The following is a 113,708-nucleotide window of genomic DNA, read 5'->3' on the forward strand; positions in this document are numbered from 1 at the left end:
AACTGGTCTTATGCCGCGAGCTCGGCCCACAATGAGCTGGTCTTATGCCGCGAGCTCGGCCCACAATGAGTTCGTCGACGGCCAGCATTACATCGAGGACTTCGATGTGGTCAGCGCCGACGGCACCCACACCTCGGTCCACATCGACATTCTCGGCACCAACGACGCCGCCGTCTTGTCCTCGGCATCTGTGAACCTCACAGAGACCAATGATGCGGCCGACATCTCGACGTCGGGCACCCTCACCATCTCGGAYGTCGACAGCGATCCGCACTTCGTCGCCCAGGCCGCTACCGCCGGCAGCTACGGTACCTTCTCGATCGATGCCGACGGCAACTGGTCTTATGCCGCGAGCTCGGCCCACAATGAGTTCGTCGACGGCCAGCATTACATCGAGGACTTCGATGTGGTCAGCGCCGATGGCACYCACACCTCGGTCCACATCGACATTCTCGGCACCAACGACGCCGCCGTGCTTTCGTCCGCCTCGGTGAACTTGACGGAAGCAAACTCCGCAGCAGCGATCAGCACCTCCGGCACGCTGACCATCTCGGATGTCGACAGCCCGGCTACCTTCGTCGTCCAGGCTGGAACCGGGGGCAGCTACGGCACCTTCKCCATCAATGCGGCCGGCGCCTGGACCTACACGGCAAGCTCTGCCCATGACGAATTCGTCGCTGGTCAGCACTATACCGARAACTTCGACGTGGTCAGCGCCGACGGCACCCACACCTCGGTCCACATCGACATTCTCGGCACCAACGATGCSGCMGTGCTTTCGTCCGCCTCGGTGAACTTGACGGAAGCAAACTCCGCAGCAGCGATCAGCACCTCCGGCACGCTGACCATCTCGGATGTCGACAGCCCGGCTACCTTCGTCGTCCAGGCTGGAACCGGGGGCAGCTACGGCACCTTCGCCATCAATGCGGCAGGTGCGTGGACCTACACGGCAAGCTCTGCCCATGACGAATTCGTCGCTGGTCAGCACTATACCGAGAACTTCGACGTGGTCAGCGCCGACGGCACCCACACCTCGGTCGCCATCGACATCCTCGGCACTGCAGATGCGCCGCCGCGCTTTGCTCCGACGGACATCCAGCTCACACCGAGCACTACGACGGACAATGTGACTTTCAGCTCGTTCCAGTTCACGGGAACACTGTCCGCAACCGATCCCGACCCCGGCAGCTTCGTCTACAGCATCACCTCGCAATCGGACCCTGGACTGTTTTCGATCACCGGCAACACGTTGAGCTCGGGAGACCTCTCGCCGAGCAAGGCGTATTCCATAACCGTGCAGTCAACGCAGGTCGGCGATCCGGTCGGGCCTGCTTACCAGTATTCCGAGACGTTCCAGGTCATCACCGGCAGCAATGGCAACTCGAGCGACAATCTCAGCAACCCCGTAGGCGGCGACGATGTCCTCTACGGCAATGGCGGGGCGGACCAGATCTTCGGCCTGGCCGGCAATGACACGCTGTTCGGCCAAGGTGGTAACGACACGCTGAATGGCGGCGACGGCAATGACCGGCTCGTTGGCGGCGTCGGCGCCGATACACTCACCGGCGGGGCGGGATCCGACACATTCTACTATGGACCAACCGTCACGGATTCCGCGCCGGGTGCCGGCAATTTCGACACCATCACCGACTTCGTGCACGGCACCGACAAGATCGACCTGTCCTCGATCGATGCCAGCGGAGCCGCCGGCGATCAGGCTTTCCTGTTCGGCGGACTGAATGCGGGCACCGTCGCCAACAGCATCACCTGGTCGGAAAGCGGCGGCAACACGATCGTCCGCGCCGACGTCAACGGCAATGCAGCCAACACCGAATTCCAGATCACGCTGACTGGCATCGGCCTAGGTCTGACGGCGAGCGACTTCGTGCTTTGAACCGGGAGGTGAGCCGCGTCGCGGCTCACCTCCCATTGCCGGTTCCTGACCCAGCTTACGCGTTAAGGTTTACGACAGGAATATCGACGGGCTGCGTGGCAGGTGGAAGGATCGGGAGTAGTATCGGCTTACGGGTGGATAGGGGGGCGGTTCTCCGCTGGGTATTTGAGTCTCGCTAGAAAATCTCAAATCGTGAAGGACGCCCTTCTGGCGTGCCGTCATTATTTCCTGATCGCGGCGGGCTTCAGCCTGGCGATCAACCTGCTCTATCTCGCCTCGCCGCTCTATATGCTGCAGATCTACGACCGGGTGGTGACCAGCGGCAGCCAGACCACGCTGGTGATGCTGACCATCGCGCTGCTGGCGGCCTTCCTTGCGCTGGCTGGCCTCGATCTCATGCGCGCCACTATCCTGACCCGCGCCAGCGTGCGGCTGGACCGGCTGCTGTCGGCGAGGATCGTGGCCGCGTCGGTCGAGACCTCGCAGTCGGGCTCCTCGCAGAGCCAGCCGGTGCGTGACTTCGACACGTTCCGGCAGGTCATCACCGGTATGGGCATCAATGCGCTGTTCGACCTGCCATGGTCGCCCATCTACATCGCCATCATCTTCCTGCTGCACCCCTGGCTCGGCTTCTTTGCGCTCGGCTCGTCGCTGCTGCTCGTCGCCATGGCGGTGCTCAACGAATATCTGGTGCGCGCCCCGCTGAAGCAGGCCAGCGACCTGGCAACGGCCAACTACAATTTCACCGAGATGAGCCTGAGAAACTCGGAAGTCATTCGCGCCATGGGCATGATCGACGGCCTCATCCGCCGCTGGGGACGCGACCGCAGCCTGGCGCTCCGGCGTCAGACGCAAGCCAGCGACCGCGCCGCCTTGATGTCGGGGGTGATCCGCTTCCTGCGCCTGACCATGCAGTCGCTGATCCTCGGCCTCGGCGCCTATCTGGTGATCGAACGGCAGGCCACGGCCGGTTCGATGTTCGCGGCCAGCATATTGTTGGGCAAAGGCTTGCAGCCCGTCGAGCAGATCGTCGGCCTCTGGCGCAACCTGGTCCTGGCGCGGGCGGCGCTGACCAGGGTTCACAAACTGGTCGACGGTGGCGCGCAGAACGAAAGATCGTTCAACCTGCCGAAGCCCACCGGCAAGATTTCGGTCGAGCAGGTCAGCTTTGCAATTGCCAGCCAGCAGAAAGTGCTTCTCCGGGACGTATCATTCAGGCTGGACGCAGGCGAGGCGCTGGGAATCGTCGGCCCTTCCGGCGCCGGCAAGTCGACGCTGGCGCGTCATCTCGCGGGCGTCATGCAACCCAGCCGCGGCACTGTCAGGCTGGACGGAGCCGACCTGTCGCAATGGGGGCACGACGCGCTCGGCGACCACATCGGCTACCTGCCGCAGGATATAGAACTCTTCTCCGATACGGTCGCCGCCAACATCGGCCGCTTCAAGACCAATGTCGACCAGGAGGTGATAGCCGCCGCGCGGCTCGCCGGCGTGCATGAGATGATCATTCGCCTGCCGCAGGGTTATGAGACCCAGATCGGCGAAGGCGGCGCAGTGCTGTCAGGAGGATATCGGCAGCGGATTGCTCTTGCCCGTGCGGTATTCGGAACGCCGAACCTGATCATTCTCGACGAGCCGAGCTCCAATCTCGACGCCGATGGCGATCGCGCGCTGAGCGAGTGCGCGATCGAGCTCAAGCGCCGCGGCAGCACGGTGATCATCGTCTCGCACCGTCCCTCGACCCTGGCGAACGTCGACAAGATTCTTCTGTTGCGCGATGGCGCCGTCGAGGCCTTCGGCATGAGAAACGAGATCGTGGCGCTGCTCAACCAGCGGGCGGCTCCAATGGCGGTGGCAACCCAATGAGCTGTGGCCGGAGAGATCGATGAGCGACGGCGCCCTCACCTACCGGGGCCTGCCCGGCGAAACCGGTATCCTGGCCCCGGATTCGATCCGGGTGCCGGCCTATATCGGCCTTCTCATCATCTTTGCCTTCTTCGGCATCTTCGGCGGCTGGGCGGCTTTTGCCCCGCTGAACGGCGCCGTGCTCGCCGACGCTGTCGTCAAGGTGGAAGGCAATCGCAAGAGCCTGCAGCACTTCGACGGCGGAACGGTGAAGGAGATCCGCGTCAAGGACGGCGACGTCGTCAGGAAGGGCGAGATAATGCTGGTGCTGGACGACACCAGAATTCGGTCCGAGTTCAATCTCTATGCCCAGCAGTATGCGCTGTTGCGCGCAACCGATGCCAGGATTCGGGCTGAACTGGACGGCAGCGAGGCGGTTGCCTTCCCGAAGGACATCCTCAAGGAACACGAGGCCTACCTTAGGGATGCGATGGCAAACCAGATCGCCGACCTGGAAACCCAGCGCGCCTCGATGGCCGGCGCCAGGCAGATCCTCGAGCGGCGGATTGCCGAACTCGAGGAGCAGATCCAGGGCAAGCACGCTCGGGTTGACTCCTACCAGGCCCAGCTGCAATCGACGGTCGACGAAAAGGCCAGCCTATCAAAGCTGCTCAAGGCCGGATTGACGACCCGCCCGCGCATTCTGGAACTGGAAAGATCCGCCTCGGACTTGCAGGGCCTGATCGACGAGAACCTCGGCGCAATCGCAGGCAGCCAACAAAGCAAAGCCGAGCTCGATAGCCAGATCGCGCAATTGACCAATGAACGTCGGGCCAAGCTGTCGGCCATGCTGATCGAGACGCAATCGAACCTTGCCGACCTTGTGCCCAAGATGTTTGCCGCCCAGGCTGCCATGGACCGAGCCGAAGTCCGCGCACCCTATGACGGCCAGGTGATGGATCTGAGCGTGTTCTCGATCGGAGCGATCGTCGCGCCGGGCCAGACGATCCTCGACATCGTGCCAACTGAGAATTCGTTGATCGTCCAGGCGCAGGTTCGCGTCGAGGACATATCAAACGTGCGACCCGACATGGCGGCCGAAGTTCGTTTCACATCATACAAGCAGCGCTCGATACCAATAATTCATGGACGCATCACCCGCATTTCGGCGGATCGCATCACCGACAGTAAAACTGGGTTTCCCTACTATCTGGCCGACCTAGCGGTCGATCGGGTGGAATTGGCAGCAGCCCCGCAGATTGCTCTTTATCCGGGCATGCCAGCGTCAGTCATGATCGTTACCGAGGAACGCACCGCACTCGATTACATTTTGGGCCCGTTGGTTGTGTCGTTCCACTCCGCCTTCCGCCAGAAATAACGGGGTCCGCGCCAAACCTATTCGCGATTCCAATTTCGACGGGTGGTCAGGCTCGCAACGCGCAAAGACGGCGGAGAACTCCTATGCCACGCCGATGGCGCTTTACATCCATCGCCCGGCGCGTTTCAGTTTGGTCAGGCTATTTAGAAAGGATACCAGTGGTGGCTGATGATGGCCCTGTCCGAGGGCGGCGGCTCGACCATGGGCAAGCTGGCCGAGGAGCTGGCGATCAATCATCCACCTTGACGAAACTCGTCGACCGCATGGTCGAGGAGGCGCTGGCCTACCGCGATCCTGATCCGAACGACCGTCGCAAAGTGCGGATGTCTCTTTCCGACAAGGGCGCTGCCCCCTTGGAAAGCCAGAACCGGCGCGTGCAGGACCACGAAGCGCGCGTTGAAGGGTCGTATGGAAACGAAGACGCCCAGAGGCTTCGCGATATGCTTGAGATCAAGCAGATCAGCTAGATCCCCCATCGCCATTTCGCGATGATGGCCGCGGACATGGGATACTGCCCACCAGCGCGGGCTCCGCTCACACACTGCTCAGCAACAGGCTGGTTTCGCTGTTCGACACGCCGTCGATCATGCGGACCTGACGCAGCACCCGGTCGAACTCCGCCAGGCTCAAAGCCCGGATATCCGCGACCAGGTCCCACTTTCCGTTGGTCGTGTGGAGGGTCTGGATTTCCGGCACTCCTCGCAACTTGCGGATGACCTGCGTCGTCGACTTTCCGACCACCTCGATCAGCATGACCGCACGCACCGCATTCTCGTCGTAGTCCTCCCTGACGCGCGCCGTGAAACCCATCAGCGTGCCCGTTTTGATGAGGCGCTCCAGCCTGTTCTGCACGGTGCCCCGCGCCACGCCCAGGGCGTCGGCGAGTTTGGACAGCGACGCACGTCCATCAATCCGCAAGTGCCCGATGATCCTGCGGTCGAGGCTGTCCGGCACGTACTTCGCGATCTCGTCGTTCATCGCCCTTACCTATCCGTTTTACCAGTTCAAGTGATCAAATTGATCAATCTCCTGACCAATTTATATCGGTTTTGAGATTTCGGCCAGCAACCCGAGCACCGTAGAGTTCTCGCAAGTCAACCATGGCAGGGCCGGATCATGAACGCTCAACTCCCCTCACAAAAGGCAATTGTGCCCTTTGTCAGCGTGAAGAACATGATGCGCCTCATGCACCACATTGGCATCGAGACCATGCTGCGCGAACTCTGCGACCTGATCGAACACGACTTTCGCCGCTGGGAGAGCTTCGAGAAAACGCCTCGGATCGCCAGCCATTCGCACGACGGCGTCATCGAGCTGATGCCGATCTCGGATGGCAAGACCTACGGCTTCAAATACGTCAACGGGCATCCCAGGAATACCGCCGAAGGCCTGCAGACCGTCACCGCTTTCGGGCTGCTGGCCGACGTCTCCACCGGCTACCCGGTTCTGTTGACAGAGATGACGCTGTTGACGGCGCTCAGGACCGCCGCGACATCGGCCATGGCCGCGCGACATCTGGCGCCGCAGGGGGCTCGAACCATGGCGATAATCGGCAATGGCGCCCAGGCGGAATTTCAGGCCCTGGCAATCAAGGCCGTGTGCGGCATAGACACCGTCCGGCTCTATGACATCGACGCGCGCGCCACCGAAAAGACCCGCCGCAATCTCGCTGGTTCCGGGCTCACCGTCGTGGCCTGCGGCTCGGCGCAAGCCGCCATCGAAGGGGCCGGCATCATCACCACCTGTACCGCCGACAAGCAGTTTGCCACCATCCTCACCGACAACATGATCGGTGCGGGCGTTCACATCAACGCCATCGGCGGCGACTGCCCCGGCAAGACGGAGCTGCACCGCGACATCCTGCTGCGCGCCGATACCTTCGTGGAGTACCCGCCGCAGACCTGGGGCGAAGGCGAAATCCAGCAGATGGGCAGCGACTATCCGATCAGCGAACTCTGGCGCGTCGTTACCGGCGAGGTGCCCGGGCGCCGTGACGCTCGACAGATCACCCTTTTCGACAGCGTCGGTTTTGCCATCGAGGACTTTTCGGCGCTGCGCTATCTGCGCGAGCGCATCGTCGGCACCGATCTCTATGAAGACCTTGACATGATCGCCGATCCTGACGACCCGCGCGACCTGTTCGGCATGTTCCAACGCGCCCGCTGAACAACAGGAGCCTCTCATGAAAAAACGCTCCGTTCTCTCCGTCCAGGCCCCTTCCGCCGTGGTGATGATCCGGCCGCACCATTTTACCGTCAACACGCAGACCGCGTCCGACAACCGCTTTCAGCGCATGGATGATACCGGCGCCGACCTGTCTTCGCCGGCCCATGCGGAAATCACCCACGCGGCTCAGGTGCTTCGAGAGCAGGGCGTCGCCGTTCATCTGTTCGACGACACCGGCACCAATACACCGGACTCCGTCTTCCCGAACAACTGGTTCTCCACTCATGCGGGCGGCCACGTGGCGATCTATCCGATGAAGGCGCCGAACCGGCGGCGGGAACGGCGCGCCGACATTATCGAAATGCTGAAGTCTCAATATCGGGTGCAGGAGGTCATCGATTACTCGGGGCTCGAACCGGATGGCCTCTTTCTCGAGGGCACCGGCGCTATGGTGCTCGATCACATTGACCGGGTCGCTTATGCGGTTCGTTCCGACCGCACCGACCCGATCGCGCTCGAGCGTTTCTGCACCCAGTTCAATTTCGAGCCGATGGCCTTTTCGGCGCAAGGCGCGGATGGGGTGGCCGTCTACCACACCAATGTGCTGATGTGTGTCGCCACCGATTTTGCGATGATCGGTCTGGGCATGATCACCGATCCAGCCAGGCGGCGGGAAATCGTCGGCCGCTTCGAGCGATCGGGCCGCGAGGTCATCGCCCTTGCCAATGACCAGATCGCCAGGTTCGCCGGCAATGCGATCGAGCTGCAGGGCAATGACGGGCGCATCCTTGCGCTGTCCTCGACCGCATTGTCGGCACTGACGCCGCAGCAGATCGCCACAATCAGTAAAAGCGCTCGACTGGTGCCGCTCGATATCCCGACCATAGAACGCGCCGGTGGATCGGTGCGCTGCACGCTTGCCGGTATACATCTGGCGCCGCGCACATAAGCGGAGTGGGGCCTGCATGGCGATCGCAATCATCGTGCTATTTGGGCTGAAGTTTCCCGCGTTCAGCGCCTGATTGAGCAGGCCGTCGCCGGCGAAGACTTGCCGCCAGAGCACCGCAATTGCGACGCTGCCGCCGACGAGTGACGGCAGATAGAAGATGGCGCGAAACAGCGAAAGGCCGCGCAGTCCATTGTTCAGCGCAACCGCTACTGCCAGTGCGAAAAGCAGCTTTAGCGGAACCGACAACAGGACGAAGGTGAAGGTGACGTTCATCGCCGTCCAGAAACGCGGATCGTCGGTAGCAATGCGGAGGTAGTTGTCGGCGCCGACCCAGTTCGGCGCCGACATGCCGCTGTAGTCGGTCATGGAGAAGTAAAGCGAGGCCAGCGCGGGCCCGAGGGTCAAGGTGAAGAAGCCGATGAGCCAGGGCGCGAGGAAACCATAGCCGGCCAACTGCTCTCTCAGACCAGAGCGATCGCGAGGTGCCTTCACTTCGAATGCGGCGACAGCCGACATGCCATCCCTCTTCCAACGACGCGACAGCACTGTGCTGCGGGCACGAACGGCGACTTCCAAACCGGACGCCTCCGATGTCGGCAAACCAGGATTCGAAAGTTTTGTTATTAAGAGAAAGTTTCTCTATTGACGGAAATTTCTCCGCCATGCGAAAGGGCTTGCAATCGAAAAGGTCAGCAAAAATGGGCGTCGAGCGAAGCAGCTATTTCCAGGCCGTTGAGGTCACCAATCCGGACCCCCAGCGCGACCGCCGCCAGCAGGCGCTGGCCCGTTGCATCGACCGGCTGCGCGCCACAATGCCCGTCATCGGCCTGCGCAATCCCAAGATCGGCCTCGCCGACAACACATGGAGCTATTGCGGCCCCTATGATTGGGTGATCGGTTTCCAGGCGGGACAATTGTGGCTGGCGCTGCAACTGACGGGCGATCCGGTTTTCCTGAACGCTGCCCGGGCTCGCCGCCCTGTGTTCCGGGGTATTCTGGCCAACCACAACGCGCAGGATCATGATCTGGGCTTTCAGTTCTCGCTGGGCTGCGTCTCGGATTGGCTGATGACCGGTGATCGGGAAGCGCATCGGATGGCGCTCGAGGCCGCGACAGCCTTGCTGGGCAGATATCGACCCGAAGGTCGTTATCTCCAGGCCTGGAACGCGCGTTCCATTCACGGCGGGACGCTGGCCGAATTTGCCAATGGCCGCATCATTGCCGACACGATGCAAAACCTCGCGCTGCTCCACTGGTCGCATGGCGAGACCGGACGCATGGACTTTTACGATGTCGCCGAGGGACATGCGGCAACCACGTTGAAACATGTGGTGCGCGCCGATGACACCAGCTTCCACACCTTCGTTTTCGACACGGCCAGCGGCGAGCCCCTACGTGGCGAGACCCATCAGGGGTATGCCGACGGTTCATGCTGGTCGCGCGGGCAGGCCTGGCTGATCCATGGTTTCGCGCAGTGCGCCACCGCCACCGGCAACCCGCTCTACCTCGACGCGGCCCGCCGCCTTGCCGCCAAGGCGGAGGCGCTGATGGAAACCGACGGCGTCCCGGCCTGGGACTATTCGGCGCCCGATGCAGTCAACGCGCCGCGCGACAGTTCCGCCGGCGCGATCATGGCCGCCGGCGTGTATATGCTTGCCCACCGGTGCGAGCCGGAAGAGGCCGCGCGCTGGCGTGCGTTCGGGGCGCGCTTGCTTGCCGGACTGCTCGACAGTTGCGATCTCACCGAAGATCCGGAAGCGCAGGGCCTGCTGGCGCATGGTGCTGCGCATGTCACTGCCGGCTTTTCGGACAACATGCTTCCTTACGGCGACTACTATTTCATGGAAGCCTTGATGCGTTCGCTTGGGCATACCCAGTTCTTTTGGTAGAGAATCAACGGCAATGCGCAGTAACCTGCCGGCACGACGATCAGGAAATCAGCAAACGCAGCATCGGAAGCATCATTCCTGATGGACGACAACTCCAGCGCCCCGACCCTTCGCGACATTGCCGATGCGGCTGGCGTTTCGGTGGCTTCCGTTTCGAAGGTTCTCAACAACAGGAGCGGCGTTGGCGAGGAGAGCCGGCGCAAGATCCTCGATATCGCCGAGCGCTACGGCTACCAGGGCAAGACCGCACGGTCGCTGCATAAGGCAGGTGTCCACAGCGTCGCGATGCTCATGCCGGCGGAATTCTATTCACGGTCGCAGTTCTACGAGGACGTCATCCGTGGCGCCCTAGACGAGGCGGCCGCCCATTCGCTCAGGATCGACGTGCGCCTGGTTTCCCTCGATTCGGTGGTGGCCGATGTGGAGGACCTGCTGCAGGCCGGCAGGACCGGAGCGGTCGCCGCCATCGGCCCTTGACCAGCCGGAGGCGCTGGAGCGGATCATCGCCAGCAAACTGCCGGCCGTTCTCATCAACGGCATGGACCGCACGATGCGCCTGAACAGTGTCCTGCCCGACAACTGGTCAGCGGGTTGGCTCGCGACGCAGCGCCTGTTGAGCGCCGGGCATCGCGAGATCGTTCACGTCACACTGCCGCATCGCCTGTCCTTGCGCCGCCGGCTCGAGGGTTTCAAGGTTGCGCTCGAGGAAGCCGGCATCCGCTTCGATCCGCAGCGCCATGTCCTGGACCTGTCCAAATTCGGCGTCCAGGAATCTCAAACGCAGCAGGTTGTCCGCCAAGTGCTGCAGGACGGCCGCCTGGCCGATGGGACCGCCTTTCTCTGCAGTACCGACATCGTGGCGCTAGGCGTCATGCAGGCGCTGCAAAGCAGCGGCTTCTCGGTTCCAGAGGATTTTTCCGTCATCGGTCTCGACGATATCGCGGTCGCCCTTCATAGCCGCCCGCCCTTGACGACCATCCGCATCGACCGCGTCGAGCTGGGCCGTGCCGGCATACAGATGCTGATGAAACGCATTGCAGATCCGGGCGCAAACATCGTGCGCGTCAACATCGGCGTGCAATTGGTCGAACGCGCCACTGTTGGCCCAGCGCGAAAAGCGACTCCGTGAGCCCACGGGCGTCGCCTGACCTGGCACAAGTGACTGATCCTGACGATCAGCCGAGCGACAGTTCCTTCGTCTGGTGTCTCAGCACCAGGCCGACCGCGCCCAGCAACGCATCGTTCTCGGTGTGCTTGCCGACGATTATGCGCGTGCGCAGGGCCGGAGCGATATCGCGGGACTTGATGAGTGTGTGGCGTTCATAGGACGCGATCAGCGGGGTCAATAGAATGTCGCCTGCCAAAGCCATGTGGCCGCCGATGATGATAAGCGGCGGATTGAGCACCGAGCCGATCAGGCCGAGACCCCGGCCGGCTATCTCGGCGGTATCCTCGATCATCCGCAACGCCCTGACGTCGCCCTGCTCGGCCATGGTGATGACATCGTCCATTGTGACCTGCCGCCGCACGACACGCGAAATCTGTTCCAGTGGCCGGGCAAAACTTGCATAGAGCTCCAAGCATCCACGATTGCCGCACCGGCAAAGATCGCCGCCGGGATCGATGCTGATGTGCCCGAATTCGCCGGCGCCGCCAGCGATGCCTGTCACCAGCCGGCCTTGCTGGACAATGGCCCCACCGACACCCAGATCAATCTTGAACAGAACGAAATCGTCCTGGCCGATGGCCGCACCCCACATCAGCTCCGCAATGGCCGAGCAGTTGCTCTCGTTGTCGGCGAAGATCGGCTGTTCCAGGACAGGCCCGAACACATCTCGTATGTTGACGCCGGCCCATGTTGGAACCATGCTCGCGCGCAGCACCACTCCATCGCGGCTGACAGGGCCGGAGACGGAAACCCCAACCCCCAGGAGTCCCGCCGCCGGCAGACCGTTTTCCTTGTAAGATTGGGCAATTGCCGATTTGACCATCTGGGCCGCCTGTTGCGGCTGGTAGTCCAGAGCCATGGGGATAGTTTGTTCAGCAATGACGGAATGCGAGACATCGGCGACGATCAGCCGTATCTGCTGAAGAGCCAGGTGAATTCCGACGCAGGTGCCCGCTGTCGGATTGAGCGTAACCGCCGCGGCTGGCCGGCCGATACCTCTGATGCCATCGCTGCTGGTCGGAGCTTCGATCACCATCCCCGACTTTCTCAAGCCATTGAGCGCGGTTGAGACAGTCGAGCGCGCCAGACCGGTGACCCGTGCGATCTGCGACGCGGAGAGTACGCCGCGTTCACTCAGGCATCGCACGATCATGCTCTCCGGCGACGCGGACGGTCTGTCGATCAGCCAGGTTCTAAGCGAAGGTTTTGTCATGGATCAACATAAACATCGTTGACTGATAGCTCCAATATGTCATCTTGGAAAGAACTCGAGATTAACGCATCTCGCCGGCGGCGGCTTCAAACCGCGGCCATAAGCGGTCGATACGAACCGTGCAACCATATGTGGGAGTGAAACCATGAAATCCGTCATGACCGCCTTCGCGGTCGCTGCTGCTGCGTGCACCTTTGTCACCGGGGCAGCCTTTGCCGAACCCAAGACGAACCTGCTGCACCAATGGTCGACCGGATCGGACGCCCAGGCGATCGCCAAGCTCGGCGAGATGTTCACCGCCAAGGGCGGCAAATGGGAACAGACCTCGATCGCCGGTCACACAGCCAATACACTGGCCAAGCTGCGTGCCGACGTGATCGCCGGCAATGCGCCGCCTGCCGTGCAGCTCAAAGGCCCGGAAATCGCCGAGTGGAACGAGACCGGCATGACCGCCGATCTCGACGAGTTGGCGGCCTCGGAAGGATGGGAGAAAGTGGTCGCGCCGGAACTGCTTCCGGTGATGAAGCCGACCGGCAAATGGGTCGCCGCTCCCATGAACATCCACCGCATCAACTGGCTCTGGGCCTCGCCGAAGGTCATGCAGGCGGCCGGCGTGGCGGAAATGCCCAAGACCTGGGCCGAGTTCAATGCGGCCTGCGACAAGATCGTCGCCTCAGGCAAGATCTGCATTTCGCATTCGACCGCCGACTGGACGGATTCGACGGTGTTCGAGGTCGTGCTCTATGGCCAGGACATCGATCTCTATCGCAAGGCCTTCGTCCAAGGCGATGTCGAATCCATGCGCAGCCCCGGGATGGTCAAGGCCTTCGAGCAGATGCGCCTGATGACGAGCAAGTACATGGATCCGGGCATGGTCGGCCGCGACTGGGATTCGATGTCGGCGCTCGTCGGCAAGGGCGACGCGGCGTTCCACATCATGGGCGACTGGACGATCGGCCTGCTGACCGCCGCCGGCTTCAAGGAAGGCACCGACTATGTCTGCGCCCAGGCGCCGACAGATTGGGGCAAACCCGGCTTCATCCTCAACTCGGACTCGGTCGTGTTCTTCAAGCAGAAGGACCAGGATTACATCGACGGCCAGAAGCTGCTTGCCAGCCTAATCCTGTCGCCCGACTTCCAGACGGTCTTCAACCAGGCCAAGGGCTCGATCCCCTCACGCCTGGATATCGATCTGTCGAAGGGCTTCAATCCGTGCCAGCAGCTCTCGCAGAAGGATCTGCAGGCGTCGATCAAGGAGGGCACGCTGGTCCGCTCGATGGCGCATAACATGACCATCCCGCAGAAGATGCGCGGCGCGATCATGGACTCCATTACCGAGTTCGTGGCGACGCCCGACATGTCAGCCGAGGATGGCGCCAACGCGATGGCCGACGCGGCAGAAGCACAGAAATAGACGGGAATGGCCGGGCGCAATTTCTATCCGCACCCCGGCCATCCTCCATCCCAGTCCCGCGCTCTGCCAGTCCAGTGCTCTGAATGTCAAATCACGACCTGATCCTGTCGGTTCCTACGCCCGCCCGCCCCTGGCGTGAACGGCTGGGCTCCGCGGTGCCCCTGCTGGTGCTCGGCCCCTCCCTTGTGGCGAGCTTCGTCTACGTCTTCGTGTTCACCGGCTGGACGCTCTACATCTCGCTCTCGAACTCCTCGCTGCTGCCGACCTACGGCTTCGTGGGCCTGGACAACTACGCGTCACTGTGGGCGAACCGGCGCTGGAACATCGCCTACAACAACCTGTTTTTCTTCAGCAGTTTCTACATCGTCGGCTCGATGGCCGTGGGACTGCTGCTGGCAATCCTGATCGACCAGCGCGTGCGCGGCGAAGCGGTCTGGCGCACGATCTTTCTCTATCCGCTGGCCGTCTCCTTCATCGTTACCGGCACGGTCTGGAGCTGGCTCTACAACCCGGTCGACGGTATCCAGGCGCTGGTGCGCGGTTTCGGCTGGACGAGCTTCAGTTTCGCACTCGCCAGCGACCGACACTATGCGATCTACGCGGTGATCATCACCGGTGTCTGGCAGGCCTCGGGCTTTGCCATGGCGCTCTTCCTGGCCGGCCTGCGTTCGGTGGATCAGGACCTCGTCAAGGCCGCGCAGATCGATGGCGCATCGACCTTCCGCATCTATCGCAAAGTGCTTCTGCCAACCATTGCGCCGATCTTCCTGGCAGTCGCCGTCATCCAGATCCAGTTCGCCATCAAGACCTTCGACCTCGTGGCGGCCCTCACCAAAGGTGGCCCGGGGATCTCGACCACCTTCCCCGCCATCTACGTCTATGACCTGATGTTCCAACGCGGCCAGATCGGCGAAGGTGCGGCGGCGGCCATAATGATGCTTGCCGCTCTTGCCGTGGTGCTGGTGCCTTATTCGTTCTGGGTGGTCTGGCGGCGGCGCAAGGAAACCGGCCATGGCTGACGTCGTGCTGGACCAGTCGCTCGATCGTCGCGCTGCGGCAGTTGCGGCGCGCCGGCATTTCCTCGCCCGCTTCGTTATCTATGGGCTGCTGGTCATCTTCGCGGCGATCTACCTGGTCCCGCTGCTGGTCGTGGTGCTGAATTCATTCCGCGATCAGCAGGAGATCGCGCGCAACGGGTTGATCTCGCTGCCACGCAGCTTCCGCCTCGAAGCCTGGGGCCAGGCGTGGAGCACCTATTGCATCGGCGGCACCTGCGAGGGCATGCAGCGCAACTTCTATAACTCGCTGAAAATGACGATCCCGGCGACGATCATCTCGACGGCGGTCGGCGCGATGAACGGTTACATCTTGTCGAAATGGCGCTTCAAGGGTTCGGAAGCGCTGTTCACCTGCATGCTGCTCGGCGTCTTCATTCCGGGCCAGATTTCGTTGATGCCATGGGCATTCATCCTCGGCAATCTGGGCCTCAGCAATTCGGTCTACGGGCTTGTTCTCATCCACGTCATCCAGGGCATTTCGTTCACCACCCTGTTCTGCCGCAACTACTATGTCAGCATCCCCGACGATCTCATCAAGGCGGCGCGCATCGACGGCGCGGGCTTCTGGCGCATCTTCCGCAAGATCATTCTGCCGCTGTCCTCACCGATCCTGATCGTCACGGTGATCTGGCAGTTCACCGGAATCTGGAACGAATATCTGTTCGGTGTCGTCTTCACCTCCGGGCAGCAACAGCCGATCACGGCCGCGCTCGTCGCGCTGACCGCAAGCGGCACGAATGTACGCGCCTATGACGTCATGAGCGCCGCCGTGCTGATCGGCGCGCTGCCGCCACTGCTGATCTATCTCTTCGGCGGCAAATATTTCGTCCGTGGCCTGACCCAAGGTGCGATCAAGTGAGCCGCAATCAAGTGAGGCGCGATCAAGTGAGCGGAACCTGTCTCATGTCGCCTGTCGCTCCGTCCGCCAAGAAGGGCATCGCATGTCGACATTGACCATCCGATCCCTGCGCAAGAACTTCGGCGCCGTCGAGGTGCTGAAGGGCATCGATCTCGAGGCGCAGAACGGCGAGTTCATCGCGCTGGTTGGGCCGTCCGGCTGCGGCAAGTCCACCCTGCTGGCGATGATCGCCGGGCTGGAAACCGTAACCTCCGGCGAGATCCGCATCGACGGCCGGCTGGTCAATTCGGTTGCGCCGAAGGACCGCGACATCGCCATGGTGTTTCAGTCCTACGCGCTTTACCCGACGATGACGGTGCGCGAGAACATCACCTTCGGCATGGAAAGCCGCCGCGTGCCGAAGCCGCAGCAGGACGAGGCCGTCAAGCGGGTTGCCGCTTTCCTGCAGATCGAACCGCTGCTTGGGCGGAAGCCCGGACAGCTTTCGGGCGGCCAGCGCCAGCGCGTCGCGATGGGCCGGGCTCTGGTGCGTGATCCGAAACTGTTCCTGTTCGATGAGCCGCTCTCCAATCTCGACGCCAAGCTGCGCGTCGACATGCGTACCGAAATCAAGAAGCTGCACCACCGCGTCGGCAAGACCACGGTTTACGTCACCCACGATCAGGTCGAGGCGATGACGCTGGCATCGCGCATCGCCGTGATGCACCAGGGCTCGGTCCAGCAATTCGATGAGCCGGCCACGATCTACAACCGTCCGGCCAACATGTTTGTCGCGGGCTTCATGGGTTCGCCGGCGATGAATTTTCTGCCGGCCGAACGGAGCCAAGAAGGCGGTCGCCCGACTGTCGCCTTGCAGGCCGCCGACGGCAAGACGGTCAGCCTGCCGATCGTCCAGACCCTTCCATCCGATACGCCGCGACAGCTCATTCTCGGCATCCGGCCGGAGCACATCTACCGGTTCGATCCCGATCTGGCGCGTCGCAAGCCTGGCATCGCGCAAATCGATGCCGTGGTCGAACTGGTCGAGCCGACAGGTGCGGAGACCATGGCCGTTCTGCGCCTGGGCGGCAGGGAGATCACCGGCCGTTTCGACCCCGACGGCACGCCGCGTATGGGTGAGACGGTGACGCTCGGCATCGACATGGCGCGTGCGTGCTTGTTCGACCCGACGACCCAACGCCTGATCTGAAAGAGTTTCGCAGTGTCCTTCGCCACCTATCCGAGCCTGGCCGACCGTGTCGTGCTGATCACCGGCGGCGCGTCGGGCATCGGCGCCGACACGGTCCGCGCCTTCGCCGCCAATCGCGCACGCGTCGCGTTTTTCGATCTGCAGCAGGAGGCCGGCGAGGCGCTCGCGCGCGAACTCGCCGCCACGGCACCGCACGCGCCACTGTTCATGCGCTGCGACGTGACCGATATTCGCGCCCTCCAGGCTGCGATCGGCACGGTGCACGACCGCCTCGGACCTGTCGCCGTGCTGGTCAACAACGCCGCCGATGATAATCGCCAGCCAGTCGCCGACATCACGCAGGCGACCTGGAACCACGCCCAGGACGTGAACCTCAGGCACCACTTCTTTGCCGCCCAGGCCGTGCATTCGCACATGAAGGCGTTGGGCTTTGGCTCGATCGTCAATTTTTCCTCGATCGCCTGGCGTTTCGGCGCGGCGGAGATGGCGCCCTATGCGGCGGCCAAGGCTGCGGTGGTCGGGTTGACATTCGCGCTGGCGCAGGCGTTTGGCCCCGACAACATCCGCGTCAACGCCATCGAGCCGGGTGCCGTCATCACCAATCGGCAACGGCAGCTCTGGTTCAAGACGCAGGCGTCCGTCGATCAGGTCGTGCAGCGCCAGATGATCCGCCGGGTTCTGCTCGGCGAGGAGATCGCGCGCACGGTGCTGTTCCTCGCCGCCGACGACAGCCGCATGATCACCAAGCAGTCGATCACCGTGGATGCCGGCCTGCGATGACCTCACCCGAATCAAAGGATCGCTCCATGCTCCAGGTCGGCCTGAACCCCTACGGTCTGACCTATCATCTCGGCCTCCAGGCCCGCGGCACGCCACGCGCCAATCCCAAGCCGGCAGGGCTGGAAGGTTTCATCGCGCTTGCGACCGAACTCGGCGCGCGGGTGCTGGAGATCTGGGTGCCATGGCTAAGCGAGCTTTCCGACGACGCGATGATCGCGCTGCGCGAAAGGCTCGCCAGCCTTGGGATCACACCGATCGTCAGCAGCGGCCTTCTGGTGGGCGAACCGCTCGACGACGCATTTCGGGCCGCGCGTCTGCTGCGGGCCAAAATCATCCGAACGGCGCTGACGCCGGTTCTATGCGGCGACCGCAACGCTGCCGGCGAGACATGGAGCGAGTACGCCGGCATCATTCGAGAGAGATTGAAGGAATGGGGTCCCCGCGCGATTGCCGAAGGCCATGTCCTTGCGATCGAAAACCACCAGGACTTCACCAGCCAGGAACTTGTCGATTTCTGCGCACTCGGCGGCGAAGGCGTCGGCGTCACCTTCGACACCGGCAACACATTCCCGGTCGGCGAAGCGCCGCTCGATTTTGCGCGACGGATCGCACCGCATGTTCGCCATGTCCACCTCAAGGATTACCGCGTGCAGTTCACGACTGAAGGCTACCGACTGATCCGTTGTGCCATCGGCGATGGCGCGGTGCCGTTTCCCGAGCTGATCGCAATTCTCGGCCAACACCACGATCGCATGACCGCCGTTCTCGAACCGGGCGCATTGGAGGCGCGGCATGTCCGCTTTCTGCGCGACGACTGGTGGCACGGCTATCCCGAGAAGACGGCGCGCGAATTTGCCGCCTGCTTGGCTGCCGCGCAGCGCAATCGGCTACCCGACGATGCCGACTACCGCACGCCTTGGGAGCGCGAAGACGACGGTTCCCTGGTTTCCTATGAGCTCGACATGATCCGGCGCAGCGCCGCCAACATGCGCAATCTGGTTGGATGAAAGTGGAGAATAATCCGATGACGACACGTGAACTCGATGGATTGACCGCCTTTGTCACCGGCTCCGGCCGTGGCCTCGGTCGAGTGATGGCCGAGCGCCTGGCGGAACTCGGCGCTAATGTCGCGATCCACGACATGGACGAAACAGCGCCGGCCAAATACGGCGAATTCGCCAATCTCGGCGAGGTGGTCGAGCGCCTGAAACGGCATGGGACGAAGGTCACGTCGGTGACCGGCAACATTGGCGACAAGAAGGCGGTGGCCGAGATGAAGCGCAAGATCGAGGCCGATCTCGGCGACGTGCATGTGCTGGTCAATTGCGCCGGCGGCGATATCGGCGCCAAGGGCGGCAAGCCGAACCCGAACAACGCCCTCGACATCGAACTGGACGACATCCGCGTGCTCACCGAGAACAATCTGATCGGCACGATGCTGGTCTGCCAGGCTTTCGTGCCGCCGATGAAGCAGCGTGGCGGCGGCTCCGTGATCAACATCGCGTCGGCGGCGGCACACCTCGGCTGCTCGCCCGAGGTCGTCTACTCGACGTTGAAGGCCGCGGTCGTGCATTACACGCGCTGCCTCGCCAAGGAACTGATCGACGACGGCGTGCGCATCAATGCGGTCAGCCCCGGCGCCACCAAGACGGCACGGTTCCAGGCGACCCGCGTGGTCGATCCGGAGCGCATGGATTCGAGCAGGAAATCGCTGAACCGGTATGCGGAGCCGGAAGAGATCGCCGAGGCGGTGGCCTTCCTAGCCGGTCCGCGCGCGCGCTTCATCAACGGGCAGGTCATCCGCGTCGATGGCGGTTTCACTATCTTTCCAGGTTGAATGGCCGCCGCACCGCTGGCCGCATTTCCGGGTTGCGCTCGGAGCGCTTTGCGGCGATCAGAGCCTGTACCCCTGTTAATCCCTGTCAGCTTGCCGGATTGCGGGCGGTGACGATCCACGCCGCGCCATCGATCATCACCGACCGCTCGCCGGGGCAGCCCGCGAAGACGGCACGAACCGCAGCCGAGGCGCGGATATCGTCGGGCTGATCAGCGAGAGAGCGCGCCAGCGGGCCGACCTCGAGTGTCATCTTCACCGCGTCGTCGAGCGCCGCGTCCCGCGTCTCCCCCTTGCCGAACGGGATGGAGGCATCGAAGGGCGCGATAGCGACATCGGTGAAGCCAGCCACCGTTAGAATACGCGCCACCCGCCCCTGGTCGCCAAACGAGAACGGGCCGGGCGCTTCGGGACCGGGCGGCGTCATCGGCGGGAGGATGCCCTTCATTGCGCCCATCGGCAAGCGCACCCAATCGTTCTCGGCCATGCCGCGCCAGCAGACGAAAGCGACCCGCGCGCCCGGCTTGAGCGCACGGCGCATATGAGTGAAGGCCGCCGTAGGATCGTCAAAGAACATCACTCCGAAGCGCGAGAACAGTATGTCGAACGCGCCCTGGGGCAATTCGGTGCTGCTGGCGTCGGCCACCTGGAACACTGCCGGCGTATCCTGCGGCGCTAGCGCGCGCTCTGCCGATCAGCGGTTCGGATATGTCCACGCCTAGCACATAGCCCCCCGCGCCGACGCGGGCGGCCAGATCCAGACTAGACGCCCCCGCGCCGCAGCCGACGTCCAGCACGCGTTCGCCCATGGCGGGCGCGGCGGCTTCGATCGCGGCCTGGCCGAACACCGCCATCATGGCATCGAGCCGGGCCTGGTAAGTGACCCAGCGCTCCCCGCTTTGGCCTTTCCAGTCGGCTACCTGATAAACATTTTTCTCTGTCATGCCATATCCATTGTTCTGATCCGTTCTTAACCAGGCTATCCGCCCGCGTGGTCGTTCCCACCGTGTGCGGCGACGAACATGGCGACGGCGGACCGGCAATAGGATTCTATTTCGTTGTCGTCCTCTGCTCTCGCCTGATCGAAGCGTGCGATAATCAAGAGATCGGATCCTTTGATAAGCGCGGCAAACAAGCGGGCGGACCGGAGAGGATCGGGCACGTTCAGAACCGCCTTCGCGTGCAACTGACGCAACAGGGCCTCGATTTGGGCGATGACATAGGCGGGGCCGGCTTCGTAATGGAGCTTGCTTAACGACTTTTGATTCGTCTTGTCGGCCATGATCATGGCTTCGACACTGCGGACGTCCGGGCTCAACAGCGTGCGAAGCAGGGATGTTCCCACCGCGATGAGCTGATCTTCGGCCGAACCGTCGACGCCTTCAATAAGAGCCTGTGGTGCAAACTGATGGCAGTGGGCCGCGATGGCCGCGCCGAACAGCGCCTCCTTGTTCTCGAAGTGCCGATAAATGCTGAGCTTGGATATCCTCGCTCGCTGGGCGACCTTGTCCAATGTCGTCGCTTGAAAACCCAATTCCACAAAGAGTTCGCACGCGGCGTCGACTATCGTTTGGCCAAGCGCCTCGTTGGCGGGCCGGCCGCGCCGAGCCTGGCTGTTTTCGGTCACGATAATTCCAGTCCTTGACAGTATCTTAATTCTTGATTTACGATACCATATAGTATCTAAAAGGTGCAAGCCAATGCGTAGGTGTCCTCCAAATCAAGTTTCCCCGGGCCGCCGGCGATATCGAATGCGGCATCGTCCGGCCGGTCAACACAGTGATGGGCGACTTTCTCGTCGATGCCGAAGCTCTGCTCGCTGCCCGTCTCGAGCGCGTACCGTTGGACGGTATTTCGCGCCAGGCCCAGCCCAACCCCTCCATCCACAACACGGAGCCCATCACCATGGATGACGTCATCATCATCGGCGGCAGCTTTGCCGGCCTCGCCGCCGCCCTGCAGCTCGGCCGTGCCCGCCGCAAGGTCACCGTTCTCGATACCGGCCTGCCGCGCAATCGCTTCGCCGGCCACTCGCATGGTCTGCTTGGCCACGATCACAAGCCACCGCTGGACATCCTGGCCGAGGCGCGGCAGCAGCTGGCGCGTTATCCCACGGTCAGGCTGGTCAATGCCCGGGCCGACAGCATCTCCGGCGCCATCGACGATTTCTCCGTCCTCACTGGCGATGGCGAAAGCCTTGGCGCGCGCCGCCTGATCCTGAGCTATGGCGTTGCCGACCAGATGCCTGATGTTCCGGGCTTTGCCGAAAGCTGGGGCACATCCATTGTGCCCTGCCCCTATTGCGATGGCTTTGAAGTCGCCGGCTATCATTGGGGCCTCGTCTGGTCCGGCCCGCCGTCGCACAATTATGTCAGGCTGTACCACGATTGGACCGACACGTTGACGGTCTTCGCCGATGGTCACGACATTGCCCCCGATATCCGGGCCGATCTGGCGCGCCGCAACATACCTGTCGTTGATGGCCGGATCACCGAAATCGCCCGTCACGGGGGCCATAGTGCCACCGTCAAGCTCGATACCGCCCCCAATGTCGCTGTCGATATCTTGTTCGCGCATCCGCGCAACAAGCCGTCCGCAAGCCTGCATGAATCACTGGGACTCGCCACGGTCGACACGCCCCTCGGCATCGCCCTCAAGGTCGACGAGCGCCGCGAAACCAGCACGCCCGGCATCTACGCCGCCGGCGACCTCGCCAACCCAGCCATGGCCTCGGTCACCACGGCAACATCGCACGGCGCGACGGCGGGTATCTCCGCCCAGCAGTCGATGCTGGTTTGAGAAGACACAGATTGGAGGATGAGCATGGCCGTCGAACCGGACAGCGCGGGTGTGCGCTTCCCTCCGCCCTTCCTCTATCTGAGAGCGCTGCTGTTGGGACTGGCGGCGGAGCGGTTCGTCGCCCTCCGCTCTTTCGGCATCGACTGGTGGTTGCTGGTCGCGACGGGCGCGCTGCTGTTCGTTGCCGGCGCGGCGATGATGCTTGCGGCGGCGGGGCTGTTCCGGCGCCTGGGCACCAACGTTCCGCCGTCGCAGCCAACGACCCTCATCGCAACGACCGGTCCCTATCGGTGGACCCGCAATCCCATGTATCTCGGAATGGCGCTTATCTATGCCGGCCTTGCGATCGGCTTCGACGGGCCGATCGCCTTCACCTTGCTCCCGTTGGTGCTGATCGCGATCCAGACGCAGGTGATCGCCCGCGAGGAGCGCTATCTCGAAGCGAAGTTCGGCGACGACTACCGCCGCTACAAGGCCGAGGTTCGCCGATGGCTCTGACTATTCCGCCGCTGCCGCCTGCGGGGCCGCGAAACCAGCATTGGCTGGGAAGGAAAAGGGAGAATCGAATGAAACTCTACGACAGCGACCGGGCGCCCAATCCGCGGCGGGTTCGCGTTTTCCTTGCCGAGAAGGGGATCGCGGTTCCTTTGGTGTCGGTCGACATGGGCGCGCTGGAGCACAAGAGCCAGACGGTCAGCTCGCGCAATCCTTTGCAACGCCTGCCAGTGCTGGAGCTTGACGACGGCACCAAATCACCGAATCCGTCGCCATCTGCCGCTATTTCGAGGAGTTGCACCCCGAGCCCGCCCTGTTCGGGCGTGGCGCGCTGGGCAAGGCGCAGGTCGAGATGTGGCAGAGGCGGATGGAGTTCAACCTGCTCAGTTCCGTCGCGCAGGCCTTTCGCCATATCCATCCGGCCATGAAGGAATTGGAAATTCCGCAGATCCCCGAATGGGGCGAGGCCAACAAACCGAAGGCGGTCGCATTCCTGAAAATCCTCGACGACGAGCTGGCGTGCCGGGAATTCGTCGCCGGCGACAGCTATTCGATTGCCGATATCACCGGCCTGATCGCGGTCGACTTCATGAAGCCGGCACGCATCAAGGTGCCGGAGGAATACACCAATGTGCTGCGCTGGCATCAGGCGATCTCCAGCCGACCGAGTGCCGCCGCTTGAGCGTGGAACTGAACAGTTTTGCAGCGACGGTTCGGGCCTGCCGCATCTGCGTCGAAAATCCCGTAGGCAAACCGCTGCCGCATGAGCCGCGGCCGATGCTGCGGCCATCATCCAGCGCCCGCATCCTGATCGCCAGCCATGCGCGAGGAACCAAGGTGCACCTGTCGGGCATGCCTTTCACCGATGCCTCGGGCGACCGCCTGCGCAGCTGGCTTGAAGTGACCAGCGACGAATTCTACGACATTGAGAAATTCGCCATCGTGCCGATGGGCTTCAGGCAATCTCGGATTTGGCGAAAATCGCGACCGACGTGGACATCGTTGTCAACAACGCCGGCACCCTGGTGCCGGAGCCCCTGTTGACCGGTGGTTTCGACGGTGTCGCCGAGATGTTCGACGTCAACGTCTATGGCCCGCTTCGCGTCGCGAAGCGTTCGCACCGATCCTGGCGGCCAACGGTGGCGGCGCAATCGTCAACCTGCTCTCGGTCCTATCCTGGCTCAGTGGCGGCGGCGCCTACGGCGCATCGAAGGCCGCCATGTGGTCGTTGTCGAACTCCCTGCGCGACGAAGTGAATGCGACCCAGGGCGGCAAGAAGCATCCAGGCCTCCTACTCCGCTGCCATCGCTGTTCGTAGTTCCGGTTGCTTCGTCGAAACCTCATAGATCTCATTTGTAGTCGGGATCTCATCCGTAGTCGGCTTTATCCGAAACCACGCCGTATAGAGCGCGGGAAGGAACAGCAGGATCAAGACCGTGCCAACTGCCGTGCCGCCGATCAGCGTGTAGGCCATCGATCCCCAAAAGACTGAGTGCGTGAGGGGGATGAAGGCCAGCACGGCCGCGAGGGCGGTCAAAATGACGGGCCGCGTGCGTTGCACTGTGGCCTCGATGACAGCGTGGTAGGCGTCTAGGCCGCCCGCGCGGTTCTCCTTGATCTGTTCGGTCAGAATCAGTGTGTTGCGCATGAGGATGCCGGCGAGGCCGATCAACCCCAGGATAGCGTTGAACCCGAAGGGCTGGTTGAAGGCGAGCAATGTCGGCACGGCGCCGACAAGACCAAGTGGCGCCGTCAGCAACACCATTGCCATCATCGAGAAGGAGCGGACCTGGAACATGATGACGATCAGCGTGATGGCGATCATGAGCGGAAAGACCTTGCCCAGGGCCGCGTTGGCCTTGCCGGCTTCCTCGATCGATCCACCCAGCTCGATGCGATAACCGGCTGGAAGGGAGGCGATCAGCGGCTGAAGCGCAGTCATGATCTGCTGGGAGACCTCAGGGGGTTGGGTCGCTTCGTTGATGTCCGAGCGGATCGTGAGGACGGGCATACGGTCGCGGCGCTTCAGGATCGGCTCCTCCATGCGAATTTCGGAATGGCCGATCTGGTCGAGGGGAACCTGCCGACCGTCACGGCTCATCAGGGAGAAATCCGCCAGCCGCGTCGGATCCAGCCGTTCGTTGCCGGCGCTGCGTGCCACGATAGGGACATTGCGGATGTCCTCGCGCACCTCTGTGACGGGGATGCCGGTAAGAAGGAATTGCAGTTGCTGGCTCACTTCAGCCGACGAGAGGCCGAGGAGGTTCAAGCGATCCTGATCCGGGACAAAGCGAAGAACAGGCGTGCGATTGCCCCAGTCGCGGTTGGGCTGCCGCACGTCCGGCACCCCCCGCATGATGTCGAGGGCCCTTTCGGAAATGCTGTAAAGTTGTGTGGTATCGGGACCCATGACCCGGAATTCGACCGGGAACGGCGTGTAGGGGCCGAACACGAGCTGCGTAACGCGGACATACGCCTCGGGCGCAAGCCCCTGCGCTACTGCCTCTCGGAGCCGTTGCTTCAACGCCTCACGCGCCTCGGCGTCGGGGGTCAGCACGACGATCTTGGCGAAAGCAGGATCAGGTAGTTCCGGAGCCATGGCGAAGAAGAAGCGCGGAGCGCCCTGACCGACGTAGCTCGTGACGATCTTGGCCTCGGGCTGGCTGTCCAGCCAATGTTCTAGCTTCTCGACCGCAGCGGTCGTCGTCTCGATGCTGGTCCCCTCCGGCAGACGAACCTCCACCAGCACTTCAGGGCGATCCGAAGTCGGAAAGAACTGTTGCTTCACAGCGCCCATGCCTACACCGGAGAGCAGGAAGGCGATGCCGACCACTGCGCAGGTCACGAACTTGTGGCGCACTGCAAAGGTGATGAGTCGTCTCAGGCGTTGATAGTTCGGCGTGCCGTAGATCGCGTGGTGCCCACCCGGGATCGGTTTGATCGCTGGCAGCATCTTGACGCCCAAATAGGGTGTAAAGACCACCGCGACGATCCAGGAGACGATGAGGGCGAATCCCACGACCCAGAAGATGTTGCCGGCATATTCGCCGGCCGACGAGCGGGCGAACCCCACCGGCAGGAAGCCCGCGATCGTTATAAGCGTACCCGACAGCATGGGCGCCGCAGTGTGGCTCCATGCATAGGCGGCCGCTTTGATGCGATCCATGCCCTCTTCCATCTTCACCACCATCACCTCGATGGCGATGATGGCGTCATCGACGAGGAGACCGAGCGACAGGATAAGGGCTCCCAGCGTGATGCGATCGAAGAACCGGCCGGTCTCCAGCATGATGACAAAGACCACCGCAAGTGTCAGCGGAACTGCCGCGGCCACCACGATGCCGACGCGCCAGCCCATGCTGAGCAGGCTGATCAGCAGCACGACACCGAGCGCCATCGCGAACTTCAACATGAATTCGTCGACCGCCGAAGTGATGTTGACGGCCTGGTCGCTTACCTTGTCGAGCGTCATACCGAGCGGCAGTGCCTGTGCGATCGTGGCAGTCTTGTCTTCCAGCGCCTTGCCGAGCGCGCGACCATCCCAGCCTTCCTGCATAACGGCTGCAAGCATAATGGTGGGCTCGCCCTGACGCCGGATGAGATATGTGGGAGGGTCTTCGTAGCCGCGGCTGACCTCGGCAATGTCGGAGAGCTTCAGCGTCCGCCCCCCAGCGACAATCGGCGTGTCCGCGATCGCCTGAACGCTGTCATAGCCGCCGTCGACCCGAATGAAGAGCCTCGGCCCCAGGGTGTCGATTGAGCCTGCGGGCGTGACAGTGTTCTGCCGCTGCAGGGCAGCGACGATGTCCTGTGCCGACACGCCGAGGGTTGCCAGTTTGGCGTAGGAAAACTCGACGAATATCTGTTCGGGACGTTCACCAAGGATGTTGATCTTCTTGACGCCGGGCACGTGCAAGAGGTCCTGGCGGATCACCTCGGCTTGCCTCGCCAGTTCCCGCATGGGCATGCCTTTGGCCTTCAGCGCATAAAGGGCGAAGCTCACATCCGAATATTCATCGTTCACGAAGGGGCCGTAGACGCCGGGCGGCAGGTTGCGGGCTTCATCCCCCAGCTTCTTGCGGGCCTGGTAAAATTCTTCCTGCACGGCGGATGGCGGTGTGCTGTCCTTCAGCGTGACCGTCATATAGGCGTAGCCCGGCCGCGTGGTGGTCTCGACCCGGTCGTACCAGGTGAGCTCCTGAAGCCGCTTCTCCAACGGCTCGGCGACAAGGTCCTGCATCTCGCGGGCCGTCGCGCCCGGCCATGCCGTCGTGACCGTCAGGGTCTTGATGGTGAAGTTCGGGTCCTCGGCCCGGCCGAGCATGAGGAAGGCGTAGGCGCCGGCGGCCACCAACAAGAGGATGAAGAACAGGGTGACGGCGCGTTCGCGAACGGCGAGCGCGGAAAGATTGAAGCTCATCACTTGCTCCCGCTTTCGGACTCAGTCCTGACGAGAGCGCCTTCCTGCAGGAGGTGAGCGCCGAGCGACACAATGGGAACGTTGGAGTTCAATCCGGAGATCACAGCGGTTTCGCTGGTTACGCGAACAAGCTGGACGGCCTGAAAGTGTACGGTTGAGGTGGCGCTGTCCAACACCCAAACACCGGTCTTGCGGCCGTCATCAAGCACGGCTCCCAGTGGCACCTGGACCTCTGGCTGTTTCACCTGGCTTGCGAGCCGAATGGTTACCGTCGCGCCAAGCGGTGCCGCGGCAGCCTCGCCGTCGAGCACATAGCGCGCCTCATAGGTGCGGGTCTGGGCATCGGCGGAGTCCGACAACTGCCGCAGATGCGCTGAGTAGCGACGCTCATCGCCACCATACACGCTGGCCTCGGCTGCCGAGCCGATCGCCGGCCTGATCGTTTCGGGAAGCGCGACAACTGCTTCGCGCGGGCCTGCCTTGGCGGTCCGGATCACTGGCTGGCCGGCTGCAACGACCTGCCCCGGCTCGCCAAGCGTTTCAACCACCGTCCCATCCACGTCCGCCAACAGAACTGCGTAGGCCGCCTCGTTCTCGGCGACCCGTGCGTCGGCTTCGGCGGCGGAAAGTTGCGCTTGGGCTGTATCCATCGCAGCCTTCGCCTGCTCGTAGCGCTGCGGCGTAACCCATCCACTGCCAAGCAAGCTGGCGTATCGCCGTTCATCCGGCTGTGTTTGAGCGACTGTTGCACGCGCTGCCGCAACGGCATTGCGTTTCGCCGAAAGCGCAAGGCGCAGATCGGTATCGTCAATCCGCATGAGCGGCTGACCGGCTTTAACCTCCTGACCGACGTCCACCAACCGTTCCACGATCTTGCCTGGAACTCGGAAGCCGAGATTGCTCTGCACCCTCGCCCCGATGATGCCGGTGAAGCCACGTTCTGATCCGGTGACCGGCGCTGCCGACACAAGTCTGACGAAAGGCGCTTCTTGCCTTGGGTCAGTCACCAAAGGAGCATCGTGCGCAGGAGTAGCAAACGTGGCGAATGCCGCCGCCCATGACATCGCCATCAGGGTCGATCCCAATACGATAACGGTTCTCTTTTTCACGCTCGTCGCCTCATCTCAAAATAGATTGCGTTCGACTTCTATATCGGTTATAGATTACGAACGCAATCAAAAAAGGAGAGCGATCATGCGAGTGAGCCGAATTCAAGCCGCAGAAAACCGCGAGGCCGTCATCAATGTGGCAAGCCGCCTTTTCCGCGAGCGCGGCTTTGACGGCATCGGCCTCAAGGATCTGATGAAGGGTGCCGGGCTGACGCAGGGCGCCTTTTACAAGCAATTCGAATCAAAGGACGATCTGGCAGCGCAGGCATCCAGGCGTGCAATGGCGAGCGCCACCAACCGATGGTCGGCTGCGGTCGCGGCGAAACCCGAGGATCCGCTTGGCGCGGTGATCGACTTTTACCTCAGCAAGGGACATCGCGAAGAAAGGATGGACGGCTGCCCGGTCGTTGCGCTTGGCTCGGATGCTGCCAGACAGGGCGCCGAGGTGAAGGCGTCATTCGAGGCCGGGATCAGGGAATACCTCGAGATGCTCAGCGGTTGGGTTGGCGAAGCCGACGGCGAGGAAGCCAGCGGCAAGGCCATGGCCATTCTCTCGACGATGGTCGGCGCGGTGCTCGTCTCGCGGGTCGTCAACGACCCCAACCTCGCGCAGAGCTTTCTGGATGCGGCAACCGATCAGGTTCGCGAAGCAGTCGCCGCTTGAACGGCGTTGGCAGCGCTGTCCGCGCACCCAAGTGATAGGAGAATAGATGCGACGGATTGTTGTCACCGGCATGGGGGCGGTCACGCCCCTTGCTGCCAATGTCGAAGCGTCATGGTCGCGCCTCCTGGCCGGTCGTTCGGGCATCCGCAGGCTTCCTGACGAAGTGGTGGAAAGCCTGCCGGCGAAGATCGGCGGAACAGTTCTTTCCCGGGAAGAGGACCCTGAAGCCGGCTTCGATCCTGATGTCATCTTGTCCGCGAAGGATCAGCGCAAGGTAGATCGGTTCATTGTCTTTGCGCTGGCGGCGGCGGAAGAGGCGCTTGCGCAGGCGAAATGGAAGCCTGCCTTGGAAACGGATCGCCTGCGTACAGCAACGATCATCGCTTCAGGGGTCGGCGGGTTCCCCGCCATCACCGAGGCGGTGCGCACGGTCGACCTGCGTGGCGCCCGCCGCCTGTCGCCCTTTACTGTGCCCTCCTTCCTGGTGAACCTCGCAGCGGGCCACATCTCGATCCGTCATGGCTTCAAAGGTCCGCTCGGCGCGCCGGTGACGGCGTGCGCGGCCGGTATCCAGGCGATCGGCGACGCGGCCCGTCTCATCCGCGCGAACGAGGCTGATATTGCCGTGTGCGGCGGCACGGAAGCATGCATGAACATCGTCAGTCTCGGTGGGTTTGCTGCCGCACGCTCCCTTTCAACCGGCTTCAATTGGGCGCCGGCTCAAGCCTCGCGTCCCTTCGACATGTCGCGGGACGGCTTCGTCATGGGCGAAGGCGCCGGCGTGCTGGTCATCGAGGCGTTGAGCCACGCTCTGGCGCGCGGTGCAACGCCGCTCGCCGAGCTCGTCGGCTACGGCACGACGGCGGATGCCCACCACGTCACCTCCGGGCCTGAGGACGGCGACGGCGCGCGCCGGGCCATGGACATCGCGATTGCGCAAGCAGGGATTTCGGCGCGCGAGGTTCGTCATCTCAATGCGCATGCGACCTCCACGCAAGTCGGCGACCTGGGTGAGATCGAAGCGATCAAGAGCGTATTCGGGCGCGATTTCGCGATAGCCGTCAGCGCAACGAAATCCGCGACCGGACACCTGCTTGGCGCGGCCGGCGGGCTTGGTGCCATCTTCTCGATCCTGGCGATCAGGGACCAGGTGGCACCGCCGACACTCAATTTGAGCGCTCCCGATCCGGCCGCCGACGGCATCGACTTCGTCGCAAACGAGGCCCGGCCATTGGAGATGGAGTATGCAATCTCCAATGGCTTCGGTTTCGGCGGTGTGAACGCCAGCGCCTTGTTCAGGCGCTGGACGGGATGATCAGACCGGCGCGAGCACCGGAGTGACCGGTGATTGAAATTTTACCGCGCACCGCTTGGCAATCCGACGACTGTCCTGCTGCGGCGAGACTTCCGAATTTCTTCACACGAAAGCAATGCCAAAGGCGAGCCAGCATCGCCGTAGGCTCCCCCTCAATTGATAGGAGAACAGATGCAACACGCTGCTGATACGAAAACACAAACCTCCTCTGTTGGAAGGTTGGACGGCGCGCCGGGAAAACGGGCCTTGATCACAGGCGCATCAAGCGGCCTTGGTCTCGAATTCGCTGAACTTCTGGCAGCGCAGAAGGTCAATCTCGTGCTCGCAGCCCGGCGAAAGGAGCCAATGGAAAACCTCGCCGTCGACCTTCGCCGAAAATACGGCGTCGATATTCTTGTGGAGCCAATCGATCTTGCCGCGCCTGGCGCCGCGGCCGGTTTGAAAAAAAGCCTGGATGAGAGGGCATTACAGATCGACATTCTGGTGAACAATGCCGGATACGGGTTGCATGGCGAATTTCTAGAAACGCCACTTGAGCGCACCACCGATATGATTCAGCTCAACATCACGGCGCTCACCGAACTAAGCTATGTTTTCGGGCGGGCCATGGCAGCCCGGGGATCCGGGCAGATCCTTCTCATTGCGAGTCTCTTGGCGCTCCAGCCTGTTCCCACCTTTGCTGCTTACGCAGCGACGAAGTCTTATGTGCTGGCTTTTGGAGAAGCTCTGCACGACGAACTTCGTCCGCAAGGGGTGGTCGTCACCAGTCTTTGCCCAGGACACACCGAAACGGGCTTCGATGCGGCGGCCGGCGCTCCCGTCTCGCCCATGCTGCGCCTTCTGACGATGAAGCCCCGTCCTGTCGCCGAAATCGGCCTCCGAGCGCTGTCACAAGGGAAAGCGTCCGTGGTTGCCGGGTTCATGAACAACATCGTTGCATTTTCAAATCGCCTGACGCCACGTTCAATGCAGCGGGCCACCATGAAAACAATCCTGGGATAGAATTGATGTCGGTCGCCACCTCACACTATGCCGACCAGCGCGCGATCTCCCTTCCGACGGTGTGCGATGGGCGGAGCTACACGAGCACCTGCGGGCGAGTATGCCGGCGCCTCTAAAGTACTACCGGGCGATCCTGCGACCCGGCATGCTTGGGGCGACGCGCCGCATGTCTCAGCCCCTCGACGGCTGCATCCTCCCCGCGCAGGTCGACGACCGACATCGGTTCGCCGCCCGGCACGCGATGGAGGTCGTCCCCGACGTCGGTCACTTCCCACACATCGAGGCCCCGAGGCGATCGCGGAATGGATCGCGGCATGGGCCGAGTAGCAAGGCAATCCGACCTCGTAGAATTCAACGAGCTTTTGTCTCCGTCAGTTCGGGCATCGCAACGCGTCCTTGGCGCCAGCGTGCTGGCTGCATCTCATTGCGCGGCGCTTTCGGAAGGCTGGAATGGCCCTGCGTGGACAAGGGGGACTGCTCGCTCCACCCCATGACTGTTTCCAGCCGTGGGGTGGAGCGGTGCATTCGCCTCCGCGGTCAAATGTTGGCGAGCAATTCGTTGACGCGGCTTTCCATGTCGGCAAGCGCGGCGTCGACGTCTTTCTGGCCAGTGATTGCGGCACTCATCTCTTCGCCGACAATGTCCTGGATCGCAAACTGGCGCTGCACCGCTGACGGCAGCGGCCTGCCGAGATCGGCGACGGCGGCGATCGTGTTGCGATGCGGCAGCGCCTTGAAGGCGTCAGAGGTGATGATGGCCTTGTATGCCGGCAGGTGGCCGGTGCGCGACCATTCGAAGTCGTTGTCGGCGAAGAACTTCAGGAACTTGCCGATGGCCGCGGTTTGTTCAGGCGTGCGGTCCTTCTGCGAGACTGCCCAGGTGTGGCCGTCGGCATATTGCGCATGGGCGCCGCCAAACAGCTGCGGATACGGGTAGACCGCATAGCCGCCCTTGTTGAGCGCCGTGCCCTTGGTTTCCGACTGGGCGTTGTTGTCGCCGACAACCCAGGTGCCGTTGAGCTGGACGCCACCGTCACCTGCAAGGAAAGCATTGATCGCGCCGCCGTAGTCGAGGTCCTTGGTGGTGTAGCCCTTGTCGAAGATCGCCTTGTACATCTCCACGACCTTCTTGGCCTCCGGCGTGTTCAATTTCACATGCTTCGGGTCGGCAAAGAAGTCGGAATCCTGCTGGAAGAGATAGGTGTAGAGATTGCGCGTGTAGAGTGCGGTCTCATTGGCCAGGTTCTGGACGAAGTAGGGCTTGCCGGTCTTCTGCTTGAACTGTTCGGCCTGGGCGAGCAGTTCCTCGGGCGACTTCGGAAGCATCGGGGTGCCGTCGGCATTGACGAGGCCGGCTTGTTTGAAGAGATCCATGTTGATGTGATAGAGCATCGTCCAACTGTCGATCGGCAAGCCGTAGATCTTGCCGTCCTTCGTGGCGCCTTCACGCGCTGCATCGGTAAAGGCGTCAGGCGTGACGCCGACGGATTTCAAGAGATCGTCGAGGGGCATCAGCAGGCCCTTGGACTGGTAGTCGGAAAGCGCCGATTCATGGATCGTGACGATGTCGGGAGCATCGCCCGAAGCGAACTGCGCCGTCAGTTGGTCATAGCCCGGCCATTCCACGGTGGAGACGTTGACGTGCACATCGGGATTGTCAGCATTGAACTTGTTGATCAGCGAAGTGATGATGCCGCATTCGCCGACAGCCTTGGTGACATCGGTGTTGGTGCCGAAATCGGCATCGCAGGCACCGAAGAAGCGCTGCACGGTCAGTTCCGTCGCCGCCAGGCTCGGGCTGGCCAGCATCATTGCCCCCGCGGAGACCGCGGCAAATAGCATTCTCTTCATATTCATGTCAGTTCCTCCTACTGAATTTCCGCCACTCCACCCTGGATTGGCGTCATGCTTTCCATCGCCGCGGCGCACTCCCTCGCCGTGAGGCAATCCCGTCATCGCACCGCAGCGCCGGAGACGGCCGTGACGATGTATTTCTGGAAAAACAGGTAGACGATCAGGATCGGCGCGCCGGCGAACACCGCCTGCGCCATCAGGAAACCGATGCCTTCGGACTGGGCGAAATTGGTCTGCGTCGAGGCCATGCCAACGGTCAGCGTGTACATGTCTTTCTTGGTCGCCGAGATCAGCGGCCACAGATAGTCGTTCCACGCGCCGAGGAAGGTGAAGATGCCGAGCGTTGCCTGTGCAGGCACCGTGAGCGGCAGCAGCACCTTCCAGAAAATCCTGAACCGGCTGGCATTGTCCAGCAAGGCGGCTTCGTCCAGCTCCTTCGGGATGGCCTTGAAATATTGGGTCATCAGGAAGACGCCGAACGAAGCCGACAGGCCGGGGAGGACGAGCCCGTGATAGGTGTTGTGGAATTTCAATATGCTGAAGATCTGGTGGCGGGCGACAAGCACGGCCTGTTCGGGAACCGCCAGGCCGAACAGCACGATGACGAACAGGATGTTTCGGCCGGGGAAGTTCAGCCGTGCAAAACCGTAGCCGGCGAGCGACGACAAAACCAGCGTGCCAAGTGTCAATCCGCCCGAGACGATGATGCTGTTGAGCACCCAGACGAATACCGACGAGGTGCCAATGGTATTGAGGTAGTTCTTGAGCGTATAGGGCGCGTGAAAGACCGAATTGGGATCGGCCATCAGCTCGACATTTTCCTTCAGCGACAGGCCTATCACCCACAGCACCGGCGCGATCATGACGATCGAAAGCAGGATGACGAGAGCCAACAACACGCGGTCGCCAAATGCACGTCCCTTGGTGGAAATGGCTGGCGCTCTCATGCCTGATCCGCCCTGTTGCGCGTGACGAGATACTGGGCCATGGCCGCGATCAGAATGAGGATGAACAGGACCTCCGATGCCGCGGCACCCAAGCCCAGATCCCAGCGCCGGAATGCGGTATCGTAGATGTAGAGCACGATCGGCTTGGTCAGGTTGTTCGGGCCGCCGCGTGTCATCAGCCAAGCTTGGCCGAACAGCTGAAATTGCAGCACGATCTGGACAATGATCACCAGGATGAAGGTGCGCTTGATCGACGGCAGCGTAATCGAGCGCAGCGTCTGCCAGCGATTGGCATTGTCCAGCGCTGCTGCTTCGTAAATATCCTGCGGGATTTGCTGCAGGGCCGAGAGAAAGAGCATCATCGGCAGGCCGATGCACCACCAGATGGTGGCAATGGCGATGCCGATCATCGCAAGGCTGGGATCGGAAATGAAAGCCGGAGCGGTGGCGCCGAACCATCCGTAGATCGTCGACAGCAGACCGACATTCGGAATGAACACGATGCGCCAGATCAGTGTGACGATGGTGACCGACAGCACGGAGGAGGAAAAGAACAGGGTCCGCAGCACTGCTGCAGTACGGGTGCGGCGGTTGAGGCAAAGTGCCAGAAAAAGGCCTATCAGCGCCAGCGTCGGCACCGTCAGGAGCACGAAGTAGAAGGTGTTCCAGACCGATTGCAGGAACACTTTGTCGTGGAACAACCTGACATAGTTGCCGAGCCCGACAAAATTTCCGGACGAGAAGGTGTCGGCCTTGTGGAAGCTCAGCCACATTCCCCAGAGGAGCGGGAAGACGAGCAGCGTCGTGAAGAAGAACAGGAATGGTGCGACGAACATGAAGTTTCGCCATTGTGGCGCATAGATATCGATGCTTGGCGCCCTGGCGCTCGCGGCCGGCGTCGCGGTCTGCGGTATCGTCAGCCGGTCAGCCATATCAGGCCTCCCTCGCGTGCCAGGCGCGGCCGGTCTCGTTGAACAGATGTGATTTCTGGCCGTCGAACGCGAGCCCGACCTTGTGGCCGACCGCGACGCGGCTGTTACCGGCATCGGAGCCGACGATCTGCCGGCCGTCACCCAGCCGTGCGTAGACCAGGGTGCGTTCGCCGAGCCGCTCCAGCACATCGACCACGCCGTCGGCATTGCCCTGTCCGGCGGTAACGATGCGGACATCCTCCGAACGGATGCCGAAGCTGTACTTGCCATCGGCCAACTGGCTGGAGTCGATCCCGGTCTGGACCGATATGCCGTCGGCGAATTTGGCCGCGGCGTTGCCGCCCGATCTGTCGAGCGTCGCCTCGATGAAATTCATCGCCGGGGCGCCGACGAAGCCGGCGACGAACTTGGTCGCGGGGCGTTCGTAGATCTCCATCGGAGAGCCGATCTGCTCGATCCTGCGGTTGTTCATGACGACGATGCGGTCGGCGAGCGTCATCGCCTCGACCTGATCGTGGGTGACGAAGATCATCGTCGATTGCAGGCGTTGGTGAAGCTGGGCAAGTTCGAGACGGGTGCGGGTGCGCAGAGCCGCATCGAGATTGGAGAGCGGCTCGTCGAACAGGAAGGCCTTCGGTTCCTTGACGATCGCACGGCCGATGGCGACACGCTGGCGCTGGCCGCCCGAGAGCTGGCCAGGTTTGCGCTCGAGCAGATGCGGCATTTCGAGGATGCGGGCGGCTTCGTTGATCCGCGCATCGATGACCTCGCGCGACATGCCGATATTCTCAAGCCCGAAGGCCATGTTGTCGCGCACGCTCATATGCGGATAGAGCGCGTAGGACTGGAACACCATGGCAATGCCGCGCTTGCCCGGCGGCAGATGATCGATGCGTTCGTTGTTGATGGCGATCTCGCCGCTGTCGACGGTTTCGAGGCCGGCGATCATGCGCAGCAGCGTCGACTTCCCACAGCCGGACGGTCCAAGGAACACGATGAATTCGCGTGCCTTGATGGAAAGCGACAGGTCCTCCAGCACCGACATGGCACCGAAATGCTTGCTCACATTCCTGATCTCGATATCGGCTGTCACGTCGACGCTCCTCCTCGGCGCATGCACTTTCCGATGATCGCCTGAAGTCAGAGCTTCAGGCGGATCATCTGGTAGGAATAGGCCGGCAGCGACAGGCGGAGCTTGCCGCCAGCCACTGAGGCGCCCTCCCCCTTCCTGGGGCCGACATTGCCGGGGTTCCCGGCCGAATTGACGGCTTTCAGATCCGCATGCGTCATGACCTGGTGATCGACGATATCGGCCGCGCCGAAGCCATTGATGTCGATCACGGTTTCGATTGCCGCGCTCGAATGGCGGTTGACGGCGAAGAAGGTGACATGCCCAGTTTGCGTGTCATGCACGCCGGTGACGTCGACATAGGAAACGTCGCCCGCGACGGTGGACTTGTAGGTCGGGCTTTCCACCTTGAGATCCAGCGCATTGCCGCGGCCGTAGATCGACGCATAGAGATAGGGATAGTAGATCGTCTGGCGCCATGCCGGGCCATTGGGAACGGTCATGATCGGCGCAATGACGTTGACCAGCTGCGCCATGCACGCGATCTTGACCACGTCGGAACGGCGGATGAAGGTGTTGAGGATCAGGCCGACTTGCAGCACGTCCTCGAAATTGTAGATGTCTTCGAGCAGTGGCGGGGCAAAGGGCCAGCCATCATTGCCGCCGAGGATCTTCTTGTCCTGCTCTTTGGAATGGTACCAGACGTTCCATTCGTCGAACGAGATGTAGACCTGCTTGCTGGAGCGCTTCTTGGCCTTGATGTAGTCGATGACGCCTGAGACCGCGACGATGTAATCGTCGAGCTTCTCGCTCATGGCGAGGTAGTTCGGCGCATCATTGGCTTCGTTGTCGAAATACATGTGCAGCGAGATGTAGTCGACCTCGTTGTAGGTGTGGTCGAGAACCGTCGCTTCCCACTCGGGATAGGTCGGCATCCTGGCATTGGAAGAGCCGCAGACCACGAGTTGCAGCGACTTGGAGAAGGCGCGCATCGCCTTGGCGGTCTCGTGGGCCAGGCGGCCGTACTCGTCGGCGGTCTTGTGGCCGATCTGCCAGGGGCCGTCCATTTCGTTGCCGAGACACCAGAGCTTGACGTCGAAGGGCTCCTTGCGGCCGTTGGCGATGCGCCTGTCGCTCCATTCGCTGCCGCCGGGATGATTGGCGTATTCGAGAAAGTTGCGGGCCTCATCGAGGCCACGCGAACCGAGATTGACGGCAAGCATCATCTCGGTGTTGGCGGAGGCGCACCAGTCGGCAAATTCATGCAGACCGACTTCGTTGCTTTCCGATGTGTGCCAGGCGAGGTCGAGGCGCACCGGGCGCTCTTGCTTGGGGCCGATGCCGTCTTCCCAATTGTAGGCGGACACGAAATTGCCGCCGGGATAGCGGACGATCGGAACATTGAGTTCCCTGACCAGATCGATGACGTCCTGACGCATGCCATTGGCATCTGCCGTCGGGTGCCCCGGCTCATAGATGCCGGTGTAAACCGCACGCCCGAGATGCTCGATAAAGGATCCATAGAGCCTCGGATCGATTTTCGAGACAACATAGTGCGGATGCGCCGTGACGGCTGCCTTCATGCATTCCTCCCATATATCACAAATTATGATTTAAATCATCTTGTTCGATATCAAAGGGAAGCAACGGCTATTCGTCAAGTCAAAAACAGCCAAATGTCTGACAATTGAACGGAGGCATTGGCTGTCAATAGAAGCAAGCGGCTGAAATTGCTGCGCTATCTTCGAAACCCGGTTTGATGATATCAACCGGTTTTGATCCTGAGCAGGATGTCCTGATCGTAATTTCCAAATCCCTTGCCGAAAATGTTAATTCCACCCGGGCGCTTGGCGTCGTCCTTGACGCCGATGCGGATGCGGATTGAATGATGGCCCTTGAGATCGAGCGCGGCGAGGCTGGTTTCGGAAATCCTGACGCCGTCGACATAGGTGCCGTCGGTGGAAATTCGCCAGTTCTTCAGCTTGCCATATTGCGAGCCCTTGAGCTTCCACCAGGCGGGCGTGAAGACGCCGCGCTTGTCGCCGAAATCGCCGGGCGACGTCCAGGTACCGACATCGACGCCATTGATCGTCAGCGTGATGTCGGAGGGCCAGTCGGCGCTGGTGCCCGGCACTTCCGAGGACAGTTCCATCACCACTTCGAGCTCGGTGATCTCGGCATTGGCGAGCTTCGCATTGTTGGGGAACTGGTATTCGACAAAGCCGCGCGTGAACCACAAAAGCCCGGCTTTCATACGGTCCGGATCGAGGAAAGTGTTCGGCACGTCGAGCAGGCCGATGATGCCGTCCGGAGAACACAGGCCGCAGGGCGCCGTCACCTCGAACCCGGTGTAGAGCCCGATCGGCATCGACACTTCGATGGCATTGTTCTTGACCGCGCGATACTCGCTCTTGAACACCACGAGCACTTCCTCGGCGGTCGGATAGCAGATCTTCTGGCTGCCTTTCTTCGCCTTCTGGTTCTCGGTGCGGATCAGGCCCGCATCCTCGAGCACCTGGATATTGGTCGAGACCGTCGATTGCGGCAGCGACAGCACGGCAGCGATGTCGTTGACATTCATCGGCCCCTTCTCATGCAGCAGTTTCAGCATGGAGATGCGTGCCAAAGAGGCCAGCCCCTTGAGGACGGCGATGCCCTCCTCAGGCTCGATCACTAGAAAATTGCGACTCATTGATTTGCCAGTCTACGCTAAAATCTGTACCCGAAATTATCTTGTATATCGGGATATCTGATTTAATCAATGCGCTGACTGAACCAATGTCACTTTAGTTGATAAGCGGCTGCAGCCATCGAAACGGCGCCATTGCCGCCGCTTCCCCTACTCGCGCCCAAAGGTGCTTCAGCGATTGAGCACAATGTAGATAGGTATATGATTAATCTGTTTCAGTGCCGAGGTTCTATGAGCGAGCAAAATCGCTATTCGTGGCGAGAGCGCATGACGATCCTCGGCGATGTCGAGGCGGCATCCTTCCTTCCGTGGATCGAGCGTCACGCCGCCAAGCTCGGGCTCGCGCAGGCAATATGCGTTGCCGGTCCCGACCGCATCGAACTCGACATTGCCGGTCCGGCCGAGCTCATCGACATGATGGAGATGGGGTGCTCTCTTGGACCAATCGATGTCTGGGTCGAAGCCATCCGCCGGGCGCCGATCGAGAGCGAATCGGCCTAGTTTCCGGCCTGCGGCCTCTGCCCGCCAAAGGCACCATGCACCTTTTTTGGGCATTGTTGCCAGTGAGGAAATGTTGTGCAAACGTAACCCGGTCTATTAGCATATCCTTGACCGCGAAGCTGCGCGCGGGAAGATACTGGTGTTGTTTGAAAGTTGATGTATGCCGCCTTATCCGACCGGCTCATGGATGCCTATTGCCCTCTCTGCGGACTTGCCGGCGGGAACCGTAATGCCGGCGCAATCGCCAGCCGGACCAGTTGCCCTTTGGCGAAGCCGCTCCGGCCGTGCGGCGGCCTTTGCCGACAGATGCCCCCATCGCGGCATGCGCCTTTCCCACGGCTTCGTGCGCGGTGAGACCCTGTCCTGCATTTATCACGGCTGGAGCTATGCCCAGGAGGGAAACTGCCTGCGCATCCCGGCCCATCCGGGACTGACGCCGCCGGACACGATTCGTGTCGCGATGCAGCCCGTTGAGGAGGGCGACGGTATCATATGGATTTCCGCTGGCGAACCCGCCGCCGGGCCGCCGCGGTTCGACGGCCTTGCCCCCCTGCGCTCGATGATGGCGGAAACGGACATCGCGGCGCTGGAGGCGGCCGCGGGCACAAAGTCCGCCGCAGGCCTGCTCGACTACACGCACAATGCCCAGACCGTCCAGCTGCTGCTAGTCCCCGAAGGGCAAGCGCGGACGCTGATGCATGTTCTGGTGGACGAAGACAGCAATCCGACCCAGCGTATCGCCGCGTCGAGGGCCGCCGAGGCGCTGCGACGGGCGGCCGAGCATATTTCGCGCAGCGGGATCGCCCAATGACCCGTAACGCGATGATCGACGAATGGTATCCGGTCGGCCTCGCCAGCCAGCTTGATGTGCATGGATGCAAGACGGCCCTGATGGGCGAGCCGATCGTGGTGAGGCGCGGCGAAGACGGAAACGCGAAGGTCACGGGCCGCAACGAACGCGCGCTGCCGGCCTGCATCCGCTATGGTCATGTCTGGTCATCGCTCGGTGATCCGCAAAAGCCGCTGTTTGCGATCCCCGAGGCCGATCAGCCCGGCCGCCGGCTCGTCGATGTCGGGGTGGTTCGCGTGCGCTGCTCGCCATTGCGCGCCGTGGAGAACTTCCTGGACATTGCTCATTTTCCGTTCGTCCATACCGATATATTGGGCTCCGAACCGCACACAGAGGTCCAGAACTACAAGGTCGAGATCCGGGAGGACGAAGACGAGGTTTGGGCGACCCAGGTGAAGTTCTACCAGCCGCAGGCCGCCAAATCGGCGGAAGGCGGCATAACGACGGAATATATGTATCGCGTGCCCGCGCCGACCTGCTCAATCCTCTACAAGACCTGCCCGCCGCGCCCGGGCGAATGGGACGTCATTACGCTTTTCGTGCAGCCGCTTGCCGAAGACCTGTGTAACGTGTGGCCATGGATGGCGCTGTTCGACGACGAGACGCCGATGACAGACCTGATCCATTTCCAGCAGACGATCTTTGTCCAGGACCGGTCGATCCTCGAAAACCAGATACCAGGGCTGCTGCCGCTCGACCCCGGCATGGAGATACCCACGCGAGCCGACCTGACTTCGGTTGCCTACCGGCGCTGGCTGAAGCGCCATGGCTACACCTACGGCGCGCAACTGGTGGCGCAATGAAGCTCTACGATTACGTGTTGTCGCCAAGCTGCTACAAGGTGCGCCTGATGGCCGCGCTGGCAGGAGTGAAGCTCAGCATCCGGCCCGTCGATTTTCATCCCGGCGCCGAGCATCGCGGTCCGGAACTCATGACACTAAATCCGGCGGGTTCGATCCCGATCCTCGAGGACGGCGACCTCGTCCTGACCGAATCTTCGGCCATGCTTGTCTACCTTGCCGCGACGGCGGCACCGCAATGGTTGGGCAACGATACTGCCATGCATGCGGCGCGCGTCCAGCAGTGGATTTCTTTCTCGCATCGGCTGACCGCAAGCCTGGGGGCGGCGCGCCTGCACGAGATGCTGCTGCGCCCGGGCAACATCGATGCCCTTCAGGGACAGGGAACGGCGGCCCTGCGCGAATTGGAAGCTGGTCTCGTAGAACAGAGTATCCGCGGCCAGCGCTTCCTCGCATTGGACCGGCCGACGGTCGCGGACATCGCCTGTTTTCCCTATGTGGCGCTGGCGCCCGACGGGGGCGTTTCGCTCGATCCCTATCCCGCGATCCGGCTCTGGTCGCGGGCGATCCGCGCCATCGAGGGTTTCATCGAGATGCCCGGCATCCATCGGCTGCACGAGCTCAAGCCCGAGCCCGTCCCTGAAGTAGGCGAGGCCTGACGTGGCGGGCTATTTGTTGAAGAACTGCGCCGCGGTGATCGTGGACGATGGCAACGGTCCGCGCATCCGCCGCAACGTCGACGTGTTGACCGACGGCGCGGCTGTACGGGCCATCGGCGAGGGCCTGGACAAAGGGGAACTGCCTGTCGGGACCGTCGCCCACGACGCCACCGGTTGGTTCGTCTATCCTGGCCTCGTCGACACCCATCACCACTTCTTCCAGTGTTTCGTGCGCAACCGCGCCGACCTGGACTGGACGAAGCTGTCGGTCATCGAATGGCTCGACCGCATCTATCCCATCTTTTCTCGGCTGAACGAGGAGTGCTTCTACCACGCATCGGTCACGGCCATGGCGGAGTTGATAAAGCACGGCTGCACCACGGCCTTCGACCATCAGTATTGCTTTCCGCGGCATGCCGGCAAAAGGCTCATCGACCGGCAGTTCGAGGCGGCCGAACTGCTTGGCATGCGCTTCCATGCCGGACGTGGCGGCAACACGCTGCCGAAGTCGGAAGGCTCGACCATTCCCGACGCCATGCTGGAAACGACGGACGAGTTCATCGCCGACTGCGCCCGGCTGATCGATACCTATCACGATGACGGTAGGTTCAGCATGCGCCAGGTCGTCGTCGCGCCGTGCCAGCCGGTCAACTGCTATCGCGAGACATTCGTGGAATCGGTGACCCTGGCGCGCGACCGCAAGGTGCGCATGCACACCCATGTCGGCGAAGGCGAAAGCCCGGTGATGCAAGCCCGCCACGGCCTGCGCACGGTGGACTATTGCGCGGAGATAGGTTTCTGCGGGTCGGATGCCTTCTATGCCCATTGCTGGGAGCTGACCCATGACGAACTGCGCAAGTTGGCTGCCACTGGCACCGGCGTCGCGCACTGCCCGGAGCCGGTCTATCTCGTCGGCGCCGAAATCACCGACATACCGGCGATGTCGGCCCTCGGGCTCAGAGTGGGGCTGGGTTGCGACGGTGCAGCCTCGAATGACAATTCCAACCTGATGCACTGCATCCATTCCGCCTACATGCTGCAATGCCTGTCGGCGTCGACACGTGACCACCCGGTTCCGCCGCCTGGCGATTTTCTCGGCTATGCAACGACCGGGGGCGCGGCGCTGCTCGGGCGCAGCGACATCGGCAGGCTGTCGCTTGGCATGGCCGCCGACCTGTTCGCCATCGACACGCGGCGCATGGACTATGTCGGCACGCGGCACGATCCGCTGAGCCTGCTGGCCAAGGTAGGCATCGGCGCGCCGACCGACATGACGATGATCAACGGCCGCATCGTCTGGGCACGGGGAGAGTTCCCGGGGCTCGACGAGGCAAGGCTGTTCGCGCAAGCCGAGGCGGCGCTCGCCACCGTGGAATTCTAGCAACCAAAAACCAAAAGCAAGGGGAACCGACATGCTGACAAATCTTACCCGCAGAACATTGATGAAGGGCGCTGCCGCTACCGGGCTTGTCGCCGCGGTGGGCAGCCGCGTGCTCGCCGCCGACGGACCACTGGGCATCGTGCTGGTGGTCCCCTCGCCGGTTGGCGACGTTGGCTGGGGCCGTGCGCTGGCCGACGGGCTCGATCCGGTCAAGGCGGCCTACGGCGACAAGGTGAAGGTCACCATCCTCGAAAACATTCAGGAAGGTCCCGACGCCGACCGCATCATGAACAAGGCGGTCGCGGACGGTAACAAGGTCCTCATCGCCGGCTCCTTCGGCTATCAGAACGGCGCCCTGCAGATCGCGCGCCGCAATCCCGACGTCACCGTGTTGCATGCTTCCGGTTTCGAGGTGGCGCCGAACTTCTCGCCCTTCGCGGCACAATACTCCCAGGGCACCTATCTGATGGGGATGGCGGCAGCCGCGCTTTCGAAGACCGGCAAGCTCGGCTCCGTTTCCGCCTTCGCCATTCCCGAACTGATTACATCAATCAACGCGTTCACATTGGGTGCGCAAGCCGTGAAGCCCGATGTCGAGGTTTCGATCGTATGGGTGAACTCCTGGTTCGACCCGGCCAAGGAGCAGGAAGCCGCCAAGGCGCTGCTGGCGCAGAAATGCGACGTCATCTTCTCCAACGCGCAGGACACGCCTTCGGTCGTTGCGGCTTGCGAGGAGGCCGGCATCCCCGCCTTCAACCTCAACTCGTCAATGAAGAAATACGCGCCCAAGACCTATCTCGGCTGCGTGGCGACCGATTGGTCGCCCTTCTTCAAAGCCTCGGTCGACGCCCACCTTGCCGGTACCTTCAAGGGCGCCAGCGCCTTCTTGGGTGTCGGCGACAAGGTCGTCGAAGTCGTCGACTGGAACCCGGGCATCCCGGCAGACATCATGACCAAGATCAAGGAAGTCGAAGCCAAGATCGCCGACGGCAGTTTCTCGCCCTTTGCCGGTCCGATCGCCAGGGCCGACGGCAGCGAAGGCGTCCCCGCCGGTAAGACGATGACCGTGGCCGAGATCGTCGCCATGGACTGGCATGTCAAGGGTGTCACCACGCCGCTGCCGAAGTGACAATGACCGTCCCGCTGCTGTCGCTGCGCGGCATCTCCAAGAGCTACGGCCAGATCCATGCAAATCGAGGCATCGATCTGGATGTGGCTCCGCGCTCGATCCATGCGATCCTCGGGGAAAACGGAGCGGGCAAGTCGACACTGATGAAGCTGATCTACGGCGTCGAGCAGCCGGACGCGGGAACAGCGATCTGGAAAGGAGAGTCCCTTGCGCTCGCGTCCCCGGCGGATGCGAGGCGCAAGGGGATCGGCATGGTCTTCCAGCATTTCTCGTTGTTCGAGACGCTGACGGTTGTGGAGAACGTCCGGCTGGTCGTGCCCGGGAGGAAATCGGACCTTGCGCAAGGCATCCGCAAGCTCGGTCGCGACTTCGGCCTGGAGGTCGATCCGTTCGCTCATGTGCACGCGCTCTCGGTTGGAGAGCGGCAGCGGGTGGAAATCATCCGCTGCCTGATGACCGAACCGCAGCTCCTGATCCTCGACGAACCGACCTCCGTCCTGCCACCGCAATCGGTGGAGAAGCTTTTCGAGACATTGCGGCGGCTGCGCGACGGCGGCGTGTCCATTCTTTTCATCTCGCACAAGCTGGAGGAAATCCGCGCGGTATGCGACCGCGCGACCATCCTGCGCGGCGGTCGCATCACAGGAAATGTGGATCCCCGCGGCCACGACGCACACAACCTCGCCCGCATGATGATCGGCCGCGACATGCCGAAGCCCATGCCGGCTATTGCACATTCCGGCGGGGAAAAGCGCCTTGAAATCGTCCGCCTCGACCATCGGCCCGACGATCCCTTCGCCGCCGAGCTTTCCGACGTCAGCCTGACGGTCCGGGCGGGCGAGATTCTCGGAATCGCTGGCATCTCGGGCAACGGGCAGAGCGAGCTCGCCGCGCTAATCTCAGGCGAGACGATGCTGCCGCGCGAGAAGTCCGATCGCATCTACATGATGGGAAAGGATGTTGGCGCGCTCAATGCGGCGGCCCGCCGCCGGCTGGGCTTCGCTTTCGTTCCGGAGGAAAGGCTCGGCCGCGGCGCGGTGCCGGAGATGTCTCTCGTCCTCAACAGCCTCCTGACCGCCCATCCGTTCGGCTTGTTGAAACGCGGCCTTGTCGACACTGCCCGTGCCAAAGCCTTCACCGAGGACTGCATCCGGCAAAACGACGTGCGCACGCCCGGTTGCGAAGCGGAGGCCGGCGCGCTTTCGGGAGGCAATCTGCAGAAGTTCATCGTGGGACGCGAGATCATGCTGTCCCCTAAATTGCTGTTTGTCGCACAGCCCACCTGGGGCGTGGACGTCGGCGCCGCATCCGCCGTCCGCCAGCGCCTTGTCGCCCTGCGCAACGAAGGCATGGGCATCCTGGTCATCTCGGAGGAACTGGAGGAACTGTTCGAGCTTTGCGATGCAATCCAGGTGCTCCATCAGGGCCGGCTGAGCCAGCCGCTGGTGACCCGCGACACCAGACCCGAGGAGATCGGCCGATACATGATCGGCGCCCGTTCAACCGCCGAAAAGGTTCCTGCATGAGCGCCCTGTCCCGGCCGTTCCTTCCCGTTCTGGTGCGCCGGGAACACGCCTCGCTTGCAATCAAGCTGGTCGCCCCGCCAGCCGCGCTCGGCGTGGCGACGCTGCTCAATCTCGGGCTCTACCTCCTGATGGGCCGCGATCCGGTCGCCGTTTTCCAAGCGATGCTTCTGGAGCCCTTCCTGTCTTGGGCCTCGTTCTCGGAAGTCCTGCTCAAGATGGGGCCGCTGCTGCTGATTGCGCAGGGGCTTGCCATCGGCTTTCGCGCAAAGATCTTCAACATCGGCGCCGAGGGCCAGTTCATTCTCGGCGCAATCTTCGCGTCGGCCATTCCCATTTGGCTCCCGCAGGCAACCGGCCAGTGGATTTGGCCTGCGATGCTCGTCCTCGGCGCACTGGGCGGCGCGCTTTGGGCCTCGCTCACGGCGTGCTGGCGCGTGCGGCTCAACGCAAACGAGATTCTCGTATCACTCATGCTGGCGCTCGTTGCCGCGCAACTTCTCAACTATCTGCTTCTAGGCCCCTGGAAGGATCCGGCCGGCTTCAACTTCCCACAGTCGGTGATGTTCCAGTACGACGCGACGGTGCCGATCCTGATCCCCGGCACCCGCGTCAACGTCTCGCTGCTTATCGCCTTCGCGTTCTCCCTCGCGGCCTGGGTCTTCATGCAGAGGAGTTTCGCTGGCTACAAGCTGCAGGTCGGCGGCCTTGCTCCGCGCGCGGCCGCATACGCCGGCTTCAACGAAGGACGCGCGATCTGGCTTTCCCTCCTCATCGGTGGCTTCGCGGCGGGCCTCGCCGGGGCGGCGGAGGTGGCCGGGCCACTCGGCCAATTGCAGCGCTCCATCTCGACCGGTTACGGCTATGCCGCCATTATCGTTGCGTATCTCGGCGGCCTTCACCCGATAGGCATCATTTTTTCCGCGCTGCTCATGGCGGCCCTCTATATTGGCGGCGACAACGCCATGGTCTCGGCAAATCTGCCGGTGGCCGCGGTCCGGGTCTTTCAGGGCAGCCTGTTGCTCGCCTATCTCGTCGCGATTGCCTTCGTCCGATACCGGCTCGAATGGCGCCATGCTGCTCATGGAAGCACTCCATGAATGCCCTCGAGTTCATCGTCGCCGGAATGCTGGCGGCGGCCACGCCGTTCCTTCTGGCCGCGCTGGGCGAAATGGTGGCCGAGCGGGCCGGCGTCCTCAATCTCGGCGTAGAGGGAATGATGGCCATGGGGGCGGTCGTCGCCTTCATCATCGTCTATCACGGCGGCGGTCACCTCCTGGGTTTCCTCGCCGCGGGCCTCGCCAGCGCGGCTCTTTCCCTTGTCTTTGCCGTCATCGCGCTGGGGCTCCGCGCGAACCAGGTCGCAGTGGGACTCGCCATAGGCATACTCGGCCAAGGCCTCTCGGCACTGTTCGGCAAGAGCTATGAGAGCCTCACGGTCAAAGGCCTACCGAAGCTTTCATTGCCCTGGCTTTCAGATATCCCGGTCATGGGCGGCCTGTTCGCCCAGGACGTCATCGTTTGGCTCTCGCTGGCCGCGACCGTCGCCATCTGGGCGGTATTCGTCTACAGCAAGACCGGCCTTGTCGTGCGCGCCGTCGGCGAAAATCCCAAGGCGGCCTATGCGCTCGGCTATCCGGTAATCGCCGTGCGTTTCGCCGCCGTCGCTTTCGGCGGCGCGTTTGCAGGGTTCGCCGGTGCCTACGCGGCCGTGGTCTACACGCCGCTGTGGGCCGATGGCATGATTGCCGGGCGCGGTTGGATCGCGATCGCGCTCGTCGTCTTCGGCACCTGGCTCACCAGCCGTATCTTCCTCGGCGCCTGCCTCTTCGGGGCCGTCTCCCTGGCAAGCCTGGCGGCCCAGGCCACCGGACTGGACGTTTCCTCGCAACTTCTATCGAGCCTGCCTTATCTCGTGACAATCGTCGTGCTGGGCATCATTTCTTCGAACCGACGTCTGCTCAAGCTCAACGGCGTGGCATCGCTGGGAGAGCCTTTCGAACAATAGTGTCGCACGCCGCCCGGGCGGCAATAACCCGACATCTGAGCGCAGGCAGCACCGTCCCTGGGGCATGAAGGGCTGCACGCAATCCTCAAGACCATGCCTCGAGCGGTTGGCAGCTAGGATATGGCAATCGTAAGCGTTGGGCGTTCGCAATCGAGCCAGGTTGTTGAGCGTTGTCAGATCAGCAATGACAACGTCAGCGGCAATCCATGTCGGCTTTCGGGTAATGAGGATTTCGAGTTCAGCGTCCGAAATGAGGCGCAAAGCTGACCTTCACCGCGACCAGAGAAATGCGTGCGCCCAGCCAATAGGCGACACAACTTTGTCCGGCGATCGACCGTTATCGCGACACGACCAACCTGACATCGGATAGCAAAAGAAGACCGTTTTTTTTGACATGCGACCAATAAGTGCTTGGTCAGAAATGAGGGGGTTCGAGTCCAGGTCGTGGGCCCCTTTGAAAAATCTCGTAAAAATCAGCCACTTAATCGGTCGTTTTGGTGGGTCCGGAGGATGCGCTCAAGTAGTTGATTTCATTGATTGTTTCGTGGTCTCGAATCAGAAATCTTCCCGCATCGTTCCGAATGGTTCCGCGACCTGCCGCGCAGTCGAATTTCGCTACGATATGCTTCCTAAGCCAATTTCGGATTCCAGGCATCCGAACAAGGGCTCGCTCGCGCCGTTTCTTAGGCTAAGATTGTTCCAACTGGCGGGAGGTCCATCCCTTGCGAGAAGAGCAACGCAGGCTTGCGGCGATCTTGGCCGCCGACGTGGCAGGTTACTCGCGGCTGATGGCAGCCGACGAGTCGGGAACGCTGGGACGGCTGAGGCGGCTCCGAGCTGAGGTATTCGAGCCCAAAATCGCGCGGTTCCACGGACGCATCGTCGGCTCGGCCGGGGACAGCCTGCTGATCGAGTTTGGGAGCGCGGTTAACGCCGTGCAGTGTGCGATCGAACTGCAGCGCGAACTGGGCGGCGAGAACGCGGGCCTCCCCGAAAACCGGCGCATGGCGTTCCGTATGGGCGTAAACCTCGGCGACGTGATCGTCGAAGACGACACGATATACGGAGACGGTGTGAACATCGCGGCACGGCTTGAAAAGTTAGCGCAGCCTGGCGGCGTTTGCATCGGGCGCGCCATTTACGATCAAGTAAAAGGCAAACTCGAATACGTCTATACGGATATCGGCGAACAACGGGTTCACAACTTTGCGGAGCCGATACGCGCTTACCGTATCATGTCCATTGAGCAATCCCCCACCACCTCGTCCGCGCCGTCGGTCAAGGATGCGCTTCCGTTCCGCAAGCGACCATCGATCGCCGTGCTGCCTTTCACCAACATGAGCGGCGACGCAGAGCAGGAATACTTCTCTGACGGCATCACCGAGGACATCATTACGGACCTCAGCAAGGTCGGGGCGCTGGCCGTCACGGCGCGCAACACGACCTTTGCCCTCAAAGGCAAGTCGATGGATGTCAGCGAAGCGGCGCGGCAATTGCGCGTTTCGCATGTGCTGGAAGGCAGCGTACGCAAGGCGGGTAGTCGCGTTCGCATCACCGCGCAGCTGATCGACGGGACGAGCGGGCACCATGTGTGGGCCGAACGCTACGACCGTGATCTCAACGATATGTTTGCGCTCCAGGACGAGATCGCGCGGGCCATCGTCGATGCCCTGAAGATCCGGCTGATGCCGGCCGAGTATGCTGCCATCGGCAAGCGCACGACGGAGAACGTAGAAGCCTATCAATATTACCTCATGGGACGGCAGCATTTCTTGCGCCTGGGCCGTCGCAATCACCTTTCCGCCCGACGGCTCTACCAGCGGGCGCTGGAGATCGATCCCGAATACGCTTTGGCGCGGGCCGGGCTAGCGCTAGCTGAGGGCATGTTGCTGAGATCGGGAGATCCCAGCGCAAAGCTTGTCACCTTGAGCGCCGAGGCGCAGCGCGCGCTGGCCTTGGACTCGACGCTCGCGGAAGCTCACGTGGCCCACGCGATGGCGCATTTCCAGAAGGAGCAAATCGAGCTCGCAGGCGCCGCCTGCCGGCGCGCAATCGCGCTCGATCCCGATCTCTACGAGGCGCACAGGACCTTGGGCGACGTGCTGCGCATGGAGCGCAAGTTTAGAGAGGCCGCGGCCGCCTATGAGAAGGCGGCGGAGGTTGATCGCAACAGCTATGGTGCGATGTGCATGCTGTGGGATTGCCGCAAGACGCTGGGCGACGAGGTGGAAGCTCACAGGCTTTCAGAAGAGTTGCTTACCCGCATCGAGAAAGCCATGCAGCTCTATCCGGACGATGGCGCAGCCTATGCCTATGGTTGTTACGTCCTCCACAATCTCGGCCTGGACGAACGCGCCCTCCAATGGGCCGAGCGCGCGATCACCATCGACCCGGAGGACTATAATAGCCATTACAATGTCGCGTGTTTCCTAGCGGCGATCGGCGCCGTGGAAAAGGCGATCGACACGCTGGAGCACTGCGTGCCGCAGCTTGGATTGCGGCAAGTGCACTGGATGGCGCAGGACGTGGATATGAATTCTCTGCGCGATCATGCGCGCTATCGGGCGCTGATCGAGCGCCTGGAGGTCAGTTTGGCGAAGGCAGAAGGCCAATCAGGAACCGGAATCGAAGGACGGCCTTCCGGAGCCTAGAGCCATTTCCCGCTCGGGACTGCGAGACGGCTTTAGGTCCTGACTTCCGATTCCGAAAGGCCGCGTCGCGCCGATCGGTGACGCTGCGCCGAGCGACGCAAGCCGCCTGCTGCCCGGCATCTGGGCAATTTTCACCGGCTGACTACACCACGACACCTTTTGACCCGCTGCGAAGTCTTTCCGCGCCTTCCCGGGAGATTCCGCTCCCGTCACGTTGAGTCATTCAGGTTCTCGAGGCGGGTATAGAAGGAAGCCCGTACCAGCCGGCGCTCCGCTAAAGCAGGTCTTTCGACCGCCCGGCGGACCTGAAGAACAGCTGGCATGTATGAAGGTAGAAGGCGCGCAGCCGGAGTAACCTATCCAGGCGTCAATCTGGCCGCCTCAAGAATCTGTGCGATGTGGCAAGAGGCCTCTGGGCCGCAGGAACTACGTCGCGATCGTCTCACTCCTTTTTATGGCCGCCGAAACAGCCCGGGCGGTTGACTGCCCGGCGCGACATGGGCTCCGATTGTCTCGTTGGTGATGCACGCGCGTTCATTCCGTCGTAGATCAGGCGCAGGATCATCCGTACGAGCTTCATTGGTTTGTCCCCTAAATCGCTATCCGTCATCTCTCCGCGCTCAGATACGCCCTCCATCCGCCGAGATCGGTGATCTCGCGGGCCTCGGCGACAGCATGAGCCTCGCATAGGAACCCTGAAACGCAGGTGCCGTCATCGAGCTCCACTTTTCCAATTCCGAGAGGGCCGGGAATTTTCTGCACGAACCGACCGAAGGCATCGGCGGGCAGCGCCCAAACCTCCACTTCGAGCCCTTGCGCCTTGTATCCAGGCTGACGGATGAGGCCGGGCTTCGGCGGCGTGGTGTTAGGCAAGACGTAAAGCCGGTAATCGCCAGCCGTGCGGCAGGCCTTCACCAGCCGGCCGCCGGGACCGGTGAGTTCGTGGTTGAGCGGCATGCCACTCAGATGCGCGCCGACCACCGCAATCTCGATCAAGCCTTCACCGGGAACAACAACACGGCTTGCCTCCGGAAGGATGGCATTGCGGTCGATGCCCATACCGGAGACGGCAGCACGGTGCAGCGCGTCGGCGAAGGGCGCCAGCGCGTCGTCGGTAAACGCATGAGAAACCAGCATCACGCCGCCCGGCAACCCGCTGTCGCTAAAACCCGCTGGAACGGCGATTGCCGCACAATCCAAGAGGTTGGCGAAATTGGTGTAGAGGCCGAGCCGTCCGTTGAGGACAATGGGATTGGCAAGCATGTCGGCGACCTTGTAGGTCGTCGGCGCGGTTGGCAGCAGCAGGACGTCGGCCTTCTGCCATTCCGCCTCGGTCTTGCGGCGCAACTTCTCCAGCCTGTAGCGGCCGTTGAAGGCATCGACCGCGGTCTTGCCCTTGGCGCCATCGATGATGGCACGCACCGTCGGATCGAAATCGTCGGCATTGGTCGCAAGGAAACCTTCGACAGCGGCGAGACGCTCCGCCACCCAGGGACCGTCGTAGAGCAGGGCCGCGGCTTCACGGAAGGGCTCATAGTCGAAAGGCACGATGGTTGCACCCAAGGCCTTCGCCCTCTCGATCGCCTGATCGTAGAGCCCCTCGACGACTGTATTGCCAAAGAATTCCCGTTCAGCGCCCTCGAGAACGCCGACACGCAAGCCGGACATGGGCAATGAAGCCGGCTTTGCCTCTCGCGAAAAGGCATCGGCGGCATCGAAGCCTTCCGCGACCTTGCGGACGGCAACACCGTCGCCAACCGTTGCCGCGAAGATCGTGACGCAATCGACGCTCCTGCATGCCGGGACGACGCCGGTATTCGGCAGCAGGCCGGGCGTCGGCTTGATGCCGACGAGATTGTTGAAGGCGGCAGGAACACGGCCGGAACCAGCGGTGTCGGTGCCCAAAGCGAAGGTCGCGAGGCCGGCGGCGACCGTGACTGCCGACCCGGAGCTCGAGCCACCGGAGATATACTCGGCATCGAAGACTGAGCGCGGCGCGCCGTGCGGCGAGCGCGTGCCGTTAAGCCCCGTTGCGAACTGGTCGAGATTGGTCTTGCCGATGACGATGGCGCCGGCCGCCTTCAACCGGGCAACGACCGTGGCATCTCGCTGCGGACTATAAGCGTAGGCCGGACAGCCCGCAGTGGTCGGCAGGCCGGCAACGTCGATATTGTCCTTGACGGCGAAGGGGATACCCCAGAGCGGCAGGCTGTTCGGCTCCGGCGCGTCCGCCATCAGCGCGCAGGCGGCGGCCCGCAGATCCTCGTCGGGTGCCGGCGTGATGAAGATCGCCGGATCGTTGGAGGCGGCACGCCGGGAGATCACCGCTTCGATGACGTCGAGCGGCGTCATGCCGGCGGCGTATGCGGCTCGGAGGCTTGAAAGATCGAGAATGGTCGGCAGCATGTCAGCATTCCTCCAGGACGACGATGATGTCGCCTGCCTTGACGTTTCGGCCGGGCCCGGCGCGCAGGTCGCGAACGCGGCCGGCGGCGTGGGCGGTGACGTTGATTTCCATTTTCATCGACTCGATGATGGCAAGCGTATCGCCGGCCGCGACCGACGCGCCCGGCTCGACCAGCAGTTTCCAGATGTTGCCGGGCACCGCACTGGCGACGCCGAAGCAGCCGGCGGGTATATCGCCGTCGAGGCTCTCGCCCGTCCCCTCGTGGTTGACGAAGCTGTCGTGCCCATCGTCCTTCCAGCGCTGGCGCTCGGCATCGAAAGCAGCTTGCTGGACGCCTTTGAAAGCGGTGATGGACTGGGCGTTGGCCTTGAGTTCCCGTTCATAGGCCGCATAAGAGAATTCCGTCTCCTCGATACGAACGGGATAGCCACCATGCGGAAAGGCGGCGCGTGCTTCCGGCAGCTCCTGGTGAGAGACTGGGAAGAAGCGGATCTGGTCGAAGAAGTCCAGTAGCCAGGGTTTGCCCTTGGTGAAAACAGGCGTCTGCCGCCAGGTGTTCCAGACCTGAATCGTCCGGCCGAAAAGCTGATAGCCGCCCGGCCCCTCCATGCCGTAGATGCACATATAGGCGCCGCCGATGCCGACGGCATTTTCCGGCGTCCAGGTTCGGGCCGGGTTGTATTTGGTCGTGACGAGGCGGTGGCGCGGGTCCATCGGCGTTGCGACAGGTGCGCCGAGATAGACATCGCCGAGGCCAAGCACGAGGTAGTTGGCGTTGAAGATGATGTCTTTCACCGCCTGTTCGTCGGCGAGCCCATTGATGCGGCGGATGAACTCGATGTTCGAAGGGCACCAGGGCGCGTTCGGCCGTACCAGTTCCTGATATTTGCGCATCGCAAGTTCGGCATCCGGATCGTTCCAGGAGAGCGGCAGATGCACGATGCGGCTTGGCACCTTCACTGCCTGCGCCGCCGGCAGCGATGCCTCGATATCCGCCAACAGCCCGAGCAGGCGCTTTCGTGTGAGTGTGGTTCCGTCATAGTGGATCTGCAACGAGCGGATGCCCGGCGTTAGATCGATGATTCCGGGCAAACGCGCCTCCGTGACCGCCTGCATCAGCAGATGGGCACGGAGCCGCAGCGCGATATCGAGCATCATCGGGCCGTATTCGACCAGCAGATTGTCATCGCCCTGCCGGCGATAAACGACGGAAACGGGGCCATCCTCGCGCCGACCGACGATCGGAGATCCCTTGTCGTCCAGGGCGCGGTGGATCGCTGGCACCGCAAGCGCATCCCCTGGCCTCGATACCGGATGAAACCGGATGCGATCGCCCGGTTTGAACTGGCCCATCTTCCATTGCTCGTCGCGCGCGATTACCGCCGGGCAGACGAAACCGCCAAGGCTTGGACCGTCGGGACCGAGGATGATCGGCATGTCGCCGGTAAAATCGATCGCGCCGATCGCATAGGCATTGTCATGCAGGTTGGAAGGATGGAGCCCCGCCTCGCCGCCGTCGCTGCGCGCCCATTTTGGTGCCGGCCCGACGAGACGAACGCCGGTGCGGGCACTGTTGAAATGCACCTCGTAGGCCGTCGAAAACAGGGTGTCTATGTCGCCTTCCGCGAAGAAGTCTGGCGCGCCATGCGGACCATAGAGAACGCCGACATCCCAGGCTCGGGTCAGCGCCGCAGGTTCGTCCGGCGCCTTTGCCGGCTCCAACGGTATTTGCCGGGCAAGATGCAGCACATGTCCCGTCTTCAGCGTGCCGGTGGCATTGCCGCCGAACTGGCCGAGACCGAAGGTGGCGCGGGATCCAAGCACGAGCGGTGCTGCGAACCCGCCCTCGACCGCGAGATAGGCACGCTGGCCGGCACCGTCGATACTGGCGATCGACAGCACCTGCCCGGCACGGATCGGCACCGCCACATCGTGCGACAACAGCTTTCCGTCGCAACGCATCGACATGCGCGCGCCGGCAAGGGCAACGACCGTGTCGGCGAAGAAGCGCAGGGTCGGGCCAGAAACCGTCAACTCGAGTGCTGCAACCGTGTCGGCATTGCCGACAAGCCGGTTGGCATGGCGAAATGAGCGCTCGTCCATAGGCCCACTCGGCGGCACGCCGACATGCCAGAGGCCGAGACGACCTGGCAATTCCTGGATACTCGACTGCGCGCCCGGCGCCAGCACCTCGATCACTTGAGGCACGAAGGCGAAATCGCGCAATGCCGTCGTTGCCACCTTGCCGCTGGCCAGCAGTTGGGACGCCGCAATCTCGCGCAGATAGCCGAGATTGGTCTCGATACCGGAGATCGACGTCTCGGCAAGCGCCGCCTTCAGCTTCTCGATCGCGGCCGGCCGGTCGGGCGCGGCAACGATGATCTTCGCCAGCATCGGATCGTAGAACGGCGTCACCTCCGTGCCGGTCTCGATCCAGCTGTCGACACGGGCGGTTTGCGGGAAGGCAACCTCGGTCAGCAGCCCGGCGCTCGGCCGGAAATCCGCATGCGGCATTTCCGCGTAGACGCGAACCTCGATCGCAGCGCCCTTCGGCACAAGGCTCCCAGCACCGGACAAGACATCCTCGCCGGCGGCCTGGCGGATCATCCATTCGACGAGGTCGATGCCGAAAACGGCTTCGGTGACGGGATGTTCGACCTGCAGGCGGGTATTGACCTCCAGGAAATAGAATTCCTCGCGGACGGGATCGTAGATGAACTCGACCGTTCCGGCCGAGGCATAGGATACCAAGGTTCCGAGGTCGACGGCCGCCTCGTGCAGCCTGGTGCGCGTCGCTGCGGACAGGCCCGGTGCCGGCGTTTCCTCGACAACCTTCTGGTTTCGCCGCTGCAGCGAGCAGTCGCGTTCGCCAAGCGCAATCACCCGGCCTTTGCCATCGCCGAAGATCTGCACCTCGACATGACGGGCATCGGCCACGAAACGTTCGATATAGACGCGCGCATCGCCGAAGCTAGCGCGTGCGGTGCGCTGCACGCTCTCGAACGACGCCTGCAGGCTTGCCGGATCGGCGCATAGCTGCATGCCGATGCCACCGCCGCCCGCGGTGCTTTTCAGCATCACGGGATAGCCGATCGCTTCGGCTTCCGTCAGCGCCTGTTCGGCGCTTTGCAGCAGGCCGGTGCCCGGCAGCAGCGGCACGCCGCTTGTTCTTGCAAGCTCCCGCGCCGTGTGTTTCAGACCAAAGGCGGAGAGATGTTCGGGCCGCGGACCGATGAAGGCGATCCCCTCCGTGGCTAGCCTTTCGGCAAAGCCAATATTCTCCGACAAGAAACCGTAGCCGGGGTGGACAGCTTGCGCACCCGTTGCCTTGCAGGCGGAGATGACCGCATCGACATCGAGATAACTTTCACCGGCCGGCGCGGGCCCCAAGCGAACAGCTTCGTCGGCAAGAAGCGTCGCCATAGCGAAACGGTCAGCATCCGAATAGACCGCGACCGATGCTATGCCCATTGTCTTCAATGTCCGGATGACCCGGACCGCGATTTCGCCCCTGTTGGCGATCAGAACCTTGGTGAACATCGCTCAGGCCCCGACCGCCGGGGCAGCATCCCAGATCAGCACGCGGATCGGCGTCGGATCGAAGCCGTTGCAGGGATTGTTGATCTGCGGGCAGTTGGAGATGACGCAAAGCACATCCATCTCGGCGACCAGCTCGACGTAGTCGCCAGGCGAAGAGATGCCATCGACGATGGTCATTTCGCCATTCGGCTTGATTGGGACATTCATGAAGAAATTGATGTTCGGGACGATATCGCGCTTGCTCATGCCGTGCTTGGCCACTTCAAGCAGGAAGTTGTCGCGGCAGGCGTGCAGGTATTTCGTGCCATGGCCAAAGCGCACGGTGTTGCTCTCGCAGGAACAGGCGCCGGCGGATGTGTCGTGACGGCCGCAGCTGTCGGCCGACATGACAAGCATGACATTGCCTTCGTTCGACATGATCCTGGTGCCGACGCCGATATAGGCGGCGCCCTGCGCCCGCATCGTGTCCTGGTTGGAGTAGCGTTCGGTGAAATCATCGGCACGGTAAAACAGCGTGTCGATCGCCTGCTGGCCGTAGCTGTCCTCGATGCGGATCGTCTGGCCCTTCCGCACGATGCCGGACCATGGCGCCTCGGCCGGGATTAAGTGATCCTGAACGGCATTGTCGATGCTGCGCGAGGCGGCGGTCTGGATGAAATCGCTCATCATTCGCCCTCCCTCAGGCCAGCATCAAAGCGTTGTTTTCGAAACCGCGCACGGCCTCCGCGGTCGCGGTGCGGGCGAGATCGTCGGCGGCAGGTGCCGCTGCGCGGAAGCGGGTGATGGTGATCGGTTTGGGCTGATAGATCGGATCGGGGTCGAGCGGATGCGGGCAATTGGAAAAGCCGACGATCATATCCATCTCGGCGCGCAGCTCGGCGTAGTCGCCGCTGTTGGAGAGCTTGCCGCGCAATTGGAATGCGCCGGCGTCGTCGATGCGCACCGGCGCGAACAGATTGAGGATGGCCGGGATATCCCGTCGGGTCAGACCAAGCTTGCCGGCAAGCAGGATCAGATTGTCACGGGTATTGCGCGTGCTTGTGCCCGGATATTTGACCGCGTTGGTCGCGGCCGTCGATCCGCCCATGAGACAGTCATGGGCGCCTGAACTGTCCTCGGTCAGCGAGAACATCACGCGCCCCATGTCCGAAAAGATTACCCGTCCCTTGCCGAGCGCGGTGGTCCATTGCACCTTGGCTGTATCGACAAGGTTCAGCCGCTCGCTGGTATCGTTGGCGTTCCAGGCGACAAGCGCGACGGTCGATCGACCTTCGCCTTGATCGATGCGGATCGCTTCGCCGCGCCTCAGCAGCGTTGACCAGTACCAACCGCCGGGAACCTCTTCCGCATGGATGACGGTGGCGGGATCGACCGGAGGCGCGGGCATGGGGCTCGGCGCGGGCAATGCCTTCGGTGCGAATTCCAGCCCTTTCTTCTGATGCTCTTCGTAGCGCTGCCGATTGACGGCGATTTCCTGAGGCGAACGTCTAGTGTGCTTCATGGCCTTCTCCTGACAATTCCAGGTCGTCCCGGCGATGCCCCAGGAAAGCGACCGGGCCGTCCCGGTCGGGGCTGAAGATCGAAGGCACGCCCGCTTCCCGCGGCGGCCAGATGGAAATGTCATTGGTGATCGTCGCGCCGTAGCGCCGCTTTTCCTCGGGGCGGTCGCGTCGCCGCTCGAAGGCAACGATGCGGCTGGCAAGGGTGAAGGCCTCGCGCATGTCGTGCGTGACCATGACGACGGTCATTTGGGTTTCATGCCACAGCCGCTTCATGAGCGTGTGGATCTCGGCGCGGATGCCGGGATCAAGCGCACCGAAAGGTTCATCGAGCAGCAAGACCTTCGGCTTCATGATCAGCGCCTGGGCGAGCGCCAGGCGCTGCTGCATGCCGCCTGAAAGCTGCGCAGGGTATTTTTGTTCGGTACCGGAAAGACCGACTTCCGTTATGAAGTCCCGGGCCTCTTCGACAGCATGGCGCCGCGCCGCGCCGAAGAGCTTCGCCTTGTGGGGTGAGTTGGAAAATTCCTTGCCAAGCAGGACATTCCCCAGCACCGTCAGATGCGGAAACACGGAATAACGCTGAAAGACGATCCCTCGATCCGGTCCCGGTTCCGTGGGCATGGGTTGGCCGTCTATCAGGATGGTGCCCCTGGTCGGCTGTTCCTGGCCGAGCAACATGCGCAGGAACGTCGACTTGCCGCAGCCCGACGGCCCGACAAGAGCGACAAAGGCGCGGGATGCGACCGTCAACGACACGTTCTCGAGGACGATCTGGTCGTCATACTCCTTCCAGACGTCTCGGATGACGAGTTCGCTCATCCCTGCTTCTCCAACTCCGACCACGGGAAGACGGCAATGCGGATGCGGTCGAGGCCGTAATTGGCGACAACGGCGAGCAAGGTGATCCAGACGACGTAGGGGAAGATGACGTCCATCGACAGGTAGCGGCGGACCAGGAAGATGCGGTAGCCAAGTCCGGAATCGGACGATATCGCCTCCGCGGCGATGAGAAACAGCCAGGCGGGACCGATCTGCAGCCTCAGGCACGTGATAAGCCGCGGCAGGATTTGCGGCAGCAGGACGCGGAGCGCGATCTGCCATGACGATCCGCCCAGCGTCTCGGCTTTGATGATCTGCTCGCGGGGCACTTCCAGCACCCGCAGAGCAAGGTCGCGGATCATCGTAGGTGCGATGCCGATGACGATGAGCGCAATCTTGGAGGTCTCGCCCAATCCCATGACGATGAAGAGGATCGGAAGCAGCGCCAGGGGTGGAACCATCGAGATGACGGCGACAAAGGGGGAAAGCAAAGCCCGCAAATAGGGCAGCATGCCGATGGCCATGCCGATCAGAAGCGCGATGACGGTCGAGAGGCCGAGGCCGGCGAACAGGCGAATGAGGCTCGCCCGCGTATCCGACCAGAGCAGGTAGTCACCCGTGCGTTGATCGGCGACGAAGGCCATTCGGTCAATCGCATCGGCAAAGCCGGCAAGGCCTGGCAGAAGTTTGTCATTGGCGTTTTCCGCCAGGCGAGCGGCCGACCCGAAGGCGTAAGCGACGGCGAGCAGCACAAAAGGCAGCAACATCAAGGCAAGCTGCGTGCCCCTGCCCGGTCTCGTGTTGATCCAGCGCATGAACAAAGCTCCGCTGATGAGGGGAAGGGGCGGCGCCGTTCATCGCGCCACCCGGTCAAAGCGGTGCCTAGAGCGAGCCTTCGGCCGCGGCCTTCATATAGGCCCCGGTGAAGCGCAACTTGACGTTGCCGCTGTCGCCCAGAACCTTGCCGTCCGGCATTTCGATGCCGATGATGTCCGCGGATGGCGCCCCATTGCCCAACAGCCCCTTCGCGAAGAGGAAGTTGCGAACGAGGTCCATCGTCTTCGGCAGGCTTGGCGAAACGGTGAAGGCGACGGCATCCGCCGGCTTGTCGAAGAGCTTGGTTGCCGCGAGCTGGCCCTCGAATCCCTTGAGATTGGTACCCGATGCGACGCCCATCGCTTCGCGGGCCGCCTTGCCCTCGTCCGTCTGCGCCGTCAGCAAAGCCGCCGTCTCATACCAGATGCCGGCGAGCGCCTTGCCGAAGTTCGGATTGTCCGTCAGGACCTTGGTGTTGGCGGCCATCAGGTCGATGATCTCGCCCGGAATCTGCGAGCTGTCGAAAACCTTCCTGGCGCTTGGATCTTCGAGAACGGTCGAAACCAGAGGATTCCAGGTGACGACCGCGGTGACATCGGCGGTCTTGTAGGCAGCGACCATGTCGGCGTCGGAAGTGTTGACCACCTTCACGTCGCGCTCGGTCGAGCCGATGCTTTCTAGCGCGCGGGTCAGCAGATAGTGCGACACCGAATATTCGACGAGGTTGACGTTCTGGCCCTTGATGTCCGCGAGAGTGCTCTTGTTCTTGAGGATGACGGCATCGTTGCCATTCGAGAAGTCGCCGACGATGACAGCCGTCGTATCGACGCCGCCGGCAGCAGGAATGGAGAGGCCGTCCATATTGGTGAGCGTCACTGCGTCGAAGGCGCCCGCAGTGTATTGATTCATCGACTCTACATAGTCGTTGAACTGCGTGACCTCGATCTTGATCCCATATTTGTCCGCCCATTTCTTGACGATGCCATGATCGGCTGCATAACCCCATGGCATCCAGCCGACATAGATCGACCAGGCGACTTTGAAGTCGGTCTTCGGTGCGGCCGTGGCCATGGAAGCTGTGCCAAACGCCAGCGAAGCGGCCAGAACGGCGGTCGAGAGCATTCTTGAAAACGTCTGCATGGAAATTCCCCTTTTTGCGTCTCTCAAAAAGGGATCGGCATGGACCATCGCGCCGCCAATCCCTTGGCTAACGAGGTCTCCCGGGCTTTTGTCCCGCCGTGCACCCGGTGGGATGTCTCCCGCACCGGTGGCAGCTCTCGGACCAGCACGCTCAAAAAAGAGCGCCGGAACCCTAGCCACCAACTCTAGTTTTGATGAAGCAATGTCCGTGCCAACTGCTAACCGTATGTTTCGGATCAGAAAAAATTGGGCGGCAATTCCGAATGCTCAAAAAAGGGTGCGCACTGTGCAAAAGAATTGAGCATTGCGTCGCGCCGCGGCTCTGGAAAATCCGGCTGTGATTCTCTGAATGGCCACCAAAGAGCCGCAAGCTGCTCGAAGACTTCGACCGCATCCCAATGTCTCTCTTGGTCGCCCATCGAGGCGTCTGCCCGTGTCGTCTTGTTGCGGGCCACGCACCATCGTTCGTCACGCGTTGGCCACAGAAGGACGCCAGGCGGCGAGTGCCGTACTCCTCAGGTGTCAGCCCATTCGCGGTCCCCCACTCGTCGACCAGCCGCGCGTACTGACGCGTGCTCAGGTGACAGGCGCCACCCGCACAGTGGCGCGAGCAGAACACCGAGAGATTGGCGGCCATCGCAAGTTTTCTGTCGCAACCTGTAAGTGAATGCGACAGGAGGCGTGCCTAAATCCGCCGATGAATGGCAGGGACGGCCCGACCCTCACCCCGGCCGAAAGCATTGAAAGGAACAAGTCATGCCCACCACCAAGCGCCGCGCACTGATCCTCATCTCCTCCGGCCGCCAGCTGCCGCTGGTCGAACCGGCCGATGTCAAGTCGATTTCGACCGGGTTCTTCCTGGTCGAGATGGCCCAGGTGCTCAAGGAGTTCGAGAACGACTACGAGTTCACCTTCGCCACCCCCGACGGCAATGCCCCGCAACTCGACATCAACGGCATGGCCCTGTCCGTGCAATCCATCGAAAAGACCGGCGCCATCACGATCCCCCTCCGTATGCAGCAGCGCCGCCGCTCGTTCGACGTCAACAGCTTCCGGCAGCGCCACCCCGCGTTGGTCGTCCGCCGCGAACAGGAAGTCCGACTGCTGGAACGGCACATCGGCCGGGTCCCGGTCTCCGAACTGTTGCCCAACAGCGAACCGGAGCTCGCCGCGTACCGCCCCGAACTGACCCGCCGCCTCGACAAGCTGCCCGAGGGCACCTTCCACTCGCTGCAGGAACTCGTCCAGCGTCACCGCGACCCGGCCGACCCGTTCAGTTTCGCCGACTTTGACTTCATCCACACCCCCGGCGGTCACGCCCCCATGGTCGACTTCCGTGACAACCCGTGGCTCGGCGAAACCCTCCACGTAGCCCGGGAGAACGGCGTCATCATCTCGCTGATCTGCCACGCGCCCGTGGCGGTGACCTCCACCCGTCAACGAGTCGATGCTCAGGGCCACCCCTACCTCGTCAGCGACAACCCGTTCCTCGCCGCCACCATCTCGACCGTCCCCACGATTGGCGAGCTGTTCGCGCTGCGGTTCCTCTACCCACGCGTCCCAGGGAAGAAGACACGACTCTCCTACTTCGTCGACAAGGCCATCAAGGAAGCCGGTTTCAAACTCGCGACCTCCCTCAACATCGCCGCCCCGCTACTGGCCTACGAGCCGTCCGTGCGGCTGCTCACCGGCAACGGCCCGCAGGCCATCGACCAGCAGGCCGCCAAGCTGCGCAGGGTCCTCACCAGCACTCACGCCGCCCGACGCGGTAGCGGCACGCAGTTGAGCATGCAACCGTTACGGTCCACCCTGCCGGTCACACAATGGACGACCCGGTAGGGCAGATGGATGACTGGATCGGTGGCGGATTCGGGTACGCTGTGATCGAACTGGGGCCGGGCTAGGCGGCGATAGGACAGCGGCGCTCATATGCCGCCATTACGGGCGAGTGAAAGACTGCCATGACACGGCTACCAATCGACAGATGCAAAGTCCCACAGGCCTTTTGGCGCGCTGTAGAGCGGGCTGGCATCTCACCAGCGGCATTGTTGAGGCAAGCTCGGTTGCCTGCGACCCTCCACATTTCCGAAGGCGCTTGGGTCAACACCGCCCAATACTTCGAACTCTGGCAAGCACTGGAGGACCTGTCGGGCGACCCTGCGATCGGGCTGCATATCACAGTCGCGGCAGATACATCGGTCCATCCCCCCGCGACCATGTCGGCCTTCTTCGCCAAGGATTTCCGCGACGGCCTCAATCGTCTTTCAAGGTTCAAGCGGCTTTGCACCCCGGAAGAGCTGCGCGTGAAAGAACGTGATGGTGAGGCTTTTGTCAGCTTCGCCTGGATCCACGCCGTTGGCCGGGAGCCTGACGTAGCGGCCGATGTGACGTTTGCAGCAATCCTTGAACTGGGACGACGCGGAACAGGTCGTCACATCGTCCCGCTGCGCGTGGACATGACCCGAGCAGGCCCGACGACCCGGGCGCACCAAGAGTACTTCGAAGCGCCAATAACGTTCGGGGCGCTCAAGAACCAGATGGTGCTGCGTGCTGATGATCTGGATCGACCGTTCGCTGGGCACAATCCCGAACTGCTCGCCATCCTTACGCCGGCACTGTTGGCCTCACTCGACGAGATCGATGCGCAAAGCTCGTTGCCGGAACAGGTGAAGATTGTCCTGAAGCGGCGGTTGGCCAGCGGCAAGCCCGAACTATCGGACGTGGCCAACGCCCTGGGGATGGGCGAGCGCACGCTGCAGCGCCGTATTTCGGAATCTGGGACAAGCTTCAGGCTGCTCCTTGAGGCTTCCCGCCAGGAACTCGGTCGCGAAATGCTGGCCAGTGGCGCGAATGCGGCCGACGAGATTGCCTATCTCCTGGGGTATCAGGATACCAGTTCGTTCTATCGCGCCTTCCGCGAGTGGGAAGGTGTCACCCCCGCACAGTGGCGCGAGCAGAACATCGAGGCCCCTCGCCTGAACTAGAGATTGGCGGCCATCGCCAGTTTTCTGGCGCAACCTGCAAATGAATGTGACAGGGCGCGCGCCTACCTCAAGAGAAGTGCCCAATGGCACGCAACCATGAGGTAGATCGATGTCGAAAGTCTGGTTCATTACAGGCGCCAACCGTGGCTTTGGCCGCGTTTGGGCGGAAGCCGCACTCAAGCGTGGCGACAGGGTTGCCGCGACGAGCCGGCAGCCTGAGGCCTTGCAGGATCTCGTTACTCAGTTCGGCGATGCGGTCCTGCCCCTGCGGCTGGATGTGACCGATCGCGCCGCCGCAACTGCCGCTGTCGAACAGGCTGCCAAAACATTTGGTGGTCTCGACGTTGTCGTCAACAATGCCGGCTACGGCCTGTTCGGTGCGGTCGAAGAAGTCACGGAGCAGCAGGTGCGCCATCAGCTCGAAGTGAATTTCTTCGGTGTGCTGAACGTCACCCAAGCCGTCTTGCCCATCCTGCGCAAGCAGGGACATGGCCACATCATACAGGTGTCCAGCATCGGTGGCCTGATCGCCTACCCCAATCTGGGGGCCTATCACGCCTCCAAGTGGGCAGTCGAAGGCCTCACCGAGTCGCTGGCGCAGGAGGTTGCCCCGTTCGGCATCAAAGTGACCTTGGTGGAACCGGGCGGCTATGCCACCGACTGGGGCCGGGGCTCGGCTGTCCACGCCAACCCGGCGCCGCAGTATGACCCCCTGCGCCGTGCCCAGGCAGACATCTGGGCCAACGTGCCTGCGGAGTTCATTGGCAAACCGATGGCGACGGGTCCGGCGATCCTGCAGGTCGTTGATGCCGCCGAGCCTCCCACCCGGATCTTTTTCGGGCTCACCCCAACCAGGACCATCGTCGACGTCTACGCCAAGCGCCTCCAGACCTGGAAGGACTGGGAGTCGGTTTCGATCGCGGCCAACGGCCACTGAGGCAGCAGCCTGCGGGGCCGCCGATTGGCGGCCCCGCGCAGGTCAAGCGACCGCCACTGTCCGCTTCTAATCGGGCATTGAGGTAGCTCCAACGTTCGCCTCCGCTTCGTTTCGTCCTGCTGGAAGGATTTATTTTTGTTTTCAGTATGTTAGGTCGCAGATCGGCGTATTTTCGGCGGCGTTTGAGTAGGCCTGAATCATTCCCACTCGATTGTGCCGGGCGGCTTCGAGGTGACGTCGTAGACGACGCGGTTGATGCCGCGCACTTCGTTGATGATGCGGGTGGCGGCGGCACCCAGGAACGCCATGTCGTAGTGGTAGAAATCCGCCGTCATGCCGTCGACCGAGGTGACGGCGCGCAGAGCGCAGACGAACTCGTAGGTGCGGCCGTCGCCCATCACGCCGACCGTCTGCACTGGCAGCAGCACGGCGAAGGCCTGCCAGATGGCGTCGTAGAGGCCGGCCTTGCGGATCTCGTCGAGATAGATGGCGTCGGCCTCGCGCAGGATCTCCAGCTTCTCGCGGGTGATGCCGCCCGGGCAGCGGATGGCGAGACCGGGGCCGGGAAACGGATGCCGGCCGATGAAGCTTTCGGGCAGGCCAAGCTCCTTGCCGAGCGCCCTCACCTCGTCCTTGAACAGTTCGCGCAGCGGCTCGACCAACTGCATGTTCATGCGCGCGGGCAGGCCGCCGACATTGTGGTGCGACTTGATCGTCACCGACGGGCCGCCGGTGAAGGAGACGCTTTCGATGACGTCGGGATAGAGCGTGCCTTGCGCCAGGAAATCGGCGCCGCCGAGCTTCTTCGCCTCCTCCTCGAACACCTCGATGAACAGCCGGCCGATGGTCTTGCGCTTCTTCTCCGGGTCGGCCTCGCCTTCGAGCGCCGAGATGAACTTGTCCGCGGCGTCGACCAGGATCAGCGGCAGATTGTAATGCTGGCGGAACATCGCCACCACGCCGGCGGCTTCGTCCTTGCGCATCAGCCCGTGGTCGACGAGGATGCAGGTGAGCTGGTCGCCAACCGCTTCATGGATCAAGAGGGCCGCGACCGAGGAGTCGACGCCGCCCGACAGCGCGCAGATCACCTTGCCCTTGCCGACCTGCTTGCGGATCGCCTCGACCGCGTGCTCGCGATAGGCGCGCATCGTCCAGTCGCCCTCGATGCCGGCGATGTTGTGAACGAAATTTCTCAGCAGCCGGGCGCCGTCCGGGGTGTGCACCACCTCGGGGTGGAACATGATGCCGTACATCTTGCGCTCGATATTGCCGAAGATGGCGAAGGGCGAGCCTTCCGACTTGCCGAACACCTCGAAGCCCTTGGGCAAGGAGATAACGCGGTCGCCATGGCTCATCCACACCTGATGGCGCTGGCCCGGTGCCCACAGGCCCTCGAACAGCGGGCTGTCCTTCTCGATCTCGACGAAGGCGCGGCCGAACTCGCGATGATCGGAGCTCTCGGCGACGCCGCCCATCTGCACACACATGGCCATCTGGCCGTAGCAGATGCCGAGCACCGGGACGCCGGCGTCGAAGACGATCTGCGGTGCGCGCGGGCTGCCGATATCGCTGGTCGAGGCCGGGCCGCCGGACAGGATCACGGCTTTCGGATTGATGCGCTTGAACGCCGCTTCGGCCGACTGAAACGGCACGATCTCGGAAAACACGCCGGCCTCGCGGATGCGGCGGGCGATAAGCTGCGTAAACTGGCTGCCGAAATCGACAATCAGGACGGTGTCGGGATGATTGGCTGTTTTCATGGCGAGCGTTTAGAGAAAGAAATGAGTCGGCGCAATGGGTTGCGAGGCGTTGCCGTCACTTCGATTCCACGCCTTCACCTTCGGCGCGAACGTCTTCGTCCATTGCCGCAGCCTGTCCGGCCTCGAGCGCCCGCAAAGCGCCCATCAGCGCGGTGAACCGCTTCTCGCCAATGCGACTGACATAGCGCCGCTCAATCTCCATCTTGACCCGGTCGCCGTCGCGCAAGGCATCCAGCCCCTTGCGTGTGTAGCGCACCAGCTTGCCGCGGCCATCTTGCGGATCGGGCAGACGCTCGACGATACCGTCCGCCTCGAGGCCATCGAGCAGTTGCTGGATCGCCTGCTTGGAGATTGCCGAGCGTTCGATCAACGCCGACTGGCGTATGCCACCCCTGCTGATGTGTCCAAGCAATCCAGCGCGCGCCTCGCTGAACCAGCCGTGGCCGGCGGCCCGCATGCCGGCAGCGAATTCGGCCTGCCAGGCACGGCTTGCCTGCCATAGCCGCCAGCCGACGTGATCGGGCAATGCTTCGGTTTTTTCGTCAAGCTCCTTGACCATTTTCTTCCGACTCCATATAGTCAAGGTACTTGACGATGCACATCCCGTCGAGGCTCTTTCGAACTCAAGCACACGGACAGGGACCATGACAATTCTCGACAAGAACACGCTGGCCGTTATCATGATCGGCACCACGCATGTCATCGACATGGGCGGCAAGGACGCCTTCATCCACTACGAAAATGAGAACCGGGCGCATATGCTGCTGCCGGATGGTACCCTTTTCCATGGGCTTTGGACGCTGCTCGACGACGGCTACAAGGTCGAATGGAAAGATGGTCCCACCGGCTCCTGGAAACTCGATCATTCGCCTGGAGCAATCGACTATGTCGATGCGAACGGCGCCGTGCGCGGCCGCATTTCGCGCATCGATTTCGGCGATCCGGCGAGCCTGGCGGCTTGATCCGATTTGCGGTCAGGCGCCCAGCAGACCTTCGCCGAGCGCCCGTTCCAGCAGCCCGACCGCCGCGGCCAGCTTCTCGTCGATGACGTGCAGGTATTCAGTCCAGTCGCCGACGTGCCTGAGATCCGCCGCCCCGTCGGAAATGCCGCGCAGCCCGATCAGCGGAATGTCGAACAGCTGGCAGGCGCGCAGGCAGGCGAAGGTCTCCATGTCGACCATGTCGGCGGCGATCGCATCGTAGGCAGTGCCGGTGATGATCGCGCCGCCGGTCGACAGCGTTGCCGCCTTTACATCCGGAATCCGGAACGGCAGCGGCACGGTCACCGGCAGGTCGAGAAAGGGCGTTGCGCCCTTTTCGAAGCCGAGCGGCGAGGCGTCGATGTCGCGGTAGCTGACCGAGACGACCTGGTAGATTTCCGTCTGCTCCAGCGTCCGGCTGCCGGCGGAGCCGAGCGAAACGACGAGATCCGGCAGGGCTTCTTGGGACTTCATCAGGGACAATTGGGCGCCAAGCCTGACACCGGCCTCGACCGGCCCAACGCCGGTCATGAAAGGTGCGAACAATCGCTTCAGGTGCGGGCCGTATTCGGCATGCGCCGCCATCACGAAGAGGACGTCCTTGCCTGAGAGGCGAGACACTTTGCCGGTCACGATGATTTACCCCTGCCTGCTCCGATTGTCTGCTTGTCTGCGCCGCCGCTCGCCGGGACCCGCTGCCTGTGGCAGCTCCCGGCGTTCGTGGCTTTTCATCGTGCCACGGGCACGATGAATTCGCCTGCGGCGAACCGGCCACTCATCCCTCAATCCCATCGCGGCCGACCACCGTCATCATCGTGCCGGTCATCGTGGCTATGAGTTTGGCCTCGCCGTCGGCGGCAAAGGCATAGGCCTGGCCATCGGCGACGATGATGGTGCGGCCGGGTTTGGTCACCGAACCGCGAAACAGGAAGCGCTCGCCCCTGCCCGGCGCCAGCAGATTGACCTTGAACTCGATGGTCAGCACGCTGGAGTTTTCCGGCATCAGCGAGAACGCGGCATAGCCGCAGGCCGAGTCCAGCGCCGTCGAAATGACGCCGGCATGCAGAAAGCCATGCTGCTGGGTCAGTGCCGCCGAATAAGGCATCTCGATCTCGATGATGCCGGGCGTCACCAGCGTCAGCTCCGCGCCGATCGTCGCCATGGCCTTCTGGCGCGCGAAGGAGGTCCTGACGCGGTCCTCATAGTCCGGGGCGGGTACGATCTTTGCTGCCATGGCCGTCGCCTTCCTTTATGCGGATAACTTATTGCAGAGGCATGGGCGACAGGCAAATGCTTTTGCTGCACTGCAACAAAACGAGCCGAAGGCACTTAGTTTAGCCAGAGAAGCGATGCGTTGAGCAAGGTGGCGAAAGCTACCCAGGCCGCGTAAGGAACGAACAGCCAGCCGGAAGTCCGGTCACGGTTCCAGGCGCTGGCGATGAACAGCACAATGCTGGCGAGAAGAAGCACAATCACCACGAGCGCCGGCCCCATCATCCTGGCGCCGAAGAAGGTCGGCGACCACAGGAAATTCAGAAAGAGCTGGACGCCCCAGATCTTCTTCGCAGTTTCTGTCGGCTGATGCAGCCATGTCCGCCAGCCGGCTATGGCGATCAGCACATAGAGCAGTGTCCAGGCAGGCCCAAAGACCCAGTTGGGTGGATTGAAGGGCGGCTTGGCCAGCGACGCATACCAGGCACCCGGCAGCGTCACGTAGCCGATCAGCAGGCCTCCACCCAACACCAGGATGAGGAAGGGCAGAAGCGACATATATCTTTGCAAGAATTCCACCCCGTGATGGCGGCCCGATGCCGCGCATCTGCAACTGGAGCGCCATCGCCAGCTGTCAACGGGCAGCGTCAATTCGCCCTGCGCATGGCACAGAAATAGAAGCCATCGGTGCCGCTCAGCGCCGGCGACAGCGAGATGTCGCCTCCCGGACCGATGCGCACGGCCGCCGCATGGCCTGGAAAACGGCTGTCCCAGAGCGCGCGGTGATCGACCGGGACAAAACCGCTGTTGCGGTCGCGGAAGGCCGCGACCTGCTCGCCATTCTCCTCGTCGAACACCGAGCAGGTGATGTAGACCAGCAGGCCGCCTGACTTGACGTAGGCCTTGGCCGCATCGAGGATCGCCGCCTGCTCGCCCTTGCGGGCGTCGAGCTGTCTCTGCGTCAGCCGCCATTTGGCATCGGGACGGCGCCGCCAGGTGCCGCTGCCGGTACAGGGCGCGTCGACCAGCACGATGTCCATGTGGCCCGCGAGCGGAGCGAGTTCGGCCGGCTTGGTGACGATCTGCACATTGCGGTTCTCCGAGCGGCGGATGCGGTCGAAGATCGGCGCCAGCCGTGCCTTCTCGGCGTCGTGGGCAAAGATCTGGCCGCGATTGTCCATCGAAGCCGACAGCGCCAGCGTCTTGCCACCGGCGCCGGCACAGAAGTCAAGCACCTGCATGCCGGCCTGGGCACCGGCAAGGGCAGCCGCCACCTGCGAGCCTTCGTCCTGGACCTCGAACCAGCCTTTCTGGAAGGCCGGCTCGGCCTGAACGTTCGGATGCCTGCCGTCGCCATCGATCGGCGGGATGCGGATGCCTTGCGGCGCTATTGCCGCAGGTTTCGCGCCGGTTCCCGTCAGTTCGGCCAACACCTTGTCGCGATTGGCCTGCAGCGTGTTGACCCTGAGGTCGAGCGGCGGGCGTGTCGCCAGCGCCGCACCCTCGTCGGCCCAGGTCGCGCCGAAGGTTTTCTCGAAAAGCGGCGCGCACCAATCCGGTATGTCGGCCCGCACCACGGCCGGCGCATCGGCCAGCCGGCGATCGGCAATTGCCTGAAGCTCGGTGGCAGTCAGCAGCGGTGGCGCGAACTTGTCGCCGTCAAGCGCATCGTTGAGCGACTGCGCCGTCTGGCCCCATTCGAGCAGCAGCGCGCCGAAGCCGATGGCGCGCGGCGTGTCCTCCCCCAACAGCCAGCCGGCGGAACGCTTGCGGCGCAAGGCGTCATAGACGATGTTGCCGATCGCCGCGCGGTCGCCGCCACCGGCGAAGCGATGCGACAGGCCCCAGTCCTTCAGCGCGTCGGCGACCGGCCGGTGACGCCGTCCGATGTCTTCCAGCACTTCGATGGCCGCAGCCAGCCGTCCACCCAGTCGCATTCGTCATTCCATCAAATCGAAAACAGGATCTCCGGGCCTGCTCTTAGAGCAATTCCAGGAAAAGTGTGAAACGGTTTTCCAGGGAAAGCGCGCAGCGCTTTCGCCAGGGAATTGCGTCAGAACAAAGAGAGGGAGCCTTTCACGTCTGGATTGAACCCCGCTTCCGTCTCATGGCGACGAGGTTATCCCAACCAAGAACGGCGCATCCGCCCGACCAGTAAATGTCCCTGGCCGGCAACAAGAGATCGATCATAGATAACGGGTCTCTAATGTTCGTAACTGGGGCCTGCAAGCATGCGATCTGGCGCAACTGCGCTGCTTTCCAAGTTTTTCGGCAGGGAATACTCTTGCCACCATGATTCGCGCCGCGAAAACGCAGGCCAGCGGATCGATACGAGGAGAGGGCAATGAAGACTTATCTGGCGGAAGTTCTAGGCACATTTCTATTGGTGTTCATCGGTACGGCTTCTGTGGTGACAGGCGGCTTCGGCGGCGCGCTGCCGCTCGGCCAGGAAGGCATCGGTCTGGCGTTCGGCATCGGCCTCATTGCGGCAGCCTATGCGATCGGTCCCATTTCTGGCGCGCATCTCAATCCAGCGGTGACGCTCGGTGTCTTCCTTGCCGGCCGGCTGCCGGCCAAGGACGTCATCCCCTACTGGATCGCGCAGATCATCGGCGCCATCCTCGCCTCGCTCGCGCTGTGGATCATCGTCTCCGGCCAGACCGGCGGACACACAGGCGGCTTCGGCGCCAATGGCTGGGACGTGGCGAAATGGGGCGTGAGTTCGGCGTTCCTGTGGGAACTGATCGGCACCTTCACCTTCGTCACCGTGATCCTCGGCGTTACGGCTGAAAAGCACTCGACGGCGTTCGCCGGGCTGGTCATCGGCCTGACGCTGGCCGGACTGCACTTCGCCATCATCCCGGTCACCGGCACATCGCTCAATCCGGCCCGCTCGATCGGCCCGGCGCTGTTTTCCGGCACTGCTGCGATCGGCCAGCTCTGGCTGTTCATCGTCGCACCGCTGATCGGCGGCGCCCTCGCAGGCGTCGTCGCCAAGGCGCGCGTCTTCGAGAAGGACTGAGTTTTGGAAGCGTGAATACGAAAAAGGCGCGGGTCGTGGCCCGCGCCTTTTTGCTGATCCTGCCGCCAACGAGAAAACCTTATCTGACTAGCCCGTTTTCGCACGCTTGGTCGTGTTGGTGGGAAAACCCGCCTATAGCTTTCTGAAGAAGCCGGACAGAATATTCGGACCTGCTTCGCCGGGCCGCAGTCTAATCCCGTCCTCGAAGCAGTTCAGTGTCATGCACTGGAAGCCGTTGTGCGCGAGGAGCGCCATCAGCGAGTCACGGTCGAAGTGGTGCAGGTGCTCGTTGGGGAGACGCATACGCCACGTCCGGAACCACGCGTCGCCGTCGGCACCGAGCTCGCGCCAGCGGCAATAAGGAACGGCGACGGCCAGGTAGCGGGCCTGAAGGCGGGCGAGGAAACCCAGATCCGGGATGTGCTCCAGCACGTCGAACATGGCGACGAGATCCCACGAGCTGGCGAGCGCCTCATCCCAATCGACAAAGCGAACGCCCTTGGGCAGCGGAAACCTGGCGATGTCGCAGCCGGCGCAGTCGGCGACCCCGGTTATTTTCGCGGCTTCGACGAATGTGCCCGTGCCATAACCAATCTCCAGCACGGACCGAGGAATCTCGCCGGTGATTCCCAGCACCCAGCCAAGTCGCTGATATCCGAGCTTGATGGTCCGGTCACTCAGGTCCTCGTAATAGGAAATGTATTGCTTGTCGTATCTGATCGGGGTGAAGTCGATCTGGTGAATCACGCCAAACCCGTCCACCTCGTAGTTGTCCAACATTCGCGTGCCGCCTCCGATTCCGGATTCCCTAAGTCACAGCCAATCGCAATCTCGGCGCAAATCGATCATGGTACAAATATAAGAAATATATACGTAAAAAATACCACGATATGGACCATGCCCGTCAGGAATGTCGTTCTTTCGGTACTAAAGCTGACGTTGCATATGAAGAGCGCTAAAATCAGAAGTACTGTGTCAGTTGCTGGAAGCCCCAGGGTTAACCCTCTTCCCGTCAGCAGGCTGGCAGCTGCGACCGCCGGTATTGTCAAACCAATTGTGGCGCAAGCCGAACCCATCGCAACATTCAAGCCGCGTTGCAGCTCATTGTTGAGAGAAGCGCGAACCGAAGAAATGGCCTCTGGCATCAAAACCAACCCGGCGATCAACGCTCCGACAATACTGTCAGCCTGGGTCACCTGGTAGGAAACGAGCGTGTCTTCAACGCTTGCGGCGACCTGCTCGGCGAGCATGACAATTCCAATCAGCCCGATTAACAGGAGCAAAATGCTGGCGGAGATGCCCCCATGAGGGGCGGTCCGCATCGAAACGTCGTGCGCTTCTCCCTGGACGAAGTCGTCTCGGTGCCGGACAGTCTGCGCGAACACAAAACTTGCATAGAGCAGCACTGAAAGTACGCTCACAAAGCCGAGTTGTGCTGCTGAAAATGTGCCCGGCCCCGTGGTTTGCGTGTAGGTTGGCAGAATAAGCGTCATGACGGTTAGTGCGATCAGAACCGCCAAATATGCGCTGGTCCCTTGTCGAACAATTGCCTGCTTGCGATGACGCCAGCCGCCAAGCACGAGACACGTACCGACGACGCCGGTGGATGTAATCATCACCGTTGAAAAGACGGACTCACGTGCAAGCGTAGGGTTGTTCTCTCCATGCAGCATCATGGAAACGATTATCGACACTTCGATTGCCGTCACGGCAAAAGTCAGCACCAATGTGCCGTAGGGCTCTCCTACACGCCGAGCCACCGCCTCGGCATGGTCGAGCACGACGAAAATGGTGGTGAACATGATCGCAGTCGAAAGCGCTCCGACAAGGATCCTGACGTTCAGTGAACCTTCGTCTACCGACAGCCCGCTTGCCCTGACTGCGACAGCCATCACCAAAGCGGCCAAGGGCATCGCATAAGACGTCACCGATCGTCCGAAACCACTCATTCAAGCCCCCTCCCCCTAGGCGTTTCTGCGAGCCTTGCGGAAGCCCCATATCGGGCACCTTGGCAATATCCGGCAGCGCCCCAACGGCCGGCGTTCGACTCCCACAAACAACGTCACCCGCAGTTCCAGACGATGCCGCAGGGATCCGTGATCCTTGGCTGCATTTAGTGCACCGACAATCGAAGCGCTGCCCCCCTCACGCCGTCTTCTGCGTCACCAGCCCAAGCTCCTCCACCATCGCATTGCGCATCAAGAATTTCTGCGGTTTGCCGGTCACCGTCATCGGCAATTCGGTGCGGAAGCGGATGTAGCGCGGGACCTTGTAATGGGCGATCTGGCCGGCGCAGAAGGCCTTGATCTCCTGCTCGGTGGCGATCTGGCCTGGCTTGAGCACGATCCAGGCGCACAGCTCCTCGCCATATTTGGCGTCGGGAATGCCGAAGACTTGCACCTCCTTGACCTTGGGATGGCGGTAGAGGAATTCCTCGACCTCGCGCGGATAGACGTTTTCGCCGCCGCGGATGACCATGTCCTTGACCCGGCCGACAATGTTGCAATAGCCCTCGGCATCGATGGTGGCGAGGTCACCGGTGTGCATCCAGCCGTCGGTGTCGATGGCCTCGCGGGTCTTCTCCTCGTCGTCCCAATAGCCCTTCATCACCGAATAACCGCGCGTGCACAGCTCGCCCGGCGCGCCGACGGCGACGGTGGCGCCATCGGCATCGACCGCCTTGACCTCGACGTGAGGGTGGATGCGCCCGACCGTCGAGACGCGCTTTTCCAGCGGGTCATCGACGCCACTCTGGAACGACACCGGGCTGGTCTCGGTCATGCCATAGGCGATGGTCACTTGCGCCATATGCATCAGCGATACCACCTTCTTCATCACCTCGATCGGGCATGGCGAGCCGGCCATGATGCCGGTGCGCAGACTGGACAGATCGAAGGATGAAAAATCCGGATGATCGAGCAGCGCGACGAACATGGTCGGCACGCCATAGAGGCCGGTGCAGCGCTCTTGAGCCACCGCCTGCAGCGTGGCGCGGGGATCGAACCCCTCGCCCGGGAAAACCATGGTCGCGCCCTTCGACACGCAGCCCATCGTGCCCATCGACATGCCGAAGCAATGATAGAGAGGCACCGGGATGCACAGCCGGTCGTCGACGGTCAGTTTGATCGCCGAGGTGACGAAATTGCCGTTGTTGACGATGTTGTTGTGGGTCAGCGTCGCGCCCTTGGGCGCTCCCGTGGTGCCCGAGGTGAACTGGATGTTGATGGCCTCGCCGGGCTTCAGCCCCTCGGAGATGCGGTCGAGGCTGTCATGCTCGTCGCGCCCGGCCATGGCCAGCACGTCGCCGAAATTGAACATGCCGGGCGAATTGTCCTCGCCCATGCGGATGACGATCTTCAGCGCCGGCAGCTTCTTCGCCTTGAGCTTGCCGGGCGTGGCGGTGGCGATTTCCGGCGCCAGCGTCTCGATCATACCGAGGTAATCGGAGGTCTTGAACTTGGCCGCCGTCACCAGCGCCTTGCAGCCGACCTTGTTCAGCGCATAGTCCAGTTCGGTCAGCCGGTACGCGGGGTTGATGTTGACCAGGATGAGGCCGAGGCGGGCGGTGGCGAACTGCGTCACCAGCCATTCCCAGCGGTTGGGCGACCAGATGCCGACGCGATCGCCCTTTTCCAGGCCGAGGGCCAGGAAGCCGGCGGCGAGAGCGTCCACCGTGTCCGACAGTTCGCTCCAGGTGAAGCGCTTGTCCTGGTCAACGAAGACGGCGGCGTCTTGCGTGGCGTATTTGCTGGCGGTGTCGGAAAACAGCGCCGGAATGGTTTTGTCGAGCAATGGCGTCGTGCGCTCGCCCGAGACATGCGCCCTGCCGTCGACAGGCGCTACGAAGACACTGCCATTGCGCGATCCACGTCCGCGCAAATTGGTGGCATTCTTCAGCTCGTCGAGATTGATCGGCATCGCTGTCTCCTCCCGGGATGGTCGAGCCTATCAGCCTGCCGGGACGGTGGAAATCCCGCCGATGGTACGGGGCAGTGCAACGAATCCGGATTAGCGGGTTTCCTCGGAGCTTCGCCTGCGCGTTGGTTGACGAAGCATCAAACGCAAAAACCCACCTGTGCGGCGGGTCATTGGCGCAAATCAGCACCATGGACGAATACGTAGCATAGCTGCCCTCACCGTGTCAAGAATAAATTCCTATTGAAAAAGCGACCGGCACCGTCGGACTGGCCGTTTTCAGGCCTTTTGTTAAGCTGAGTTCGGAGCCCTGATGATAGTGGAGGGCAGGAAGCCTCCACCGCTACCCGACCGCCGCCGCCATCTTCGCGGCTATGTCGCGCAACAACGCCTCATCGGCCGCGGCACGCGTCTTCCTCGACGCTACCAGACAGGCCTGCGAGCGCAGGACGAGGCCGTCGCCGAGGACCTTGAGATGATTGGCCCGCAGCGTCGAGCCAGTGGTGGTGATGTCGACGATGACATCGGCCAACCCTGCAGCCGGCGCGCCTTCGGTGGCGCCGAGGCTCTCGACGATCCGGTAGACCTGGATGCCGTGTTTCTGCGAGAAGAATTGCTGCGTCAACCGCCAGTATTTGGTGGCGATCCTGAGCCGCCTGCCATGGCGCTGGCGGAAATCGGCGGCAACGTCATCGAGATCGGCCATGGTGTCGACGTCGAGCCAGATGTCAGGCACGGCCACCACGACATCTGCACTGCCGAAGCCGAGACGTGCGACGATTTCGGCGCGTGCCTCCCAATCGGCGAGGTTCTCGCGCACCAGGTCTTCGCCGGTGATGCCGAGATCGACCGCACCCTGGCTGATCTCGCCAGCAATTTCGGAAGCCGACAGAAACGCCACTTCGATGCTTTCCGCGCCTTCGATGCGGGCGCGATAGGCGCGCTCGTCGCCGGGCAGGCTGACGGCGAGCCCGGCCTTGGCCAGCACCTCCAGCGCCTGCTCTTTCAGCCGGCCTTTCGACGGGATCGCCAGGGTGATCATGGCGCCGGCTCCCGCAGTGCGTCGATGCGGTCGAGCCAGACGGAAAAGCCGACGCCGGGGATCGGCGTCTTCGCGCCAAGCAGCGTCAGCAGCCGGTCGTAGCGGCCGCCACCAACCAGCGGCCGGTCGCCATCCTGGGCCGCGATTTCGAAGACCAGGCCGGTGTAGTAGTCGAGCGGACGGCCGAAAGCGGCATCGTAACGGATTTTTCCGGCCGGCAAGCCGTGCGTCTCGATCGCCTTGGCGCGGGAAGCGAACTTCTCCAGCGCGGTATCAAGCGAAAGCCCGGCACCTCTGGCGAAGGCGTCCAAGGCCTGTGCCGCGCCATCGAGCGGCACGTCGATCGCCAGAAAACCCTTCAGCGCCGCGAAGGCCTCGTTCGACAGCCGCACGCTGCGCAATTCGGCCTTCTCGATCAACCGCCTGGCAATGTCGGCCGGCGAGCGCCCGGCGGAGGCCGACAGGCCTGCCTCTTCCATGCCGCCCGCGATGTGGGCGGAAAGACCTTCCAGATCGCCGTCGAGGACAAGGGAAGCGACCGGACCTGAGAGCTGGCCGTTGCGCGGCGGGTTGGCGAGATCGGCGAGTGCCGCCTCCAGCATCGGCGCCGAGCCGAAGGCCCGCGCCAGACGCATGCGCCAGCCGCGCGGCAGCCCAAGCGCTGCCAGCACCGCCTCGAAAATGGTCTGGTCGCCGAGCGTGATCGCCAAGGCCTGGCCCGGCAGCACCAGGGCGAGCAGCGCGTGTGCGTCGGCGAGCGAACGGGCATCAGCCTCAGCGGTGTCGCGGTCGCCGAGATCCTCGATGCCGGCCTGGAAGAACTCGTTGCCGCCTTCGCGGCGCTGGCGAAACACTTCACCCAGATAGGAATAGCGGCGCGGCGTGCCGGCCTGCGACCTGATGTGGTCGAGACAGACCGGAATGGTGAATTCCGGCCGCAGGCACAACGCCTGCCCGGTCTCGCTTTCGGTGAGGAAAATACGCCGGCGCAGGTCCTCGCCCGCCATGTCGAGGAACGGGTCGGCCGGCTGCAGCACGGCGACTTCGACCGCATGCGTGTTGCGCGTGGCGAACAGGTTGATGATGTCGACTGATATCGCGGGGTAGCGGGAGGTCATGAAGCGCCACCTTCGCTTCTCCCCTTGTGGGAGAAGGTGGATTGGCGCGCAGCAAGACGGATGAGGGGTGCTGGACGGAATGAGACGGTGGCGTTCCCTGGAACACCCCTCATCCGACCTCGCTGCGCGACGCCACCGCCCGGGGGCGAGCCACGGGTCTCGCCCCGTCCTTCGGACCCCACAAGGGGAGAAGGGAGAGCCAGCGCGGCGCTTGTCACTTCGCCCTCTCCTCGGCCTGCGCCGCCAAAATCTTCTTCACTTCGGCGACCAGTTCGCTTTCCGCCACCGTCACTTGCGCCGGGCGCGCGGCGCGCCATTCGGCGTTGTCTGATATTTCGGCCGACATGCGCGCGCCTTCGATCAGGTCCTTGATCTGCAGCTCGTCCTTGGCGCGCTCGTCGCCGCCCTGGATGATTGCGACCGGGCAGCCGCGCCTATCGGCATATTTCAGCTGCGCCTTCATGCCGGCGCCACCAAGATACATTTCGGAGCGGATGCCGGCGCCGCGCAACTCGGCGACCATCTTCTGATAGCGGCCGAGGCTGTCAGTGTCCTTGTCCATCACCAGCACGACGACCGGCGCGATCACGTCAGCGCTGTCGAGCTTGCCGAGGTTCTTCAGCGCCGTCATCAGCCTGGACACGCCTATCGAAAAGCCGGTCGCCGGCACCGGCTCGCCGCGAAAGCGCGAGACGAGGCCATCATAGCGGCCACCGCCGCCGACCGAGCCGAAGCGCACGATCTGGCCGTCCTCGTTGGGGATTTCGGCCAGCAGTTCGGCCTCGAGAACGGGGCCGGTATAGTATTCGAGACCACGCACAACCGAGCGGTCCATGGCGATACGGTCTTCGGCGTATCCAGCCGCCCTGACCAAGGCTTCAATCGTCGAGAGTTCGCCGACGCCTTCCTGGTAGACCGCGTTCGCGCTGACGCTGGAATCCTGGCCGGCCTGTTCACTCTTCGCTGTCGCGCGAAGGACCGCTTCGGCTTGCAAATCATTTAGTCCCGCACCTTTGGCGAAGTCGCCTTCGCCTTCCTTGCCGCCGTCCCAACGCCCCGGCCCAAGCAGAAGTCTCACGCCTTCCGGTCCAAGCTTGTCGAGCTTGTCGATCGCCCGCAGCACCGTCAGCCGGCGGCCGGCATTCTCGTCGCCGCCGAGGCCGATCGCCTCCAGCACGCCGTCCAGCACCTTGCGGTTGTTGACGCGGATGACGTAGTCGCCGCGCTTGATGCCGAGCGCTTCCATCACGTCGGCCATCATCATGGCCATTTCGGCGTCGGCGGCCACGCCGGGCGTGCCGATCGTGTCGGCGTCGAACTGCATGAACTGGCGGAAGCGGCCGGGGCCCGGCTTCTCGTTGCGGAACACCCAGCCGGAGCGATAGCTGCGATAGGGTTTTGGCAGCCGCTCGTAATTCTCGGCGACGAAGCGCGCCGTCGGCGCGGTCAGGTCATAGCGCAGCGACAGCCACTGGTCGTCGTCATCCTGGAAGGAGAACACGCCTTCGTTCGGGCGGTCCTGGTCAGGCAGGAATTTTCCCAACGCATCGGTGTATTCGATCAGCGGCTGGTCGGCCGGTTCGAAACCATAGAGCTCAAAGACCGAGCGGATCGTCGACATCATCTTCTCGACGGCGCGGATGTCTTCGGCGCTGCGGTCGGCAAAACCGCGCGGCAGTCGCGCTTTCGTCTTTTCCGATTTGTCGGCCATGGGATGGGTACTCGGTGTTTCGTGGCGCTGTGCGGTAGGAAATTTCCTACTTCCGCAGCGCGCGTGTCCTAACCGATGCAGCTTTGTGCGGCAAGGCTTTGCAGCCTTGCCTCTCCCGCCGGGAAAAGGAAGGAACCGAACCACCCTGAAACAAGAACGCACCGGAAATGAAACAATCCGCCATGAGCGCGGCATCGTGCCGACACAATCGCAGCCGATAACCCGCGTCGACACGAAGGGGTTCGGGACATGACCAGCGCATCAAAATTCCATGCCGTCGACAGCGGTGCAGGCGATCTGCCCGCGCGCCTGCGCGCGGCCGACATCCACGCTCAGAAAATGGTCAGCCAGGCTGCCGGTCCGTTCGAGATACCGGCCGACACCGGCAAGGGGCCATCGATGCGCGACGCTTTGATGACCGGCCTGCTGGTGATCTACCCGACCGTGGCCACGGTGGTGGCAATCGTCGCCGGGCTTTTCCTCGCCAGCGTCAACGGCACCTGAGATTACCCCGCCCGCGTCTATTTCGGCCGCTTGAAAGCCTTCCGTTCCTTCTCGACTTGCCTGCGGCAGACGCAGCCCTCGAGATGGTCGTTGACCAGGCCCATGGCCTGCATGAAGGCGTAGACCGTGGTCGGGCCGACAAAGCTCCAGCCGCGCTTCTTCAATTCCTTCGAAATGCGAACCGAGACCGCCGTGGTCGGGTTAGCGCGCAGATGGGCGAGATCGACGATCTCGGGCCGCTCGTCCTTGCCGGGTTCGAACTTCCAGAACCAGGCGGCCAGCGAGCCGAATTCATCGGCCATCTCGCGGGCGTGCTTGGCGTTGTTGATGGTCGAGACGATCTTGCCGCGATGGCGGATGATGCCGGCATTGCCAAGCAGGCGCTCGACATCCCTGTCGGTGAAGGCAGCGACCTTGTCGAATTCGAAATTGGCGAAGGCCTCGCGAAAATTCTCGCGCTTGCGCAGGATGGTCAGCCACGACAGGCCCGACTGAAAGCCTTCGAGGCAGATCTTTTCAAACAGCCTGCGGTCGTCGGCGACAGGGCGGCCCCATTCATGGTCGTGGTAGTGCAGGTAGTCCGGCAGATTGCCGTGCCAGAAGCAGCGCGCGACCCCGTCGGGACCGGCAAGCAGACCGGTGTTTTCCTTTTCCATAGCCAAAAATCCGTTCGTTAATGCGCTTGTGCGCTGCATTTACTGTGGCTTTACCAGATTCCTGAACCAGGCGGTAACCACACCAAAAGGTTTACTGACAACAGCGCATTTTACGCATTCCGATTCATGTTTCGGTTGCTGCTTCCACGCCAAAGATCGCTGAACCGGGGGGCGTTTCCACCTGGTTGTATCAGACGATCAAGGTGCGTTCCGATGAAGACAGTTTTGTTTCCCGTGCTCGGCGCCGTGGCTGTGTTTGCCGCAGGCGTCACACCTTCAACCGCCGGCGACCGCTATGCCGACAGGCCGCCGGTGATGGTGAGCCCCGACCTATCCGCACCCTGGGTGCTGCAGCTTGGCCATGCGCCCGGCATCGTGCGCCAGAACCGGCAGGTCGTGCAGCAGCCGCGCCTGCGCTATGCGCAGCCGGCGCAACCCGACCGGGTGCAGACGGCGGCCGTGCAGCCGCCGCCCAAGCGGATGGCCATGCGTCCGCAGATCAACCCGATCTACCTGCCGCAGGAAGTCGCCTATGACGGCCCGCAGAAGCCGGGCACGATCGTCATCGATACGACGCAGAATTTCCTCTTTCTGATCGAGAAGAACGGCAAGGCGCGGCGCTACGGCGTCGGCACCGGCAAACCCGGCTTCGAATGGTCGGGCACGCACAAGATCACCAACAAGCGTGAGTGGCCGGACTGGCGCCCGCCAGCACAGATGATCAAGCGCGAAGCCGCCAAGGGCCGCTATTTGCCGACCTATCTGGCCGGCGGCATGGAGAACCCGCTGGGCGCGCGCGCGCTCTATCTCGGCACGACCGAATATCGCATCCACGGCACCAACCAGCCGTGGACGATCGGCGGCGCGGTGTCGTCTGGTTGCATCCGCATGCGCAACGAGGACGTGGTCGACCTCTATGAACGCGTCAATGTCGGAACCACGGTCGAGGTGATATAGTTCCGGTAGCGAATCACTTGGCCGGCAAAGCAACCAGCTTTCCAGGGTCAGTCTGAGGACAACGGGGGACGGGCCGTATGGGGATGCGGTCAGTCAGAAAGGGCAGTGCGGGAAACCGTGCTGCCCTTTCCGTTTCGACCGCACCCTGACGCTTAACGAGCACTGTTTCTTCGGCGCGTCGCGCAACAGGCATGACGGTTCGCTTTTCGTGCTGCCCTTGCCGATGTTCTTTTGCTATGTCGGCGGCAACCAAGCAAAAGAGTCCACCCATGTCCCTGTCCCCCATGCCCCTGTCCCACGACAGCCGCTATCTCAAGGGCGGCCCGGTTGCCCAGCGCATCATCGCCGCCGTGCGCGAGGATGCGGCGATTGCCAAAGCAGAGGGTTTTCCACCCAAGCTGATCTCGATCACGGTTGGCGATACTGCGGCGGTGGATGTCTATGTGCGCAACCAGCGCGCCAAGGCGCAACTGGCCGGCATCGATTTCGAGGAACGGCGTTTTCCCGCCACCATCACATCGGGGGAGCTGGAAGCGGCCATCCACGGGCTGAATGCCGATCCGCGCGTCACCGGCATCATCATCCAGCGGCCGGTGCCGGCGCATATCCCGATCAGGACGCTGCAGGCGGCGGTGCATCCGCTGAAAGATGTCGAGGGCATGCATCCGGTCTCGATCGGCAACATCGTCTACAACCAGCTCGACCTCGCGCCCTGCACCGCCGCCGCCTCGGTCGAGTTGCTGAAGGAGACCGGCCTTGACCTCAAGGGGCTGGAAGTCGTCATCGTTGGCCATTCGGAAATTGTCGGCAAGCCGATCGCCTTCCTGTTGATGAGCGAAGGCGCGACGGTGACGGTCTGCCACCACATGACGCGATCGGTTGCCGCGCACGCGCGGCGGGCCGATGCGCTGTTCGTCGCCGTCGGCAAGCCGCGGCTGATCAAGGCCGACATGGTCAAGCCGGGTGCTGCCGTCATCGACATCGGCATCAATTCCGAAATCGGGCCGGACGGGTCCAGCCGTATCGTCGGTGACGTCGACACCGAAAGCGTGCGCGAGGTCGCCTCCTGGATCACCCCGGTGCCGGGTGGCGTCGGCCCAATCACCGTCGCGATCCTTTTGCGCAACACGATGGTCGCGCTCAGCCGGCAGCGCGCGCTCTACGAGGCGACCTACGGAACGACCGACAGGCTCGCGGCGGAGTAAGCACAGGGACGGGCACTACTCCGCGGCGACCAGGCTCTCTCCCGCAATGCCTTCCGGCTTCGGTCCGCCATAGGCCCAGTCGAGCAGCTTGATCGTATGCACCACTGGCATCTTCGCCGCGGAAGCGATCTGCGTGATGCAGCCGATGTTGCCGGTGGCGACGATGGAAGCCCCTGTCGCCTCGATGTTTTTCACCTTGCGGTCGCGCAGCCTGGCCGAAATCTCGGACTGCAGGATGTTGTAGGTGCCGGCCGAACCGCAGCACAGATGGCCCTCGCGCGGCTCGCGCACGATGAAGCCGGCCTTGGCCAGCAGCTCCTTCGGCTGGCGGGTGATCTTCTGGCCGTGCTGCATCGAACAGGCCGAGTGATAGGCGACGATGGTGCCCGGCTTGCGCACCGGCTCGGGCAAGTCGAGACCGGCCAGATACTCGGTGATGTCCTTGGCCAGCGCCGACACCCTTGCGGCCTTGTCGGCATAGGCCGGATCCAGCCGCAGCATGAAGCCATAATCCTTGATCGTCGTGCCGCAGCCCGACGCGGTGATGACGATGGCATCGAGCCCGCTCTGTTCGATGGCGCGTGTCCAGGCGTCGACATTTTGTCTCGCCGAGGCAAGCGCTGCCTGCTCCCGCCCCATGTGATGCACCAGCGCGCCGCAACAGCCCTCGCCCGGCGGCACCACAACCTCGACGCCGAGCCGCGTCAGCAGCGAAATCGTCGTCTCGTTGATGGCGGGATCAAGCACCGATTGCGCGCAGCCGGTGAGGATAGCGACGCGGCCCTTTTTTGTCCCCTGTCCGGCATGGATACCCGGCGAGGCCATCGGCGAAGTTTTGGGGATCGATGCCGGCGCGAGCTTGAGCATGGCGCCAAGCGGCTTCAGCGCCGGGACCTTTTCGAACAAGCCAATGAACGGCTTGCCCAGCTTCGCCAGCCTGAGCGCGGCACGAAAGCGCGCGGGATAGGGCAGCACGAAGGCCAGCATGGCGCGGGTCAGGCGGTCGAGCAGCGGCCGCTTGTAGGTCTCCTGGATATGGGCGCGGGCATGGTCGACCAGATGCATGTAGTTGACGCCCGACGGGCAGGTGGTCATGCAGGCAAGGCACGACAGGCAGCGGTCGATATGGGTGACGATCTCCTTGTCGGCCGGGCGGCCATTCTCCAGCATGTCCTTGATCAGGTAGATGCGCCCGCGCGGTGAATCGAGCTCGTTGCCGAGCGTCACATAGGTCGGGCAGGTGGCGGTGCAGAAGCCGCAATGCACGCATTTGCGCAGGATTTTTTCCGATTCCGCGACATGCGGATCGGCTAGCTGGGCAAGCGAAAAATTGGTCTGCATCGCGTAAGTCCTAGGCCATGCGGCCGGGATTGAGGATGTTCTTCGGGTCGAATTCCTGCTTCAGGCGCTGACTGAGTGCCGCCAATGCCGACGCCTGCGGTTCGAATACCGGCAAGGCAGCGCGATGGGAGGGTGCCGCGCGTACCACGGTCGCATGGCCGCCGCCATGTTTTCTCAACAGCCCGCGCAGCAAAGCAGCTTCCGGATCACCCTCCTCCATGCGCAACCACACCAGCCCGCCCTGCCAGTCATAAAAGGCACTGACGGCGGCTTGCATGCGCAGTGTCAACACCATCTGGTGGCCCTCTCCCGGCGTCATCGAGACGCGCCAGACCGGTTTCTCGCTGCCGTCGGCGAAGGGCCTGCAATCGCGCACATCGCGCCATATGGCGATTGAAGCTTCGCCCGAAATCTCCTCCAGCGGCCCGGCCTTGCCGAGCAATGTTTTCAGAGCGGCGATGCGATAGGCGACGGAGGGGCCAAACCCTTCGACGCGCAGCAGCGTCGCGGCATCGTTGCCGAGCGTACCGCCGGCGACGCGCGCGGCGATCCGCTCCGGAAGATGGGCGGCACTCGACACTTCCGCGCTGGAGCCGAGCGCCAGCGCCATGGCGGCGGCAGCCGCATCATCGAGCAAACCTCGGACGGCGAGCGTGACCTCGGTCTCGGCGGCAGGCAGCACCTTGAAGGTGACATCGGTGAACACGGCCAGCGTGCCCCAGCTGTTGGCCATCAGCTTCGACAGATCGTAGCCGGTGACGTTCTTGACCACGCGGCCACCGGACTTGAAGGCCTCGCCACGGCCGGAAACGGCATTGATGCCAAGAATATGGTCGCGCGCCGCGCCCGCCTTCAGCCGGCGCGGGCCGGAAAGGTTCGCGGCGAGCACGCCACCGATAGTGCCTTTGCCAGCTTCGCCCCCGAGCAACGGGCCGTAATCCATCGGCTCGAAGGCGAGCTGCTGGCCATTTTGCGCCAGCAGCTTTTCGATGTCGTCCAGCGGTGTGCCGGCTTTTGCCGACAGCACCAGTTCGGCCGGCTCGTAGAGCGTAACGCCGGTTAGTTTCGACAGGTCGAGCCTGTGTTCGCTCTGCGGCGGCCGGCCGATGCCACGCTTGGAACCATGGCCAAGGATTTCGAGCGGCGAGTCTTCCGCCACGGCCCAGGCGACGGCGGACAAGACTTCGTCCGAATTGGTTGGGGTGAAGGTGGTCATGGGCGCGGAATTTCCGACATGTCCCCTCAAAACCTCGGAATGTCCGGAAACGGCAGCTTGCCGCCCGAAATGTGCATGCGGCCAAGTTCGGCGCAGCGGCGAAGCTGCGGGAAGACCTTGCCGGGATTCAAAAGGTGGTTGGGATCGAAGGCGCATTTGACGCGCATCTGCTGGTCGAGGTCGATCTGGTTGAACATCTCCGGCATCAGGTCGCGTTTCTCGACGCCCACGCCGTGTTCGCCGGTGAGCACGCCACCGACCTTGACGCAGAGCCGCAATATGTCGGCGCCGAAACTCTCGGCCTTGTCGAGTTCGCCCGGCACATTGGCATCGTAGAGGATCAGCGGATGCAGATTGCCGTCGCCGGCGTGAAAGACGTTGGCGACGCCGAGACCGTATTTCTCCGACAGCTCGCGCATGCCGGCCAGCACGCGCGGCAGCTCCTTGCGCGGAATGGTGCCGTCCATGCAGTAATAGTCGGGCGAGATGCGACCAACGGCCGGAAACGCCGCCTTGCGGCCGGCCCAGAAGCTCAACCGCTCCTGCTCGGACTGCGAGATGCGGCAGGTGGTCGAACCGTTCTTGTAGGCGATAGCTTCGACAAGGCCGATCAGATGATCGACCTCGACGCTCGGCCCGTCGAGTTCGACGATCAGCAGCGCCTCGACATCCAGGGGATAGCCGGCATGGACGAAATCCTCGGCGGCATGGATCGCCGGGCGGTCCATCATCTCCATGCCGCCCGGAATGATGCCGGCGCCGATGATATCGGCGACGCATTGGCCGCCCTGTTCGCTGGTCGGGAAGCCGATCAGCAAGGCGCGGGCGGTCTCCGGCTTTTTCAGGATGCGCACGGTGACCTCGGTGACGACACCGAGCAGCCCTTCGGAGCCGGTCATGACGCCGAGCAGGTCGTAGCCTTCCGCATCGAGGTGACTGCCGCCGAGCCGCACCACCTCGCCGCTCATCAGCACCATCTCGATGCCGAGCACATTGTTGGCGGTGAGGCCGTATTTCAGGCAGTGCACGCCGCCGGAATTTTCCGCGACATTGCCGCCGATCGAGCAGGCAATCTGGGAGGATGGATCGGGGGCGTAATAGAAGCCCTCCTGCTCGACGGCGGTGGTGATGCCGAGATTGGTAACGCCCGGCTGGGCAACGACGACGCGGTTGGGGAAATCGATCGCAAGAATGCGGTTGAAGCGGCTCATGACCAGCAGGACGGCATCTTCGAGCGGCAGCGCGCCGCCGGACAGCGAGGTGCCGGAACCGCGCGGCACGACGCGGATGTTGCGGTCGTTGCAGTATTTCAACACGCGGGAAACCTGCGCCACCGTCTGCGGCAGCACGACGACCAGCGGCAGCTGCCGATAGGCCGTCAGGCCATCGCTCTCGAAGGCCCGCATGGAATTAGCGGCGTCGACGACGCCCTCACCCGGCACGATGATGCGCATGTCGGCGACGATCTCGTCGCGCCGGCGCATCGTGGCGTCGTCTGGTTTCGGCATGGCCAGGCCGGACATCAGCAGCCTCGTTTTGCTTGACTGGTCAAAATCTTTTACCAGTGAAGCGCGTTTGTTGCAAATCCTGCGGCGGTGAGAATGCAGCATCAGGGTCGAGACAAGCTTCCGTAGCGGCAATCTGCCGCTGTCTGACCTTGGGGTGACGTAGGCCTGCTATTCGCCCGCCAGCTTGCCGGGTTCGGAATGCATTCGGCGCACGCGGCGCACGCCCCACCAGACCAGCAGGATGGCGACCGGCACCGAAGCTGCGGTGACGACCTCCGGCGCGAAGGCATGGCCAAAGATCGAGGCGCCCTTGGCGACATAGCCGATGAGGCCGACCACATAATAGGAGACGGCGGCGACCGAGAGGCCTTCTACGGTCTGCTGAAGGCGCAGTTGCAGCCGGGCACGGTTGTTCATCGACGCCAACAGGTCGCGGTTCTGCTTCTCGACCTCGACATCGACCCAGGTGCGCAGCAGCGTCGTGGCGCGGGTCAGCTTGCGCGACAGATTGGCCTGCCGCTCCTCCACCGAGCGACAGGTGCGCATGGCTGGTGCGACGCGGCGCTGCAGGAACCCACCCCAGGTGTCGTAGCCTGGCACGGCTTCTTCCTCGAGCGCCTCCAGCCGTTCACCGACGATGCCGTCATAGGCGCGGCTGGCGCCAAAACGGTAAAGGCTCGACGCGGCGTCGGCTTCCAGCTCCGCGGCAAGCTCGGTCAGGTCGGCCAGCAGCGTCTGGCTGTCGCGGGTCTCGGCGACCTTCATTTCCAGCGTGGTCTGCGCCAGCCTGTCCTCGATGCGGCGGGCGCGGCCCGACAGTGTCAGCGCCAATGGCAGGCCAAGCATGGCCAGCGTCCGGTAGGTCTCGATGTCGATCAATCGTTGCGACAGCGCACCGGTACGCGCCGGCGTCAGGCCACGATCGAGCACCAGCATGCGGGTCATGCCGTCGCCATCCTGGCGGAAATCGGTGACGATGGCGGCGTTGCCGCGTTCGACCAGCGAATAGCAGAGGCTGGTCGGATCGAAGCTGGCGATCAGCCGCTCGCTCGCTTGCGTCCACTTGCGGATTTCGAGCCTGATGCCGGAGATGACGGTGCCCGGTGGCGAAAACCCGTTGCCGAACGGCGAATGCTCCTGCGTCCTGCCGCTTTCGGAAAGCGGACCTTCCCACAGATAGGTCGAGAATTCGGTATGCCGCTCCCAGCGGAGCGAGCCCTTGCCCGATTTCATGGCGTGGTGGCGGGCCTGGCGGTCGGGTGCGGCGATGCCGAGACGACGCGACAATTCGGACAGCACCGCATGGTCGACGCCGGAGCCCCCCTCCGTCATGAAGGCGAGCTGCACCAGCACGCGCGGCTTTTCGATCAGCGGATGCGGCCGGGCATGGACCTCGCCGAGCGCGCCGGGCCGGCCTTCATGCGCCGGAAAGCCCATGACGCTGCCCTTGGCACGCGGCTGGAACTCGAGATTGGTCGGGTCGTCTGACACGGCTTGTTCCCCGGGTTTCCGTGAACCCTCTTACATTGCGTCCCTCTAGGGCCAATCGCCAGATGACGCAAACAGCAAAGTTTAGCCGAAGACAATATGGCGTTGCGCGGCAAAATCGACGCGCTTCGACCAATTGGATAAATAATTTGACCAGTTGGCGACGCTGGCTTTATCCTGCACGATCCCGGTTCACCTTCCAGGCATTCTGTTGAGCGACATTTTTTCCAGGATCGAGCATTCGCGCACCGCCGACGAGGTGGTGCAGCAGATAGAGAGCCTCATCCTCGAAGGCGTGCTGCGCACCGGCGACCGTTTGCCGGGCGAGCGCGAGCTTGCACGCCAGTTCGACGTGTCGCGGCCGATCCTGCGCGATGCGCTGAAGGCGCTCGAAGGGCGTGGCCTTTTGACGACCAAGGCCGGCGGCGGCACGCATGTCGCCGACATCATCGGCCAGCTGTTCACCAAGCCGGTGGCGGACCTGATCTCGACGCATCGCAAGGCCGTGGCCGACTATCTGGAATACCGCCGCGAGATCGAAGGCGTCGCGGCCGAGTATGCGGCGCGGCGTGCCACGCCGGAGGATCTGGCGCTGCTCGACCGCATCATGGCACGCATGGATGAGGCGCACCGGACCGGCGATTTCGACGACGAGGCCGAAATCGACGTCGAATTCCACCACGCGATCTGCGAGTGCGCGCACAACATCCTGCTCCTGCACACGTTGCGCTCCTGCTACCGGCTGTTGTCGGAAGGCGTGTTCCAGAACAGGCTGCTGGTGTTCACCGTGCCCGGCGCGCGCGACGCCCTGCTTGCCCAGCACCGGGCCATCCATGCAGCGGTGAAGGCCGGCGACCCGGCCGCTGCCCGGCAGGCGGCGATGGACCACATGATCTATGTCGAGCGGTCGATGGCCGAGGCCGAGCGCAGCGGCGACTGGCAACGCGTGTCGCGGTTGAGGCTCAGACAACGCTCCGAGGCGGGCGAGATCGAACCCACACGCAGACGCTCCTAGGACTGATAGGCAGGGACCCTCATGAGCCAAATCCTCACCATCGCCGATCTCAAGGAGCTCGCGCGCCGGCGCGTACCAAGAATGTTCTTCGACTACGCCGATTCCGGCGCCTGGACTGAAAGCACCTACCGGGCCAACGAGGAGGATTTCGCCAAGATCAAGTTCCGCCAGCGCGTGCTGGTCGACATGAGCAACCGGTCGCTGGAATCGACCATGATCGGCGAAAAGGTGGCAATGCCGGTGGCGCTCGCGCCAACCGGTCTGACCGGCATGCAGCACGCCGATGGCGAGATGCTGGCGGCGCAGGCAGCCGAGGAATTCGGCGTGCCGTTCACTTTGTCGACGATGAGCATCTGCTCGATCGAAGACGTCGCCTCGGTGACGAAAAAGCCGTTCTGGTTCCAGCTCTACGTGCTGCGCGACAAGGATTTCGTGCTCGACCTGATCGACAGGGCGAAGGCGGCGAAGTGCTCGGCCCTGGTGCTGACGCTCGATCTGCAGATCCTCGGACAGCGCCACAAGGATGTCCGCAACGGGCTTTCGGCACCGCCGAAGATGACGCTGGCCAACATTGCCGACATCGCCATCCGCCCGCGCTGGTGGATGGGCATGGCCGGCACCAAGCGCCGCACCTTCCGCAACATTGTCGGCCACGCCAAGGGCGTCGGCGACGTCGCATCGCTGTCTTCATGGACGACCGAGCAGTTCGATCCGCATCTGTCGTGGAAGGACGTCGCCTGGATCAAGGAACGCTGGGGCGGCAAGCTGATCCTGAAAGGTATTCTCGACAAGGAAGATGCGCTGATGGCGGCCAAGACCGGCGCCGACGCGATCATCGTATCCAACCATGGCGGGCGGCAGCTCGACGGCGCGTCGTCTTCGATCATGGCGCTGGAAGAAATCGCCGATGCGGTCGGCGACAGGATCGAAGTCCACATGGACGGCGGCATTCGCTCAGGCCAGGATGTTCTAAAGGCGCTCTGCCTCGGCGCCAAGGGCACCTATATCGGCCGGCCATTTCTTTACGGCCTGGGTGCCCTTGGCAAGGAAGGGGTTACCAAGGCATTGGAAATCATCCGCAAGGAGATGGACATCACGCTGGCGTTGTGCGGAAAGCGTCTGGTCACCGACATGGGCAAGGATCAGCTCCGGCGCTAGTCCGTGACAGCGTGACCACGGAGACAGCGCAGAGTTGGCAGAACCCGGCATCCATTTTCTCGACGCGCATGGGCCGGAAGGTGTGCGTCTTTACGCGATTGGCGACGTGCATGGCCGGCTTGACCTGCTGGCCGCCATGCACCAACGCATCGAGGCCGAAATCGAGCAGGAGGCGCCTGCCGACTGGCGCGTCATCCATCTTGGCGACTATGTCGATCGCGGACCAGACTCAAAGGGCGTCATCGACTTCCTGATCGAAGCGCGTGAGCGCGACCCGCGCCATCTGATGCTGGCCGGCAACCACGACATCGGTTTTCTCGACTTTCTCAAGAAGCCCGACCCGGAAGGGCTTTTCATCCGTTTCGGCGGAATCCAGACGGCGCTATCCTACGGTGTGGCAATCACCGAAGGCACCAGCATGTGGTTCGGCAACGCCGAGGCCGCCGTGCGCAAAGGACATCAATCCTTGGTCGAAGCGGTGCCGCAAACTCACATCGATTTTCTGCGATCGCTGCGGCTTTCGCTGGCGCTGGGCGATTTCTTCTTCTGCCATGCTGGCATCAGGCCGGGCATCGCGCTTGCAAGGCAAAACCCGCAGGATCTGATCTGGATCCGCGACGCCTTCCACAATTATCCGGGCCTGTTCCCGAAGATCGTGGTGCACGGCCATACGCCGGTGCCGGAGGCGGAGGTGATGGCCAACCGCGTCAATGTCGACACGCTTGCCTGGCAATCAGGGATGCTGAGCGCGCTCGTCGTGGACGGCCCGGACAAACGCATCCTGACAATGACCGTCAAGGAAGCTTGAGCCTCCGCGTCCGAGGACGCGAAAGACGCTTCCGGCTCTTAGCGAAGCGAGGCGGTGACGCCGTAACCGTCGACGGCGTTGTGATTGTTGGCTGCGTCGGCGGAATAGATGCCGAGGCCGCACAGCACGATGGCGGACAACATGGCAAAGGACAGAAGCGCTGCTTTCACGGAGGTCATCTCTTGTTGAGCTTTCTGCATCTGTGCACCGGGCGGTTACCAATGCGTTGAAACGGAGAATTCGCTTCAAAGTTTCGACGATTTTGCGCTTCTAGGCATGTTCTGTATCGGCGGTGTGTCGCGCGGGTCACACAAAAGGTTCATCGCGGTTGCACAGCCGATGCAGAGCGCGCGCCTTCTAGGATGACGGGCTGACACAAGCCAAGGATGAAACGGATTGTCCCCAGGCGGTTTCACCGCCGCGTGCCAATTATGTCACGCGGGAGGGCGCGAAGGACAGACGCTCAGATCGTCGCCACCCAGGCGCGGGCGATGGCGAGGCCGGCAGCATCGGCGTCAGGCCCGTTGCGGGCCATTTCGCCATCGAGCTCGCCAGCCCAGTCGGGATGGCGCGCGGCGATGGTCGGTGCAAAGGACGTGCTCCAGTCCTGCACCATCGGCCGATCGGCCTCGAAGTGGAACTGGAAGCCGTAGACGGCTCGGCCGACGCGAAACGCCTGGTTCTCGGCGACATCGTTGCCGGCGAGCCGCACCGCGTTTTCAGGCAAAACGAACGTGTCGTCGTGCCACTGGAAGATCGGGAATTTTTGCGGCAGCTCGCCGAGCACCGGATCGGCCTTGGCATCGGGCGTCAGCGACACGCCGCGCCAGCCGAACTCGTTGGCGCCGCCGATGCGGTTCTCGCCGCCAAAGGCGCGGGCAACCAGCTGGCTGCCGAGGCAGATGCCGAGCACGGCGCGGTCCTTGTCGGCGAAATCGCGCGTCAGTTCGAGCAATGCCGGGAAATAGGGATACTCGTCGTCGGCCAGCGCATTCTGGCCGCCACCGAGAACCACCATGGCATCGTGCCCGGCCGCGTCGTCCGGCAAGGGATCGCCCTTGTAGGGGAGGCGCAGATCGAGATCGGCACCCGCCTCGGCAAGAGCGGCGCCAACCTGGCCAAGGCCGGTATTGTCGTAGTTCTGGACGACCAGCACCCGCATGAAAAACCCTGCTGACATGAAAATGATGCGACGAGCGATATCATGCCGCCTGCATTGCAGCCAAGATGCGTGTTGCGGGAGAAAGCTATGCCACTGCAGAACCGGGTCGATCCGTTCGGTGCTATCCACGCCGTGCCCGAGCGCGGCCTGTTCACCGGCAATCGCGGCATCATCCACGATCCCGTGACAAAGACACTGCTGAAAAAGCGGTGGACGCTTCCGGCATGGATTATCTGCGTCTGCCAGTTCCGCAATGTGCGGCGCGATCCGATGGGCCGCAACCGGAAGAGCGACGACCATTTGGGCGGCAAGGCCGGCTGGACCGAGCTGTTCTTCCTCGACGAGGTGACGGCGCTGGCGGCCGGGCATCGCCCCTGTTTCTTTTGCCAGCGTGAACGGGCCAAGGATTTCGTCGCCCGCTTCGGCGAAGCCTTCGGCATTGCCGAACCGCGCGCGCCGCAGGTCGACAAGCGGCTGCACAAGGAGCGGCTGGCGTCGGGCGGCAAGCCGCCGATGGTGACCCTTGAAGTGGTCGCCGGCCTGCCGGATGGCGCGATGGTTGCGGATGGCGGTAATGCCTATGCCTTGCGCGCCGGCAAGGCACTGTGCTGGTCGTTCGCTGGATATGGACCACCCGCCGTTGGCCTCCACGGCAAGCCGCTTGCGCTGCTGACGCCGGCCACGACGCTCGCCGTCCTGCGGCATGGCTTTCGACCGGCGTGGCATCCATCCGCCGAGGCTTGACGGCGGCGGCCGGCTCGCCCATTCCTCGGCGATGCGCGCCAATTACAAGATGCAACGCCTGTTCGTGCCCGACGACCTCGGGACGGATGTCGAGTTCGATGCCGGTCAGCAGCAGAGCCATTATCTGCTGCATGTGCTGCGGCTCGGCGAAGGCGCCGAAATCCTTGTCTTCAACGGCCGCGACGGCGAGTGGTCGGCGGCCATAGCCACGAAATCAAAAAGGGCGGTGCGGCTGAAGGTCCTGGCACTGCAACGGCCGCAGCCGCCGCTGCCCGACCTCATCTACTGCTTTGCGCCGCTGAAGCAGGGCCGGCTCGACTATCTCGTGCAGAAGGCGGTCGAGATGGGCGCCGGCGTGTTGCAGCCGGTCATCACCCAGCACACGCAAGTGGCCAAGCCTTCGATCGATCGCCTGCGCGCCAATGTCGTCGAAGCCGCCGAGCAATGCGGCATCCTGGCGGTGCCGGACGTGCGCGAAGCGGAAAAGTTCGACCGCCTGCTGGCCGGCTGGGGCAAAGAGCGGCGGCTGATCTTCTGCGACGAGGACGCCTCGACCAACAATCCGCTGTCCGCATTGCAGGCGGTGAAAGAAAAGAAGCTTGGGCTGCTGGTCGGGCCGGAGGGTGGGTTCTCCGACGACGAGCGCAAGACGCTGCGGGCGCTGCCCTTCGTCACAGCCATTCCGCTTGGCCCGCGCATCCTGCGCGCCGACACGGCGGCGGTGGCCGCCCTTGCGGTGATCCAGGCAACGGTCGGAGACTGGTGAGACTTCATCTCCGCAAGGGACGGACAGGACTGTACCGTTCAATTCCTCTTGACCTCTGGCTCAGGATTTTTCGCTTGATCGTCTGCTGACATTTCGTCCATTTAGCGCCGGCGGTTGTCCAACCGTCCCGGAGGGCTTGTAAATGGCGCGCGACACAACCGATTTCCGCCCGATCGAAGGCGTCGATGAGCTCGTCGAGCATCTGGCCGAAGGCAACAAGCCGCGCGACAAGTGGCGCATCGGCACCGAGCACGAGAAATTCCCGTTCTATGTCGACGGTAACGCGCCCGTGCCCTATGGCGGCGAGCGCGGCATCCGCGCCATCCTCGAAGGCATGCAGTCAAAGCTCGGCTGGGATCCGATCATCGATGACGGGCGCATCATCGGCCTGGTCGAGCCGACCGGCCAGGGCGCGATTTCGCTGGAACCCGGCGGCCAGTTCGAGCTGTCCGGCGCGCCGCTGGAGACGATCCACCAGACCTGCCGCGAGGGCAATGCGCATCTGGCGCAGGTGCGCGAGATCGCCGAGCCGATGGGCATCCGCTTTCTCGGCCTCGGCGGCAGCCCGAAATGGTCGCTGGCCGAGACGCCGAAAATGCCGAAGTCGCGCTACGAGATCATGACGCGCTACATGCCCAAGGTCGGCACCAAAGGCCTCGACATGATGTACCGCACCTGTACGATCCAGGTGAACCTCGACTTCGAGAGCGAAGCCGACATGCGCCGCAAGATGCAGGTGTCACTGAAGCTGCAGCCGCTGTCGACGGCATTGTTCGCCAATTCGCCGTTCACCGACAGCCACCCGAACGGCTTGCAAAGCTGGCGCGGCGACATTTGGCGCGACACCGACAATCAACGCTCGGGCCTGCTCGAATTCTGCTTCTCGCCCGATTTCGGTTTCGCCGACTATGTCGAATGGGCGCTCGACGTGCCGATGTATTTCGTCATCCGCGACGGCCACTATCACGACATGACGCATATCACCTTCCGCCAGTTCATGGCCGGGGCCGCGCGCAATGAAGTGCCGGACGGGCTGCCGACAATGGGCGACTGGGCGAACCATCTGTCGACGCTGTTCCCGGACGTGCGGCTGAAGCGTTTTCTGGAAATGCGCGGCGCCGACGGCGGGCCGTGGCGGCGTATCTGCGCGCTGCCGGCCTTCTGGGTCGGGCTGCTCTATGACGAGGCCGCGCTCGACGCGGCGGAGGCGTTGACCTCAAGCTGGAGCTACAAGGAAGTGCTGGCGATGCGCAACGCGGTGCCGGAACAAGGCATTTCCGCGCCCTTCCGCAACACCACGCTGCGCGAGATCGCCCGCGACGTGATGGTCATCTCGCGCATGGGGCTGAAGAACCGTGGCCGCAAGAACCGCGACGGCTATGACGAGACCTCGTTCCTCAACACTTTGGACGAAGTTGTCGCGCGCGGCACCACCAGCGCCGAGGAGATGCTCTCCGCGTATCACACGCGCTGGGGTGGCTCGATCGAGCCGGTGTTCATGGAATACGCCTATTGATCCTGCGAAGTCGGCGCGGCCAACTGATTGGCAAAAGCCGCTTCAATCGGTCATCGAAACGAATTAGGCTCTCCACCCTAGGATTTCCCGGAGGAGAAGCCGATGCCTACTTTGTTCGATATGCTGGCGCAGGCCCAGAACGGCAGTGGCATGCAGGCCCTTGCCCAACAATACGGGCTTTCGATGCAGCAGACACAGGCGGCCGTTGCCGCTCTACTGCCGGCCTTTTCGCAGGGGCTGCAGCGCAACACTGCCGACCCCTATGGGCTCGGCGCCTTCATGACGGCGATGGCAAGCGGCCAGCACGCCAAATATTTCGAGGACGCTACCCGAGCCTTCTCGCCGCAAGGCGTCGATGAGGGCAACGGCATTCTGGGACATCTGTTCGGCTCGAAGGACCTGTCGCGCGCCGTGGCCAGCCAGGCGGCGCAGGCGAGCGGCGTCAGCCAGCAGATCCTGCAGCAGATGCTGCCGGCCATCGCCTCGATGGTCATGGGCGGGCTGTTCAAGCAGACGACAAACCAGATGCAGGCCGCCGGCGGCTTTGGCGGCGGCGGCAACAATCCGCTCGGCGAGATCATCGAGCAGATGATGCGGCAGAGCGGCATGCAGGCCCCGGCTCCGCAGCCACGCCAGGCGCCGCAGCCGCAGAACCCGATGGACAATCCGTTCGGCAAGGTGTTGCAGGACATGTTCGGCGGCGGGACGCCGCAGCCGCAAAGCCAGCCACAGCCGGCGCCCAATCCCTACGGCGACAATCCGCTCGGCAAGGTGCTGCAAGACATGTTCGGCGGTGGGGCGCAGCAGCCGCAAGGCCGGGCTCAGCCACAGCCTCAACAGACGCAGAGCCCCTATGGCGACAATCCTCTGGGAAAGATCTTCGAGGAAATGCTGCGGCAAGGTGGCGGGGGCGGCTTCGGTGGGGGTGGACAGCCGGCGCCGCAACAGCCACAGGCGCCACAGCAGCGTCAGGCGCCACAGGCGCCGCAGCCGCAGACCAATCCGAGTGGCCGGCCGAGGAATCCATTCGACGACCTGTTCGGCAAGATGTTCGAGACCGGCGCCCAGCAGCGTGACGAGTACCAGAAGGGCGTGGAAACGATCTTCGACCAGTTCAAGCGGGATATGGACCGGCGGTAGCTGGCAGCGAACCTTCGGCCAAGCAGAAAAAGAAAAGCCCGGTCCTGGGAGGACCGGGCAGACTGCAGGCCGGCCGGCGGGGATCCGGCAGGGAGTGGGGGCCCGCATACTCGTCAGTCGCGTCGAACCTCAAAAAGGTTCACGGCGAACGGAACGATAGCAATCAAGCCAAACGATCAGGCCACCTTGCGGGCGATATCCTCGATCGTTTCGACGCGATCGCTGGCGATTTCGCGCAACATCGCCGTCGGGTCGCGGCCAAATGGCACGTCGATGGCGACATGCAGGTCGGCGCGCGTCAGGCCGATGTCGGCAAGTTCGGAATCCGACATCTCGCCAAGGCGATAGAAGGCGCGGCGGTTTTTCCAGGCGCGGTAGATGTTGGAGACGGTGTTTGCCACGCGCGTCGCAACGGCCGGACGCGAGGTGATGCGCGAGGTCTCGGTGGCGAAATCAAACGTGGTCATGTCGGTCTCCTTCAGACTGCCGCATGACCCCGAACCGAAGGTTCGGAAAAGGATCATGCGCAAACTCAAATTTCTACAGCGTCCTTTGCGCGTCCAAMGGACGCGCGGCGCTGTAGGGCGGGCAAAGCCTTGCGATCGGCGCTGGATACAGCGGCCGTTCCGGCTTCGATTCACATGCCTTCATGTGGACAAGCGCAATTTGCCATCAGCCGATTGATTAATCCAACGAATGTTTCTAATCTTTAGCATCAACACTGGTGATGGATTGGACCGATGAAAGCGCCGCTCGATCTCGATCAATTGCAGACCTTCATCTCGATTGCCGATACCGGCAGCTTTACACGGGCGGCCGAAGAGGTGCACCGCACCCAGTCGGCGGTATCGATGCAGATGCGCCGGCTGGAGGAGCGGATCGGGAAGCCGCTGTTCGAAAAGGACGGGCGCACCAACCGACTGACCGAGGAAGGCGACAAGCTGCTCTCCTACGCGCGGCGGCTGCTCTATCTCAACCGCGAAACACTGGCCGCCTTCGACGACCGGCGGCTTGAAGGCACGATCCGCATCGGCACGCCCGACGACTATGCCGACCGTTTCCTGCCTGAGATCATGGCACGGTTCACACGCTCCAATCCGCGCGTCGAACTGACCGTCATCTGCGAGCCGACGCCGGGGCTGGTCGAGCATATCAAGCGCGGCAATCTCGACCTGGCGCTGGTGACGCACAACGATGTGCGTGGCCAGTCGGAGGTGGTGCGGCGCGAGCCACTGCTGTGGGTCACCTCGGCCAACCATGCGACGCACGAGCAGCAGACGCTGCCGATGGCCTTTGGCCGGCCGAACTGCATCTGGCGGCGCGCTGCCGTCGATGTGCTCGACCAGCAGAGGCGCGACTATCGCATCCTGTTCACCAGCTTCTCGGCAACCGTCATCACCGCCGCGGTGCTTTCCGGCCTGGCGATCTCGGTGCTGCCGGAATGTGCGCTGAGGCCCGGCATGCGGGTGCTGGGTGAAGCCGACGGCTTTGGTGCCCTGCCCGATTGCCGCATCGGCATCATGCGCGGCCAGACGTCGCGACCGGAGATCGTCGATGCGCTTGCCCGCCATATTTCGGAAAGCCTGGACAATATCTCGGTACCGATCGGCGAAGAGGCAGGGACATTCGACTTCGCGGCACTGGCCTTTGCCAAGATGAGGCGAACCAAGCCGAACCAGATCCTGCCGGGCTGGTAGGCCGGACCCTGCCTGCCAGGTAGGTCAACCAAGCGCCGAAGCCGGCTCACCCTCGCCACGCGACGGGCCTGCGAGGGCCAGCAATTGAACGGGCTCGAGCGGCGGTGACAGCAGATAGCCCTGCAACTGATGGCAGCCCATGCCGACGAGCAATGCCTTTTGCTCCTCGGTCTCGACGCCTTCCGCGGTGACCTCGACATCCAGAGCGATGGCAAGGTCGATCAACGCCTTGACGATTGCGGCGGAGCTACGGTCATCGTCGAGAAGCCGGACGAAGGAACGGTCGATCTTGAGCTTGTCGATGGCATGGCGACGCAGGTAATTCAGCGATGAATAGCCGGTGCCGAAATCATCGAGCGCGACGCCGATGCCCGTTTGGCGCAAGGCCGCCAGAACCATCCTAGTGGTGTCGTTGTTTTCCAGAAGCACGCTTTCGGTGATCTCGAGCTGCAACCGCGCCGGCGCCAGCCCGGTCTCGGCAAGGATCGACGCCACCTTGTCGGCGAACCCGGCGTCGCGCAGCTGGAGCGGCGAGACATTGACGGCCACCCAGGGCAATTGCGTGCCGACCGCAAAGCGGCAGGCCTCGAGCAGCACCCATTTGCCGAGTTCGCCGATCAAGCCGCGTTCCTCGGCAATGGCGATGAACTGTTGCGGCGGCAAGGCGCCATGGATTTCATGCGCCCAGCGGATCAGCGCTTCGGCGCCGAGGATCGTCCTGCCGTCGGCGGCAAAGATCGGCTGATATGCCAGCTTGATGCCGCCGCCACCGGCCAAGGCCTTGCGAAGTTCGCTTTCGACCTTGCGCTTGCGCAGCAACAGGTCGTCCATGTCGCCGGCGAAGACCTGGTAGCGGCCGCGGCCATTCCTCTTGGCTTCATACAGCGCGATGTCGGCCCTGCGCAGCAGGTCGTCGGCGTCGGCCTCGGGCCCTGTCGACAAGGCGATACCGATACTGGCGCTGACAAAGACCTGGTCGTCCATCAGCTTGAAGGGCTGCTGCAGTTCTTGCTGCACCCTTTCCGAGACATCCTCGGCATCCCGAATGTTGCGGACATCGATCAGGATGATGGCGAACTCGTCGCCACCGAGCCGAGCCACCGTATCGACGTCACGAATTGTCTGTTGAAGCCGGGCCGCCGTCTGGCGCACGAGTTCGTCGCCGGCGGGATGGCCGAACGTGTCGTTGACATGCTTGAAGCGATCGATATCGAGATAGAGCAGAGCCACCTTCACCGCCTCGTGTGTGGCCGTCAGTAGCGCACGACGCAGCCGGTCCTCGAACAGAGCCCGGTTGGGGAGACCGGTGAGGGTATCGTGAAAGGCGAGATACTGGGCCTCGCTCTGGCTGGTCTGCAATGCCGACGATGCGCGGCGCAGCCGCCGCAGCAGGAACGCAAGCATGCTGGCGGCGACCAAGACCGCAAGGATCAGGGCGGGAGCGGCCTTGCGCACGAGCGTCAGACCGGGACGCTCCTGATCCCAGCCGATATAGCCCTGGATCAGGCCATGTGAGTCAATCAGCGGAATGGAGGCCGCGCCGACCGGTTGCGACAGAGGCAGCAGGTGTGCGCCATCGAGCAGATATTTTTTGGCGATCTTGCCGATGACGGCGTCGTTGATGAATTGGATCGCGACATGGAGATATTCGCTACCTGGCGCCTGGGTGACACGGTCCGAACTCGGCACCAGCGGCGCGATGCTGAGGATGGCGGGCTTGCCGCCAAGCGACACCAGGTCCTCGGCGACCATCTTGGCCGGGCCGCCGGCCTGGTCCGCATCCGACGGCCGGGCGATCAGCCCGCGCAGCCTTTCGACCGTTGCCCGCAGGACGGGCTCATCCTCGTCGTAGTCGGCCGACGCCACCACCTTGCCTTCGCGCATCGCATGGACCGGATGATTGGCGGCATCCAGGATATAGACCCGGTCATGGCCGTAATAGGTGTACATCCAGACGCTGATGTTCTCGACCATCCATTGCTCGTTGCCGGCCTTTGCATTGATGACGGAATCGTCCCAAACGGTGATGCTCTCCTGCTCGCGCTCCACCGCTGAGATCTGATCCTGAAGGCCATCGGCGAGAAATATCTTCTGCCGCTCAAGCGAAACCCGGTCAGCCTGCATCGTGGCGTAGAAGCCGAAGCCGACAACCATGGCGAGTGCGAAAACGGCAAGCGCCAGCACGGTCATGGTAACCTGAAACGTCAATGGGCTGCGGTGCGCGCGTATGCTCATGCGTAGTGGCTATCTCCGGGATCGCTTACTCAATCAAAGCAGGCTTAAGATCGCGTTATGAAATCCGTTCTGAGTCGAACGCGGGCTGCCGCCTTGACGCGGACGGGCAACAGCCGCTCAATCAGCCGATGAGCGAGGCAGCATCCGAATCACGCACCAATGCCACCGAATACACGGTGAGCGAGATTTCAGGCGCGCTGAAGCGCACGGTCGAGGACGTGTTCGGCAATGTGCGGGTGCGGGGCGAAATATCGGGCTATCGCGGACCGCATTCGTCCGGTCATGCCTATTTCGCGCTGAAGGATGATCGCGCGCGGCTCGACGCCGTGGTGTGGAAGGGCACGATGAGCCGGCTGAAATTCCGCCCCGAGGAGGGGATGGAAGTGATCGCCACCGGCAAGCTCACCACCTATCCCGGCAAGTCCAACTACCAGATCGTCATCGACAATCTGGAGCCCGCCGGCGCCGGCGCCCTGATGGCGCTGCTGGAAGAGCGCAAGCGCCGGCTGCAGGCCGAGGGTCTGTTCGACACCGGCCGCAAGCGGTTGCTGCCGTTCATGCCGCGCGTCATCGGCGTCGTCACCTCGCCGACAGGTTCCGTCATCCGCGACATCATCCACCGCATCAAGGACCGGTTCCCATTGCATGTACTGGTCTGGCCGGTGCGCGTGCAGGGCGAGACGGCAGGCGCGGAAGTGACCGCCGCGGTCAACGGCTTCAACGCGCTGGCCTGGGATGGCGCCATCCAGCGCCCCGATCTGCTGATCGTGGCGCGCGGCGGCGGCAGCCTCGAAGACCTTTGGGGCTTCAACGACGAGGCGCTGGCGCGCGCTGTCGCCGCCTCCGCCATTCCGGTGATCTCGGCTGTCGGCCACGAGACCGACTGGACGCTGATCGACCTCGTCGCGGATGTGCGGGCGCCGACACCGACAGGTGCCGCCGAGATTGCCGTGCCGGTGAAGGCCGACCTCGAAGCGACGCTTGCCAGCCTCGGCGCGCGGCTCAAGGCGGCGGTCTTGCGCAATTTCGAGCGCAAGCGGCAGGCAGCCCGTGCGGCGGCTCGTGCGCTGCCCTCGCCCGATCAATTGCTGGCGCTGCCGCGCCGCCGCCTCGACGAGGCGACAAGCCGGCTCGGCCGGGCGCTGTCTGTCAGCGTCGATCGCAAGCGGGCACGGCTTCAAGGCCAAAGGCTGACGCCGGCCACGCTGTCGCGGCGCATCAATGAAGCCCGCACGCTGACCGGGCGCGACCTCGCCCGCGCGCAGGCAGCGTTTTTTGCCATCGTGCGCGAGCGTCGGGCGCGATTTTCGCGCACAGCGACGCGGCTGTCGCCGGCGCCGATCGTAAGACGCCACAAACTGCAAGGCGACACGCTGGCAGCATTGGCACGGCGGCAGGATCGGGTGATTTCCGTGCGGCTCGAGCGCCTGCGCGCACAGCTGAGCCAGGCCGACCGCCTGCTGACCACGCTTTCGCACAAGGCTGTTCTGGCGCGCGGCTTCGCCCTGGTGAAGGACGCCGACGGGGCGGTGATCAAACATGCGGCCGAGGTGGCGTCGGGAATGGCACTTTCGCTGGAGTTCGCCGACGGCACCGCCGATGCGATTGCAACCAGCGGCACGGCAAGACCGAAAACCGTGGCCAAGCCAGCCGCCAAGGCCAAGGCGCCCGGCAATCAGGGATCGCTGTTCTGAGACCATGACCGACAATCCGAACCATCAGGCAACGCCTTCCGGCAAGCCGCGCGCGCGACGTTTCGGCATCGGCTTCGACGGGAGGCCTGGGCCGTTCAACGCGATCACCGATGTGCCCGGTGTAACAGTCGGTTATGCAACATTGATTTCGGGCGATGGCGCGCTCGTCGTCGGCAAGGGACCAGTGCGCACCGGTGTGACCGCGATCCTGCCCAGGCCGCTCGCCGATCTGGCCACGCCGGTCTTTGCCGGCATCTTCAGCCAGAACGGCAATGGCGAGTTGACCGGCTCGCACATCGTCGAGGAAACCGGCGCTTTCAACTTCCCGATCACCATCACCAACACGCATTCCTGCGGTGTCTCACGTGACGGCACGCTGCGCTGGATGCAGCGCGTGCTGCCGCCGGCACTCGACAGCGGCTGGGGCCTGCCGGTGGCGGCGGAGACCTATGACGGCTTCCTCAACGACATCAATGGCCACCATTTGACATCAGAGCATGTTGCCCAGGCCCTCGACGGCGCGGCCGGCGGACCGATCGAGGAAGGCAGCGTCGGCGGTGGCACCGGCATGATCACATTCGGCTTCAAGGCCGGCTCCGGGACCGCGTCGCGCATCGTCGAATGGCAAGGCCACGCCTACACGGTTGGCGCCTTCGTGCAGTCTAATTTCGGCAAACGGCACAATTTTACGGTTCGCGGCCTGCGCGCCGGGCCAGAACTGGCCGAGCCGGCGATCAGGCAGGGCGCGCCGCGTGCCGAAAAGGGCTCGATCATTGCCGTCATCGCCACCGACGCGCCGTTCCTGCCGCACCAGATGAAGCGGCTGGCCCGCCGGGTGCCGCTTGGCGTCGCGATGACAGGCGGCTTCGGCTATCACAGTTCCGGCGATATTTTTGTCGCCTTCTCGACCGCCAATGCGAGCGCGGCGCTGGCGCCATCAGGCCGCATCGCCAGCGCTGATTTTATCCCGGACACCGACATCGATCCATTTTTCGATGCGGTTATCCAGGCCGTGGAGGAATCGATCCTCAACGCCTTGGTCGCCAATGACGACATGACCGGACGCGACGGCAATTTCGTGCCGGCGCTGCCGAAAACGTGGTTGAAAGAGAAGTTTGGCTGAGGGGATAGCTGATGCGAAAACGCGGGCCGAGTAGCCCGCGTATCTAGGAAGGGACTGTCCTAAGCGGCTATTCCGCGGCTTTGCTGGCGGCCTGCTGGTGCTCGTCGGCCTCGGCAGCTTCCTCGAGCCGCGACGCAATCAGTTCCTGAATGTCGCCGACTTCTTCCTGAATATCCTCCAGGGGGATGCCGACTTCGGCCGCCTTGGCAGCGCATTCCCTGGCCAGAGTCTCGGCCTGCTTCTCGATCCTGGCCTCGGATGACTGGCACTGGACCTTTTCGCCGATCCATCCCCGCAAGAACTCGATCGCGTGTTCACTCATACTGCTGTTCCCTGGCGGCAAAGCCGGTTGGTAATCACAAACGCCGACATCCCGCAAAGGATGCATGTCCCCATACGAGCCGAGTCGTCGCCAACCGGCAAGCCGATCTTGTCCAAGGTCCACAGAGCCAAAGGAAATCGAGGGGTCAAGAGCATTTTCTGTTTCTGAGGGGTCGGTACCGTTGGCTGGGATCACGCCCAGCTTTGCGCCACTGTTTCTATTTGCTTTTTTCCGGTTTCCGAGCCGATTTTCGTCACAATAGATGGCGCAATCCGTAACACATTTACAGCCGCTTCGGCGGCGCTGCCCTAGGGCGCGCGGGTCGAGGCCGCCGGTATATAGTGATATCCTCTTGCAATGTCGACTCTGCGCGCCGTGCTGCTTCGTTCCGCCGCGCCGGAGGCGGATATATCCCCCTCGCGCATTGCGATCAACGAACTACTGCCATACGGGGAATTGGCTGAAAACGGCTATATGCACGGCACCGTATGTTGGTGGGCAGGTCCACCAACAACATCGAAGCCTTCTCGTTGCACGTTAGACGGCCGGCAATGCAGAAGCCAAGGCCGCCACGATTGCACTTCAGGAGTCTTCTGGCCCCGCGTTGCTCTCTGGATAGGTCGTCGCGCAGGGCCGGCTCTTGGTCGTAATCGACCGAACATGGCGGTCGGGTAAAAGTTCCGGAACCATTTCGGCGCAAGCTATCGGACAACTGTTTGGTCGGATTGCCGCCGACGGGAGGACTGCGATTGACCCGTAGCAACATGACAATTGCCGTTCTAATCGCCGCCGCTCTCGCTGTCTGGTTCCTTGGACCGAGACTGCTTGGCTTCAGGAGCTGGGAATGGCATCAAAAGCTGGTTCTTGAACTCAACACGCCGCACGGAGTCGTGTCTGGCGGAAGTACCATCGCGGCCGGCGTCAGCCTTGATCCCAAATGGATACCCATAACCGCGGGCGGGGGCCACAGTTGGGTCAGGGGCGAATCCTCTTTCGTGGAGGTTTCGCCCGGCAAATACCTGTTTGCGGTGCTTCGCGACCAGGGTGAAACCGATCGAGCGGTTTTTGCATTCCATTCCCAGAGCCAAGCGGTGAGCGCCACCACTTCTCAGATTTTCAGTGCGCTAGAGACCAAGCGTGGGATCGGCGTCCTACCTCGTCGTGAGTATCCCGATCTCGTAACCTTTGATGATCTCTCAGACCCAAAGTCTGTGAGAGTGGTTGATCCCGACAAGCTGGAGGCGACTTTCGGCCCCGGCGTATCCCTCGGCCGCATCACGCTAGAGATCACCAATGAGCGGGTTACAATCGGGCCTATAGAAAAGCTTCTGAAGTGGCTTCCGGATTATTGCGCGATTGAGTTCGGCCGGGGGAGCGTCAAGTTTGGCTCCCCCAATTTCATGTTTGTCAATTCGCTGGCTTCCGGATCGTTCAAAGTGCCACCTGACTGCAAGAAATAGGGCTACTGGCGAGCCAAAGGCGCATTCAGCAAGCTGGCGATCACCTGGTCTAGCCCTCGACTTCTAGCCCTCGACTTCCACCGCAACCACGGCCGCGCAGTCCCCTGCCTTGACCAGGCCAGGGAAATGCCGCGCCGCCAGCATGCCGGACATTTTCGCCCGGATTTCCTGCGGGGCGACGCCGGTGCGGCCGGTGGAATGGATGCGGACCAGCACAGCGTCCCTCTCGACAGGTTCGCCAAGATCGACCATGGTTTCGATCATGCCGTCGTCTTCGGCAAACGAGAAACAGTCGCCCGACGGCATGTCGAGCCATTGGGTTTTGCTCTTCTCGACCGCACCTTCAACGATGCCGGCATGGCGCAGCACATTGAGGATGCCGCGCCGCGCGATCCGCACGGTTTGCGCACGCGAGGTGCCTCCGCCGCCAAGTTCCGTGCTGACGAAGACCTTGCCCATCTCCTCGGCTGCCGTGTCGTACATGCCGACGGCATCGATCTCTATCATGCGCATCGAGAACGGGGCTGCGAATGCCGCCACCGCGTCGAAAGCTTTCTGCTCCAGCGCCTTGTCGGGCAAAGTGTGCGCGGCGCAGAATGGGACGAAGTCCAGCGTCTTGCCGCCGGAATGGAAGTCGAACACGATGTCGGCACGAGGCAGCAATTCGCGCTGGAAGTAGTCGGCGATCTTCTCGGTCACCGTGCCGTCCGGCCGGCCGGGAAAGCTGCGGTTCATATTGCCCTTGTCGATCGGCGAGGTGCGCGTGCCGGCGCGGAAGGCGGGATAGTTCATCGCCGGCACGATAATCACCGTGCCGCTGACGACTTTCGGGTCGAGCGTGCGGGCAAGATCGTAGAGCGCCAGCGGCCCCTCGTACTCGTCGCCATGGTTGCCGCCGGAAAGCAGCGCCGTCGGCCCCTTGCCGTTGCGGATGACGCAGATCGGGATCATCACCGAGCCCCACGCCGAATCGTCGCGGCTGTAGGGCAAGCGCAGGTAGCCATGCTGGACACCTGCACGATCGAAATCGACGGTCGGCGCGATCGGCGACGGGCGGAGAGTGGACATCGGTTTCAATTCTTTACCACCAGTTTGCGCGGCACATTGGCCAGGCACTCTACACCGGTTTCGGTGATCAGGATGGACTCGGTTATCTCCAGCCCCATCGTTTCCAGCCACAGGCCGGTCATGAAATGGAAAGTCATGCCGGGCTTGAGCTCGGTGCGGTCGCCGGGACGCAGGCTCATCGTGCGTTCACCCCAGTCGGGCGGATAGGAGAGGCCGATCGGGTAACCGGTGCGGTTGTCCTTGACGATACCGTATTTCTTCAGCACGCCGAAGAAGCCGTTGGCGATGTCCTCGCAGGTGTTGCCGGGTTTCGCCGCCGCCAGGCCCGCCTCCATGCCTTCCAGCGTCGCCTTCTCGGCCTCGAGGAACTCCTGCGTCGGCTTGCCGAGGAAGACGGTGCGCGACAGGGGGCAGTGGTAGCGGTGATAGCAACCCGCGATCTCGAAGAAGGTGCCCTCGCCGCGCTGCATCGGTTTGTCGTCCCAGGTCAGATGCGGCGCCGAGGCGTCGGCGCCCGACGGCAGCAGCGGCACGATCGCCGGATAGTCGCCGCCGATTCGCCCCTCTGGGCCGTCAACGCCGCGTGTGCCGGCGTCATAGATCTCGGCGACAAGATCGCATTTGCGCATGCCGACTTCGATCTTGTCGACGATGCGCTGGTGCATCGCCTCAACGATGCGGGCGGCCTTGCGCATATAGTCGATCTCTGTCGGGCTCTTCACCGCGCGCTGCCAGTTGACCAGCGCGGTGGCATCGACGAAGCGGGCATTGGGCAAATGCTTCTGCAATGATGCGAACGCAGCAGCCGAGAACCAGTAATTGTCCATCTCGACGCCGATGGTGAGCTTGCCCCAGCCGCGACCGGCAAGCACGCTGGACAGGTAATCCATCGGGTGGCGCTCGGTCGACTGCACATAGTGGTCGGCATAGCCGACGATGTTGTCATGCGCGAGATAGGCGGTGCGCTTGGCGCCGTTGGCATCCTGGCCGCGGCCATACCAGACCGGTTCGCCCGATGGCGGCACGATGACCGCCTGGTGCACATAGAAGGACCAGCCGTCATAGCCGGTCAGCCAGGCCATGTTGGAGGGATCGCTGACGATCAAAAGATCGACGCCCTTCACCTCCATGGCCTGCCGTGTCTTGGCGAGGCGTTCCGCATATTCGCCGCGCGAGAACTTCAGGTTCGGCATCATTCTTTTTGCTTCCTCGTTTGTTGGGCCCTGGAACCCGTTTCAACTCCGTTGAATCTGGCTCCAGGTATTTTTTTGTCTGAGCATCATCTGCTCGGAAAACCGGTTCCCACTTTTCCGGATCATGCTCTTTCGGCCGGCATCAGCTTTCGAAAATGGTTCCGGCATTGGCCGCCCGCGCCCTGTCGCGGGCCAGCGTGGCAATCGCCGTATCCTGCACGCCGGTGCCGGTGAGGTCGGCGATGGTGATGTCGCTGGCCGAGCGCCGGCCGTGTTTTGCGCCGGCGATGATCTGGCCGAGTTCGGCCACATCCGCATCTGCGGCCATCACGCCCGCCGCAATGGCATGGTGCAGTTCGCCCAGGCGCCGCGTCTGGCGGGCGCTGTCGGCGACATAGAGATCGGCCATGCGCAGGATGGCTGGTGCGATCTCGTTCTTGTGCTCCGCATCCGATCCCATGGCGGTGATGTGCTGGCCGGCGGTGACAAATCCCGCCTTGATCAGCGGCTCGGTCGACGGCGTCGTGGTGACGACGATGTCGGCGCCGGCGACCGCGTTTGCAGCGTCGGATTCAGCACGCACGGCGATGCCAAGCCTTTCACGCAAAGCACTGGCAGTTGCCTCCGCCTTGACGGCATCGCGCGCCCAGATGCGCGCCTCGGCAATCGGCCGCACCAGCATGAGTGCTTCGAGCTGCAACCCGGCCTGCACGCCGGCGCCAAAGATGGCGACAACCGAGGACTCTGGCCGTGACAAATGTTTCGCCGCGACCGCGCCGGCCGCCGCGGTGCGGATATCGGTGAGATAGCCGTTGTCTAGCAGCAGCGCTTCGACCAGGCCTGTCTTGGCCGACAGCAGCACCATCATGCCGTTGCCGCTGGGAAGGCCGAGTTTCGGGTTGTCGAAGAAGCCGGAGCTGATCTTGATGGCGAAACCGTCGATGCCTGGCACATAGGCGGATTTCACGTCGACTTCACCGCGATGCTCGGGAATATCCAGCCGCAGGATCGGCGGCATCGCCACCGGCAGGGTGGCAAGTGCGCGGAAAGCGTTTTCGATGCAGGCGACGGCATCGAGATCGAGCTTCACGATTGTGCGCAGTTCGGCCTCAGTGAGGATCGTCATCCGGCTCATGCCGTACACTCCGTATTTGCTTCGCTGCAGATGATCCTGCGATGCAGGCCCATATCGATGTTGCGACCGGAGAGAAGGACAACCACCGGCCCGCTCGCGTTGACCTTGCCGGCCAGCAGCGCGGCGATGCCGACCGCACCGGCACCTTCGACGATCTCGCGCTCTCGTGCATAGGCATGGCGGATGCCGGCGGCGATCTCGTCCTCGCCAAGCAAAATGACGTCGTCGAGGAGGTCGCGGCACATGGCGAAGGTCATCCGGTTGTCGAGGCCGATGCCACCGCCGAGCGAATCCGCCAACGTCGGCAGTTCCTCCACCGGCACCGGGCGGCCGGCGTCGAGGCTTGCCTTCATCGCCGCACCGCGCGCCATCGAGACGCCGATGATTTTGGTCCTGGGGCTGACGCCCTTGACGGCTGCGGCAACGCCCGCCGCCAGCCCGCCGCCGGACAGCGGGACCAGAACCAGCGCAGCGTCGGGGACCTGCTCGATCATTTCCAGGCCAAGCGTGCCTTGCCCGGCGATGATATCGGGATGGTCGAAGGGCGGCAGCATGACCAACCCCTCCTCAGCCACCAGCCGTTCGACCTCCTGTTGCGCATCGTCCTGGCTGTTGCCGACGATGCGGATTTCCGCACCAAGCCGGCGGATCTCGACGACCTTGTTGTCCGGCACCAGCCGCGACATGCAGATCACCGCGCGCATGCCGTCGAGCTTCGCCGCATGGGCAAGTGCCCGGCCGTGATTGCCGGTCGACGCCGCGATCACGCCGCGCGCCTTCTCCGCTGTGCTCAACGAAGCGACAGCATTCGAGGCGCCGCGCAGTTTGAAGCTGCCGGTGGTCTGCCGGTGTTCAAGCTTGAGGTGGACGGGAACGCCGAGGCGCTTGGACAAGTCTTGCGAGAGCACGGTCGGCGTCCACTCGACCTTGCCGGCAATACGCTCACGCGCGGCGCGAATGTGCTCAGGGGTAACCTCGTTCATGGTCATCAATCGCGCGGCAAGGGCAACGTCATCAGACGGCCGAATTCGGGATGGGATGTCTCGTCGCCACAAAGGCGCAAGCAGTTCCAGGCCGTCGCCTGATTGCTGCTGACGACAGGACGGCCAATCGCCTCTTCCATGCCGGTGGCCGCGAGCGCACCGCGCAGCGCCGTGCAGGACACGAACAGCGCCTCGGCCTCAGGATGCATCGCCTCGCGTGCCAGGTCGACCAGCGCTGCCGGTGCGATGCGCGCCATCTCGCGGTCGTCCTCGAAGCCGAGGCAAGAGAAGCTGGCGATGTCGAATCCTTGCCCCGCGAAATAGGCCGCCATCGGCCGGCTGGTTTCTACCGTATAGGGCGTCAGAATGCTGATCTTGCTTGCGCCCAGCGCACGCAGGCCGCGAACGCCGGCCATCGGCGGCGTGACGACGGGAACGCCGGGCTTGGCGGCCTGGATCGCCGCCTCGATCTCGGCGTCGCCGATCACCACCGAGGCTGAAGTGCAGGAATAGCAGATTGCGTCGAGCGGCTCGTCGGGCAGGATCAATGCCGCGCCCGCTGTCAGCGCCGGCTGCATCTTGCGCAAATTTTCCGGCGTCGTCGGGTTGGCATAAGGAATGCGCGCGACATAGACGCCGATCCGCTCACTCGCCACCATGCGGCGGAAATCCGGTTCGCTCGTGTGGTCGGTGGCAAGGATAATCAGGCCGACGCGCCGCTCCAGCGGGCGGTCGTCGAGCACCGGCCGTTCCGGATAGACCTTGATCTCGGGCAAGGGTTTCACGAGCTACCTCTCGATCTTGCCGTAGCGGCGTTCCAGCCAGCGCAGCAGCACGACCGAACAAAGGCTGATGGCAAGGAAGAAAGCACCCACCAGCGTGATCGGCTCGATGTAGCGATAGTAGGTGTTGGCGACGCTTTTCGCCTGGTTCATCAACTCCAGGACGGTGATCGCCGAGAGCAGCGGCGTTTCCTTGAACATGGCGATGAAATAATTGGCGAGCGCCGGGATCATCGGCGGGATGGCTTGCGGAATGATGATGTGGGTCCAGGTTTGCCTGGCATTCAGATTGCACGCCTTGGCGGCCTCCCACTGACCGCGCGGCACATTGTCGATGCCGGCGCGATAGACTTCCGCCGTGTAGGTGCCGTAGTGCAGCCCGAGCCCGATGACACCTGCAACCAGCGGCGGCAACAGGATGCCGATGTCGGGCAGCACGTAGAAGATGAAATAGAGCTGCACGAGCAGCGGTGTGCCGCGGATGAACTCGGCGAGAAAACCGACCGTGCGCGATAGTGCCCTGTTGGGCGAGCGGCGCGCCAGCGCGATGCCCAGCCCGACGATCGCCGCCAGCACCGAGCCGAGCAGCGTCGCCAGGATGGTGATCTTCACCCCCTGGATCAACGTCGGCATGATCTGCCAGACAAAATCCCAATCCCATTCCATCAGCAGGCTCCGGCCATCAGACGCGCACTCCGTCGAGGCCGCGCGCCATGCGGCGTTCCAGGGAGCGCACGCCCCACGAGATGAGCAAGGCGAGGATGAAATAGATGATCAGGATGGTGGTGAACGGCACCATGGTGTTGCCGGTCTGGGCGCGCACCACCTGCGCCTGGAAGGTCAGGTCTGTGAGCGAGATCAACGACACCACGGCGGTCGCCTTGAGCAGTTCGATGGCATTGTTGCCGAACGTCGGCAGCATCACCAGCAGCGCCTGTGGCAGGATGACGTGGCGCATGCCTTGCCAGCGGCCGAGATTGAGCGCGATGCAGGCCTCGTATTGCTCACGGCCGATCGACTGGATGGCGCCGCGCACCACCTCGGCGGCATAGGCGCCGACATTGAGGCCAAGCGCCAGCACTCCGGCCTGCAACGGTGTCAGCGATATGCCGGCGAAGGGCAGCACGAAATAGGCAAAAAACAGCTGCACGAAGATCGAGGTGCCGCGGAAAAATTCGATATAGACGGTGGCGAGCGCGCGCAGCACGAAGAAGCGCGACAGCCGCCCCATGCCGGCGAGAAAGGCCATGATCAGGGCAAGCACCGACCCCATCAGCGTCAGCTCGATGGTGACAAGCGCTCCCTGCAATATCAGGCCGAAATAGCCGGACCACTGGGTCATTTTATCAGAAGTTTCCAACGTTGGTTTTGGCCATCTCTCCCCCTTTGCGGGGAGAGATGCAGACAGGCGGATGAGGGGCAGCTCCAAGCTTGCAGAAACTGGCGCCGCCCCTCATCCGGCCCTTCGGGCCACCTTCTCCCCGTGAACGGGGCGAAGGCAGAAGGCGCTACTTCGCCGCGCAGAGCTTGTCGCGCGTCGTCGACATCGCCGCCGCCGCCGAGAAACCATAGGGCTCGATGATCTTGGCGAACTCGCCGGACTTCTTCAGCTTGGCCAGCTCGACGTCGAAAGCGTCGCGCAGCGCCTCGTCACCTTTCTTGAAGGCGGCGCCGTCGCAATAGACCGGCGCACCCTGCACCGGAGCGATGACTTCGAGGTTCGGATCGGCGGCCTTCTTGACCAGGTCGTTGATCGACAGAACCGGCAGCGAATAAGCATCGATGCGGCCGTCCTGCAGCATCTTCACGCCGCTCTGGCCATCCGGCACGACGATGACGCGTTCGCGCGGCACGCCGGCATTGAGCGCCAGTTTCTCTTCGGTGCCGCCGCCCGGTGCGCCGATCGTGGCGGTCGCGTCCTTGGCGACATCCTCATAGCTCTTGAAGCCCTTCGGATTGCCCTTCTTCACCAGCATCGCCTCGGCGTCGCACAGAACCGGCTCCGAATAGGCAACGGCGGCGCAGCGCTCCGGCTTCATGAACAGGCCGGCGGTTACGACGTCAAAGCGGCCGGCCTGCAGGCCGGGGATCATGGCGCCATACTCCGAGATCGAGGCGACGATGTCGGCGACGCCGAGGCGCTTGAAGATCTCGCGCGCCACATCCGGCGCCGCGCCCGAAACCTTGCCGTCGGCGGCGACCGCCGTATAGGGCGGCTCGTTGGCGATGGCGACGCGGGCGAAGCCTTGCGCCTTCAATTGTTCGAGCTTGCTGTCGTCGGCCGAACCCACGCTCGAGGCGGCCAGCACCGCCGTCAGTGCAAGACCGGCGACGCCGGCCAGAATGCCAAGTTTCTTCATTGTTCCCAACTCCTTGTTTCTTGTCTTGCTTTTGTTGCGCGGCGGCGTTGCCGCCGGTTTTCCTATCAAGGGGCGGCTTTCCCTGCCCCGGGGGCATGACGGTCAGACGCGATGTCCGGCCGCGATGATCTTCTTCAGGAAGCCCTGCGTGCGCTCCTGCTTGGGATTGCGGAAAATCTCGTCGGGCTTGCCTTCCTCGACGATCCTGCCGCGATCGAAGAACAGCACCCGGTCGGCGAAGTCGTGGGCAAAACCCATCTCATGCGTGACCAGCAACATGGTCATGTCAGTCTCGGCGCAGAGCCGCCATAGGACGTTGAGCACCTCCTCGACCAGTTCCGGGTCGAGCGCTGACGTCACCTCGTCGAACAGCATGATCTTCGGCTGCAAAGCGAGCGCGCGAGCAATCGCCACGCGCTGCTTCTGGCCGCCGGACAGCTGCGCCGGCATCGCCTTGGCCTTGTCGGCCATTCCGACCATGTCGAGCAGTTCCATCGCCCGCTTTTCGGCGGCGGCGCGCGGCATGCCCTTGGTGAGCATCGGCGCCAGGGTGACGTTGTCGATGACGCTCTTGTGCGGAAACAGGTTGAACAGCTGGAAGACCATGCCGATCTTCTGCCGCATTCGGGCCAGGTGCCGCTCGTCGGCAGGCAACAGCTGGCCATTGCGCTCCATGTGGTAGAGTTGTTCGCCATCGATCTGGATGTGGCCGGTGTCGATGCGCTCGAGTGTCATCAGGATGCGCAGGATCGTCGTCTTGCCCGAGCCGGACGGCCCGATCAGCGCCAGCTTCTCGCGCGGCATGACCTGCATCGACAGGCCGTCCAGCACCTTGAAGCTGCCGAAGCTCTTCGAGATGGCGTCGATCTTGATGATGGGCGCTGGTGCGGACAAATGAATTTCCCCGTGCTGGAGAAGCCTGTGCCCTTAACGATGCGGAACCCGCCAAATCATGTCAATTGGGAAAATAATATCATGACAATATTTATGATTCCGCACAATTTGGGAGCAATCCAGCCTAGATAGCGAGCAGGAGATGCTCCGGATCGCCAAGCAGAAGCTTGGTAACAACGCCGAGGCCGGCGCGCAGTTCCCCCTCGGTGGTCGAGCCTAGCGAGATGCGCACCGCCGGAT

Annotated in this window: 103 protein-coding genes, 4 pseudogenes and 1 riboswitch (1 of these 108 running past the window's edge); of the genes and pseudogenes, 53 read left to right on the forward strand and 54 right to left on the reverse strand. The window is 62.9% G+C overall.

The window, feature by feature from the left end:
- Window positions 1-31 precede the first annotated feature (31 nt).
- From AC1D10_RS09590 to AC1D10_RS09605, 4 genes are all read left to right on the forward strand, one after another.
- Entirely contained in the window at window positions 32-1,894 is a 1,863-nt protein-coding gene (locus AC1D10_RS09590; RefSeq protein ID WP_477270982.1) for a VCBS domain-containing protein, read from the forward strand.
- 192 nt (window positions 1,895-2,086) lie between these two features.
- Window positions 2,087-3,760 (forward strand): type I secretion system permease/ATPase, encoded by a 1,674-nt coding sequence (locus AC1D10_RS09595; protein WP_477270984.1) that lies wholly within the window; start codon window positions 2,087-2,089, stop codon window positions 3,758-3,760.
- 19 nt (window positions 3,761-3,779) lie between these two features.
- The gene (locus AC1D10_RS09600; protein WP_477270986.1) at window positions 3,780-5,117 is read left to right on the forward strand and encodes an HlyD family type I secretion periplasmic adaptor subunit; all 1,338 of its coding nucleotides are present in this window, start codon (window positions 3,780-3,782) and stop codon (window positions 5,115-5,117) included.
- A gap of 242 nt (window positions 5,118-5,359) precedes the next feature.
- Complete coding sequence (locus AC1D10_RS09605; protein WP_477270988.1) at window positions 5,360-5,584, forward strand: MarR family winged helix-turn-helix transcriptional regulator; 225 nt, start codon at window positions 5,360-5,362, stop codon at window positions 5,582-5,584.
- Between the two features lie 67 nt (window positions 5,585-5,651).
- Here AC1D10_RS09605 and AC1D10_RS09610 read toward each other — a convergent pair whose 3' ends face one another.
- Window positions 5,652-6,095 carry an Lrp/AsnC family transcriptional regulator gene (locus AC1D10_RS09610; RefSeq protein ID WP_477270990.1) on the reverse strand — a complete coding sequence of 148 codons (444 nt, stop codon included), beginning with the start codon at window positions 6,093-6,095 and terminating at the stop codon, window positions 5,652-5,654.
- A 138-nt stretch (window positions 6,096-6,233) separates the two neighbouring features.
- Here AC1D10_RS09610 and AC1D10_RS09615 point away from each other — a divergent pair, with 138 nt between their 5' ends.
- Together AC1D10_RS09615 and ctlX are read left to right on the forward strand one after the other, a co-directional pair.
- On the forward strand, window positions 6,234-7,283 hold the full coding sequence (locus AC1D10_RS09615; protein WP_477270992.1) for an ornithine cyclodeaminase: 1,050 nt from the start codon (window positions 6,234-6,236) through the stop codon (window positions 7,281-7,283).
- A 16-nt stretch (window positions 7,284-7,299) separates the two neighbouring features.
- The gene (gene ctlX / locus AC1D10_RS09620; RefSeq protein ID WP_477270994.1) at window positions 7,300-8,232 is read left to right on the forward strand and encodes a citrulline utilization hydrolase CtlX; all 933 of its coding nucleotides are present in this window, start codon (window positions 7,300-7,302) and stop codon (window positions 8,230-8,232) included.
- A gap of 60 nt (window positions 8,233-8,292) precedes the next feature.
- Here ctlX and AC1D10_RS09625 read toward each other — a convergent pair.
- Window positions 8,293-8,748 (reverse strand): annotated as a pseudogene (locus tag AC1D10_RS09625) (carbohydrate ABC transporter permease); the annotation flags it as partial.
- Between the two features lie 74 nt (window positions 8,749-8,822).
- Between AC1D10_RS09625 and AC1D10_RS09630 the strand changes: the two are divergent.
- From AC1D10_RS09630 to AC1D10_RS09640, 3 genes are all read left to right on the forward strand, one after another.
- Window positions 8,823-10,121 carry a hypothetical protein gene (locus tag AC1D10_RS09630; RefSeq protein ID WP_477270996.1) on the forward strand — a complete coding sequence of 433 codons (1,299 nt, stop codon included), beginning with the start codon at window positions 8,823-8,825 and terminating at the stop codon, window positions 10,119-10,121.
- A gap of 81 nt (window positions 10,122-10,202) precedes the next feature.
- The gene (locus AC1D10_RS09635; protein WP_477270998.1) at window positions 10,203-10,598 is read left to right on the forward strand and encodes a LacI family DNA-binding transcriptional regulator; all 396 of its coding nucleotides are present in this window, start codon (window positions 10,203-10,205) and stop codon (window positions 10,596-10,598) included.
- On the forward strand, window positions 10,540-11,250 hold the full coding sequence (locus tag AC1D10_RS09640) for a LacI family DNA-binding transcriptional regulator (protein ID WP_477271000.1): 711 nt from the start codon (window positions 10,540-10,542) through the stop codon (window positions 11,248-11,250). The genes AC1D10_RS09635 and AC1D10_RS09640 overlap by 59 nt, the downstream gene beginning before the upstream one ends.
- 46 nt (window positions 11,251-11,296) lie before the next feature.
- On the opposite strand, the gene AC1D10_RS09645 is transcribed toward AC1D10_RS09640, so the two are convergent.
- Complete coding sequence (locus AC1D10_RS09645; protein WP_477271002.1) at window positions 11,297-12,442, reverse strand: ROK family transcriptional regulator; 1,146 nt, start codon at window positions 12,440-12,442, stop codon at window positions 11,297-11,299.
- Window positions 12,443-12,647: 205 nt separating this feature from the next.
- On the opposite strand from AC1D10_RS09645, the gene AC1D10_RS09650 reads away from it, so the two are divergent.
- The 7 genes from AC1D10_RS09650 (at window position 12,648) to AC1D10_RS09680 (ending at window position 19,639) form a co-directional block, all read left to right on the forward strand.
- Window positions 12,648-13,916: an ABC transporter substrate-binding protein gene (locus AC1D10_RS09650; RefSeq protein WP_477271004.1), complete on the forward strand. Its 1,269-nt coding sequence runs from the start codon at window positions 12,648-12,650 to the stop codon at window positions 13,914-13,916.
- 83 nt (window positions 13,917-13,999) lie between these two features.
- Window positions 14,000-14,935 carry a carbohydrate ABC transporter permease gene (locus tag AC1D10_RS09655; protein ID WP_477271006.1) on the forward strand — a complete coding sequence of 312 codons (936 nt, stop codon included), beginning with the start codon at window positions 14,000-14,002 and terminating at the stop codon, window positions 14,933-14,935.
- On the forward strand, window positions 14,928-15,833 hold the full coding sequence (locus AC1D10_RS09660; protein WP_477271008.1) for a carbohydrate ABC transporter permease: 906 nt from the start codon (window positions 14,928-14,930) through the stop codon (window positions 15,831-15,833). Before AC1D10_RS09655 ends, AC1D10_RS09660 begins: the two co-directional genes overlap by 8 nt.
- Window positions 15,834-15,915: 82 nt before the next feature.
- Window positions 15,916-17,022 carry an ABC transporter ATP-binding protein gene (locus tag AC1D10_RS09665; protein WP_477271010.1) on the forward strand — a complete coding sequence of 369 codons (1,107 nt, stop codon included), beginning with the start codon at window positions 15,916-15,918 and terminating at the stop codon, window positions 17,020-17,022.
- 12 nt (window positions 17,023-17,034) lie between these two features.
- Window positions 17,035-17,802 carry an SDR family NAD(P)-dependent oxidoreductase gene (locus AC1D10_RS09670; RefSeq protein ID WP_477271012.1) on the forward strand — a complete coding sequence of 256 codons (768 nt, stop codon included), beginning with the start codon at window positions 17,035-17,037 and terminating at the stop codon, window positions 17,800-17,802.
- Between the two features lie 26 nt (window positions 17,803-17,828).
- Window positions 17,829-18,809, forward strand: coding sequence for a sugar phosphate isomerase/epimerase family protein (locus tag AC1D10_RS09675; protein WP_477271014.1), 981 nt, complete (start codon window positions 17,829-17,831; stop codon window positions 18,807-18,809).
- 17 nt (window positions 18,810-18,826) lie between these two features.
- Window positions 18,827-19,639 carry an SDR family NAD(P)-dependent oxidoreductase gene (locus tag AC1D10_RS09680; protein WP_477271016.1) on the forward strand — a complete coding sequence of 271 codons (813 nt, stop codon included), beginning with the start codon at window positions 18,827-18,829 and terminating at the stop codon, window positions 19,637-19,639.
- An 85-nt stretch (window positions 19,640-19,724) separates the two neighbouring features.
- Here the strand turns inward: AC1D10_RS09680 and AC1D10_RS09685 are convergent.
- Window positions 19,725-20,580, reverse strand: a pseudogene (locus AC1D10_RS09685) (class I SAM-dependent methyltransferase).
- Between the two features lie 35 nt (window positions 20,581-20,615).
- Window positions 20,616-21,263, reverse strand: coding sequence for a TetR/AcrR family transcriptional regulator (locus AC1D10_RS09690; protein ID WP_477271018.1), 648 nt, complete (start codon window positions 21,261-21,263; stop codon window positions 20,616-20,618).
- A gap of 278 nt (window positions 21,264-21,541) precedes the next feature.
- Here AC1D10_RS09690 and AC1D10_RS09695 point away from each other — a divergent pair, with 278 nt between their 5' ends.
- From AC1D10_RS09695 to AC1D10_RS09715, 5 genes and pseudogenes are all read left to right on the forward strand, one after another.
- The gene (locus AC1D10_RS09695) at window positions 21,542-22,435 is read left to right on the forward strand and encodes an NAD(P)/FAD-dependent oxidoreductase (protein ID WP_477272050.1); all 894 of its coding nucleotides are present in this window, start codon (window positions 21,542-21,544) and stop codon (window positions 22,433-22,435) included.
- A gap of 24 nt (window positions 22,436-22,459) precedes the next feature.
- Window positions 22,460-22,933, forward strand: coding sequence for a methyltransferase family protein (locus AC1D10_RS09700; protein WP_477271020.1), 474 nt, complete (start codon window positions 22,460-22,462; stop codon window positions 22,931-22,933).
- Between the two features lie 68 nt (window positions 22,934-23,001).
- Window positions 23,002-23,612 (forward strand): annotated as a pseudogene (locus tag AC1D10_RS09705) (glutathione S-transferase).
- The gene (locus AC1D10_RS09710) at window positions 23,552-23,974 is read left to right on the forward strand and encodes a uracil-DNA glycosylase family protein (protein WP_477272052.1); all 423 of its coding nucleotides are present in this window, start codon (window positions 23,552-23,554) and stop codon (window positions 23,972-23,974) included. The pseudogene AC1D10_RS09705 and the gene AC1D10_RS09710 overlap by 61 nt, the downstream one beginning before the upstream one ends.
- A complete protein-coding gene (locus AC1D10_RS09715; protein ID WP_477271022.1) occupies window positions 23,856-24,248 on the forward strand; it encodes an SDR family NAD(P)-dependent oxidoreductase in 393 nt (130 codons plus the stop codon). Before AC1D10_RS09710 ends, AC1D10_RS09715 begins: the two co-directional genes overlap by 119 nt.
- Here the strand turns inward: AC1D10_RS09715 and AC1D10_RS09720 are convergent.
- Window positions 24,222-27,350, reverse strand: a complete 3,129-nt coding sequence (locus AC1D10_RS09720) for an efflux RND transporter permease subunit (protein WP_477271024.1) — start codon at window positions 27,348-27,350, stop codon at window positions 24,222-24,224. The two genes, AC1D10_RS09715 and AC1D10_RS09720, sit on opposite strands and share 27 nt — an antisense overlap.
- Window positions 27,350-28,414: an efflux RND transporter periplasmic adaptor subunit gene (locus AC1D10_RS09725; RefSeq protein WP_477272054.1), complete on the reverse strand. Its 1,065-nt coding sequence runs from the start codon at window positions 28,412-28,414 to the stop codon at window positions 27,350-27,352. The genes AC1D10_RS09720 and AC1D10_RS09725 overlap by 1 nt, the downstream gene beginning before the upstream one ends.
- Before the next feature lie 130 nt (window positions 28,415-28,544).
- Here AC1D10_RS09725 and AC1D10_RS09730 point away from each other — a divergent pair, with 130 nt between their 5' ends.
- The 3 genes from AC1D10_RS09730 (at window position 28,545) to AC1D10_RS09740 (ending at window position 31,440) form a co-directional block, all read left to right on the forward strand.
- Entirely contained in the window at window positions 28,545-29,123 is a 579-nt protein-coding gene (locus tag AC1D10_RS09730; protein ID WP_477272056.1) for a TetR/AcrR family transcriptional regulator, read from the forward strand.
- 46 nt (window positions 29,124-29,169) lie between these two features.
- Complete coding sequence (gene fabF, locus AC1D10_RS09735; RefSeq protein WP_477271026.1) at window positions 29,170-30,438, forward strand: beta-ketoacyl-ACP synthase II; 1,269 nt, start codon at window positions 29,170-29,172, stop codon at window positions 30,436-30,438.
- Window positions 30,439-30,609: 171 nt separating this feature from the next.
- Entirely contained in the window at window positions 30,610-31,440 is an 831-nt protein-coding gene (locus AC1D10_RS09740) for an SDR family NAD(P)-dependent oxidoreductase (RefSeq protein WP_477271028.1), read from the forward strand.
- Window positions 31,441-31,977: 537 nt separating this feature from the next.
- Here AC1D10_RS09740 and AC1D10_RS09745 read toward each other — a convergent pair.
- The 6 genes from AC1D10_RS09745 to AC1D10_RS09770 form a co-directional block, all read right to left on the reverse strand.
- Window positions 31,978-33,291 (reverse strand): ABC transporter substrate-binding protein, encoded by a 1,314-nt coding sequence (locus tag AC1D10_RS09745; RefSeq protein WP_477272058.1) that lies wholly within the window; start codon window positions 33,289-33,291, stop codon window positions 31,978-31,980.
- A gap of 101 nt (window positions 33,292-33,392) precedes the next feature.
- Window positions 33,393-34,241: a carbohydrate ABC transporter permease gene (locus AC1D10_RS09750; protein WP_477271030.1), complete on the reverse strand. Its 849-nt coding sequence runs from the start codon at window positions 34,239-34,241 to the stop codon at window positions 33,393-33,395.
- Window positions 34,238-35,173: a carbohydrate ABC transporter permease gene (locus tag AC1D10_RS09755; RefSeq protein ID WP_477271032.1), complete on the reverse strand. Its 936-nt coding sequence runs from the start codon at window positions 35,171-35,173 to the stop codon at window positions 34,238-34,240. The genes AC1D10_RS09750 and AC1D10_RS09755 overlap by 4 nt, the downstream gene beginning before the upstream one ends.
- Before the next feature lies 1 nt (window position 35,174).
- The gene (locus AC1D10_RS09760) at window positions 35,175-36,266 is read right to left on the reverse strand and encodes an ABC transporter ATP-binding protein (RefSeq protein ID WP_477271034.1); all 1,092 of its coding nucleotides are present in this window, start codon (window positions 36,264-36,266) and stop codon (window positions 35,175-35,177) included.
- 47 nt (window positions 36,267-36,313) lie between these two features.
- The gene (gene arfA, locus AC1D10_RS09765; RefSeq protein ID WP_477271036.1) at window positions 36,314-37,825 is read right to left on the reverse strand and encodes an arabinosylfuranosidase ArfA; all 1,512 of its coding nucleotides are present in this window, start codon (window positions 37,823-37,825) and stop codon (window positions 36,314-36,316) included.
- Window positions 37,826-38,007: 182 nt separating this feature from the next.
- Window positions 38,008-38,934 (reverse strand): ArsR/SmtB family transcription factor, encoded by a 927-nt coding sequence (locus tag AC1D10_RS09770; protein ID WP_477271038.1) that lies wholly within the window; start codon window positions 38,932-38,934, stop codon window positions 38,008-38,010.
- Window positions 38,935-39,162: 228 nt separating this feature from the next.
- Here AC1D10_RS09770 and AC1D10_RS09775 point away from each other — a divergent pair, with 228 nt between their 5' ends.
- The 10 genes from AC1D10_RS09775 (at window position 39,163) to AC1D10_RS09820 (ending at window position 50,433) form a co-directional block, all read left to right on the forward strand.
- Window positions 39,163-39,432 (forward strand): acylphosphatase, encoded by a 270-nt coding sequence (locus tag AC1D10_RS09775; RefSeq protein ID WP_353019029.1) that lies wholly within the window; start codon window positions 39,163-39,165, stop codon window positions 39,430-39,432.
- 160 nt (window positions 39,433-39,592) lie between these two features.
- Window positions 39,593-40,243 carry an aromatic ring-hydroxylating oxygenase subunit alpha gene (locus AC1D10_RS09780; RefSeq protein WP_477271041.1) on the forward strand — a complete coding sequence of 217 codons (651 nt, stop codon included), beginning with the start codon at window positions 39,593-39,595 and terminating at the stop codon, window positions 40,241-40,243.
- Window positions 40,240-41,085: an aromatic ring-hydroxylating dioxygenase subunit alpha gene (locus tag AC1D10_RS09785; RefSeq protein WP_477271043.1), complete on the forward strand. Its 846-nt coding sequence runs from the start codon at window positions 40,240-40,242 to the stop codon at window positions 41,083-41,085. Before AC1D10_RS09780 ends, AC1D10_RS09785 begins: the two co-directional genes overlap by 4 nt.
- Complete coding sequence (locus AC1D10_RS09790) at window positions 41,082-41,741, forward strand: glutathione S-transferase family protein (RefSeq protein ID WP_477271045.1); 660 nt, start codon at window positions 41,082-41,084, stop codon at window positions 41,739-41,741. The genes AC1D10_RS09785 and AC1D10_RS09790 overlap by 4 nt, the downstream gene beginning before the upstream one ends.
- Window position 41,742: 1 nt before the next feature.
- Window positions 41,743-43,122 carry an amidohydrolase gene (locus AC1D10_RS09795; protein WP_477271047.1) on the forward strand — a complete coding sequence of 460 codons (1,380 nt, stop codon included), beginning with the start codon at window positions 41,743-41,745 and terminating at the stop codon, window positions 43,120-43,122.
- A 34-nt stretch (window positions 43,123-43,156) separates the two neighbouring features.
- Window positions 43,157-44,251: a BMP family ABC transporter substrate-binding protein gene (locus tag AC1D10_RS09800; RefSeq protein WP_477272060.1), complete on the forward strand. Its 1,095-nt coding sequence runs from the start codon at window positions 43,157-43,159 to the stop codon at window positions 44,249-44,251.
- A 2-nt stretch (window positions 44,252-44,253) separates the two neighbouring features.
- On the forward strand, window positions 44,254-45,777 hold the full coding sequence (locus tag AC1D10_RS09805) for an ABC transporter ATP-binding protein (protein WP_477271049.1): 1,524 nt from the start codon (window positions 44,254-44,256) through the stop codon (window positions 45,775-45,777).
- Window positions 45,774-46,874 carry an ABC transporter permease gene (locus tag AC1D10_RS09810; RefSeq protein WP_477271052.1) on the forward strand — a complete coding sequence of 367 codons (1,101 nt, stop codon included), beginning with the start codon at window positions 45,774-45,776 and terminating at the stop codon, window positions 46,872-46,874. Before AC1D10_RS09805 ends, AC1D10_RS09810 begins: the two co-directional genes overlap by 4 nt.
- Window positions 46,871-47,782: an ABC transporter permease gene (locus AC1D10_RS09815; protein WP_477271054.1), complete on the forward strand. Its 912-nt coding sequence runs from the start codon at window positions 46,871-46,873 to the stop codon at window positions 47,780-47,782. The genes AC1D10_RS09810 and AC1D10_RS09815 overlap by 4 nt, the downstream gene beginning before the upstream one ends.
- Before the next feature lie 722 nt (window positions 47,783-48,504).
- Complete coding sequence (locus AC1D10_RS09820) at window positions 48,505-50,433, forward strand: adenylate/guanylate cyclase domain-containing protein (protein WP_477271056.1); 1,929 nt, start codon at window positions 48,505-48,507, stop codon at window positions 50,431-50,433.
- Between the two features lie 606 nt (window positions 50,434-51,039).
- Here AC1D10_RS09820 and atzF read toward each other — a convergent pair.
- The 9 genes and pseudogenes from atzF to AC1D10_RS09865 form a co-directional block, all read right to left on the reverse strand.
- Window positions 51,040-52,839 carry an allophanate hydrolase gene (gene atzF, locus AC1D10_RS09825; RefSeq protein ID WP_477271058.1) on the reverse strand — a complete coding sequence of 600 codons (1,800 nt, stop codon included), beginning with the start codon at window positions 52,837-52,839 and terminating at the stop codon, window positions 51,040-51,042.
- A gap of 1 nt (window position 52,840) precedes the next feature.
- Entirely contained in the window at window positions 52,841-56,380 is a 3,540-nt protein-coding gene (gene uca, locus AC1D10_RS09830; RefSeq protein WP_477271060.1) for an urea carboxylase, read from the reverse strand.
- Window positions 56,381-56,383: 3 nt separating this feature from the next.
- The gene (locus AC1D10_RS09835) at window positions 56,384-57,046 is read right to left on the reverse strand and encodes an urea amidolyase associated protein UAAP2 (RefSeq protein ID WP_477271062.1); all 663 of its coding nucleotides are present in this window, start codon (window positions 57,044-57,046) and stop codon (window positions 56,384-56,386) included.
- A 13-nt stretch (window positions 57,047-57,059) separates the two neighbouring features.
- A complete protein-coding gene (locus AC1D10_RS09840; RefSeq protein WP_477271065.1) occupies window positions 57,060-57,881 on the reverse strand; it encodes an urea amidolyase associated protein UAAP1 in 822 nt (273 codons plus the stop codon).
- Complete coding sequence (locus AC1D10_RS09845) at window positions 57,868-58,701, reverse strand: ABC transporter ATP-binding protein (RefSeq protein WP_477271067.1); 834 nt, start codon at window positions 58,699-58,701, stop codon at window positions 57,868-57,870. Before AC1D10_RS09845 ends, AC1D10_RS09840 begins: the two co-directional genes overlap by 14 nt.
- On the reverse strand, window positions 58,698-59,516 hold the full coding sequence (locus AC1D10_RS09850) for an ABC transporter permease (protein WP_477271069.1): 819 nt from the start codon (window positions 59,514-59,516) through the stop codon (window positions 58,698-58,700). The genes AC1D10_RS09845 and AC1D10_RS09850 overlap by 4 nt, the downstream gene beginning before the upstream one ends.
- A gap of 67 nt (window positions 59,517-59,583) precedes the next feature.
- Complete coding sequence (locus tag AC1D10_RS09855) at window positions 59,584-60,657, reverse strand: putative urea ABC transporter substrate-binding protein (RefSeq protein ID WP_477271071.1); 1,074 nt, start codon at window positions 60,655-60,657, stop codon at window positions 59,584-59,586.
- Window positions 60,658-60,732: 75 nt separating this feature from the next.
- A riboswitch (guanidine-I (ykkC/yxkD leader) is annotated at window positions 60,733-60,844 on the reverse strand.
- Between the two features lie 49 nt (window positions 60,845-60,893).
- Window positions 60,894-61,112 (reverse strand): hypothetical protein, encoded by a 219-nt coding sequence (locus AC1D10_RS09860; RefSeq protein WP_477272096.1) that lies wholly within the window; start codon window positions 61,110-61,112, stop codon window positions 60,894-60,896.
- A 38-nt stretch (window positions 61,113-61,150) separates the two neighbouring features.
- Window positions 61,151-61,240, reverse strand: a pseudogene (locus tag AC1D10_RS09865) (integrase); the annotation flags it as partial.
- Window positions 61,241-61,413: 173 nt separating this feature from the next.
- On the opposite strand from AC1D10_RS09865, the gene AC1D10_RS09870 reads away from it, so the two are divergent.
- The 3 genes from AC1D10_RS09870 (at window position 61,414) to AC1D10_RS09880 (ending at window position 64,578) form a co-directional block, all read left to right on the forward strand.
- Complete coding sequence (locus AC1D10_RS09870; protein ID WP_477271073.1) at window positions 61,414-62,496, forward strand: type 1 glutamine amidotransferase family protein; 1,083 nt, start codon at window positions 61,414-61,416, stop codon at window positions 62,494-62,496.
- Between the two features lie 122 nt (window positions 62,497-62,618).
- Entirely contained in the window at window positions 62,619-63,641 is a 1,023-nt protein-coding gene (locus tag AC1D10_RS09875) for an AraC family transcriptional regulator (protein ID WP_477271075.1), read from the forward strand.
- Window positions 63,642-63,750: 109 nt separating this feature from the next.
- On the forward strand, window positions 63,751-64,578 hold the full coding sequence (locus tag AC1D10_RS09880; protein WP_477271077.1) for an SDR family NAD(P)-dependent oxidoreductase: 828 nt from the start codon (window positions 63,751-63,753) through the stop codon (window positions 64,576-64,578).
- A gap of 197 nt (window positions 64,579-64,775) precedes the next feature.
- On the opposite strand, the gene guaA is transcribed toward AC1D10_RS09880, so the two are convergent.
- Both guaA and AC1D10_RS09890 read right to left on the reverse strand, forming a co-directional pair.
- Window positions 64,776-66,338, reverse strand: a complete 1,563-nt coding sequence (gene guaA / locus AC1D10_RS09885) for a glutamine-hydrolyzing GMP synthase (RefSeq protein WP_477271079.1) — start codon at window positions 66,336-66,338, stop codon at window positions 64,776-64,778.
- Between the two features lie 55 nt (window positions 66,339-66,393).
- Window positions 66,394-66,897, reverse strand: a complete 504-nt coding sequence (locus tag AC1D10_RS09890; RefSeq protein WP_477271081.1) for a MarR family winged helix-turn-helix transcriptional regulator — start codon at window positions 66,895-66,897, stop codon at window positions 66,394-66,396.
- An 85-nt stretch (window positions 66,898-66,982) separates the two neighbouring features.
- Here AC1D10_RS09890 and AC1D10_RS09895 point away from each other — a divergent pair, with 85 nt between their 5' ends.
- Entirely contained in the window at window positions 66,983-67,300 is a 318-nt protein-coding gene (locus AC1D10_RS09895) for a hypothetical protein (RefSeq protein WP_352629372.1), read from the forward strand.
- Window positions 67,301-67,312: 12 nt separating this feature from the next.
- Here AC1D10_RS09895 and AC1D10_RS09900 read toward each other — a convergent pair whose 3' ends face one another.
- From AC1D10_RS09900 to AC1D10_RS09915, 4 genes are all read right to left on the reverse strand, one after another.
- Window positions 67,313-67,903 carry a 5'-methylthioadenosine/S-adenosylhomocysteine nucleosidase gene (locus tag AC1D10_RS09900; RefSeq protein ID WP_477272062.1) on the reverse strand — a complete coding sequence of 197 codons (591 nt, stop codon included), beginning with the start codon at window positions 67,901-67,903 and terminating at the stop codon, window positions 67,313-67,315.
- A gap of 190 nt (window positions 67,904-68,093) precedes the next feature.
- Window positions 68,094-68,552 (reverse strand): PaaI family thioesterase, encoded by a 459-nt coding sequence (locus AC1D10_RS09905; protein ID WP_477271084.1) that lies wholly within the window; start codon window positions 68,550-68,552, stop codon window positions 68,094-68,096.
- A gap of 95 nt (window positions 68,553-68,647) precedes the next feature.
- The gene (locus tag AC1D10_RS09910; RefSeq protein ID WP_477271086.1) at window positions 68,648-69,100 is read right to left on the reverse strand and encodes a TspO/MBR family protein; all 453 of its coding nucleotides are present in this window, start codon (window positions 69,098-69,100) and stop codon (window positions 68,648-68,650) included.
- Between the two features lie 77 nt (window positions 69,101-69,177).
- Entirely contained in the window at window positions 69,178-70,467 is a 1,290-nt protein-coding gene (locus tag AC1D10_RS09915) for an RsmB/NOP family class I SAM-dependent RNA methyltransferase (RefSeq protein WP_477271088.1), read from the reverse strand.
- Window positions 70,468-70,874: 407 nt separating this feature from the next.
- Here AC1D10_RS09915 and AC1D10_RS09920 point away from each other — a divergent pair, with 407 nt between their 5' ends.
- Window positions 70,875-71,552, forward strand: coding sequence for an MIP family channel protein (locus AC1D10_RS09920; RefSeq protein ID WP_477271091.1), 678 nt, complete (start codon window positions 70,875-70,877; stop codon window positions 71,550-71,552).
- Between the two features lie 132 nt (window positions 71,553-71,684).
- Here AC1D10_RS09920 and AC1D10_RS09925 read toward each other — a convergent pair whose 3' ends face one another.
- The 6 genes from AC1D10_RS09925 to hisS all read right to left on the reverse strand — a co-directional run bounded on the left by AC1D10_RS09925 (window position 71,685) and on the right by hisS (window position 79,338).
- A complete protein-coding gene (locus AC1D10_RS09925; RefSeq protein WP_477271093.1) occupies window positions 71,685-72,332 on the reverse strand; it encodes a class I SAM-dependent methyltransferase in 648 nt (215 codons plus the stop codon).
- Window positions 72,333-72,397: 65 nt separating this feature from the next.
- Complete coding sequence (locus tag AC1D10_RS09930) at window positions 72,398-73,501, reverse strand: calcium:cation antiporter (protein WP_477271095.1); 1,104 nt, start codon at window positions 73,499-73,501, stop codon at window positions 72,398-72,400.
- Window positions 73,502-73,697: 196 nt separating this feature from the next.
- A complete protein-coding gene (locus AC1D10_RS09935; protein WP_477271097.1) occupies window positions 73,698-75,470 on the reverse strand; it encodes an AMP-binding protein in 1,773 nt (590 codons plus the stop codon).
- A 340-nt stretch (window positions 75,471-75,810) separates the two neighbouring features.
- Window positions 75,811-76,509, reverse strand: coding sequence for an ATP phosphoribosyltransferase (gene hisG, locus AC1D10_RS09940; RefSeq protein ID WP_477271099.1), 699 nt, complete (start codon window positions 76,507-76,509; stop codon window positions 75,811-75,813).
- Window positions 76,506-77,627 (reverse strand): ATP phosphoribosyltransferase regulatory subunit, encoded by a 1,122-nt coding sequence (locus tag AC1D10_RS09945; RefSeq protein ID WP_477271101.1) that lies wholly within the window; start codon window positions 77,625-77,627, stop codon window positions 76,506-76,508. Before AC1D10_RS09945 ends, hisG begins: the two co-directional genes overlap by 4 nt.
- A 214-nt stretch (window positions 77,628-77,841) precedes the next feature.
- Entirely contained in the window at window positions 77,842-79,338 is a 1,497-nt protein-coding gene (gene hisS, locus AC1D10_RS09950; RefSeq protein WP_477271103.1) for a histidine--tRNA ligase, read from the reverse strand.
- Window positions 79,339-79,587: 249 nt separating this feature from the next.
- On the opposite strand from hisS, the gene AC1D10_RS09955 reads away from it, so the two are divergent.
- Entirely contained in the window at window positions 79,588-79,842 is a 255-nt protein-coding gene (locus AC1D10_RS09955) for a hypothetical protein (protein WP_477271105.1), read from the forward strand.
- Window positions 79,843-79,859: 17 nt separating this feature from the next.
- Here the strand turns inward: AC1D10_RS09955 and AC1D10_RS09960 are convergent, their stop codons facing one another.
- A complete protein-coding gene (locus tag AC1D10_RS09960; protein WP_379093118.1) occupies window positions 79,860-80,498 on the reverse strand; it encodes a DNA-3-methyladenine glycosylase I in 639 nt (212 codons plus the stop codon).
- Between the two features lie 213 nt (window positions 80,499-80,711).
- Here AC1D10_RS09960 and AC1D10_RS09965 point away from each other — a divergent pair, with 213 nt between their 5' ends.
- Together AC1D10_RS09965 and AC1D10_RS09970 are read left to right on the forward strand one after the other, a co-directional pair.
- Complete coding sequence (locus tag AC1D10_RS09965) at window positions 80,712-81,455, forward strand: L,D-transpeptidase (RefSeq protein ID WP_379093121.1); 744 nt, start codon at window positions 80,712-80,714, stop codon at window positions 81,453-81,455.
- 284 nt (window positions 81,456-81,739) lie between these two features.
- On the forward strand, window positions 81,740-82,660 hold the full coding sequence (locus AC1D10_RS09970; RefSeq protein WP_477272064.1) for a bifunctional 5,10-methylenetetrahydrofolate dehydrogenase/5,10-methenyltetrahydrofolate cyclohydrolase: 921 nt from the start codon (window positions 81,740-81,742) through the stop codon (window positions 82,658-82,660).
- 15 nt (window positions 82,661-82,675) lie between these two features.
- On the opposite strand, the gene glcF is transcribed toward AC1D10_RS09970, so the two are convergent.
- The 4 genes from glcF to AC1D10_RS09990 form a co-directional block, all read right to left on the reverse strand.
- Window positions 82,676-84,001 (reverse strand): glycolate oxidase subunit GlcF, encoded by a 1,326-nt coding sequence (gene glcF / locus AC1D10_RS09975; RefSeq protein ID WP_477271108.1) that lies wholly within the window; start codon window positions 83,999-84,001, stop codon window positions 82,676-82,678.
- A gap of 10 nt (window positions 84,002-84,011) precedes the next feature.
- Entirely contained in the window at window positions 84,012-85,217 is a 1,206-nt protein-coding gene (locus AC1D10_RS09980) for an FAD-binding protein (RefSeq protein WP_477271110.1), read from the reverse strand.
- Between the two features lie 26 nt (window positions 85,218-85,243).
- Window positions 85,244-86,740, reverse strand: coding sequence for an FAD-linked oxidase C-terminal domain-containing protein (locus AC1D10_RS09985; RefSeq protein WP_477271112.1), 1,497 nt, complete (start codon window positions 86,738-86,740; stop codon window positions 85,244-85,246).
- 153 nt (window positions 86,741-86,893) lie between these two features.
- Entirely contained in the window at window positions 86,894-88,216 is a 1,323-nt protein-coding gene (locus AC1D10_RS09990; RefSeq protein ID WP_477271114.1) for a DUF3422 family protein, read from the reverse strand.
- A 208-nt stretch (window positions 88,217-88,424) separates the two neighbouring features.
- Between AC1D10_RS09990 and AC1D10_RS09995 the strand changes: the two genes are divergently transcribed.
- From AC1D10_RS09995 to AC1D10_RS10005, 3 genes are read left to right on the forward strand one after another with little or no spacing between them, the layout of a single operon-like run.
- Window positions 88,425-89,228: an FCD domain-containing protein gene (locus tag AC1D10_RS09995; RefSeq protein ID WP_477271116.1), complete on the forward strand. Its 804-nt coding sequence runs from the start codon at window positions 88,425-88,427 to the stop codon at window positions 89,226-89,228.
- 21 nt (window positions 89,229-89,249) lie between these two features.
- Window positions 89,250-90,386: an alpha-hydroxy acid oxidase gene (locus AC1D10_RS10000; protein WP_477271118.1), complete on the forward strand. Its 1,137-nt coding sequence runs from the start codon at window positions 89,250-89,252 to the stop codon at window positions 90,384-90,386.
- Between the two features lie 34 nt (window positions 90,387-90,420).
- On the forward strand, window positions 90,421-91,194 hold the full coding sequence (locus tag AC1D10_RS10005) for a metallophosphoesterase (RefSeq protein WP_477271120.1): 774 nt from the start codon (window positions 90,421-90,423) through the stop codon (window positions 91,192-91,194).
- Window positions 91,195-91,232: 38 nt separating this feature from the next.
- Here AC1D10_RS10005 and AC1D10_RS10010 read toward each other — a convergent pair whose 3' ends face one another.
- Together AC1D10_RS10010 and AC1D10_RS10015 are read right to left on the reverse strand one after the other, a co-directional pair.
- Window positions 91,233-91,364, reverse strand: a complete 132-nt coding sequence (locus AC1D10_RS10010; RefSeq protein ID WP_257784452.1) for a hypothetical protein — start codon at window positions 91,362-91,364, stop codon at window positions 91,233-91,235.
- A gap of 293 nt (window positions 91,365-91,657) precedes the next feature.
- Window positions 91,658-92,356: a type 1 glutamine amidotransferase gene (locus tag AC1D10_RS10015; RefSeq protein ID WP_477272066.1), complete on the reverse strand. Its 699-nt coding sequence runs from the start codon at window positions 92,354-92,356 to the stop codon at window positions 91,658-91,660.
- 87 nt (window positions 92,357-92,443) lie between these two features.
- On the opposite strand from AC1D10_RS10015, the gene AC1D10_RS10020 reads away from it, so the two are divergent.
- From AC1D10_RS10020 to AC1D10_RS10035, 4 genes are all read left to right on the forward strand, one after another.
- Window positions 92,444-93,100 (forward strand): hypothetical protein, encoded by a 657-nt coding sequence (locus AC1D10_RS10020; protein ID WP_477271122.1) that lies wholly within the window; start codon window positions 92,444-92,446, stop codon window positions 93,098-93,100.
- A gap of 31 nt (window positions 93,101-93,131) precedes the next feature.
- Window positions 93,132-93,866 carry a 16S rRNA (uracil(1498)-N(3))-methyltransferase gene (locus AC1D10_RS10025; RefSeq protein ID WP_477272068.1) on the forward strand — a complete coding sequence of 245 codons (735 nt, stop codon included), beginning with the start codon at window positions 93,132-93,134 and terminating at the stop codon, window positions 93,864-93,866.
- A gap of 142 nt (window positions 93,867-94,008) precedes the next feature.
- Window positions 94,009-95,382, forward strand: a complete 1,374-nt coding sequence (locus AC1D10_RS10030; RefSeq protein WP_477271124.1) for a glutamate--cysteine ligase — start codon at window positions 94,009-94,011, stop codon at window positions 95,380-95,382.
- Between the two features lie 102 nt (window positions 95,383-95,484).
- On the forward strand, window positions 95,485-96,522 hold the full coding sequence (locus AC1D10_RS10035) for a DUF937 domain-containing protein (RefSeq protein WP_477271126.1): 1,038 nt from the start codon (window positions 95,485-95,487) through the stop codon (window positions 96,520-96,522).
- Between the two features lie 176 nt (window positions 96,523-96,698).
- Here the strand turns inward: AC1D10_RS10035 and AC1D10_RS10040 are convergent, their stop codons facing one another.
- Complete coding sequence (locus AC1D10_RS10040) at window positions 96,699-96,989, reverse strand: DUF1127 domain-containing protein (RefSeq protein WP_379093160.1); 291 nt, start codon at window positions 96,987-96,989, stop codon at window positions 96,699-96,701.
- Between the two features lie 273 nt (window positions 96,990-97,262).
- Here AC1D10_RS10040 and AC1D10_RS10045 point away from each other — a divergent pair, with 273 nt between their 5' ends.
- Window positions 97,263-98,219: a LysR substrate-binding domain-containing protein gene (locus AC1D10_RS10045; protein WP_379093163.1), complete on the forward strand. Its 957-nt coding sequence runs from the start codon at window positions 97,263-97,265 to the stop codon at window positions 98,217-98,219.
- A gap of 24 nt (window positions 98,220-98,243) precedes the next feature.
- On the opposite strand, the gene AC1D10_RS10050 is transcribed toward AC1D10_RS10045, so the two are convergent.
- Entirely contained in the window at window positions 98,244-100,454 is a 2,211-nt protein-coding gene (locus AC1D10_RS10050; protein ID WP_477271129.1) for a bifunctional diguanylate cyclase/phosphodiesterase, read from the reverse strand.
- 128 nt (window positions 100,455-100,582) lie between these two features.
- Here AC1D10_RS10050 and xseA point away from each other — a divergent pair, with 128 nt between their 5' ends.
- Both xseA and AC1D10_RS10060 read left to right on the forward strand, forming a co-directional pair.
- Window positions 100,583-102,148, forward strand: a complete 1,566-nt coding sequence (gene xseA, locus AC1D10_RS10055) for an exodeoxyribonuclease VII large subunit (protein WP_477271131.1) — start codon at window positions 100,583-100,585, stop codon at window positions 102,146-102,148.
- A gap of 4 nt (window positions 102,149-102,152) precedes the next feature.
- A complete protein-coding gene (locus AC1D10_RS10060) occupies window positions 102,153-103,271 on the forward strand; it encodes a DmpA family aminopeptidase (RefSeq protein WP_477271133.1) in 1,119 nt (372 codons plus the stop codon).
- A gap of 67 nt (window positions 103,272-103,338) precedes the next feature.
- Here the strand turns inward: AC1D10_RS10060 and AC1D10_RS10065 are convergent, their stop codons facing one another.
- On the reverse strand, window positions 103,339-103,593 hold the full coding sequence (locus AC1D10_RS10065) for a hypothetical protein (RefSeq protein ID WP_379093175.1): 255 nt from the start codon (window positions 103,591-103,593) through the stop codon (window positions 103,339-103,341).
- Between the two features lie 749 nt (window positions 103,594-104,342).
- On the opposite strand from AC1D10_RS10065, the gene AC1D10_RS10070 reads away from it, so the two are divergent.
- A complete protein-coding gene (locus AC1D10_RS10070; protein ID WP_477271135.1) occupies window positions 104,343-105,053 on the forward strand; it encodes a hypothetical protein in 711 nt (236 codons plus the stop codon).
- A 63-nt stretch (window positions 105,054-105,116) separates the two neighbouring features.
- Here AC1D10_RS10070 and doeB read toward each other — a convergent pair whose 3' ends face one another.
- The 10 genes from doeB to ehuR form a co-directional block, all read right to left on the reverse strand.
- Window positions 105,117-106,121, reverse strand: coding sequence for a N(2)-acetyl-L-2,4-diaminobutanoate deacetylase DoeB (doeB, locus tag AC1D10_RS10075; RefSeq protein WP_477271137.1), 1,005 nt, complete (start codon window positions 106,119-106,121; stop codon window positions 105,117-105,119).
- A gap of 5 nt (window positions 106,122-106,126) precedes the next feature.
- Complete coding sequence (gene doeA / locus AC1D10_RS10080) at window positions 106,127-107,317, reverse strand: ectoine hydrolase DoeA (protein ID WP_477271139.1); 1,191 nt, start codon at window positions 107,315-107,317, stop codon at window positions 106,127-106,129.
- Window positions 107,318-107,456: 139 nt separating this feature from the next.
- Window positions 107,457-108,449, reverse strand: a complete 993-nt coding sequence (locus AC1D10_RS10085; protein ID WP_477271141.1) for a cyclodeaminase — start codon at window positions 108,447-108,449, stop codon at window positions 107,457-107,459.
- Complete coding sequence (gene eutB, locus AC1D10_RS10090; RefSeq protein WP_477271143.1) at window positions 108,446-109,432, reverse strand: hydroxyectoine utilization dehydratase EutB; 987 nt, start codon at window positions 109,430-109,432, stop codon at window positions 108,446-108,448. The genes AC1D10_RS10085 and eutB overlap by 4 nt, the downstream gene beginning before the upstream one ends.
- A gap of 5 nt (window positions 109,433-109,437) precedes the next feature.
- Complete coding sequence (gene eutA / locus AC1D10_RS10095) at window positions 109,438-110,217, reverse strand: ectoine utilization protein EutA (RefSeq protein WP_477271145.1); 780 nt, start codon at window positions 110,215-110,217, stop codon at window positions 109,438-109,440.
- Window positions 110,218-110,220: 3 nt separating this feature from the next.
- Window positions 110,221-110,880 carry an ectoine/hydroxyectoine ABC transporter permease subunit EhuD gene (ehuD, locus tag AC1D10_RS10100; protein ID WP_379021871.1) on the reverse strand — a complete coding sequence of 220 codons (660 nt, stop codon included), beginning with the start codon at window positions 110,878-110,880 and terminating at the stop codon, window positions 110,221-110,223.
- Window positions 110,881-110,896: 16 nt separating this feature from the next.
- Window positions 110,897-111,556, reverse strand: coding sequence for an ectoine/hydroxyectoine ABC transporter permease subunit EhuC (gene ehuC / locus AC1D10_RS10105; RefSeq protein ID WP_477271148.1), 660 nt, complete (start codon window positions 111,554-111,556; stop codon window positions 110,897-110,899).
- Between the two features lie 166 nt (window positions 111,557-111,722).
- Entirely contained in the window at window positions 111,723-112,574 is an 852-nt protein-coding gene (gene ehuB / locus AC1D10_RS10110; protein WP_111546174.1) for an ectoine/hydroxyectoine ABC transporter substrate-binding protein EhuB, read from the reverse strand.
- A gap of 102 nt (window positions 112,575-112,676) precedes the next feature.
- Complete coding sequence (gene ehuA / locus AC1D10_RS10115) at window positions 112,677-113,468, reverse strand: ectoine/hydroxyectoine ABC transporter ATP-binding protein EhuA (RefSeq protein WP_477271150.1); 792 nt, start codon at window positions 113,466-113,468, stop codon at window positions 112,677-112,679.
- Between the two features lie 124 nt (window positions 113,469-113,592).
- A protein-coding gene (gene ehuR / locus AC1D10_RS10120; protein WP_477271152.1) for a MocR-like ectoine utilization transcription factor EhuR crosses the window boundary here: on the reverse strand, window positions 113,593-113,708 show its final stretch. 1,270 nt of this gene lie beyond the right edge of the window; 116 of the gene's 1,386 nt are visible here — the last part of the coding sequence; its start codon lies off the right edge, out of view — the gene reads right to left on this strand; its stop codon occupies window positions 113,593-113,595.

The sequence above is a fragment of the Mesorhizobium sp. P2_A8 genome (genome assembly GCF_056404935.1).

Coding starts and splice junctions, on each gene's coding strand:
- AC1D10_RS09600 (WP_477270986.1), top strand. CDS start 3,780: ATGAGCGACGGCGCCCTCACCTACCGGGGCCTGCCCGGCGAAACCGGT.
- AC1D10_RS09610 (WP_477270990.1), bottom strand. CDS start 6,095: ATGAACGACGAGATCGCGAAGTACGTGCCGGACAGCCTCGACCGCAGG.
- AC1D10_RS09615 (WP_477270992.1), top strand. CDS start 6,234: ATGAACGCTCAACTCCCCTCACAAAAGGCAATTGTGCCCTTTGTCAGC.
- ctlX (WP_477270994.1), top strand. CDS start 7,300: ATGAAAAAACGCTCCGTTCTCTCCGTCCAGGCCCCTTCCGCCGTGGTG.
- AC1D10_RS09630 (WP_477270996.1), top strand. CDS start 8,823: ATGTCGGCAAACCAGGATTCGAAAGTTTTGTTATTAAGAGAAAGTTTC.
- AC1D10_RS09635 (WP_477270998.1), top strand. CDS start 10,203: ATGGACGACAACTCCAGCGCCCCGACCCTTCGCGACATTGCCGATGCG.
- AC1D10_RS09640 (WP_477271000.1), top strand. CDS start 10,540: ATGTGGAGGACCTGCTGCAGGCCGGCAGGACCGGAGCGGTCGCCGCCA.
- AC1D10_RS09645 (WP_477271002.1), bottom strand. CDS start 12,442: ATGATCGTGCGATGCCTGAGTGAACGCGGCGTACTCTCCGCGTCGCAG.
- AC1D10_RS09650 (WP_477271004.1), top strand. CDS start 12,648: ATGAAATCCGTCATGACCGCCTTCGCGGTCGCTGCTGCTGCGTGCACC.
- AC1D10_RS09655 (WP_477271006.1), top strand. CDS start 14,000: ATGTCAAATCACGACCTGATCCTGTCGGTTCCTACGCCCGCCCGCCCC.
- AC1D10_RS09660 (WP_477271008.1), top strand. CDS start 14,928: ATGGCTGACGTCGTGCTGGACCAGTCGCTCGATCGTCGCGCTGCGGCA.
- AC1D10_RS09665 (WP_477271010.1), top strand. CDS start 15,916: ATGTCGACATTGACCATCCGATCCCTGCGCAAGAACTTCGGCGCCGTC.
- AC1D10_RS09675 (WP_477271014.1), top strand. CDS start 17,829: ATGCTCCAGGTCGGCCTGAACCCCTACGGTCTGACCTATCATCTCGGC.
- AC1D10_RS09680 (WP_477271016.1), top strand. CDS start 18,827: ATGACGACACGTGAACTCGATGGATTGACCGCCTTTGTCACCGGCTCC.
- AC1D10_RS09695 (WP_477272050.1), top strand. CDS start 21,542: ATGGATGACGTCATCATCATCGGCGGCAGCTTTGCCGGCCTCGCCGCC.
- AC1D10_RS09700 (WP_477271020.1), top strand. CDS start 22,460: ATGGCCGTCGAACCGGACAGCGCGGGTGTGCGCTTCCCTCCGCCCTTC.
- AC1D10_RS09720 (WP_477271024.1), bottom strand. CDS start 27,350: ATGAGCTTCAATCTTTCCGCGCTCGCCGTTCGCGAACGCGCCGTCACC.
- AC1D10_RS09725 (WP_477272054.1), bottom strand. CDS start 28,414: ATGTCATGGGCGGCGGCATTCGCCACGTTTGCTACTCCTGCGCACGAT.
- AC1D10_RS09730 (WP_477272056.1), top strand. CDS start 28,545: ATGCGAGTGAGCCGAATTCAAGCCGCAGAAAACCGCGAGGCCGTCATC.
- fabF (WP_477271026.1), top strand. CDS start 29,170: ATGCGACGGATTGTTGTCACCGGCATGGGGGCGGTCACGCCCCTTGCT.
- AC1D10_RS09740 (WP_477271028.1), top strand. CDS start 30,610: ATGCAACACGCTGCTGATACGAAAACACAAACCTCCTCTGTTGGAAGG.
- AC1D10_RS09745 (WP_477272058.1), bottom strand. CDS start 33,291: ATGAAGAGAATGCTATTTGCCGCGGTCTCCGCGGGGGCAATGATGCTG.
- AC1D10_RS09750 (WP_477271030.1), bottom strand. CDS start 34,241: ATGAGAGCGCCAGCCATTTCCACCAAGGGACGTGCATTTGGCGACCGC.
- AC1D10_RS09755 (WP_477271032.1), bottom strand. CDS start 35,173: ATGGCTGACCGGCTGACGATACCGCAGACCGCGACGCCGGCCGCGAGC.
- arfA (WP_477271036.1), bottom strand. CDS start 37,825: ATGAAGGCAGCCGTCACGGCGCATCCGCACTATGTTGTCTCGAAAATC.
- AC1D10_RS09770 (WP_477271038.1), bottom strand. CDS start 38,934: ATGAGTCGCAATTTTCTAGTGATCGAGCCTGAGGAGGGCATCGCCGTC.
- AC1D10_RS09775 (WP_353019029.1), top strand. CDS start 39,163: ATGAGCGAGCAAAATCGCTATTCGTGGCGAGAGCGCATGACGATCCTC.
- AC1D10_RS09780 (WP_477271041.1), top strand. CDS start 39,593: ATGCCGCCTTATCCGACCGGCTCATGGATGCCTATTGCCCTCTCTGCG.
- AC1D10_RS09785 (WP_477271043.1), top strand. CDS start 40,240: ATGACCCGTAACGCGATGATCGACGAATGGTATCCGGTCGGCCTCGCC.
- AC1D10_RS09790 (WP_477271045.1), top strand. CDS start 41,082: ATGAAGCTCTACGATTACGTGTTGTCGCCAAGCTGCTACAAGGTGCGC.
- AC1D10_RS09805 (WP_477271049.1), top strand. CDS start 44,254: ATGACCGTCCCGCTGCTGTCGCTGCGCGGCATCTCCAAGAGCTACGGC.
- AC1D10_RS09810 (WP_477271052.1), top strand. CDS start 45,774: ATGAGCGCCCTGTCCCGGCCGTTCCTTCCCGTTCTGGTGCGCCGGGAA.
- AC1D10_RS09815 (WP_477271054.1), top strand. CDS start 46,871: ATGAATGCCCTCGAGTTCATCGTCGCCGGAATGCTGGCGGCGGCCACG.
- atzF (WP_477271058.1), bottom strand. CDS start 52,839: ATGCTGCCGACCATTCTCGATCTTTCAAGCCTCCGAGCCGCATACGCC.
- uca (WP_477271060.1), bottom strand. CDS start 56,380: ATGTTCACCAAGGTTCTGATCGCCAACAGGGGCGAAATCGCGGTCCGG.
- AC1D10_RS09835 (WP_477271062.1), bottom strand. CDS start 57,046: ATGAGCGATTTCATCCAGACCGCCGCCTCGCGCAGCATCGACAATGCC.
- AC1D10_RS09840 (WP_477271065.1), bottom strand. CDS start 57,881: ATGAAGCACACTAGACGTTCGCCTCAGGAAATCGCCGTCAATCGGCAG.
- AC1D10_RS09845 (WP_477271067.1), bottom strand. CDS start 58,701: ATGAGCGAACTCGTCATCCGAGACGTCTGGAAGGAGTATGACGACCAG.
- AC1D10_RS09850 (WP_477271069.1), bottom strand. CDS start 59,516: ATGCGCTGGATCAACACGAGACCGGGCAGGGGCACGCAGCTTGCCTTG.
- AC1D10_RS09855 (WP_477271071.1), bottom strand. CDS start 60,657: ATGCAGACGTTTTCAAGAATGCTCTCGACCGCCGTTCTGGCCGCTTCG.
- AC1D10_RS09870 (WP_477271073.1), top strand. CDS start 61,414: ATGCCCACCACCAAGCGCCGCGCACTGATCCTCATCTCCTCCGGCCGC.
- AC1D10_RS09875 (WP_477271075.1), top strand. CDS start 62,619: ATGACACGGCTACCAATCGACAGATGCAAAGTCCCACAGGCCTTTTGG.
- AC1D10_RS09880 (WP_477271077.1), top strand. CDS start 63,751: ATGTCGAAAGTCTGGTTCATTACAGGCGCCAACCGTGGCTTTGGCCGC.
- guaA (WP_477271079.1), bottom strand. CDS start 66,338: ATGAAAACAGCCAATCATCCCGACACCGTCCTGATTGTCGATTTCGGC.
- AC1D10_RS09890 (WP_477271081.1), bottom strand. CDS start 66,897: ATGGTCAAGGAGCTTGACGAAAAAACCGAAGCATTGCCCGATCACGTC.
- AC1D10_RS09895 (WP_352629372.1), top strand. CDS start 66,983: ATGACAATTCTCGACAAGAACACGCTGGCCGTTATCATGATCGGCACC.
- AC1D10_RS09900 (WP_477272062.1), bottom strand. CDS start 67,903: ATGGCGGCGCATGCCGAATACGGCCCGCACCTGAAGCGATTGTTCGCA.
- AC1D10_RS09905 (WP_477271084.1), bottom strand. CDS start 68,552: ATGGCAGCAAAGATCGTACCCGCCCCGGACTATGAGGACCGCGTCAGG.
- AC1D10_RS09915 (WP_477271088.1), bottom strand. CDS start 70,467: ATGCGACTGGGTGGACGGCTGGCTGCGGCCATCGAAGTGCTGGAAGAC.
- AC1D10_RS09920 (WP_477271091.1), top strand. CDS start 70,875: ATGAAGACTTATCTGGCGGAAGTTCTAGGCACATTTCTATTGGTGTTC.
- AC1D10_RS09925 (WP_477271093.1), bottom strand. CDS start 72,332: ATGTTGGACAACTACGAGGTGGACGGGTTTGGCGTGATTCACCAGATC.
- AC1D10_RS09930 (WP_477271095.1), bottom strand. CDS start 73,501: ATGAGTGGTTTCGGACGATCGGTGACGTCTTATGCGATGCCCTTGGCC.
- AC1D10_RS09935 (WP_477271097.1), bottom strand. CDS start 75,470: ATGCCGATCAATCTCGACGAGCTGAAGAATGCCACCAATTTGCGCGGA.
- hisG (WP_477271099.1), bottom strand. CDS start 76,509: ATGATCACCCTGGCGATCCCGTCGAAAGGCCGGCTGAAAGAGCAGGCG.
- AC1D10_RS09945 (WP_477271101.1), bottom strand. CDS start 77,627: ATGACCTCCCGCTACCCCGCGATATCAGTCGACATCATCAACCTGTTC.
- hisS (WP_477271103.1), bottom strand. CDS start 79,338: ATGGCCGACAAATCGGAAAAGACGAAAGCGCGACTGCCGCGCGGTTTT.
- AC1D10_RS09955 (WP_477271105.1), top strand. CDS start 79,588: ATGACCAGCGCATCAAAATTCCATGCCGTCGACAGCGGTGCAGGCGAT.
- AC1D10_RS09960 (WP_379093118.1), bottom strand. CDS start 80,498: ATGGAAAAGGAAAACACCGGTCTGCTTGCCGGTCCCGACGGGGTCGCG.
- AC1D10_RS09965 (WP_379093121.1), top strand. CDS start 80,712: ATGAAGACAGTTTTGTTTCCCGTGCTCGGCGCCGTGGCTGTGTTTGCC.
- AC1D10_RS09970 (WP_477272064.1), top strand. CDS start 81,740: ATGCCCCTGTCCCACGACAGCCGCTATCTCAAGGGCGGCCCGGTTGCC.
- glcF (WP_477271108.1), bottom strand. CDS start 84,001: ATGCAGACCAATTTTTCGCTTGCCCAGCTAGCCGATCCGCATGTCGCG.
- AC1D10_RS09980 (WP_477271110.1), bottom strand. CDS start 85,217: ATGACCACCTTCACCCCAACCAATTCGGACGAAGTCTTGTCCGCCGTC.
- AC1D10_RS09985 (WP_477271112.1), bottom strand. CDS start 86,740: ATGTCCGGCCTGGCCATGCCGAAACCAGACGACGCCACGATGCGCCGG.
- AC1D10_RS10000 (WP_477271118.1), top strand. CDS start 89,250: ATGAGCCAAATCCTCACCATCGCCGATCTCAAGGAGCTCGCGCGCCGG.
- AC1D10_RS10015 (WP_477272066.1), bottom strand. CDS start 92,356: ATGCGGGTGCTGGTCGTCCAGAACTACGACAATACCGGCCTTGGCCAG.
- AC1D10_RS10020 (WP_477271122.1), top strand. CDS start 92,444: ATGCCACTGCAGAACCGGGTCGATCCGTTCGGTGCTATCCACGCCGTG.
- AC1D10_RS10025 (WP_477272068.1), top strand. CDS start 93,132: ATGCGCGCCAATTACAAGATGCAACGCCTGTTCGTGCCCGACGACCTC.
- AC1D10_RS10030 (WP_477271124.1), top strand. CDS start 94,009: ATGGCGCGCGACACAACCGATTTCCGCCCGATCGAAGGCGTCGATGAG.
- AC1D10_RS10035 (WP_477271126.1), top strand. CDS start 95,485: ATGCCTACTTTGTTCGATATGCTGGCGCAGGCCCAGAACGGCAGTGGC.
- AC1D10_RS10040 (WP_379093160.1), bottom strand. CDS start 96,989: ATGACCACGTTTGATTTCGCCACCGAGACCTCGCGCATCACCTCGCGT.
- AC1D10_RS10045 (WP_379093163.1), top strand. CDS start 97,263: ATGAAAGCGCCGCTCGATCTCGATCAATTGCAGACCTTCATCTCGATT.
- AC1D10_RS10050 (WP_477271129.1), bottom strand. CDS start 100,454: ATGAGCATACGCGCGCACCGCAGCCCATTGACGTTTCAGGTTACCATG.
- xseA (WP_477271131.1), top strand. CDS start 100,583: ATGAGCGAGGCAGCATCCGAATCACGCACCAATGCCACCGAATACACG.
- AC1D10_RS10060 (WP_477271133.1), top strand. CDS start 102,153: ATGACCGACAATCCGAACCATCAGGCAACGCCTTCCGGCAAGCCGCGC.
- AC1D10_RS10065 (WP_379093175.1), bottom strand. CDS start 103,593: ATGAGTGAACACGCGATCGAGTTCTTGCGGGGATGGATCGGCGAAAAG.
- doeB (WP_477271137.1), bottom strand. CDS start 106,121: ATGTCCACTCTCCGCCCGTCGCCGATCGCGCCGACCGTCGATTTCGAT.
- doeA (WP_477271139.1), bottom strand. CDS start 107,317: ATGATGCCGAACCTGAAGTTCTCGCGCGGCGAATATGCGGAACGCCTC.
- AC1D10_RS10085 (WP_477271141.1), bottom strand. CDS start 108,449: ATGAGCCGGATGACGATCCTCACTGAGGCCGAACTGCGCACAATCGTG.
- eutB (WP_477271143.1), bottom strand. CDS start 109,432: ATGAACGAGGTTACCCCTGAGCACATTCGCGCCGCGCGTGAGCGTATT.
- ehuD (WP_379021871.1), bottom strand. CDS start 110,880: ATGGAATGGGATTGGGATTTTGTCTGGCAGATCATGCCGACGTTGATC.
- ehuC (WP_477271148.1), bottom strand. CDS start 111,556: ATGACCCAGTGGTCCGGCTATTTCGGCCTGATATTGCAGGGAGCGCTT.
- ehuB (WP_111546174.1), bottom strand. CDS start 112,574: ATGAAGAAACTTGGCATTCTGGCCGGCGTCGCCGGTCTTGCACTGACG.